The sequence below is a fragment of the Brachybacterium sp. 107 genome (genome assembly GCF_052379725.1).
Classification (GTDB): Bacteria; Actinomycetota; Actinomycetes; order Actinomycetales; family Dermabacteraceae; genus Brachybacterium.
The window spans coordinates 1-115,343 of sequence record NZ_JBQSYW010000006.1 but is presented as its reverse complement, the minus strand read 5'-3'; the positions used below and the strand labels follow the sequence as shown (position 1 = coordinate 115,343).

The 115,343-nt window shown below is 70.7% G+C and carries 93 protein-coding genes and 3 tRNA genes (1 of these 96 running past the window's edge); 28 read left to right on the top strand and 68 right to left on the bottom strand.

Annotated elements, in window-relative coordinates; translation table 11 throughout:
* On the bottom strand, positions 1-1,631 hold the 5' portion of the coding sequence (gene mtrB, locus ACT3UL_RS08930; protein WP_444577899.1) for an MtrAB system histidine kinase MtrB. It extends 232 nt beyond the left edge of the window; 1,631 of the gene's 1,863 nt are visible here — the first part of the coding sequence; its start codon is at positions 1,629-1,631; its stop codon lies beyond the left edge, outside the window.
* Between the two features lie 16 nt (positions 1,632-1,647).
* The gene (gene mtrA / locus ACT3UL_RS08925) at positions 1,648-2,343 is read right to left on the bottom strand and encodes an MtrAB system response regulator MtrA (RefSeq protein WP_444577898.1); all 696 of its coding nucleotides are present in this window, start codon (positions 2,341-2,343) and stop codon (positions 1,648-1,650) included.
* Between the two features lie 210 nt (positions 2,344-2,553).
* Between mtrA and ACT3UL_RS08920 the strand changes: the two genes are divergently transcribed.
* The 5 genes from ACT3UL_RS08920 (at position 2,554) to ACT3UL_RS08900 (ending at position 7,943) form a co-directional block, all read left to right on the top strand.
* Positions 2,554-3,693 carry a glycerophosphoryl diester phosphodiesterase membrane domain-containing protein gene (locus ACT3UL_RS08920; RefSeq protein WP_444577897.1) on the top strand — a complete coding sequence of 380 codons (1,140 nt, stop codon included), beginning with the start codon at positions 2,554-2,556 and terminating at the stop codon, positions 3,691-3,693.
* The gene (locus tag ACT3UL_RS08915; protein ID WP_444577896.1) at positions 3,690-4,364 is read left to right on the top strand and encodes a DUF4129 domain-containing protein; all 675 of its coding nucleotides are present in this window, start codon (positions 3,690-3,692) and stop codon (positions 4,362-4,364) included. The genes ACT3UL_RS08920 and ACT3UL_RS08915 overlap by 4 nt, the downstream gene beginning before the upstream one ends.
* A gap of 113 nt (positions 4,365-4,477) precedes the next feature.
* Positions 4,478-5,587: a DUF4350 domain-containing protein gene (locus tag ACT3UL_RS08910; protein ID WP_444577895.1), complete on the top strand. Its 1,110-nt coding sequence runs from the start codon at positions 4,478-4,480 to the stop codon at positions 5,585-5,587.
* A complete protein-coding gene (locus tag ACT3UL_RS08905) occupies positions 5,584-6,633 on the top strand; it encodes an AAA family ATPase (protein ID WP_444577894.1) in 1,050 nt (349 codons plus the stop codon). The genes ACT3UL_RS08910 and ACT3UL_RS08905 overlap by 4 nt, the downstream gene beginning before the upstream one ends.
* An 11-nt stretch (positions 6,634-6,644) precedes the next feature.
* Positions 6,645-7,943: a DUF58 domain-containing protein gene (locus ACT3UL_RS08900; protein ID WP_444577893.1), complete on the top strand. Its 1,299-nt coding sequence runs from the start codon at positions 6,645-6,647 to the stop codon at positions 7,941-7,943.
* A 43-nt stretch (positions 7,944-7,986) separates the two neighbouring features.
* On the opposite strand, the gene ACT3UL_RS08895 is transcribed toward ACT3UL_RS08900, so the two are convergent.
* Both ACT3UL_RS08895 and ACT3UL_RS08890 read right to left on the bottom strand, forming a co-directional pair.
* Complete coding sequence (locus ACT3UL_RS08895; protein ID WP_444577892.1) at positions 7,987-8,676, bottom strand: class I SAM-dependent methyltransferase; 690 nt, start codon at positions 8,674-8,676, stop codon at positions 7,987-7,989.
* Positions 8,677-8,750: 74 nt separating this feature from the next.
* Positions 8,751-9,746 carry a stage II sporulation protein M gene (locus ACT3UL_RS08890; protein ID WP_444577891.1) on the bottom strand — a complete coding sequence of 332 codons (996 nt, stop codon included), beginning with the start codon at positions 9,744-9,746 and terminating at the stop codon, positions 8,751-8,753.
* A gap of 116 nt (positions 9,747-9,862) precedes the next feature.
* Here ACT3UL_RS08890 and ACT3UL_RS08885 point away from each other — a divergent pair, with 116 nt between their 5' ends.
* The gene (locus ACT3UL_RS08885) at positions 9,863-10,714 is read left to right on the top strand and encodes an RDD family protein (protein ID WP_444577890.1); all 852 of its coding nucleotides are present in this window, start codon (positions 9,863-9,865) and stop codon (positions 10,712-10,714) included.
* Positions 10,715-10,802: 88 nt separating this feature from the next.
* Here the strand turns inward: ACT3UL_RS08885 and ACT3UL_RS08880 are convergent, their stop codons facing one another.
* Together ACT3UL_RS08880 and ACT3UL_RS08875 are read right to left on the bottom strand one after the other, a co-directional pair.
* Positions 10,803-12,518 carry a phosphomannomutase/phosphoglucomutase gene (locus ACT3UL_RS08880; protein WP_444577889.1) on the bottom strand — a complete coding sequence of 572 codons (1,716 nt, stop codon included), beginning with the start codon at positions 12,516-12,518 and terminating at the stop codon, positions 10,803-10,805.
* Complete coding sequence (locus ACT3UL_RS08875; protein WP_444577888.1) at positions 12,511-12,882, bottom strand: DUF3499 domain-containing protein; 372 nt, start codon at positions 12,880-12,882, stop codon at positions 12,511-12,513. Before ACT3UL_RS08875 ends, ACT3UL_RS08880 begins: the two co-directional genes overlap by 8 nt.
* A gap of 89 nt (positions 12,883-12,971) precedes the next feature.
* On the opposite strand from ACT3UL_RS08875, the gene ACT3UL_RS08870 reads away from it, so the two are divergent.
* A complete protein-coding gene (locus ACT3UL_RS08870; RefSeq protein WP_444577887.1) occupies positions 12,972-13,430 on the top strand; it encodes a metallopeptidase family protein in 459 nt (152 codons plus the stop codon).
* Positions 13,431-13,474: 44 nt separating this feature from the next.
* Here ACT3UL_RS08870 and ACT3UL_RS08865 read toward each other — a convergent pair whose 3' ends face one another.
* The 3 genes from ACT3UL_RS08865 to ACT3UL_RS08855 are packed head-to-tail and all read right to left on the bottom strand — an operon-like array spanning position 13,475 to position 19,034.
* A complete protein-coding gene (locus ACT3UL_RS08865) occupies positions 13,475-15,217 on the bottom strand; it encodes a DUF5719 family protein (protein WP_444577886.1) in 1,743 nt (580 codons plus the stop codon).
* A complete protein-coding gene (locus ACT3UL_RS08860; RefSeq protein WP_444577885.1) occupies positions 15,210-18,722 on the bottom strand; it encodes a hypothetical protein in 3,513 nt (1,170 codons plus the stop codon). The genes ACT3UL_RS08865 and ACT3UL_RS08860 overlap by 8 nt, the downstream gene beginning before the upstream one ends.
* 12 nt (positions 18,723-18,734) lie before the next feature.
* Positions 18,735-19,034 carry a WhiB family transcriptional regulator gene (locus ACT3UL_RS08855; protein WP_444577884.1) on the bottom strand — a complete coding sequence of 100 codons (300 nt, stop codon included), beginning with the start codon at positions 19,032-19,034 and terminating at the stop codon, positions 18,735-18,737.
* A 240-nt stretch (positions 19,035-19,274) separates the two neighbouring features.
* Here ACT3UL_RS08855 and cofE point away from each other — a divergent pair, with 240 nt between their 5' ends.
* Both cofE and ACT3UL_RS08845 read left to right on the top strand, forming a co-directional pair.
* Positions 19,275-20,426, top strand: coding sequence for a coenzyme F420-0:L-glutamate ligase (cofE, locus tag ACT3UL_RS08850; protein WP_444577883.1), 1,152 nt, complete (start codon positions 19,275-19,277; stop codon positions 20,424-20,426).
* Positions 20,423-21,178 (top strand): TIGR03089 family protein, encoded by a 756-nt coding sequence (locus ACT3UL_RS08845; RefSeq protein ID WP_444577882.1) that lies wholly within the window; start codon positions 20,423-20,425, stop codon positions 21,176-21,178. Before cofE ends, ACT3UL_RS08845 begins: the two co-directional genes overlap by 4 nt.
* A 49-nt stretch (positions 21,179-21,227) precedes the next feature.
* Here ACT3UL_RS08845 and ACT3UL_RS08840 read toward each other — a convergent pair whose 3' ends face one another.
* The 6 genes from ACT3UL_RS08840 to ACT3UL_RS08815 all read right to left on the bottom strand — a co-directional run bounded on the left by ACT3UL_RS08840 (position 21,228) and on the right by ACT3UL_RS08815 (position 28,325).
* The gene (locus tag ACT3UL_RS08840) at positions 21,228-21,998 is read right to left on the bottom strand and encodes an ABC transporter ATP-binding protein (RefSeq protein WP_444577881.1); all 771 of its coding nucleotides are present in this window, start codon (positions 21,996-21,998) and stop codon (positions 21,228-21,230) included.
* Positions 21,999-22,011: 13 nt separating this feature from the next.
* Positions 22,012-22,947, bottom strand: coding sequence for an ABC transporter permease (locus ACT3UL_RS08835; protein WP_444577880.1), 936 nt, complete (start codon positions 22,945-22,947; stop codon positions 22,012-22,014).
* Complete coding sequence (locus ACT3UL_RS08830; RefSeq protein WP_444577879.1) at positions 22,944-25,103, bottom strand: glycosyltransferase; 2,160 nt, start codon at positions 25,101-25,103, stop codon at positions 22,944-22,946. The genes ACT3UL_RS08835 and ACT3UL_RS08830 overlap by 4 nt, the downstream gene beginning before the upstream one ends.
* A gap of 58 nt (positions 25,104-25,161) precedes the next feature.
* Positions 25,162-26,322 (bottom strand): UDP-galactopyranose mutase, encoded by a 1,161-nt coding sequence (gene glf / locus ACT3UL_RS08825; protein ID WP_444577878.1) that lies wholly within the window; start codon positions 26,320-26,322, stop codon positions 25,162-25,164.
* A 117-nt stretch (positions 26,323-26,439) separates the two neighbouring features.
* Complete coding sequence (locus ACT3UL_RS08820; protein WP_444577877.1) at positions 26,440-27,321, bottom strand: glycosyltransferase; 882 nt, start codon at positions 27,319-27,321, stop codon at positions 26,440-26,442.
* The gene (locus ACT3UL_RS08815; protein WP_444577876.1) at positions 27,318-28,325 is read right to left on the bottom strand and encodes a glycosyltransferase; all 1,008 of its coding nucleotides are present in this window, start codon (positions 28,323-28,325) and stop codon (positions 27,318-27,320) included. The genes ACT3UL_RS08820 and ACT3UL_RS08815 overlap by 4 nt, the downstream gene beginning before the upstream one ends.
* Positions 28,326-28,630: 305 nt before the next feature.
* Here ACT3UL_RS08815 and ACT3UL_RS08810 point away from each other — a divergent pair, with 305 nt between their 5' ends.
* Together ACT3UL_RS08810 and ACT3UL_RS08805 are read left to right on the top strand one after the other, a co-directional pair.
* On the top strand, positions 28,631-29,845 hold the full coding sequence (locus tag ACT3UL_RS08810; protein ID WP_444577875.1) for an LCP family protein: 1,215 nt from the start codon (positions 28,631-28,633) through the stop codon (positions 29,843-29,845).
* A gap of 187 nt (positions 29,846-30,032) precedes the next feature.
* Positions 30,033-31,640, top strand: a complete 1,608-nt coding sequence (locus ACT3UL_RS08805) for an ankyrin repeat domain-containing protein (protein ID WP_444577874.1) — start codon at positions 30,033-30,035, stop codon at positions 31,638-31,640.
* 42 nt (positions 31,641-31,682) lie between these two features.
* On the opposite strand, the gene ACT3UL_RS08800 is transcribed toward ACT3UL_RS08805, so the two are convergent.
* The gene (locus ACT3UL_RS08800) at positions 31,683-32,402 is read right to left on the bottom strand and encodes a glycosyltransferase family 2 protein (RefSeq protein ID WP_444577873.1); all 720 of its coding nucleotides are present in this window, start codon (positions 32,400-32,402) and stop codon (positions 31,683-31,685) included.
* A gap of 166 nt (positions 32,403-32,568) precedes the next feature.
* Here ACT3UL_RS08800 and ACT3UL_RS08795 point away from each other — a divergent pair, with 166 nt between their 5' ends.
* The 3 genes from ACT3UL_RS08795 to ACT3UL_RS08785 are packed head-to-tail and all read left to right on the top strand — an operon-like array spanning position 32,569 to position 36,332.
* On the top strand, positions 32,569-33,894 hold the full coding sequence (locus ACT3UL_RS08795) for a nucleotide sugar dehydrogenase (RefSeq protein ID WP_444577872.1): 1,326 nt from the start codon (positions 32,569-32,571) through the stop codon (positions 33,892-33,894).
* A gap of 3 nt (positions 33,895-33,897) precedes the next feature.
* Positions 33,898-34,323 carry a DUF2304 domain-containing protein gene (locus ACT3UL_RS08790; RefSeq protein ID WP_444577871.1) on the top strand — a complete coding sequence of 142 codons (426 nt, stop codon included), beginning with the start codon at positions 33,898-33,900 and terminating at the stop codon, positions 34,321-34,323.
* Positions 34,320-36,332 (top strand): DUF6541 family protein, encoded by a 2,013-nt coding sequence (locus ACT3UL_RS08785; protein WP_444577870.1) that lies wholly within the window; start codon positions 34,320-34,322, stop codon positions 36,330-36,332. Before ACT3UL_RS08790 ends, ACT3UL_RS08785 begins: the two co-directional genes overlap by 4 nt.
* A gap of 174 nt (positions 36,333-36,506) precedes the next feature.
* Here the strand turns inward: ACT3UL_RS08785 and ACT3UL_RS08780 are convergent, their stop codons facing one another.
* The 4 genes from ACT3UL_RS08780 to ACT3UL_RS08765 form a co-directional block, all read right to left on the bottom strand.
* Positions 36,507-37,730: a glycosyltransferase gene (locus ACT3UL_RS08780; protein ID WP_444577869.1), complete on the bottom strand. Its 1,224-nt coding sequence runs from the start codon at positions 37,728-37,730 to the stop codon at positions 36,507-36,509.
* Positions 37,730-38,794: a non-hydrolyzing UDP-N-acetylglucosamine 2-epimerase gene (wecB, locus tag ACT3UL_RS08775; protein ID WP_444577868.1), complete on the bottom strand. Its 1,065-nt coding sequence runs from the start codon at positions 38,792-38,794 to the stop codon at positions 37,730-37,732. Before wecB ends, ACT3UL_RS08780 begins: the two co-directional genes overlap by 1 nt.
* Positions 38,795-38,843: 49 nt before the next feature.
* Complete coding sequence (locus ACT3UL_RS08770) at positions 38,844-40,058, bottom strand: glycosyltransferase (RefSeq protein ID WP_444577867.1); 1,215 nt, start codon at positions 40,056-40,058, stop codon at positions 38,844-38,846.
* Between the two features lie 109 nt (positions 40,059-40,167).
* Positions 40,168-41,361, bottom strand: a complete 1,194-nt coding sequence (locus ACT3UL_RS08765; RefSeq protein ID WP_444577866.1) for a glycosyltransferase family 1 protein — start codon at positions 41,359-41,361, stop codon at positions 40,168-40,170.
* A 125-nt stretch (positions 41,362-41,486) separates the two neighbouring features.
* Between ACT3UL_RS08765 and ACT3UL_RS08760 the strand changes: the two genes are divergently transcribed.
* A complete protein-coding gene (locus tag ACT3UL_RS08760) occupies positions 41,487-43,793 on the top strand; it encodes a glycosyltransferase (protein WP_444577865.1) in 2,307 nt (768 codons plus the stop codon).
* Here ACT3UL_RS08760 and ACT3UL_RS08755 read toward each other — a convergent pair.
* The 13 genes from ACT3UL_RS08755 to ACT3UL_RS08695 all read right to left on the bottom strand — a co-directional run bounded on the left by ACT3UL_RS08755 (position 43,780) and on the right by ACT3UL_RS08695 (position 59,309).
* Positions 43,780-44,904: a glycosyltransferase gene (locus ACT3UL_RS08755; RefSeq protein ID WP_444577864.1), complete on the bottom strand. Its 1,125-nt coding sequence runs from the start codon at positions 44,902-44,904 to the stop codon at positions 43,780-43,782. The two genes, ACT3UL_RS08760 and ACT3UL_RS08755, sit on opposite strands and share 14 nt — an antisense overlap.
* Positions 44,901-46,745 carry an ABC transporter ATP-binding protein gene (locus ACT3UL_RS08750; protein WP_444577863.1) on the bottom strand — a complete coding sequence of 615 codons (1,845 nt, stop codon included), beginning with the start codon at positions 46,743-46,745 and terminating at the stop codon, positions 44,901-44,903. The genes ACT3UL_RS08755 and ACT3UL_RS08750 overlap by 4 nt, the downstream gene beginning before the upstream one ends.
* A 22-nt stretch (positions 46,746-46,767) precedes the next feature.
* On the bottom strand, positions 46,768-48,714 hold the full coding sequence (locus ACT3UL_RS08745; RefSeq protein ID WP_444577862.1) for a DUF6541 family protein: 1,947 nt from the start codon (positions 48,712-48,714) through the stop codon (positions 46,768-46,770).
* Between the two features lie 40 nt (positions 48,715-48,754).
* Complete coding sequence (locus ACT3UL_RS08740) at positions 48,755-50,248, bottom strand: glycosyltransferase (RefSeq protein ID WP_444577861.1); 1,494 nt, start codon at positions 50,246-50,248, stop codon at positions 48,755-48,757.
* On the bottom strand, positions 50,238-51,254 hold the full coding sequence (locus ACT3UL_RS08735; protein WP_444577860.1) for a Gfo/Idh/MocA family protein: 1,017 nt from the start codon (positions 51,252-51,254) through the stop codon (positions 50,238-50,240). Before ACT3UL_RS08735 ends, ACT3UL_RS08740 begins: the two co-directional genes overlap by 11 nt.
* 2 nt (positions 51,255-51,256) lie before the next feature.
* Positions 51,257-52,366, bottom strand: coding sequence for a DegT/DnrJ/EryC1/StrS family aminotransferase (locus ACT3UL_RS08730; protein WP_444577859.1), 1,110 nt, complete (start codon positions 52,364-52,366; stop codon positions 51,257-51,259).
* Positions 52,363-53,049 carry an acyltransferase gene (locus tag ACT3UL_RS08725; RefSeq protein WP_444577858.1) on the bottom strand — a complete coding sequence of 229 codons (687 nt, stop codon included), beginning with the start codon at positions 53,047-53,049 and terminating at the stop codon, positions 52,363-52,365. The genes ACT3UL_RS08730 and ACT3UL_RS08725 overlap by 4 nt, the downstream gene beginning before the upstream one ends.
* A 189-nt stretch (positions 53,050-53,238) precedes the next feature.
* Positions 53,239-53,769 (bottom strand): 5-(carboxyamino)imidazole ribonucleotide mutase, encoded by a 531-nt coding sequence (purE, locus tag ACT3UL_RS08720; protein ID WP_444577857.1) that lies wholly within the window; start codon positions 53,767-53,769, stop codon positions 53,239-53,241.
* Positions 53,766-54,956 carry a 5-(carboxyamino)imidazole ribonucleotide synthase gene (locus ACT3UL_RS08715; protein WP_444577989.1) on the bottom strand — a complete coding sequence of 397 codons (1,191 nt, stop codon included), beginning with the start codon at positions 54,954-54,956 and terminating at the stop codon, positions 53,766-53,768. The genes purE and ACT3UL_RS08715 overlap by 4 nt, the downstream gene beginning before the upstream one ends.
* 136 nt (positions 54,957-55,092) lie before the next feature.
* Positions 55,093-56,448 carry a sensor histidine kinase gene (locus ACT3UL_RS08710; protein WP_444577856.1) on the bottom strand — a complete coding sequence of 452 codons (1,356 nt, stop codon included), beginning with the start codon at positions 56,446-56,448 and terminating at the stop codon, positions 55,093-55,095.
* 3 nt (positions 56,449-56,451) lie between these two features.
* Entirely contained in the window at positions 56,452-57,147 is a 696-nt protein-coding gene (locus ACT3UL_RS08705) for a response regulator transcription factor (protein WP_444577855.1), read from the bottom strand.
* A 48-nt stretch (positions 57,148-57,195) separates the two neighbouring features.
* Complete coding sequence (locus tag ACT3UL_RS08700) at positions 57,196-58,332, bottom strand: adenylate/guanylate cyclase domain-containing protein (RefSeq protein ID WP_444577854.1); 1,137 nt, start codon at positions 58,330-58,332, stop codon at positions 57,196-57,198.
* Between the two features lie 26 nt (positions 58,333-58,358).
* Positions 58,359-59,309 (bottom strand): biotin--[acetyl-CoA-carboxylase] ligase, encoded by a 951-nt coding sequence (locus tag ACT3UL_RS08695; RefSeq protein ID WP_444577853.1) that lies wholly within the window; start codon positions 59,307-59,309, stop codon positions 58,359-58,361.
* 300 nt (positions 59,310-59,609) lie between these two features.
* Between ACT3UL_RS08695 and ACT3UL_RS08690 the strand changes: the two genes are divergently transcribed.
* The 5 genes from ACT3UL_RS08690 (at position 59,610) to ACT3UL_RS08670 (ending at position 65,814) form a co-directional block, all read left to right on the top strand.
* Positions 59,610-61,199, top strand: a complete 1,590-nt coding sequence (locus tag ACT3UL_RS08690) for an acyl-CoA carboxylase subunit beta (RefSeq protein WP_444577852.1) — start codon at positions 59,610-59,612, stop codon at positions 61,197-61,199.
* Positions 61,196-61,441 carry a hypothetical protein gene (locus ACT3UL_RS08685; RefSeq protein WP_444577851.1) on the top strand — a complete coding sequence of 82 codons (246 nt, stop codon included), beginning with the start codon at positions 61,196-61,198 and terminating at the stop codon, positions 61,439-61,441. Before ACT3UL_RS08690 ends, ACT3UL_RS08685 begins: the two co-directional genes overlap by 4 nt.
* Before the next feature lie 72 nt (positions 61,442-61,513).
* Complete coding sequence (locus tag ACT3UL_RS08680; RefSeq protein WP_444577850.1) at positions 61,514-63,193, top strand: DUF885 domain-containing protein; 1,680 nt, start codon at positions 61,514-61,516, stop codon at positions 63,191-63,193.
* A complete protein-coding gene (locus ACT3UL_RS08675) occupies positions 63,190-63,981 on the top strand; it encodes a Maf family protein (protein WP_444577849.1) in 792 nt (263 codons plus the stop codon). Before ACT3UL_RS08680 ends, ACT3UL_RS08675 begins: the two co-directional genes overlap by 4 nt.
* 54 nt (positions 63,982-64,035) lie before the next feature.
* Positions 64,036-65,814: an acetyl/propionyl/methylcrotonyl-CoA carboxylase subunit alpha gene (locus tag ACT3UL_RS08670; protein WP_444577848.1), complete on the top strand. Its 1,779-nt coding sequence runs from the start codon at positions 64,036-64,038 to the stop codon at positions 65,812-65,814.
* A gap of 51 nt (positions 65,815-65,865) precedes the next feature.
* Here ACT3UL_RS08670 and ACT3UL_RS08665 read toward each other — a convergent pair whose 3' ends face one another.
* Positions 65,866-67,344, bottom strand: coding sequence for an NAD(P)H-quinone dehydrogenase (locus tag ACT3UL_RS08665; protein WP_444577847.1), 1,479 nt, complete (start codon positions 67,342-67,344; stop codon positions 65,866-65,868).
* Between the two features lie 79 nt (positions 67,345-67,423).
* Here ACT3UL_RS08665 and ACT3UL_RS08660 point away from each other — a divergent pair, with 79 nt between their 5' ends.
* A complete protein-coding gene (locus ACT3UL_RS08660) occupies positions 67,424-68,338 on the top strand; it encodes a purine-nucleoside phosphorylase (RefSeq protein ID WP_444577846.1) in 915 nt (304 codons plus the stop codon).
* Positions 68,338-70,056, top strand: a complete 1,719-nt coding sequence (locus tag ACT3UL_RS08655) for a phospho-sugar mutase (protein WP_444577988.1) — start codon at positions 68,338-68,340, stop codon at positions 70,054-70,056. The genes ACT3UL_RS08660 and ACT3UL_RS08655 overlap by 1 nt, the downstream gene beginning before the upstream one ends.
* Before the next feature lie 132 nt (positions 70,057-70,188).
* Here ACT3UL_RS08655 and deoC read toward each other — a convergent pair whose 3' ends face one another.
* Positions 70,189-70,854 carry a deoxyribose-phosphate aldolase gene (gene deoC / locus ACT3UL_RS08650; RefSeq protein WP_444577845.1) on the bottom strand — a complete coding sequence of 222 codons (666 nt, stop codon included), beginning with the start codon at positions 70,852-70,854 and terminating at the stop codon, positions 70,189-70,191.
* Positions 70,855-70,960: 106 nt separating this feature from the next.
* On the opposite strand from deoC, the gene ACT3UL_RS08645 reads away from it, so the two are divergent.
* Complete coding sequence (locus ACT3UL_RS08645; protein WP_444577844.1) at positions 70,961-72,022, top strand: NUDIX domain-containing protein; 1,062 nt, start codon at positions 70,961-70,963, stop codon at positions 72,020-72,022.
* Positions 72,023-72,087: 65 nt separating this feature from the next.
* Here ACT3UL_RS08645 and ACT3UL_RS08640 read toward each other — a convergent pair whose 3' ends face one another.
* The 8 genes from ACT3UL_RS08640 to ACT3UL_RS08605 all read right to left on the bottom strand — a co-directional run bounded on the left by ACT3UL_RS08640 (position 72,088) and on the right by ACT3UL_RS08605 (position 82,589).
* Complete coding sequence (locus ACT3UL_RS08640; RefSeq protein ID WP_444577843.1) at positions 72,088-73,416, bottom strand: thymidine phosphorylase; 1,329 nt, start codon at positions 73,414-73,416, stop codon at positions 72,088-72,090.
* Between the two features lie 80 nt (positions 73,417-73,496).
* Positions 73,497-73,892: a cytidine deaminase gene (locus ACT3UL_RS08635; protein WP_444577987.1), complete on the bottom strand. Its 396-nt coding sequence runs from the start codon at positions 73,890-73,892 to the stop codon at positions 73,497-73,499.
* A gap of 193 nt (positions 73,893-74,085) precedes the next feature.
* Complete coding sequence (locus ACT3UL_RS08630; RefSeq protein ID WP_444577842.1) at positions 74,086-75,423, bottom strand: ABC transporter permease; 1,338 nt, start codon at positions 75,421-75,423, stop codon at positions 74,086-74,088.
* Positions 75,420-76,964 (bottom strand): ABC transporter permease subunit, encoded by a 1,545-nt coding sequence (locus ACT3UL_RS08625; protein WP_444577841.1) that lies wholly within the window; start codon positions 76,962-76,964, stop codon positions 75,420-75,422. Before ACT3UL_RS08625 ends, ACT3UL_RS08630 begins: the two co-directional genes overlap by 4 nt.
* Positions 76,961-78,532: an ABC transporter ATP-binding protein gene (locus ACT3UL_RS08620; protein WP_444577840.1), complete on the bottom strand. Its 1,572-nt coding sequence runs from the start codon at positions 78,530-78,532 to the stop codon at positions 76,961-76,963. The genes ACT3UL_RS08625 and ACT3UL_RS08620 overlap by 4 nt, the downstream gene beginning before the upstream one ends.
* 101 nt (positions 78,533-78,633) lie before the next feature.
* Entirely contained in the window at positions 78,634-79,749 is a 1,116-nt protein-coding gene (locus ACT3UL_RS08615; protein WP_444577839.1) for a BMP family lipoprotein, read from the bottom strand.
* Between the two features lie 258 nt (positions 79,750-80,007).
* Positions 80,008-81,282, bottom strand: a complete 1,275-nt coding sequence (locus ACT3UL_RS08610; protein ID WP_444577838.1) for a M20 family metallopeptidase — start codon at positions 81,280-81,282, stop codon at positions 80,008-80,010.
* Between the two features lie 116 nt (positions 81,283-81,398).
* Positions 81,399-82,589, bottom strand: coding sequence for a mannose-1-phosphate guanylyltransferase (locus ACT3UL_RS08605; RefSeq protein WP_444577837.1), 1,191 nt, complete (start codon positions 82,587-82,589; stop codon positions 81,399-81,401).
* A gap of 278 nt (positions 82,590-82,867) precedes the next feature.
* On the opposite strand from ACT3UL_RS08605, the gene sdhC reads away from it, so the two are divergent.
* The 4 genes from sdhC to ACT3UL_RS08585 all read left to right on the top strand — a co-directional run bounded on the left by sdhC (position 82,868) and on the right by ACT3UL_RS08585 (position 86,333).
* Positions 82,868-83,245 (top strand): succinate dehydrogenase, cytochrome b556 subunit, encoded by a 378-nt coding sequence (gene sdhC, locus ACT3UL_RS08600; protein ID WP_444577836.1) that lies wholly within the window; start codon positions 82,868-82,870, stop codon positions 83,243-83,245.
* 2 nt (positions 83,246-83,247) lie between these two features.
* Positions 83,248-83,706: a succinate dehydrogenase, hydrophobic membrane anchor protein gene (sdhD, locus tag ACT3UL_RS08595; RefSeq protein ID WP_444577835.1), complete on the top strand. Its 459-nt coding sequence runs from the start codon at positions 83,248-83,250 to the stop codon at positions 83,704-83,706.
* Positions 83,707-83,787: 81 nt separating this feature from the next.
* A complete protein-coding gene (gene sdhA / locus ACT3UL_RS08590; protein ID WP_444577834.1) occupies positions 83,788-85,563 on the top strand; it encodes a succinate dehydrogenase flavoprotein subunit in 1,776 nt (591 codons plus the stop codon).
* The gene (locus tag ACT3UL_RS08585; protein WP_444577833.1) at positions 85,563-86,333 is read left to right on the top strand and encodes a succinate dehydrogenase iron-sulfur subunit; all 771 of its coding nucleotides are present in this window, start codon (positions 85,563-85,565) and stop codon (positions 86,331-86,333) included. The genes sdhA and ACT3UL_RS08585 overlap by 1 nt, the downstream gene beginning before the upstream one ends.
* A 169-nt stretch (positions 86,334-86,502) precedes the next feature.
* Here the strand turns inward: ACT3UL_RS08585 and ACT3UL_RS08580 are convergent, their stop codons facing one another.
* The 10 genes from ACT3UL_RS08580 to ACT3UL_RS08535 form a co-directional block, all read right to left on the bottom strand.
* Positions 86,503-87,324 (bottom strand): exodeoxyribonuclease III, encoded by an 822-nt coding sequence (locus tag ACT3UL_RS08580; protein WP_444577832.1) that lies wholly within the window; start codon positions 87,322-87,324, stop codon positions 86,503-86,505.
* Positions 87,321-88,220 (bottom strand): bifunctional methylenetetrahydrofolate dehydrogenase/methenyltetrahydrofolate cyclohydrolase, encoded by a 900-nt coding sequence (locus ACT3UL_RS08575; protein WP_444577831.1) that lies wholly within the window; start codon positions 88,218-88,220, stop codon positions 87,321-87,323. The genes ACT3UL_RS08580 and ACT3UL_RS08575 overlap by 4 nt, the downstream gene beginning before the upstream one ends.
* Before the next feature lie 162 nt (positions 88,221-88,382).
* On the bottom strand, positions 88,383-89,651 hold the full coding sequence (gene glyA / locus ACT3UL_RS08570; protein WP_444577830.1) for a serine hydroxymethyltransferase: 1,269 nt from the start codon (positions 89,649-89,651) through the stop codon (positions 88,383-88,385).
* A 62-nt stretch (positions 89,652-89,713) separates the two neighbouring features.
* Complete coding sequence (locus ACT3UL_RS08565; RefSeq protein WP_444577829.1) at positions 89,714-90,841, bottom strand: UDP-N-acetylmuramate dehydrogenase; 1,128 nt, start codon at positions 90,839-90,841, stop codon at positions 89,714-89,716.
* Positions 90,838-91,314, bottom strand: a complete 477-nt coding sequence (locus tag ACT3UL_RS08560; protein WP_444577828.1) for a MaoC/PaaZ C-terminal domain-containing protein — start codon at positions 91,312-91,314, stop codon at positions 90,838-90,840. The genes ACT3UL_RS08565 and ACT3UL_RS08560 overlap by 4 nt, the downstream gene beginning before the upstream one ends.
* Before the next feature lie 169 nt (positions 91,315-91,483).
* Positions 91,484-91,933, bottom strand: coding sequence for an FAS1-like dehydratase domain-containing protein (locus ACT3UL_RS08555; RefSeq protein WP_444577827.1), 450 nt, complete (start codon positions 91,931-91,933; stop codon positions 91,484-91,486).
* A gap of 192 nt (positions 91,934-92,125) precedes the next feature.
* Positions 92,126-92,296 carry a 50S ribosomal protein L33 gene (gene rpmG / locus ACT3UL_RS08550; protein ID WP_029360274.1) on the bottom strand — a complete coding sequence of 57 codons (171 nt, stop codon included), beginning with the start codon at positions 92,294-92,296 and terminating at the stop codon, positions 92,126-92,128.
* Positions 92,297-92,393: 97 nt separating this feature from the next.
* Positions 92,394-92,470: transfer RNA gene (locus ACT3UL_RS08545), tRNA-Met, on the bottom strand.
* Between the two features lie 54 nt (positions 92,471-92,524).
* Positions 92,525-92,597, bottom strand: a tRNA-Thr gene (locus tag ACT3UL_RS08540).
* Positions 92,598-92,707: 110 nt separating this feature from the next.
* Positions 92,708-92,789, bottom strand: a tRNA-Tyr gene (locus tag ACT3UL_RS08535).
* 251 nt (positions 92,790-93,040) lie between these two features.
* Here ACT3UL_RS08535 and ACT3UL_RS08530 point away from each other — a divergent pair.
* Positions 93,041-93,529 (top strand): YajQ family cyclic di-GMP-binding protein, encoded by a 489-nt coding sequence (locus ACT3UL_RS08530; RefSeq protein ID WP_444577826.1) that lies wholly within the window; start codon positions 93,041-93,043, stop codon positions 93,527-93,529.
* A gap of 210 nt (positions 93,530-93,739) precedes the next feature.
* Here ACT3UL_RS08530 and ACT3UL_RS08525 read toward each other — a convergent pair whose 3' ends face one another.
* From ACT3UL_RS08525 to ACT3UL_RS08455, 15 genes are all read right to left on the bottom strand, one after another.
* On the bottom strand, positions 93,740-94,012 hold the full coding sequence (locus ACT3UL_RS08525; protein WP_444577825.1) for a hypothetical protein: 273 nt from the start codon (positions 94,010-94,012) through the stop codon (positions 93,740-93,742).
* 59 nt (positions 94,013-94,071) lie between these two features.
* A complete protein-coding gene (locus ACT3UL_RS08520) occupies positions 94,072-94,332 on the bottom strand; it encodes a hypothetical protein (protein ID WP_444577824.1) in 261 nt (86 codons plus the stop codon).
* A 406-nt stretch (positions 94,333-94,738) separates the two neighbouring features.
* Positions 94,739-95,221: a hypothetical protein gene (locus ACT3UL_RS08515; protein ID WP_444577823.1), complete on the bottom strand. Its 483-nt coding sequence runs from the start codon at positions 95,219-95,221 to the stop codon at positions 94,739-94,741.
* A 123-nt stretch (positions 95,222-95,344) separates the two neighbouring features.
* On the bottom strand, positions 95,345-95,614 hold the full coding sequence (locus tag ACT3UL_RS08510) for a hypothetical protein (RefSeq protein ID WP_444577822.1): 270 nt from the start codon (positions 95,612-95,614) through the stop codon (positions 95,345-95,347).
* Positions 95,615-95,772: 158 nt separating this feature from the next.
* Positions 95,773-100,236, bottom strand: a complete 4,464-nt coding sequence (locus tag ACT3UL_RS08505; RefSeq protein WP_444577821.1) for an FtsK/SpoIIIE domain-containing protein — start codon at positions 100,234-100,236, stop codon at positions 95,773-95,775.
* Between the two features lie 99 nt (positions 100,237-100,335).
* The gene (locus tag ACT3UL_RS08500; protein ID WP_444577820.1) at positions 100,336-101,046 is read right to left on the bottom strand and encodes a hypothetical protein; all 711 of its coding nucleotides are present in this window, start codon (positions 101,044-101,046) and stop codon (positions 100,336-100,338) included.
* Positions 101,047-101,136: 90 nt separating this feature from the next.
* Positions 101,137-102,777: a protein kinase domain-containing protein gene (locus ACT3UL_RS08495; RefSeq protein WP_444577819.1), complete on the bottom strand. Its 1,641-nt coding sequence runs from the start codon at positions 102,775-102,777 to the stop codon at positions 101,137-101,139.
* A complete protein-coding gene (locus ACT3UL_RS08490; RefSeq protein WP_444577818.1) occupies positions 102,774-105,068 on the bottom strand; it encodes an FHA domain-containing protein in 2,295 nt (764 codons plus the stop codon). Before ACT3UL_RS08490 ends, ACT3UL_RS08495 begins: the two co-directional genes overlap by 4 nt.
* A 104-nt stretch (positions 105,069-105,172) precedes the next feature.
* On the bottom strand, positions 105,173-106,048 hold the full coding sequence (locus tag ACT3UL_RS08485; RefSeq protein WP_444577817.1) for a PP2C family protein-serine/threonine phosphatase: 876 nt from the start codon (positions 106,046-106,048) through the stop codon (positions 105,173-105,175).
* Complete coding sequence (locus ACT3UL_RS08480; RefSeq protein ID WP_444577816.1) at positions 106,045-107,799, bottom strand: RDD family protein; 1,755 nt, start codon at positions 107,797-107,799, stop codon at positions 106,045-106,047. Before ACT3UL_RS08480 ends, ACT3UL_RS08485 begins: the two co-directional genes overlap by 4 nt.
* Positions 107,796-110,300, bottom strand: coding sequence for a transglutaminase domain-containing protein (locus tag ACT3UL_RS08475; protein ID WP_444577815.1), 2,505 nt, complete (start codon positions 110,298-110,300; stop codon positions 107,796-107,798). The genes ACT3UL_RS08480 and ACT3UL_RS08475 overlap by 4 nt, the downstream gene beginning before the upstream one ends.
* Positions 110,297-111,589: a DUF58 domain-containing protein gene (locus ACT3UL_RS08470; RefSeq protein ID WP_444577814.1), complete on the bottom strand. Its 1,293-nt coding sequence runs from the start codon at positions 111,587-111,589 to the stop codon at positions 110,297-110,299. The genes ACT3UL_RS08475 and ACT3UL_RS08470 overlap by 4 nt, the downstream gene beginning before the upstream one ends.
* A complete protein-coding gene (locus ACT3UL_RS08465; RefSeq protein WP_444577813.1) occupies positions 111,586-112,560 on the bottom strand; it encodes an AAA family ATPase in 975 nt (324 codons plus the stop codon). The genes ACT3UL_RS08470 and ACT3UL_RS08465 overlap by 4 nt, the downstream gene beginning before the upstream one ends.
* Positions 112,544-113,719: a hypothetical protein gene (locus ACT3UL_RS08460; RefSeq protein ID WP_444577812.1), complete on the bottom strand. Its 1,176-nt coding sequence runs from the start codon at positions 113,717-113,719 to the stop codon at positions 112,544-112,546. The genes ACT3UL_RS08465 and ACT3UL_RS08460 overlap by 17 nt, the downstream gene beginning before the upstream one ends.
* A 201-nt stretch (positions 113,720-113,920) precedes the next feature.
* On the bottom strand, positions 113,921-114,928 hold the full coding sequence (locus ACT3UL_RS08455) for a polyprenyl synthetase family protein (protein WP_444577811.1): 1,008 nt from the start codon (positions 114,926-114,928) through the stop codon (positions 113,921-113,923).
* Positions 114,929-115,343 lie beyond the last annotated feature (415 nt).

The following is a 115,343-nucleotide window of genomic DNA, read 5'->3' as shown; positions in this document are numbered from 1 at the left end:
GGCGTCACGGAACACGTGCCGACGGCGTCACGGTCGAAGCTCCGCTCCAGGCGCAGCGGCGAACGCAGGAAGGTCCCGCCCGGACGGCGCGGCACGGTCAGCCGGAACACCGCCCCGCGGCCCTCCTGGCCCCAGGCCTGCAGCCATCCGCTGTGCAGCCGTGCGTCCTCGGCGGAGATCGACAGGCCCAGTCCGGTGCCGCCGAGGGTGCGGGCGCGCGAAGGATCCGCCCGCCAGAAGCGGTCGAAGACGCGCCCCGCGGCATCCGGGGATATCCCGTGGCCCCAGTCCTGCACCACCACGGCGAGCGCATCGTCGTTCGAGGCGGTCTGCACCAGCACGGGTCCGTTGGCGCCGTGCTCGATCGCATTGGTCAGGAGGTTGCGCAGGATCCGATCGATACGCCGCGCGTCGACCACGGCGTGCATCCCGCGGCCCGACAGGTGCACGTCCAGCAGGCAGCCGCGCACCCCGGCCAGCGGGCGCACGTCATCGAGGGCCCGCATCACGAGGGCATCGAGGTCCTCGCGGTTCGCCTCGAGCTCGACGGCACCGGCGTCGTACCGCGAGATCTCCAGCAGGTCCGTCAGCAGCACCTCGAAGCGCTGCACCTGGGCGGAGAGCAGCTCGGAGGTGCGCTGCAGCTCCCCGGGCAGCTCATCGCGTCGTCCATCGAGCACGGAGGACGCCATCCGGATGGTCGTCAGCGGCGTGCGGAGCTCGTGGGAGACGTCGGAGACGAAGCGCTGCTGGACGCGCGAGAGCTCCGTGAGGTCGTCGACCTTCTGGGCCAGGCTGCGGGCCATGTCGTTGAAGGATTCGCCGACCCGTGCGAGCTCGTCCGCCCCGGAGACCTCGACACGGCTGTCGAGATCCCCGCCGGCGATGCGCTCCGCGGCGTGCGCGGCGTGCTTGAGCGGGGTCGTCACCAGGCGGGCGACCACGATCGCGATACCCACGATCAGTGCCAGGAGCACGCCGCCTCCGCCGAGGATCACCTGCTGCACGAACGCGAGCGTCTGCTGCTCCTCCTGGAGCGAGTAGACGAGATAGAGGTTGTAGGACCCGACGCCGGGCACCATCACCCGGGTGCCGACGAGGAGGGCGGGCACCGTGTTCCCGTCGGAGTCCTCGCGACCGATCGATTGCCAGGAGACCGAGTCCGGGCTGTTCGCCACGGCGGCCGCGAGCTCGTCGTCGACCTCGTCGAACAGCGTGCGATCCGAGGAGGCCACCGGGAACACCGTCCCGGAGGTCTCCACCGGCACCAGCGCGACCTCCCGGCTGTCCCCGTCGCCCTGGCCGCCCGCGGACTGCACGAAGGCGTTGACGGCGTCCTGGCGCTGGGTCGTGGTCGCGCCGGACAGCTGGGTGAGGTTCTCGGAGAGATCCCGGCGCACCTCCACGGTCTCCTCGAGCACGCGGTCACGTCGCTGCTCATAGAGACCATCGGCGATCACGGAGGACAGGTAGGCGCCCACGGCGAGCATCGCGACGATCGAGAGCAGGGTCGTGACCAGCACGACCCTCAGGGCGAGGGGCCAGTTGCGGGGGTCGACGGTGCGGGCCCTCCGCGCGGAACCGGTCTCCGGCGTCGCGCCTCCCGTCGGGCTGCTCGCCGGACTGCTCATGGCCGGTCCGTCCTTGTCAGGACGCGCCCCCGGCGCGATAGCCGACGCCCCGGACCGTCACCACGATGCTGGGGTTCTCGGGATCATGCTCGATCTTCGAGCGCAGACGCTGGACATGGACGTTGACCAGACGGGTGTCGGCGCTGTGCCGGTACCCCCAGACATCGCGCAGCAGCACGTCACGGGTGAAGACCTGCCAGGGCTTCCGGGCGAGCTGCGTGAGCAGATCGAACTCGAGCGGGGTCAGAGAGATCAGTTCGCCGTCGCGGCTCACCTCGTGGCCGTCGACGTCGATGACCAGGTCACCGATCGCCAGCTGCTCAGTGGTGGGGGGGTCGACCCGGCGCACACGGGCCTTGATCCGGGCCACCAGCTCCTCGGGCTCGAAGGGCTTGGTGAGATAGTCGTCGGCCCCGGCCTCGAGTCCCTCCACCACGTCGGCGGTGTCGGTGCGGGCCGTGAGCATGATGATGGGCACGCCGGACTCCCGGCGCAGCCGACGGCATACTTCGATGCCGTCCATGCCGGGGAGCATGAGGTCGAGGAGCACCAGGTCCGGTCGCAGTCGAGGGAACGTCTCCAGAGCGGAGGCGCCGTCGGGCGAGGTAGCCACCTCATAGCCCTTGCCGCGCAGGACTATCCCGACCATCTCGGCGATCGCCTGGTCATCATCAACCACGAGAATCCGTGAAGGCGTCGTCATGGAAGTCATTGTGCCACCGCTGGGAGCTGCTTCCTCGCATCCGCTCCCTGCGGGGGTGTCCGGAAGATGCACGGTCATCGACGTTCGTCGGATCGGTGAAAGCCCTCCGGGTCCGTAAGTTGTTCTCCACGACATCGAATCGCAGTCGCCGACCCCGTCGGACCGTGGGCTGGACGAGATGCACGATGACACGCAGCACGATGACACGCAGGAGGACCGATGAGCACCGGCTGGATCGCACCCGGGTCGACCGAGAGCACCGACCTGCCTCCCACAGGCCCCTCGGACGGCGACCCCTGGGGGAACGGCGACTCGGGGAACGGCGGCCCCTCTGCCCCTGCCGGGCCTCGCCGGGAGCTCGTGCAGGATCTTCCGCTGTTCCCGCTGCGTCCGCTGGGACTCGGGGAGGTGCTCGGCGCCGCCGTGCGCATCTACCGCCTGCGGGCACGGACCGTGCTGGGCCTGGCGGCGATCGTCTACGGCATCGCCTTCGCGATCATGATGGTCACGACGGGGGCCGGGATGATCCCCTTCATCGGCGACATGCAGGCGATCATGGACGATCCCGAAGCGCCCACGTCCGCCTCGCTCTTCTCCGGTTCGGACATCCTGCTGACCGTCGGGTCCTCCGCGATCACCGGGGTCATCACGATGGTCGCCGCCTCGCTGGTCACGGTCGCCCTGACGGCGGTCGCGATGGGCGAGGCCACCGGGCGCAGCGTCTCCACCTCGCAGATGTGGGCCCTGGCGCGGCGGCTGGCAGTGCCCGCGATCTGCGTGAGCATCCTGATCGGGCTGCTGGAGCTCCTCGTCCTCGCCGTCCCCACGGCGCTCGGCGTCCTGCCCATCGTCCTCCTCCAGGAACCGAGCGTCCTCACCATCGGGGCGATCGTCGTCGGCCTGGTGATCGGGGTGCTCGCCGCGATCTGGATCTGGGCGCGCATGCTGCTCGCGATCCCCGCCCTCGTGGTCGAGGGCACCGGGATCCTCGGCGCGATCCGACGCTCCTTCCAGATGACCCGCGGTCGCAAGCTGTGGCGCGTGCTCGGCGTGGGGCTGCTCCTGTACGTGCTCTACGCCGTCGCCGTCCAGGTGGTCTCCGGAGTCTTCGGCATGGTCGCCACCGTGGCGTACCTGGCGATCCTGCTGGCCACAGCCGGGCAGGCCCTCGTCGTCGGCATGATCGTGCTGACGGTCCTCTCCCTGCTCGGCAGCTTCGTCGCGTACGTGCTGCTGTCCCCGTTCCTCTGCGCCGGGTTCGCCGCCCTCTACGCGGACAACCGCATGCGCCACGAGGCCTGGGACATCGAGCTGACGCGTCAGGCCCGGGAGAACTGGTCCACGGACGGCGCGCGATGAGTCCCGCCGGCCCTCCTCCCCTGGATCCCGACGAGGCGCGCTCGCGCATCCTCGACGAGCTGTCCAAAGCGGAGTACGACGACTCCCCCGGCTTCGTGGACTGGCTGCTCGGGGTGATCGAACGGTGGTACATGAACCTTGTGGACGGGATCGACGGCTCCTCGGCCGCTCAGGCCGGGATCGCCGTGCTCCTGCTCCTCGCACTGCTGGCGGTCGCGTTCCTGGTGCTGCGCCGTACCGGCATGATCCGTCGCAGCCATTCCCTCGCCGTCGCCCCCGAGCTCGACGCCGATCCCGTGCTGACCGCAGCCGAGCTGCGCGACGGGTCCCGCAGCGCCATCGCGGCGGGACGTTTCGACGACGGCGCGGTGCTCGCCCTGCGCTCCCTCGTGCGCGACCTCGACCAACGCACCCTGCTGGACGTCTCGGCCGGCCTGACCGCCCATGAGGCCGCCGAGCGGGCCGCCCTCTCCTACCCGGACCTGCGCGGCCGCCTCCAACGTGGGGCCACGGCCTTCGACACCGCCGCCTACTCCCCCCGGCACGCCACGGAGAAGCAGGCGGACGACCTGCTGCGACTCGCGCAGTACATCGCCGAATCCGCCCCGGATCTCACCGCCGCCGACACAGCCGTCGACACCGCCGGATCCCGGTCCGGGACCAGCAGATGAGCGCCGCGACGACGTCAGGCCCCGCTCCGACACCACCGTCGTCCCCGCCGGAGGGACGGCGGGCACCCGGGCGGCCTGCTGCGGATCCCGCGGCCACGGGCCGGCGCCCCTGGTTGACCGTCCTCGTCGTGATCGCCGTGCTCGCCGCGGTCCTCGCCTCCGTCGCCCGTGGCTTCTACCGTGACGGCCCCCTCGAGCCCGACGCCCCGACCGGGCAGGGCTCCAAGGCCACGGTCGAGGTGCTCACGGATCTCGGGGTGGACGTGCAGGTCGGTCGCCACACCGACGATGCCGTCGAGGCGCTGCACGCCGGCCGGACCGTGCTGGTGACGGCTCCGAGCGACCTCTCGGGCACGCAGCTCACCGCTCTCGCCGAGGCGCAGGAGGCCGACGGCGGGCAGCTCGTGCTCGTCCAGCCCGACTTCGTCACGCTGTCGTACTTCACCACCGCGATCAGCCCCACCGGAGCAGTCCGCTCGACGACGGATCTGCCCGCGGGTCCCGGGTGCGGGGACCTCGCCCACGGCGCACGGCAGGTGCACGTGCCCGGATCAGGCGGCCTGCGCGGACCCTCGAGCCTCTACCGCACCTCCGACGAGGCCGACGGATGCTTCGACGCCGGCGACGGAGCACTGGTGGCCGCCGAGGATGGGGTCATCGTGCTGGGCAGCGCCGACCTGCTGACCAACGAGGGGATCGGCGAGGCCGACAACTCCGCGCTCGTGCTGAACGTGCTGGGCGAGTCCGGCGAGCTGACCTGGTACGTCCCCTCCGCCGGGGATCCGATGGGCTCGAGCAGCATGTCCCTCGTGAGCTACCTCCCGGACTGGGCGGGCCCGGTCACGCTGTGGATCCTCACCGTGGGCCTGATCGCCGTGGTGGCGCTCGGACGGCGCTTCGGTCCGGTGGTCGTCGAGCCGCTGCCCGTCACCGTGCGGCCCCAGGAGCTCGTGCTGGGTCGGGCCCGTCTGCTCCAGCGGTCCGATGCCCGGGACGCGGCCGCGACCTCTCTGCGATCCGCCACGTCGACACGGCTCGCCGACCGGCTCGGGCTGCGCCATGAATCCGCCCTCGACGGTCTGCTGGCGGCCCTCGCGCCGCACACGGACCGTTCCCCCGAGCAGCTGCGCACGCTGCTCGGCCCCACCCCCGTCACCACCGACGAGGACCTCGTGCGACTCGCACAGGACCTCGACCGCCTCGAGAAGGAGATCGACCGATGACCGACACCACCCCCGGTGCCGCCCCGGACGCCATGCCCGGAAGCACCCCCGGCAGCGCCCCCAGTGGTGCCACGACCACGCCGCAGGACGCGGTCGACCAGGACACCCGGACCCATCTGCAGGGGCTCTCCACGGAGATCCACAAGGGAGTCGTCGGCCAGGATGCCGCGGTGACGAGCCTCGTCGTGGCGCTGCTGTGCCGCGGGCACGTGCTCCTCGAGGGCGTCCCGGGCGTGGCCAAGACGCTGCTGGTGCGGTCCCTGGCCGCCGCGCTCGACGTGCGGATGCGCCGCGTGCAGTTCACGCCGGACATGATGCCCGGCGACATCACCGGCTCCCTGATCTACGACAACACCACCAGCGATCTCGTGTTCCGCGAGGGTCCGGTGTTCACCAACCTGCTGCTGGCCGACGAGATCAACCGGACCCCGCCGAAGACCCAGTCGGCCCTCCTGGAGGCGATGGAGGAGCGGCAGGTGACGGTCGACGGTGCGAGCCGCCCTCTGCCCGATCCGTTCCTCGTGATCGCCACCCAGAACCCGATCGAGTTCGACGGCACCTACACCCTGCCCGAGGCGCAGCTGGATCGGTTCCTGCTCAAGGCCGTCATGCCCTTGCCGGACCGCGACGTGGAGATCGACGTGCTGCGCCGTCACGCGGACGGCTTCGACACGTCCGACCTCGCCGCGATGGGTCTGGGACCGGTCGTCGACGTCCCCTCGCTGCACCGCGCCCAGCAGGACGTCTCCCAGGTCATGGCCGAGGATCCCGTCGTGCAGTACATCGTGGACGTGTGCCGGGCCACCCGCAGCTCCCCCAGCCTGTCGCTCGGCGTCTCGCCCCGTGGTGCGATCGCGCTGCTGCGCACCTCCCGGGCCTGGGCCTACCTGACAGGTCGCGACTTCATCACCCCGGACGACGTGAAGACCATGGCACCGTCCACCCTGTCGCACCGGGTGCGCCTGACCACCGAGTCGGAGCTCGAGGGCACCCAGGTCGAGTCCGTGCTCGCGGCGACGCTCGCCTCCGTGCCGGTGCCGCGCTGAGGCGCCGTGCCATGAGGATCTCCCTGACCCCGCGCGCGGCCCTGGCCGCGCTGATCCCCCTGCCCGTTGTCGTGCTCTGGCCGAGCTGGTGGATGCTGCTGGTCCTGTTCGCGCTCTGGGCACTGGTGGTCCTCGCCGACGCCTTCGCGGCGCCCGCCCCGACCGCGATCCGGGTGCGTCGCGAGGCGCCTGTCCAGGTGCGACTGGGCAACGAGGTCACCGGACGGGTGCTGCTGACCAACACCACCGCCCGCACCGCGCGCCTCGAGGTGCGCGACGCCTGGAACCCCACTGCCGGTCTCGCCGCACAGCGCTCCACGATCCGGGTCCCCGCCCACGAGCGTCGGGCGATCGGCCAGCACTTCACGCCCACTCGACGCGGCGAGCACAGCTCACGGGCGCTCCTGGTCGCCTCGTGCGGCCCGTGGGGCCTGGCACGGCGCACGACGTCGGCCGACGCCCCCGGACGCCTGCTCGCCCTGCACCCCTTCGGATCGCGTCGCCACCTCCCCTCCCGCGTGCAGCGGCTGCGGGAGATCGAGGGCCTGGCGGCGATCCACCAGCGCGGCCAGGGCACCGAGTTCGACTCGCTGCGGGACTTCGTGGACGGCGACGACGTGCGCTCGATCGACTGGCGTGCCACCGCCCGCCGCCGCAGCGTCGTGGTGCGCACGTGGAGGCCCGAGCGGGATCGGCACGTGCTGATCGTCGTGGACACCTCCCGCACCTCGGCGAGCCGACTCGGCGACGCCACCCGCCTGGACTCCGCCTTCGATGCCGCGCTGCTGCTGACGGCGCTCGCCGGGCAGGCCGGGGACCGCGTGGATCTGCTGTGCATCGACCGCATCCCGCACGTCTCCGTGCTCGGCTCGACCCGGACGAAGGTGCTCCACGACATGGTCACCGCGACCGCCGCGGTGCACCCTGCGCTCGTCGAGACCGACTGGGACCTCGCGGCGGGGGTCATCGCCGACCGTGCCCGGCGCGGCTCCCTCGTGGTGCTCGTGACCCCGGTGGACGCGTCGGTCGTGCATACGGGACTGCTCCCGGTCGCCGCGCGCCTGGCCAAGGACCATCCGCTCGTGGTCGCCTCGGTCGCAGATCCTGCCCTCGAGGAGCTCGCCGCGGATCGCAGCGATGTCGAGGACGTCTACCGTGCGGCCGCCGCGGAGAAGGCTCGCGCCGAGCGGGCCGGGGTCTCCCGGACCCTCGAACGGGTGGGCGCCCATGTCGTCGACGCCCCGCCGGACAGCGCCCCGCAGGCCCTCGCCGATGCGTACCTCGCCCTGAAGGCCGCCGGCAGGCTCTGAGCTCTCCGCTCTCCGCACTCCGCACTCCGCTCTCCAGTGCTGCTCAGGCCAGCGACCCGTGCTCGCGCTTCCGTGCGAGTACCTGATAGGTGTGCCAGTGCTTCGGGCCCTGGAGAGAAGCACCATCGCGCTCCCCCTCCTGCAGGGAGAGCACCTCGACGTCCTCGAGCAGCGTCTCGACGTCTGCGCGGGCCAGGAACGTGCCGTCGATGCCGGCCCAGTCGTCACGGTCGCCGAAGAGATCCACGGCGAGGATCCCTCCCGGCCGCAGCGCGTCACGCATGGCCTGCCACAGACGATTGAAGCTCGCCCGCGGTACGAAGGGCAGGGTGGCGCAGGCCAGGATCAGATCCGCCGACGGCAGCACGGTGATCTCCGCCAGATCCACGGTCGTGTGCTTCACGGGGAGATCCGCGGCCAGCGCGTCCATCTCCGGCACCACGCTGAGATCCATGTCGTAGGCATGAACCGTGTACCCGCTCTCCGCGAGATAGCGGGTCTCGATTCCTCGGCCGCACCCGAGCTCGATGGCCACGCGCCGTGCCCCCACCGCGTCCGTGGATCTCGCCCCGGTCGACCGCGGGACATCCGTCGGCCCTGGCACGCTCTTCGGCGTCGCATCGCCCGTGGGCCGGGCCGCGGCGACGGCGGCGCGGGCCAGAGGGCGCACGTCCCTGCCCTCCTGCGCGGCGTTGTACTGGGTGAAGTTCCGGTCGGAGCTGCTGGCCTTCATCCCTGCAGGGTACGGCGCTGGCTGCGAGGACAACGTACTGCTCGGCCGACTGCCCGACCCGCCCGACCCGCCCCTCAGCCGGCGGTGGCCACGCGATCGCCCACGAGCTCTTCGGAGAGGTCGCCGGTGATCCCGAGGCGATGCACCTGACGCCCGCGCACGAGGAAGAAGACCATGAAGGCCGCCCAGGCGATGACGCCGAGGCCGATCCTCACCGCCGGGGGAAGCCCGCTCGGAGTCACGAAGGCCTCGAGGAAGCCGGAGATCAGCAGCACCGGCACAAGACCGATCGCCACCGTGACCAGGGACCGGGCCGCCCGGGACAGCGCCCAGAGCCGAGGGAGCGGGCCGGGCCGCACCCAGGCCCAGAACGTGCGCAGCCCGGCGCCTGCACCGACCAGCACCGCGGTGATCTCCAGCAGACCGTGGGGCAGCAGGTAGACGAAGTAGGTGTCCAGCCCGCCGTAGGCGCCCATCACGCCACCGGAGAGCCCGACGTTCAACCCGTTCTGCACGAGCATGATCAGCGGCCAGATCCCTGTCGCGCCGAACACGACGGCCTGCACCGTGATCCACGCGTTGTTCGTCCAGACCTGGGCGGCGAAGCCGGTGGCCTCGCCCTCGAAGTAGTAGGAGACGAAGTCCCGCTGTGCGAGGGAGCGCTGGGCCGCCTCAGGGAGCACCAGGCCGCGGGCCACCGGATCCGTCCCGAAGTACACCCCGGTGACGATCGCCGAGGCCAGGAAGATCGCGGCGGAGAGCGCCACCGGCCAGCGTGCCTCGTACAGGGCGGCGGGAAGGTCCTCCCACAAGAAGGTGCGCGCGTTCTTCCACAGCGGGATGCGCGCCCCGGTGATCCGCAGGCGCGCCCGATGCACCAGCAGCGAGAGCCTCGCCGTGAGCGCCGGATCCGGGTTGGTGGAGCGCACGGTCGACAGGTGGGTGGACGTCTCCTGGTAGAGAGCCAGCAGCTCGTCGATCCCCTGCGCGTCGAGGGTGCGCGTCCGGGTCAGTTCCGCGAGCCGCTCCCACTGGGGGCGGTGCACGGCGATGAATGCGTCGGTGTCCACGAACCCAGCGTAAGGTCACGCCCGCCGTCGCACCGCCGACGAAAGTCGGAGCCCGCCGCGCCGGAAGCCGACGCTCGGCGCTGACCGCGGAAGGTGTCGGCTGACAGGATGGGGTCATGGCAACGATGGGCACCGCTGCGCTGGTCTCGGCGCGCACCGACCGTGACGCGCTGATCACCGGGGATGCTGTCCTCCTGGAGCTGCGTCCGGCCTCCTTCGCGGCCCGCATGCTCTCCGCGGCGATCGATGGCGTGCTGCAGCTGGGCATCCTCATCTCCTGCACCGTCGCGGTGGCGTGGACGGCGGCGCGCGCGGATCTCGACGAGGGGCTGATCGCCGCCGCGATCGTGGCCGTGTCCGTGGCCGCCTACGTCGGGTACCCGGTGCTGTGCGAGATGCTCCTGCACGGTCGATCGGTGGGTCGGTTCGTGATCGGCACGCGGGTGGTGCGGGACGACGGCGGCCCCGTCCACGGGCGCCAGAGCCTGATCCGCGCCGTGATGGCGATGCTGGAGATCTGGTCCACCGCCGGAGCCGTCGCGCTGACCTGCGCGGTGATCGACCGCAAGTCACGACGGCTGGGAGATCTGCTGGCCGGGACCCTCGTGATCCAGGAACGCATGGCGGCGATCGAGCCGAGGCGGACAGAGGTCCCTGCGAGCCTGCGGGACTGGGCGGCCGCCGCCGACGTGGGCCGGCTCCCGCTCACCCTCATGCAGGACATCCGCTCGTTCCTGCCGCGGGCCGCCAGCATCAATCCGGAGTCGCGCCGTCAGCTCTCCCGGGACCTGCTGCGCCGCACGCTCCCCCACGTCGCGCCTGCTCCGCCGCCCGGAACGGTGCCCGAGGAGTTCCTGGCCGCGGTGATCGCCGAGCGATCCCGCCGTGACGAGGATCGGCTGCGCCGAGCGCAGGACCGCCAGGAGGATCTCGCCGCCGAAGTGCGCGCGGTGCGCTTCTCCGCCTGATCCGCTCCGGACAGCGGCTCTCAGCGGCACAGCATCCCCGGGCCGTCAGTGCAGCCGACACCGCCAGCAGGAGTTCGGACGCCTCGTCTCAGGCTGTCGGCACGTCGTGCCGCCCGGCGATCAGCACCGGGATCCCGCCCTCGACCGGGTGCCGACGGGCACAGTCCGTGCACTGAAGAGCCGCCTCGACGTCCCGCAGCTCTCCCCCGCAGTCAGGGCAGCACAGGCGAGAACGCACCCAGCTGGGGACGTCGGCGCCGCTGGCACCGGCAGGCAGCTCGACGGCTTCTGCCCCCGATTCCGCCTGCTCGACCTCCGAAGCCGCCAACTCGACCTCCGCCTGCTCGGCGGCGTGCTCATCCCGCGCGATGGCGAGGATCTCGTCCCGGATGCGGGCCATGGTGGTCCTCTGTTCTGCTTCGACGTTCAGCCGCAGCAGCGGCTCGGTGTTCGAGGAGCGCAGCGAGAACCACCAGCGACCCTCCGGGGCGAGGTCCTCGTCCCAGTGCACGACGGTCAGCCCGTCCAGCTCGTCGATCCGCGCGGCGGGCAGCGACGTCACATGATCGCGGACCCGGCCCCGCGCCGACTCGGCATCGTGCACCGGGGAGTTGATCTCCCCGCTGGAGGGATACGGATCATGCTCCGCGACGAGCGCGGACAGCGACCCGTCGGTCTCGGCGAGCGCCGCGAGCACATGGAGCGCCGCAAGCATCCCGGAGTCCGCGGAGAAGAAGTCCCGGAAGTAGTAGTGCGCGGAGTGCTCACCGCCGAAGACGGCGTCGTTCTCGGTCATGATCGCCTTGATCAGCGAGTGGCCCACGGGCGCGCGCACCACGTCACCCCCGGCCTCGAGCACCGTCTCGGCGACATGGCGGGAGGAGACCAGGTTCGCGACCACGACGGGCCGCTCCTGGCCGGCGGCACGCGCCCGTGCGATCTCGCGGCGCGCGATGAGCGCGGTCACCGCGGAGGGCGGGACCGGGGTGCCGGTCTCGTCGACCGTCACGCAGCGGTCGGCGTCACCATCGAAGGCGAGACCGAGGTCCGCCCCTTCACGGACGACCGCCTCCTGCAGATCACGAAGGGTATCGCGATCCAGCGGGTCGGCACGATGGTTGGGGAAGGTGCCGTCGAGGTCGAAGTGGAGCGGGATCAGCTCGAGCTGCTCCAGGGACCCGAGCACGGCGGGGGCGGTGAGCCCGGCCATCGCGTTGGCCGCGTCCACGACGACCCGCAGCGGCCGGCGGGTCGGGATCTCGACCAGCTCATGGAGGGTCCGGGCGTAATCCGGGAGGGTGTCCAGCGGCTCCGCGCGCCCTTGCCCGCTCTCCGGGATCTCCCCGGCTGCGAGATAGGCCTCGGCACTGCGACGGATCTCGTCCAGGCCCGTGCCGCGGCTGATCGGTCGGGCGCCCGGCAGGCACAGCTTGAGACCGTTGTCGGAGGCGGGGTTGTGCGAGGCGGTGATCATCACCCCTGCCGCACGGTGCAGCCCGGCGGCGCAGTACAGCTGGTCGGTGGAGGAGAGCCCGGCATCGGCCACGATCGCCCCGCGGCGCACCGCGCCCTCGATGACGGCACGTGAGAGCTCCGGGGAGCTGACGCGCATGTCATGGGCCACGATCAGCTCCTGGGACTCCAGGAAGTCCGCAAAAGCCGCTCCGAGGGCGCGGGCGACGTCGACGCTCAGCTGCGTCCCGGCTTCGCCGCGCACGTCGTAGGCCTTCACGATCGCGGAGAGGGAGCCGTCACCGGCCGCAGCCGGAGCAGCGCCCACAGGGGATGGCGCGGGGTCAGTCATTCGTGCTCCTGAGAACATGGAGGTGGCGGCCGGGCTCGGAGTCGTCGGGCCGACGGTGCGGGGCACGAGGAGCGGACGAGCCCGGGCTCCGTCCGGTCTCGTCCGTCGGAGCCGGTCGGGGCCGTACGGCATCGGCGAGAGCGACCAGGTCGTCGCTGGCCTCCTCGCCTCCGGCGACGCGCAGCAGCTCCCAGCCCCGAGGGGCGGTCATGCGGCTGGCATGGTCGCGGCAGAGATCATAGGCATGGGGCTCGCTGTCCCGCGAGAGGGGGCCCAGCACCGCGGTGGAATCCGCGTAGACGAAGGTCAACGAACTCACAGCCGGTCGCGAGCAGGCGGTTCTGGAGCATTCACGAGCTGGCACGTCATGCAGTGTACGCAGTCCTACCGACGATGGGTCGACGCCGCGCCCTGACCGGCGTGGACGGGGGCACAGAACGCTACTGTGGGTGCATGGATGTCGAGCCGTCGTCTCTCCCCGGCACCCCCGGGCCCCGCCCGGGACCCCGACGCCGCGATCGTCGCGGACGCGGCCGTCGCTGGGACCTGATCCCCCCGCATCTCCCGGGATATCGCACACGTCGGGAGCAGTTCGACGACACCGTCGCCGATGCCGGTGCCGCCCTCGCCGAACGCTTCCCGCGTCGCCTCGCCCACCTGCAGGTTCTCGTCGAGGAGGTCCCGCCCTCGGATCCGGCTCCCTGGGAGGACGCGACGGTGCTGCTGGGCCGGGTCCTGCCGCCGTCCCGGGACCATCCGGCACGGGTGATCGTCTACCGTCGGCCGATCCAGACCCGGTGCGAGGGCGAGCAGGACACCGAGATGCTGGTGCGTCAGGTGCTGGCCGAGCAGATCGGCTCCCTGCTGAGCATCGATCCCGAGGACGTGGATCCGGCGGCGTGGGAGGACTGACCCGAGCGGCCGGCCCGAGCTCCACGTCCTTCGGACCGGCGCTGTCAGTCCTGCACCCTGATGGTGAGCGGATCGGTGGTCTGCTGGGCTGTGGTGACCGGGAGCGCCGAGAGCAGGAGGCCGCCGGCGCCGTCGCCCTCCCGTTGCATCCATCCGGCGTGCACCGCACCCGGCACGTCCGGGACCACGGAGAGCGCGCTCGGGCGGGCGCCGTCGATCCTCAGCGAGCTGTCCGGGACCGTGACCGAAGCCCCCTTCGCGACCTCCACCTCGAGCGGCTTGCCCGCGCTGCCATCGGCGGCGAGGGGCACGATGGTCACTCCACTCGCCTCCGCGGCCGTCAGGGTCAGGCTCCCGGCACCTCCCTCGGCCGGAAGCGCCAGGACTCCGGCGCTGACCAGGGCGGACGCCGGGGAGACGATCGTGAAGTCGACCGGCGCCCCGAGGGTGTCGCCGGGCAGGTCCGCCCCGGTGGCCGAGCTGCGCGTCACGGCATGCACCGGGTCCGCGGACCGCACCGTGACCGAATAGGAGCCGTCCGCGAGTCCCTCCAGCGGCAGCGGGACCACCGCGCCGGCGGCGATCTCGACGTCCTCGAGGGAGGCCGCATCGAGGACCCCGTCGGGTCCGGAGACCTCGACCGACGCGGTGGTGTCCGTCCCCTGCGGGTTCGCCAGCACCAGCTGGGGGGCCGTCCCGGCGACGTCCACCCCGGGCATGGTCTGCTCGACGGCCGCCGCGGGGAGCGGCGTGAGCATCTCCGCCCCACCGGGGGTGAGGCCGTCGCGCTCGGTGGTCTGGACGTGCATCGACAACGGTGCGCCGAGCACCGATGCCCGCACCCCCACGGCGTCGTGACCACCGACGACGGACTCGAGCAGGACCTGCTCCTCGGCGCCCGGGGCGACGACGATCTGGCTGCGGCCCTTCATCGCGGCCGGCCCGTCCTCGGTCCAGACCTGCACCGACGCGGTGGCAGGACGCGTGGTCGGATTGCGCAGCACGAGCGTGGAGCTGTCCCCGGTGGCCGTGGAGATCCCCAGGAACGTGGCATCCGTCCGGGGAGCGCCGCAGCGGGTCAGCGCGAGCGACCGGTAGTCACCGCTGGTGGTGGCGGTGGACTGCACGGAGTCCGTGACCGGCCTTCCTCCCTCGGAGGTCGCGGCCCGGACCACGGAGGCGCCGTCGACCTCGGGAATGATCTGGATCCCCACACCGAGGTCCGCAGAGGCGGTGTCCTCGCTCAGCGCGGAGCCGTCGGCCGCCTCCGTGGCGAGGGACGGGGCGCGCACCTCGCCGTTCTCGTCCTGCAGGGTCTCGGAGCCGCTGACCCGCCCGAAGAGCACCGACGAGTCCTGCTCGAGGGCGACGCTGGACAGACCCACCGTGGCGCTCGGCGGGGTGACGGACAGATCCTGATCTGCCGTCTCGACGAGCAGCTGATCGGGGACCTCGAGCGGCCCCGGGCACTGCAGCGTGCTCGCCCCGGGCTGCGACTGGCTCTGGGCGTGGGTGACCTGCGTCGGCTCGGGGGTCGGCGCGGTCACGATGACGCCGATCGCGGCCGCGAGCGGCAGCAGGGCCGCCAGGGCCAGCACCGGACGCACGGGCCCGTGGCGCTCGCGGCGGGACAGGGGCGGGTGCTCCTGCCCCTGCTCGTCGGGCCCGCCGCCCGAGGTGCCGCCGCTCGAGGTGCCGCCGCTCGAGGTGCCGCCGCTCATGGGGCCGCCTTCGGGAGCCGGTGGGTGCTGGGAATCGTGGTCGCGCCGCGGATCGTGGTCAGCCATACATCTCCTCCGCGTCCCGGGTGCGCAGGCGCCAGGGGATCGAGATCACGATGGTCAGAGCGAGAACCGCGTACAGCAGGATCTGCCAGACCAGCCGGGCAGGCTGCTCGCGGTGGATGTCGATCTCGCCGTCGGCTCCGGACGGCACGACGAAGCCCTGCGCCCAGTCGCCGACGACGACAGGTTCGAGCTCGGTCCCGTCCAGGGTCGCTCGCCACTGGCTGTCGGCGCGCTCGGAGAGCACCACGGTGCGCTCGCTGCTGTCCGCGGGGATCCGACCGGTCGCGTCGATGACGCCGCTGGCCAGCGCCACCGGTTTCGAGCCGCTGACGACCACGGCGCGAGGTGACGTGCCGAGCACGCGCCACATGCCGCCCCGAGCACCCTCGGTGACCTTCTCCAGGGTCGAGGAGGAATCGAGCGCGTCCACGAGATCCGACTGGTCGGAGGGGTCGCCCTCCACGACGACGTAGGCGATCGCGAGGGAGGCCGCCGCCTGGTCCGCCTCACCGGCGTCGGATCCCTCCGCCCCGCTGGACAGCATCGTGGCGACCGACGTGCGCAGGGCGCTCCGGGCGGGGTCCTCGCCGATGCTCTCGCCGGAGCGGACCGTGTCCACGGCGCGCGCATCCGTGATCGTGGCGTGCTGGATGACGGTGTCCCCGCCGTGGACGACGAGGCTCGCCTCGATCGTGCCGTCATCCTGCTGCGCGAGCACGAGCACCCGCGCCCGCGCATCGGTGCGTCCCTGGTCCGCTGCGGCGGCCGGGACCTCACCGCCCTCGACGCGGTCCAGACGGAGCTGACCGGGCAGTGCCAGGGTCCAGCCGGCGACCGTCGCGAGGCAGACAACGGCGACGAGGGCGCCGATCACGGTCGTACCGGCGCGCCGCAGGCCGCCGTCCTCCTCCTCGCGTCGGGCCAGGGCGTCGAAGCTCGCGGCGGCGCCGACCGAGAGGGCCAGCAGGATCGCGCTCTGCAGCGCGTTCCAGGGTGCCGGCACCAGCTGGTCGCCGGCGACGGCGAGCGCGGTGGAGCGGGTCAGCAGCAGGGTCATGAGGCCGACGGCGGCCACCAGGATGCTGAACCGTCCCGCCCGGCCGGCGTTCCCCGCGAGCAGCGGGGAGATGACGGCGGCGACCACCACGGGTGCCACCGGCAGCATCGGCACCAGCAGAGCACCGGTGGTGCCCACCAGCGGGACGAGCAGCTCCTGCAGCCCGGGGGCGACCGGCCACAGGGAGAGCAGGTCGAGCGTGTCGGCGCTCGCGGCCCGGGGCGGGACCCCGCTGACGGCCAGCAGCGTCTCGGGATGGCCGAGGTAGACGGGGAGGTAGGGGACGTGCAGCGCGAGCGAGGGCAGCAGCACCCACAGCAGGCGGAGGCGCCGGCCGGGCACGGCGACCGCGAGGAGCGCGATCCCCAGCGCCGTCAGCAGCACCAGCACCGGGCTCACGGCTCCGATGATCAGGAGCAGCAGACCTCCGGCCGCCGCCGCGGACACGCTGGCCTGGGAGACCTTGTGGGGCAGACCGATCGCGCGGCCTATGCACAGGGCGAGCAGCGGCAGCAGGGCGTGGACCACGAGCAGCGGCCACGCGCCGATCGCGAGGGCGGAGACGAGGGGCGGCGCCAGTGCCCAGAGGGTGGCGAGGGTCAGCCGGGCGCCGACGGCGCGGGTGATCGCGCCAGCTGCCCACCAGGCGGCGAGCGCGCTGGCCGGCACGGCGGCGAACACGACGACCTCGACGAGGGAGCTGCCGCCGATCGGGAGGTGCCCCAGCAGGCGGATCAGCGGATCTGCCGGGCCCCGCTCCCCGAGGCCGCCGGGGATCCAGCTGGACCACGCGGCCGCCCAGGACGCCGCCCAGCTCTCGGGCAGGGCACGCAGACCGGGGCCGGTGAGCTCGCCGCGGCCGAAGAGTCCTCTCAGCGCGAACAGCCCCAGGACGGTCGAGGCCAGCGCCACGACGACCGTCCAGAGCACGTGACGGCCGTAGTCGGCATCCTCCACACCGTGGTGAGTGCCCGAGATGCCCCAGGTGGTGCGACGGATCCGACGTCGATGATCGTCGTCGGCGAACAGCCGCGTCCAGGTGTCCTCGAGCCAGCGCCGCATGCTGTCGCCGCGCGGCAGATACAGCGGGGCGAGCCGACCGCTCGGCACGCGCGCCCGGCGGCGCGCCGCTCGGCTCCGGGAGAGCACCCGGCCCACCCGGGGCATCGCGGCGGCCCAGGCCCGCAGCTCCATGGCGGCACGCCGCGGCTGCGACGCCGCCACGGAGCCTGCCATGCGCAGCAGCGTCGTCAGGGGCAGGAGGATGAGCATGGCGAGCGCCATGAGCAGGGAGCGGTGCTTCAGCAGCACGAGGATCTGGCCTGTGCGCTGCTCCTGCAGGCGCTCCAGCAGCGGACGCGTCGGATGGGGGGACACCACGCGGGCCGCCGACTGGACCGCGACCCGTTCCCCGGATCGCCAGACCCGCCGGCACAGGTCGATCTCCGCCCAGGGTTCGGGGAGGTCAGGATCCAGCCCGCCCACGTCACGCAGTGTCTGCTCACGGATCAGCATGCCGGGCAGGGCGACCGCGAGGACGTCCTCACGCCAGTCGGCCTGCCCCTGGTCGATCTCCCCGGGAGCGACCCCGGTGATGATGCGCCCGCCGTGCGTCAGGGTGAGGCCGACGTCGACCAGGGCGTCCGCGCTCTCCGCCGTCAGCGGGGCCGCGTCGCCGGGCTCGTCATGGGAGTTTCCGGCCTCGTCATGGGAGTTCCCGGCCTCGTCCTCCGCCCGCACCCCGCCCAGCGGCATGCCCTCCGGAGCAGGACGGTTCCTGGGACGGACTCGCTTGGCGCCGACCACGCCCGTGTTCGGGGAGTTCGCCGCCATCTCGAGCTCCCGCTCCAGGGCATCCCGGCCGGGGGTCCCGGCGTCGGTGACGAACCACAGCCAGCTCTCCTCCGCCGCACCAGCTGTGCGGCCGATGCGGCGACCGGAACGCTGGCGCTCCGTGCGCAGCCGTTCGGGGACCAGGGCCAGGTCCTCGGCCTGCTGGGTGCGGCGTCGCTCTTCCGCCACCGTGTCGATGGCGCGTGCACGCCGCCCGGGAGGGGCCGACGTCTCGGCAGGTTCCGTGGTCGACAGGGACGGGGCGGAGGCTCCGTGGCCAGAGGCACTGTGCGCAGAGGGACCGTGCTCGGAGGGCCCCTCCGCGAGGGCCTCGTCATCGGCCGGCCCGACGTCGTCGAGGAGGTCCAGGGCCTCGTACATCGCCCCGGCACGTCCGACGGTGGACGACATTGTCCTGACGTCGTCGACGAGGCCGTCGCCGAGCAGCTGATCGAGTCGGGTACGGGACTCGTCAGGAAGATCCGCCCCGGCGACCACCACCAGGCGGTCGGCGGGTCGGGATTGTGCGAGGACTGCATCGAACGTCGCGTTGCGGGAACGCTCAGGGGTCGACCCGCTCAGCAGGACGACAGCAGTGACATGACGTTCGCTCACCGGGGAAGGATGTCAGACCACCCGGCGCTTGAGCTTGCGGCGCTCGCGCTCCGACAGCCCGCCCCAGATCCCGAAGCGCTCATCGTTCTCGAGGGCGTACTCGAGACATTCGGCCCGCACATCGCAGGAGACGCAGACCTTCTTCGCCTCGCGGGTCGAGCCGCCCTTCTCCGGGAAGAATGCCTCCGGATCGGTCTGCGCGCACAGTGCGCGCTCCTGCCATGACATCTCGGCATCGTCGGAGTCCTGCCCGGCGAAGTCGAGCAGGGACAGCTCTGCACGCGCGTCGTCGTTGACTGATTCTTCGTCCATAGCCACCTCTCCTTCCACTGCTGAGTGGCCACCGAAGGCCCGTTACCGCCCTAAAATACACGCATGTAGTTATGGGCCGTCAAGCGGGCCCGGCGCGTCGCACCTGCTGAACGCCCCGAATCACAGACCCGGGAGGATCACGTGACCACGTCACCGCATCGACAGGCCACCGCAGCGGAGGGCGAACGGTCGACCGTACAGGCCGCGACCTCGCCGCGGTCCGGGGCGTATCCGGGTCAGGTGAGCATCCTCCCCGTGCAGGGGATCGGCGAGATCCATGCCGGGGATGACCTCGCCGGCGTGCTGCTCCCCGCTCTGGAGGCGATGGGCGTCCAGGACGGCGACGTGCTGTGCGTCTCGACCAAGATCGTCTCCAAGGCGCTGGGTCTCCGGGTCGAGCCCGAGCACCGCGACGCCGCTGTGGAAGCGGCCGCCGTGCGCACCGTCGCGCGGCGGCGACACACCCGCGTCGTCACCTCGGTGGTGCAGATCGCCTCGGGGCCCGTGATGGCGGCCGCCGGGGTGGATTCCTCCAATGCCCCCGACGGACCGCTGCTGCTCCCCGAGGACCCTGATGCCTGTGCGCGTGACCTGCATCGATCCCTGTCCGACGCGCTCGGAGCGCGGGTCGGGGTGCTCCTGACGGACACCTCCTCGAGGATCTGGCGGGTCGGCGTGGGTGACATCGCCCTGGGGGCTGCCGGTGTCGCCTCCCTGCAGGACCTGCGCGGCGGGGTCGACGCGGACGGCAGGCCGCTGACCGTCACCGTGCGCAACCTCGCCGACGAGCTCGCCGCCGCGGCCGATCTCGTCAAGGGCAAGGCGAGCGGGGTGCCCGCCGCCCTGGTGCGCGGCGTGCTCGGCGCCACGGACGACGCAGTGCCCGCCCGAGACCTCTCGCGCACCGGTGAGGACGACTGGTTCCGCCGTCCGAGCCTGGAATCCGTCTGGGTGGCGCTCGGCCTGGAGCCGTACCAGGAGCCGATCGCCAGGATGTCCCCCGAGCCCGTCGCCGAACGGATCGAACGCGCCCTCGCGGTCGCCGCGATCCCCCGGTCCGACGACCCCGGCCCCCGCGCCGTGGCGCGACTCGTGCCCGCTCCAGGCACGGGCGTCTCCGGTCCCGACCGATCGGACGGTCCGGACGGTTCGACCCTCCCCGAGCCGTCGGACGACCACGATGGAGGGGTCGGCTCCGCCGCGCCGGTCGCCCTCGCCGCCGGCGCACGTATCGAGGTCATCCCGGCCGGCCCGGATCCCCAGGACTGGGTCGCGGCCGGATCTCTCGCCGAGAGGATCCGCGTCGCTCTGGGCGCGGAGTCCCTCGGCGCACCCCTGCCGACCCTGGCGATCGACATCGCACGGCCCGAGACCCCGGAGGATCACCGATGAGCACCGACCTGAACGTCCAGCTGCTGACAGCCCTCGAGCGCAGCGGACCGAACCCGGCGCTCGCCTGGTACGGGGAGGCGGCCCGTATCGAGCTGTCCGGGCATGTGCTCGCCAACTGGGTGATCAAGACGATCGGGCACCTCCATGACGAAGTCGCCCTCGACCCCGGGGACCAGGTGGTGCTCGACCTCCCGGCCCACTGGAAGCGTCTGGTGCTCGCGCTCGCCGCCTGGTCGCTCGGCGCCGAGGTCACGATGCTCGATGAGCAGGGCGCTGCGAACTCTCCGGATGCTGCGATCTCGACGGGCGCTGTGCTCCCCGAGGGTGCCGACCTCTCGGCGGCGCGACCCGCAGGAGCCCCGGCGGACGTGCCGTCGGCACCACGCGTGGTGGCCACCGACCGTCCGGAGTCTGCCCTGGCAGAGTCCGCCGATGAACTCCTCGTGCTCGAAGCCGTCTCTCTGGCACCGCGCTATAGCGGGCAGCTGCCACCGCTGGCCCACGACTGGGTGAGCGAGGTGCGTGCTCATCCGGATCAGCTCGGCGTGAACCTGCCTGCGTGGAGCGGCCCGCTCCCCGGGCAGTCAGGGTCGGCCGCTTCGACGCCTCCGCGCCTGCTGGTCCCGGGGGACGGCTGCGGCGCGATGCCCGCCGTGCTGCGTGCCCTGCTCGCCGGTGGCGGGATCGTCGGCCCGGCCGAGGTGGTCACCGAGCGTCAGGCGGCCGACGAGGTGGTGACGGGGACCGCCTGAGCACGGGACAGGGGGCACGGGCAGGGCGGTCAGCTGGCGGGCGGGGAGGTCAGCTGGCGCGCAGGGTCGCGACGGCCTCGGTCGGATCCCCGTCGTAGACGACGGTGCCCTTGCGCAGCACCACGATGCGGGTGCAGAGCTTCTCGAGCATCTCGAGCTCGTGGGAGACCACCACCATGGTGCGGCCCGCCGCCTGCAGTTCTCGGATCCGCTCGAGGCACTTGCGCTGGAACGGCTCGTCGCCGACCGAGAGGATCTCGTCGACCAGGAAGATGTCCGGCTCGGTGTGCACGGCGACGGAGAAGGCCAGGCGCAGGAACATGCCCGAGCTGTAGTACTTCACGTCGGTGTCGATGAACTCCTCGATCTCGCTGAAGGCGACGATCTCGTCGAACTTCGCATCGATCTGCTCCCGGCTCATCCCGAGGATCGCCCCGTTGAGATAGACGTTCTCGCGGCCCGAGAGATCGGGATGGAAGCCTGCCCCCACCTCGATCAGACCGGCGACCCTGCCCCGCAGGATCACCCGGCCCGCGTCGGGGAAGAGCACCCCGGAGATCGTCTTGAGCAGGGTGGACTTGCCGGATCCGTTGAAGCCGATCAGGCCCACAGTCTCCCCGGCGTGGACGGTGAGGTCCACATCGTCCAGCGCGAGGAAGGTGTCGGCGAGCTTCTTCTTCTGCAGGGCGGAGAACACCAGCTCCTTGAGCGAGTGGTCGTGACGCAGGGAGAACTCCTTGGTCACGTGCTGGATGCGCACCATCTCGCGGTCCGTGGGGACCGCTGCGGAGTCGGGGACGTCCTCGATGTTCGGACTCATCGCTCTGCTCCCCTCACAGTTCCTGGGCGAAGCGCCGCTTGGAGCGCTCGAACACGACGGTGCCGATGGCGAAGGTGACCACGGCGATCAGCAGGCCGGCCCACCACAGGCCGAACGGCTCCCCTGGTGTGGCCAGGGTCGGATCCATCGGCAGCTTCTCGACCACAGGACCGGAGTACCGCCAGAAGGCGACGTGGAAGAGCTCGACCACGATCGTCAGGGGGTTCAGCTGATAGAGCCACCACCAGATCGTGCCGCCGATCGACTCCTCCACCATGGAGATGCGGTAGAGCACCGGCGAGAGCCAGGTCGCGACCATGACGATGAGGTCCACGAAGTTCTCGACGTCCCGGAACGCGGCATTCAGCGCGGCGGCGAGCATCCCCAGCCCCATCGTGAACACCAGCAGGATCACCATGCCCAGACCGAAGGCGACCATCGAGGTCGCAGACGGCAGCCATCCGGACAGCAGCGCCCCCACCACGAGCACCAGCAGCTGCGGCAGGAAGTGCACGAGCGCCACGATCATGCTCGACCACGGGAACAGCTGGCTGGGCAGATAGATCTTCGACACCAGCGCGCCGTTGCCCGTGATGGACCTCGTCGCGTTGCCGAACACCTCGCCGAAGAGGTTGATCACGACGATACCGCTGAAGAGGTAGACGGCGTAGCCGGGAGTCCCCTTGGACAGCTGCAGGAACACCCCGAGCGCGATGTAGAAGACGATGAACTGCACCGCGGGCTTCACATAGCTCCACAGCATGCCGAGCATGCTGCCGCGGTAGCGCACGCGCAGCTCCTTGCGCACGAGAAGGCGCAGCAGGAACCGTTCCCGGATCGGGTTCAGCCAGCCCGCGTCCTGTCCGGGGGCCCGCCATCCCTGTGCCTGCTCGGCGCGGGTGGGGACCTGGGGCAGGGACGTGCGGGGCTCGTCGGCCTCCCCGGTCACGCCGGGGCGCTTCCTGTCGAGGAGGCGGTCTCGGGCCCGAGGTCCTGGGCGGCTCGGTCCCGCTCGCGCACCGGCGCCGGGTTCGCGGCGAAGGTCTTCTCCCACTCCGCGAAGGACGTGATGTGCTGGGCGGCCCGCTGGTAGGAGCGCTGCAGCTCGGGCCACCGACGGTGGAGCTCCAGGTGCGTCCCCACGGCTTCGCCGAGCATCGACCGCACCTGGCGCGGATCGCGCTTGTACCAGGAGACCTGGGTTCCCTCCGCGTTCGAGACCAGCGCGCTGTCATAGGCGGACAGCCGCCACCACTTCGCATCGAGGTGCGCGACCGCAGCCTGCGGGTTCTCCTGTGCTCGGGAGGTCGGCGCCTTCAGCAGCTGCTTGGCCAGGACCTTCACCGTCCATGCCGGCAGCTTCACGGGGGCGGGCTCGGTGAACGGCTTCCCCTTGCGCGGAGGCTTGTCCTGGTGGACCGACGGGAAGTGGTCCTGGTCCTTCTTCGACGTCGCGTCGTCGAACTGCGCGGCCATCGCCCGGATCTCGGGGAGCTTGGTGCCGATGGACGGGTGCAGCGCCTCCGGCCCGTCGAGGACGTCCCGCTGCGCCAGCAGACGCCCGGCCTCGGTGAAGTACTGCATCGAGATCAGGTGCTTGATATCCAGGAACTGCGATTCCTTGATCACCCGGCCGCCCCGCGAGTACGGCGAGTGCAGCAGAGCGGTGATGATCCGGTTGCGCTCGTGGAAATAGGCCTGCCAGCCCACGAGGTCGTCCTTGTCGACCCAGCTCATGTGCCAGACCCCGGCGCCGGGCAGCGACACCGTGGGATAGCCGGCCTTCTTCGCGCGCAGGCCGTACTCGGCGTCGTCCCACTTGATGAACACCGGCAGGCTCAGGCCGATCGCCCGCACCGTCTCGGTGGGGATCAGGCAGCTCCACCAGCCGTTGTAGTCGACGTCGGCCCGGCGGTGCAGCCAGGGCGTGGACCGCAGGGGCTCCTGGGCGAAGTCATGCCCCATGGCGGCGCCCGGATTCGCCAGCGACGGCTGGATCCTCCAGGGATCGACGACCTCGCCGAAGGTGTGCAGCACGCTGCGGTTGTTGAGATCGAACATATGGGCGCCGACGATGGTCGGCTTCGTGGCGAAGTCCGCGAAGGTCGTCATCCGGATCAGGGACTCCGACTCCAGCACGATGTCGTCGTCGCAGTTGACCACATAGGTCGAGGTGCCCGAGGTGGCCGCCTCGTACATACCGCGGGAGAACCCGCCGGACCCGCCGATGTTGCCCTGCTCGATGATCTGCAGCTGGTCGCCGAGGAGCTCCTGCAGCGGTGCGAGCTGCTCGGGGTGATCGCGCAGTCGATCCGATCCCTGGTCCACGACGTACATCACGTCCAGCAGCTCACGCAGGTTCGGATCCTCCGCGACCGTCCGGATGTTGTCGAGGCAGTACGGGACCTTGTTCATCGTCGTCATCCCGATGGAGAAGGTGCCGTCGGTGCGGGCGAGGTCGGCGTCCGCCGTCCACTCCGCACCGAGGATGGTGAGGTCCTGCCCCCCGGCGAAGGCATCGAACCAGTACCAGCCACCATCGCCGAAAGCTGTCAGCGGCAGCTCGAAGACCTGCTCGGAGCGGCCTGCCGTGACCGTGCGCGACTCCTGGCGCTGAAGGGTCCCGCGGGCGGTGGATCGCATGATGATGAGGTGTCCGCGGCCCGCGGTCCGGATGGTGAGGCGGACCGAGCGGACGGGGGTCCAGCGTCGCCAGTAGCTGGCCGGGAAGGCGTTGAAGTACGTCCCGAAGGACCGCATCGAGTGTGCCGGGATCCGCACCGAGTGCCGGTCGCTGAGCTCGCTGACGTCGACCGGGGCCTGCACCGCCCCGCGCGCCGCGGCGCCGGGATCCACGGTGGCCGCACTCGTCGGGGCGTCACCCAGGCCGAAGGCACCTCCGGTGGCGCCCGAGCGGGCGTCCTCCGCCTCGATGTACAGCGGGACGATGTCCGGGGACGCCTCGTAGGGCAGGATCAGCCGCTGCAGCAGCCGCTGCGGGGCGCCCTCGAGGGCCGTGTCCGGGTCGGTCGAGTCCTGGGGGCTCGAGCCCCGGGAGTTCGCGTCCTGGTCGGACGGGGTGAGGGTGGGTGCGTTGGCGTTCATGATGCTCCTCGTCGGCGATCGTCATGGGCCCCACGGTGCAGGCCGTGGGTCCCGCAGGTCACGCGCGCAGCAGGTCGGGCAGCTTGTTGTCGGCCATGGACAGGGCCGCGCCGATGGCCATGTGCATATCCAGGTACTGGTAGGTGCCCAGGCGCCCGCCGAACAGTGTGCGGGGCTCGGCGTCGGCGAGCTCGCGGTAGGCCAGGAGCCGCTCGCGGTCATCGCCGGAGTTGATCGGGTAGTACGGCTCGTCGCCGGTCTCCGCGAAGCGCGAGTACTCGCGCTGGATCACGGTGCGGTCCGAGGGGTAGTGGCTGCGCTCGGGGTGGAAGTGGCGCGGCTCGATGATCCGCGTATAGGGGACCTCGGCATCCGCGTAGTTCATCACCGACGTGCCCTGGAAGTCGCCCACATCGAGGTGCTCGGTCTCCAGGTCGATGGTGCGCCATCCGAGCTCGCCGAGCTCGAAGTCGAAGTATCGGTCCACGGGGCCGGTGTAGACGACGGGGATGTTCCCGCGGGTGGCGTCCTTGTTGAGCGGCTGCGTGGTGTCGAAGAAGTCGGTGTCCAGCTGCACCTCGATGTTCGGATGGTCGGCCATCCGCTCGAGCCACGCGGTGTACCCCTGGGTGGGGAGCCCCTCGTGGGTGTCGTTGAAGTACCGGTTGTTGTACGTGTAGCGCACCGGGAGCCGGGAGATGATCGAGGCGGGCAGATCCTTGGGGTCGGTCTGCCACTGCTTGCCGGTGTAGTTCTTGATGAACGCCTCGTACAGCGGGCGACCGATGAGCGAGACGCCCTTCTCGTCGAGGTTCTCGGGGTCCGTGCCCGCGAGCTCGCCGGCCTGCTCGGCGATCAGCGCGCGCGCCTCGTCGGGCGTGTAGGCGGCCCCGAAGAACTGGTTGATCGTGCCGAGGTTGATCGGCAGCGGATACACCACGCCCTTGTGGGTGGTGTGGACCGTGTGCCGGTAGCCGGTGAAGGTGGTGAACCGGTTGACGTACTCCCAGACCTTCTCGTTCGAGGTGTGGAAGAGGTGGGCACCGTACTTGTGGACCTCGATACCGGTCTGCTCGTCGGTCTCGGAGTACGCGTTGCCGCCGACGTGCGGGCGACGATCGATGATCATCACCTTGGCGCCGTGCTCGACGGCCGCCCGCTCGGCGATGGTCAGACCGAACAGGCCGGAACCCACGATCAGGAGGTCAGGAGTCGACACAGGAAGTCCTTTCGAAGCAGGCGACGGTCCGCTGGGGACCCGTTCACAGTAGCGGAGCGCCGGACCGCATCCCTCCGGTCCGACGAGTCCTCGGCGGGCCCGCCGAGGACGTCACATTCAGGCCGAACTCTCGATGAACTTTCGGTAACCGATTCGTCGCAGCTGCCCGGGGATGAAGCGGTAGACGCCACGCAGCACCAGGTTCTGCAGGAACTGGCAGGGCGTCGTGACGCGGTCGATCACGAAGCGGCGCTGCAGGCGCAGATCGCTCGAGTACAGCCGCCATCCGCCGCGCCGCGCGAACAGATCCTCATCGACGCGATAGTCGACGACGACCTCCTCGATGTTGCCCATGCGAGCGCCGCCGAGCATCATCCGCTCCCAGAGCCAGTAGTCCTCCAGCAGCGGGAGGACCCGGTACCCGCCCACGGCGAGCGCGACGGACCGCCGCATCACCACGGTGGGGTGGTGGAACGGACTGTGGTGCGGGAGGTACTCGACGATCTGGTCGTGCTCCAGCGGGCGGGAGCGCAGCGGGCCGTCGCCCGGAGCGATCCGGTCGTTGAACTCGCGCATCGAGCCGCCGAGCAGGTCCAGGGGGGCGAGCCCCCCGGCATCACCCCGCATGCGCGGGATCTGCAGGGCGAAGCGTTCCGGCCGGCAGATGTCATCGGCGTCGGCTCGCGCCACCAGCTCGTAGGGCGATGCCTCGAGCCCGTCCTGCAGCGCCGCGGCCACACCGCGATGTGCGTCATGACGAAGTACCTCCGCCGGGCCGAACTCGCCGTCGACGACGCGGGCGACGAGGCCCTCCAGAGCTGCGGGGAGGGGTCCGTCGACCGTGAGGAGGAGGAGATCGGGGCGCAGGTGCTGGTCGACGGTCGCCGAGGAGATGGCGAGCTCGACCCGATCAGGGACGTCCCGCCCCCACAGCGGCATGAGCACCACGAAGGGCGGCGTGCTCCGGTCCGATGCCGGCGTGCCGCGCTGGGCGGTCACCGCCCGGCCGCCCGCTCGATGGCTCGCACGTCCGCCGCGGCCTCGCCGTCCGCCTGCAGCACCTGGACCGACGGGCGGGGCCCGCGACGCAGTGCGTCCATCAGCCCCCGCGCCCCCACGCCGAGCAGGTCGCCACGGTGCCGCAGCAGCTGACCGGCCCAGCCGAGCAGCGTACGGCCGCCATGGAGCACCTTCTCGCCCGGGCTGAACGAGGTGGTGCGCAGCAGCGCCCACAGCCGATTGCGCACGTCGTAGTAGAAACGCGATCCCGGGTTCGCCTGGGCATTGCTGAAGAGAACGGTGCGGTGCTCCACGACCGAGGAGGGGACCTGGAGACCACGACCGTGCCGGAGCAGCCGCCCCGTGTGCTCGAAATCGTCGGACCAGATGAAGTAGTCGGCATAGGGCAGGCCCAGCCGGCGCACGTCCTGCCCGTTGAGCAGAGCCGAGACATAGCTCGCGGTGCGGATCGGACGCCCCCCGGCCCGGGCGGCGTCCGCCTTCTCCTGCGCGCTCGCTCCCAGCCGGGTGCGCTGGGTGTTCATGGGATGGTCGCGTCCGTCGGTCCACACCGCGCGGGAGCTGAGGACGCTCAGACGCACGGGCGAGGCCTCCAGGGAACGCACCAGGGCGGCCAGGGCACCGGGACGCGGGACGGTGTCGTCGTCCATCACCCAGACCCAGTCCGCCTCGTGCCGCACCAGGGCGCGCGCGATCCCGGCGGCGAAGCCCCCCGCCCCACCCACGTTGCGGCCGAGATGGACGACGTCCGCACCGATCCGGTGCTCGTCGGCCACCGTGCCGCTCGCGTCGCTGGACGCGTTGTCGATGACCACGACGGCATCCGGACGCCGCTCCTGGGCATCGAGCGCGTCGAGGCATTCGCCGAGCAGCTGAGCTCGGTTGTACGTGACGACCACGGCGACGATCCGTGCGGTCGTCGCGTCGGGGTGAGCGGTCCCTGGATGCGGCGTCGGGCCGCCTGCGGGTGCGGAATGGGTCACAGCGCCTCCTGCGGGTGGTCGTTGGCCGCGGAACGGCACGTGACCCAGTGTACGGAGACCGCAGAATATCGAGGACACCTGGGGATGACGGCGCTGTGAAGGTTCCTAGGAGGTTCTGCTCATGCTGGACATTCCGGCCGCGCCGAGCTCCGTCGTGGCCCCGCGGACCGCTACTCTGGCGAGCGCCGTGCACATCGGAGGCGGCTTCGGACGCCCCCGATCATCGACACCCGCCGTGCACCCCGCACGGTCGGCGCCCCCAGATCATCCGCACCCAGATCATCCCGGCCGGGAAGGAGACAGCTGTGAGCGATCACCAGCCCCCGCGCTCCCCGCGGCCAGGAGGGCCACGCCGTCCCGCCGGGCACAGGGCCCGCGCCGGAGGCAGCGCTCGCCAGGTGCCGCGCTCTCCCCGCCCGGACTCCCCCGACCGGCCCTCGGGCCCCACGTCCACCCGCGCGCTCCCGATCGCCGAGGATCCCGCCGTCGGGTTCCGCAGCGACTCGTCCCCCTGGGAGGAGGCCGGGCACGACCCGGTCGCTCCCCCGCCCCCGGGGCACGGTCGCAGCGCCCGCCGCCGGTCCCGGTTCCCCCGGCCCCTGCGGCTCGGCGCGACGTTGCTCGTCCTGGTCCTCGTCGTCGTGGTGGGCTGGGGTGCCGGGCTGGTGCTGTGGGCCGACAGCCGCATCGAGCACGTCGATGCCCTCTCCGGGATCGAGAACACCGAGGGGACCACGTATCTCATCGCGGGCTCCGATCGGCGCGGCGGCGACGCCGTGAACGACGACGGGACCGAGGGCGCCCGAACCGACACGATCATGCTCCTGCACAAGGCCCGCAACGGGAACAGCTACCTGATCTCCCTCCCGCGCGACACCCTCGTGGACATTCCCGGCTATGGCGGCTACAAGCTCAACGCCGCCTACTCCTTCGGCGGCGCCCCGCTCCTCGTCGAGACTGTCGAGGACTTCACCGGGCTCACCATCGACCACTACGTGGAGATCGGTTTCGACGGCGTATCGGGCATGGTCGACGCCGTGGGCCATGTGAATCTGTGCATCGACCGGGACGTGGACGACAAGAAGTCCGGCCTGTCCATGACCGAGGGCTGCCACGACGTGGGCGGCGAACAGGCGCTGGCCTTCGTGCGTGCTCGCTACTTCGACCCGACCGCGGACATCGGGCGGCAGCAGCGCCAGCAGCAGTTCGTCGGCGCGCTCATGGACCGTGTCTCCTCACCGGCCGTCCTGCTGAATCCGTTCAGCCAGGTCAAGCTCGCCGGGGCAGGCTCGGACTCCCTCGTCACGAGTGAGGGCACCGGCATCTTCACCGTGGGCCGGATGGCTCTGACCGCCCGGAGCGCCATGAGCGCGGGGACCCTGGCGATGCCCATCGACGATCCGGAATACCAGACCCGGAACTCCGGGGTCGCGATCCTCACCGACGACGCGGACATCGCCGCCTTCTTCGAGTCCGTCAAGGACGGGTCGGCCAAGGCCACTCCCGCGGACGGTGGCTGACCGGACCCAGCCCGGGATCGCGCACCCGACGGACAACGGGCGCTTCGACGCCTAGGATGGGGCGAGGCGATCCGGTGACGCCTCCCGCCCACGGGAAGGGCCCAGCCCGCACCGGGTACGAGCTCGAGGACGTCCGTCTCCCCTCCTGCCCGACCCAGTGGGCACCGGGCCCGGAGCGGAGGCCGACATGCCCCAGCTGGACCTGCCCGACCATCCTGATCTCTCCCACCTGCGCCGTCAGGCGAAAGCCCTGCGTGACCGGGTGGGACACGGCGACCCCGAGGCGATCGCCCAGGTGCGGGACCACCATCCCGATCCCCGCCGTGCTGGCCCTGGCGACGCCGATCTCGTGGACTCCGCGGACCCGGTCGGTGCGGAGTCCCCGCACCGTCCCTTCGCGCTGACCGACGCACAGCTGACCATCGCCCGGACGTACGGCTTCGGCTCGTGGCCGGCGCTGCGGCGACATATCGACGAGGTGCACCGTCTGACCCGTCGACCCCACCTCGCACCGTCCGGCACCGGAGCGGACGCGCTGCTCCGGCTGGCCTGCCTGGACTACGGGTCGGCGACCCGGGGCGACCACGCAGAAGCAGCACGGCTCCTCGCCGCCGACCCCTCCCTCTCCCGCGCGACCCTGGCCACGGCCGCCGCGACCGGCGACCTGGCCGCGGCCCGCGAGATCCTGGTCGCCGATCCCGCCGCCGTCGACCGCGAGGACGGACCCTTCGGCTGGACGCCCCTGCTGTACCTGACCTATTCCCGGCTCGGGAGTCCGCCCGGATCGTCCGCGGCGGAGCAGATCGACCACCTCGGCGTGGCCCGCCTCCTCCTCGCAGCCGGCGCCGATCCGAACTCCGGCTTCCTCTGGGACGGCCTGCCCTCGCCCTTCACGGCCCTGACAGGCGCGTTCGGGGGCGGCGAGCAGGGCGCTCCCCCGCATCCCCAGGAGCTGGAGCTGGCCGGGCTGCTGCTCGAGGCGGGAGCATCGGCGAACGACAGCCAGACGATCTACAACCGTGGCGCGGGATCCGCCCATGCCGAGGACGACGTCGACTTCCTCGAGCCGCTGCTGCGGGCGGGCCTGGGACGCGGTGACGGCGGCCCCTGGCACCGGCTGCTCGCTCCGCGGCATCCAGCACCCCGTCAGCTCCTCACCGAGGCGCTCCAGCACGCCGCTCACGCGGGGCTCCCCCGCCGGGCCCGGCTGCTCCTGGACCACGGCGCGGTCCCCGACCTGCGCAGCACCCATCCGGTGTACGTCGGCCGCACCCCGTACGAAGAGGCGGTGCTCCACGGGAACCCGGAGGTGGCCGACCTGCTCGAGCGAGCCGGCGCCGCGACGTCATCGATCAGCGACCAGGAGCGACTGGTCGGGAAGCTCCTGGCGACCTCGGGGTTCGGCGGTGGCTCGGCCGGTGGAACGGACCGTGGACCAGACAGCAGGACGACCGACGGATCGACCAGCTCAGAGGCCCCGCCCGCGCTGCTGTGCGCGGTGCAGGAGCATCACCCCGACCTCGTGGCGCGCGCCGCGGCGGCAGATCGGACCGACGCGATCACGCGCTGCCTCGACCACGGCTTCGGGATCGATGCACGAACCCCGGCCGGGCTCACGGCCCTGCACGAGGCCGCCGTACGGGGATACACCGGTGCGGTCGAGCTGCTGCTCTCCCGGGGCGCCGACCCCGCACTGCGCGACCCCCAGCACGGAGCGACCCCGGAGGGATGGGCCGCGCACGGCGGATACGAGGAGCTCGCAGCGCTCCTGCACTCCGCCGCGCAGGACCGCTGAGCTCCGTCGACGACCGTCGCCGGCCCGTCGGGCTCGGCGGGCTCAGCGGAAGAGCATGTCGATGACGATGTTCACCGAGTTCAGCATCGACTGGCCCTTCGAGCGGGAATAGTCGGTGTACAGGATGTGTACCGGATGCTCCCGCACGGTGAACTTATGGCGACCGATCTCCTCGACGATCTCCGAGGCGTGCGCCATGCGGTTCTGCTCGATCGCGATCTTCTCGCAGGCTTCGCGGCCGATCACCCGCAGCCCGTTGTGCGCGTCGGTGAGCTTCACGCCGCTGGTGAGGTTCGTGTACCAGACCGCGCCCCGCAGGACGATGCGCTTGAGCAGACCTGGCTTGGTCCGGGAATCCAGGAACCGGGACCCCAGCACGATGTCCACCCGCTCCGCGTCCCTCATCGCGATCATCGCGGCGGCGTCGTCGACCTGATGCTGTCCATCCGAGTCGAAGGTCACGATCTGCCGCATCTCGGGGTCACGCAGTGCGTAGTCGATGCCGGTCTTCAAGGCGGCGCCCTGGCCCATGTTGAAAGGGTGGCGCACGACGGCGGCACCGGCGCGGGCGGCGATGGCCGCCGAGTCGTCCTGGCTGCCGTCGTCGACCGCGACGACGAGCGGGTACCGGGTGCGCAGGTCACGGATGACATCCCCCACGACCTGCCCCTCGTTGAACAGGGGGACGACGAACCAGGTGGTGTCCGCTCCCGGGGACGTCTTCTCGACGACTGCTTCGCGCGGGGGCTCGGGGGTGCTCACGGGCTCTCCTTCTGGCTGGCGACCGGGGCAGGGCACGGTGTCGGGGCGTCGCAGCACGACGCTCCGGAACGGTCGATGACGATACTCTGTCACGGTGGACCGCTGATGACGGTCACCGTCGTGCATGCGACACCGCGCCCGGTGTCGGACTAGGAGGAACCCCGCCGTGAAAACTGCTGTCGTCGCTCTGGGAAAGATCGGACTGCCGCTCGCGGTGCAGTTCGCCGATGCCGGTCATGAGGTGATCGGTGTCGACACCAATCCTCGCCAGGTGGAGCTGATCAACCAGGCCGTCGAGCCGTTCCCCGGGGAGGCTCATCTCCAGGAGAAGCTCTCCGAGCTGGTCCCGGCCGGGAAGCTGACCGCGACCACTGACTACGCGGAGGCGATCCCCGGCGCGGATGCGGTCGTGATCGTGGTGCCGCTGTTCGTGAACGATGCGACCTGGGAGCCGGACTTCGGCTGGATGGACGCCGCGACGAAGTCGCTGGCGGAGCACCTCACCCCCGGCACCCTGGTGTCGTATGAGACGACTCTGCCGGTGGGGACGCTGCGCACCCGGTTCGTGCCGATGATCGAGGAGATCTCCGGGCTGAAGGAGTCGACTGACTTCTTCGCCGTGTTCTCGCCCGAGCGGGTCCTGACAGGTCGCGTGTTCGAGGATCTGCGGAAGTACCCCAAGCTGATCGGTGCGCTGACCGAGGCGGGCACGCAGCGGGCCCGCGAGTTCTACGAGTCCGCGCTCGAGTTCGACGAGCGCCCGGACCTGGCTCGCCCCAACGGGGTGTGGGATCTGGGGTCGCCGGAGGCGTCGGAGCTGGCGAAGCTCGCCGAGACCACGTACCGCGATGTGAACATCGGGCTCGCGAACGAGTTCGCACTGTTCGCACAGGACAACGGCATCGACGTGTACAAGGTCATCGAGGCGTCGAACTCGCAGCCCTACTCCCACATCCACCAGCCCGGCATCGCCGTGGGCGGACACTGCATCCCCGTCTACCCGCGTCTGTACCTGTCGACCGATCCGCATGCGGAGACGGTCCGTACGGCTCGGACGTTGAACGCGTCGGTCCCGGCGAAGCTGGTCGAGCGGGCCTCGGGCCTGCTGGGTGATCTGTCGGGGCTCAAGGCCGTGGTGCTCGGTGCGTCGTACCGCACCGGGGTGAAGGAGACCGCGTTCTCCGGGGTGTTCCCCGTGGTGGAGGCGCTGCGTGAGCATGGCGCCGAGGTCGCGGTCCATGACACCTATTACGACGATGCCGAGCTCGAGGGCTTCGGCTGGGCCCCGTACCACGTGGGCGAGGCCGCGGATCTGGTGATCGTGCAGACCAACCACGCCGAGTACAAGGACCTCACCGCCGCGGACGTGCCCGGGGTGAAGCTCCTGATCGACGGTCGCAACATCACCACCGCCGAGAACTGGACGGGCATCCCCCGCCTCGTCCTCGGCGACGGCTCCGCCTCCACCCACCAGCAGGCCGAGGAGGCCTGACCTGTGAGTGGGAACGAGCTGATCCTCGCCCTGGTTCCCGCACTCGACGTCGGCAGCCGCACCTTCATCATCCAGCTCCTGCTGGTGGTGGGAATCGTGGCGATCATCGCGTGGCTGTTCGCCAAGCGCGGTGCGAAGCAGCTGGCGGTGCGCCGACTGCTGGTCATCGCCTTCGCGGCGTTCGCCGTGCTGACGGTGCTGTTCCCGGGAATGCTGAGCCGGGTGGCGAACCTGGTCGGGGTGGGCCGCGGCGCCGACCTGCTGCTGTACGCGACCGTGCTCGTCCTGCTGGGCTTCCTCGCCCTGCAGGAGGCCCGCACCAAGGCCGCGGAGAAACGCACCACGTACCTGGCACGTCGGCTCGCGCTCGACGAGGCAGTGCCTCCGTCGCAGTACCGCGACGAGGCGCTGCCCTCCGACGATAGGTGACCCCTCTGCTCTCCCTGCTCCTGACCATCCTGGTCGTCCTCGCCGCGGCGTACCTCCCGGGGTACGCCGCGGTCCGGGCGCTGGGTGGGTCGTGCCTGCTCGCCCTGGCTCTGGCCCCGGCGCTGGCAGCGGCGATCGCCGGGATCAGCGCAGTGGCCGCGTCCGTCCTGGGGCTGCGCTGGTCGATGCTGCCGTTCCTGCTCGGCGCGGCCCTCCTCGTCGGGGTGGCCTTCGGGCTGCGCCGGCTCGGCGTCCGCCTGCCCTCCACGGTCCTGGACGGCGCCCTGGCCCCACGCCGAGCAGTCCCGGGCGGAGCCTTCTGGATGATCGGAGCTCTCGCCGTCTCGCTCCTGCCGATCGCGTTCCGGGCCGGCCGGCCCGACGCGATCCTCGAGCGCTGGGACACCCTGTTCCACCTCTCGGCCCTGGAACGGATCCGGGAGACGGGTGACGCCTCCTCCCTGCACGTGGGCTCCGTCTCGAACTCCGCGGGCGATCCCTCCTTCTACCCGGCGGCCTTCCACGCCCTCGCCACGGTGGTCCCCGGGGTCACCACGCCCACCCTGCTCAACGGGACGGTCCTGGCGCTGGCGGTCATTCCCTGGATCCTGGGCATCGCGCTGCTGGCCCGCGCGCTGTTCCCCACCACCGGATGGGCGTCGTTCGCCGCCGCGATCACCGCCGCGCTGATCCCCGCCAGTCCCGTGGACCTGTGGATCCACCTCTCCCCCATCCCGAACCTGTCCGGTTTCGCGGCGCTGCCCGGGGTGATCGCCGCGGCGGTCGCCCTCTGGGGCGCCCTGCTCCCCCGGTTCGCACCGCGGCCGCTCCTGGCGACGCTTCTCGTGCTGGGTCTCGCCGGAGCCGGCCTGGGCCTGCTGCATCCGAACGTCGCGGTCACCGCCCTGATCCTGCTCGCCGTGCTCACCGCGGTGACCGGTGCCTCCTCCTGGCGGCGACGTCCCTGGCTGGTCGTGGTGCCGGTCCTCACCCTGCTGCCCGTGATCCTGCTCTCGTACACCCCGCTGGGTTCGCAGGTGACCGGGTTCAACGGCGGACTGGTGGTGCAGTGGTGGCTCGCCCTCGGCGAGGTCGGGCTCGGCCTGCTGACGGTCTGGCCGATGGCCCTCGGCGTGGTCCTGGCGGTGCTCTGGTGGCCGGGCCTGGTCACCGCGTTCCGCACGGCCCCCTGGCGCTGGCTCGCCGTCGCCTGGGTGGCGATCGCGGTGATCTACCTCGATGCGGCGCTCGACTCCCCGCTGAACCTGTCGACCCTGTACTACCGCGGCCAGGACCGGGTCTCGATGCCGCTCGCGATGCTGTCCGCCGTGCTCGTGGTGCCCGGCCTCCAGGCCTGGTCGCGGCTGCTGGTCCGCTCGCAGGACGGCGCCCGTACTCCAGGCACCGCCCACGCTCCAGGCACTACCCACGCTGCGAGCGCCGCCCGCCACGGACTCCGTCCGGCCCGGACGGTGACGGTGACGGTGACGGTGACGGTGACGGTGATCCTCGTGATCGCCGCGGTCATCGCGGCACTCTCGTCCCTCCCCACCCGCTCCGACGACGCCGCCAAGAACCTCGCCGCCGACTACCCCGGCCGAGGCCGGTTCCTCCAGGCCGATGAGCGTGCGCTGTTCGAGCAGCACGTCCCGCAGATGGATCAGGACGGTACCGTGCTCGCCAGTCCGTTCTCCGGCGCCGCTCACCTCTATGCGATGTTCGGCCAGGACGTGCGCCTGCCCGTGGCCGGGATGGCGTACACGGACCTGGACCGGCAGCTCCTCTATGCGACCGAGGACGCCGCGAGCGATCCGGCCTCGTGCCGGGTCCTGGAGGAGAACGGGATCCACTACGTGTACCAGGAACGGATGCCGTACAGCCGTCACTCGACGTCCGACTCCGTGAACTTCGCCGGACCCGATCTGGGCATCGTGCTCTTCGAGACGGACCATTCGCGAATGATCCAGATCGACTGTGATCCCGGCGACGGGAGCTATGACCCTGCCTGAGGGAGACGCTCGGCAGGGAGGATGCGCTGCTGCCCACCGATCTGGCGCCGACGGTGATGCTGCTGGCCATGGCCCTCGTCGCCGGAGTGATGGCGCCGGGCGGGGGCTGGGCCGTCTCCGCCCGCACGGAGTCGATCCTGCGCACGATCCTGTGAGCGAGGATCCTGCCGCTGATCACCCGTCCGAGGAGCGGCGTTCCTCGAGGCTCGCGAGCACCTGCTGCGCGCCCTGCGTCGCGCATCCTGCGAGCGAGGCGTTCTCGAGCGTCCAGCGCCGCAGATGCTCCGGATCCACGGCGGGCTGGTCCGTGTCGACGCCCTCGAGCGCGGCACGCATCGCCGCGGCGACGTGCTCGGCATCGTGGTCGCAGGCCCAGCCCAGGGCGTTGTCCCGGATCCGGTCGTGGGCGGCGCCCTCGCCGGCGTGGATCACGGGGGTCCCGGTCGACGTCGCGGCATAGATCTTGGTGGGCAGGGCGAACTCGTAGCCCTGACCGGGGGTGATCGAGGACAGTCCGGCGACGGCCCCGCGCAGGTGCGCGGCGACCTGGGCGGGCGGGATCTTGTCGCGGAACTCGATCCCCTCGATGCCCTCCGCGCGCACCCGGGCTTCGAGCGCATCGCGGCCGGAGCCCTCGGAGAAGAACAGCAACCGCGCTGCGTGGTGGGTGGCGCGCACGCGGGCGAAGGCGTCGACGAAGACGCCCGCGCCCTGCCATTCGGAGACGGTCCCGGCATAGACGAAGTACGGGCCCTGCTCGCCGCCGGTCCCGCCCTGATCGCTGAACGTGTCGGTGTCGATGCCGTTGCCGACCATCACCAGGCTCGGTCGCGAGCCGATGAGCTCCTCGAGCCGGTGCTGGACCCCCGGGGAGATCGTCAGCACGCGCGCCGCCCGCTTCCACACCGTCTTCTCGGCCCAGCGCACGGCGGTGCGCACGAGCGTCGGCACGCCGTCGACGCTGTCGGTCGCATCGGACCAGACGTCGGCCGCATAGAAGGTGTAGGGGATCCGGCGGATCGCCGCTGCGACCATCCCGACCATGCCCGTGGTGGGTGGCGGCTCGAGCACGAGCGCATCCATCGGGCGCTGCAGCAGCAGGCGCAGGGCGAGCGGGAGGTCGAAGCTCAGGTACGAGACATAGCCGCGCACCTGGCCCTGCGAGTCCCGCTTGACGGGCCAGCGGGACACCTTCCGGGCTCGTGAGCGGACGCTCCCGGCGCCGGGCGCGGTGGTGGTCAGCACCGTGACCTCCGCGCCGGCCCGCTCGAGTGCGAGCACGAGCGCCTCCTGTCGGAACGCGGCCGCGACCGGCTCCGGCGTGTACACGCGGGTCGCGACGACGACGTGCGGGGGCCTCGTGCGGCCGCGCTGAGGGGCGGTGCGCGAGCGGGTCATCAGGCGCGCTCGCGCAGGGCGTCGATGCTGCGCAGGGAGGCTTCGCCGTCGCCGTAGTGGGCGGGGCGGTCCGCGGTGGGGCGGGGGCGCATGACGGCGGCGGTGAGGTCGGCGGGTTCGGGCACGAGGCGGTTCCAGTCGTTCTCGAGGGTCTCGACCCACTCGGTCTCGGTGCGGATCGTCGAGCCGGGCGTGCCCAGCAGGTACGCCTCCTTCTGGAGGCCGCCCGAGTCGGTGACCACGGCGCGTGCATGCTGCACAGCGTTGATCAGGTCGGGATAGGCGACGGGGGCACCGACGTGGACGGCTCCGCCGACGAGCTCGATGCCGGCATCCTTCGCCTTGGCGACGAGGCGGGGGTGGGCGAACAGAGCCAGGGGCATGTCGAGTGCCTGGAGGGACTCGATGATGCCGCGCAGCCGCTGCGGGTCGTCGGTGTTGTCGGCGCGGTGGATGGTCGCGACGGCGTACTCACCAGCGGGGTCGATGCCCTCGGGCAGCGAGACCGGGGTGTTCTGGACGGAGGCGGCGACGCGAAGGCACACGTCGGTCATGACGTCGCCGGTGACGAGGGTGCGCTCGGCGAGGCCCTCGGCGGCGAGGTGCGCTCGGGCGACCTCGGTGGGGGCCAGGAGCAGGTCCGCGGCGTGGTCGGTGATGACGCGGTTGTGCTCTTCGGGCATGCGGCGGTTGAAGGAGCGCAGGCCGGCTTCGAGGTGGGCGACCTTGAGGTGCATCTTCACCGCGGACAGGGTGCCGGCGAGGGTGGAGTTGGTGTCTCCGTAGACGAGGGTCCAGTCGGGCTGGTGCTCCTCGAGGACCTCGTCCATGCCGGCGAGCATGGCGCCGGTCTGGCGGCCGTGGGAGCCGGAGCCGATGGCGAGGTTGACGTCGGGGGCGGGGATCCTCAGGTCGGCGAAGAACACGTCGCTCATGGCGGCGTCGTAGTGCTGTCCGGTGTGGACGATGATGTGCTCGACGTCGTCGCGCTGGGCGGCGGCGTCCGCGATCGCGGCGAGCTTGACGAACTGCGGGCGGGCGCCCACGACGGACAGGATCTTCATGAATCAATCTCCTCATTAGTTGACATCGCCACCGAAAGCACCGGGACCATTAGACCTGCGATCCATCTCCGGCGGAATTTCCTGCGCGTCCGGTTGCGCCACCGTCACGTTGCGCCAGTCGAAGAACCGCGTCATGCCATGGCGCTGACGACCTCTCGCTGCTGAGCACTTCCGCCGCGACATCAGCAGCAGACTTATATTCGTCGACTGCCTCGACGGTCAGGGATTCCAACGCGGCAGCGAGATCCTCGACGTCGAATCCGCGAGCGACGACTCCCAGAGAGTTCTCTTCGATACAACGAGCCATGTCCACGCTCGGCCCGCTGACGATCGCGAGTCTCGCCTGGACGAACTCGAACAACTTATTCGGAAGCGCGCGCTCCTGGTTGAAGTTCGAGGGCGGACAGGCGTAGAACCCGACATCGAATTCGGCCATGGCCGGAACGAGCTCTCTGAAGGAGACCGGCTCGCGCAGCCTCACGGCACCGCCCGGCGCCGCCGTCGCCCGTTCCTCAAGCAGCAGCCGATACTTTGCATCCCCGGGCATCAGGAACATGTCGAGAACCACGCTTCCCCGAGCGCGTCGTTCCACGAGTGCGACAGCATCGATCATCCTCTCCAGCTTTCTGCTCGGCGCCATCGCACCGGAGTACACCAGCCGCAATGGCTGTCCGGGAACTGTCGGGTGCGTCGAAATATCGGGCCGATAAGGAGCGGCATTGGGGACGATCCGGGCATCTATGCCGAATTCTTCTCGGTACGCTTCCGCGAGCCCCTGGGAGACTGTGGTCGCACTATCAGCGCGAGTCACATAATTGCGCACCATCCAACGGTTGATCGGCCTCGTGAAGCGCCGCCAGGTGCGACTGTCCTCGCCCTGACGGGTGGCGTATTCATGGAGATCAGAATGCCATCCGAGCCGAGGCTGCAAGGAAAGCGCCACGGGAGCAACGTTCGCGTCGTTGGCAACGATGATGTCGTACTCACCGGGAGCAATGTTCGCCAGCAGAAATTTCACCCATGGCGCACCGAAATACAACTGATGCAGTCGACGGCTGAGCACAAGTGCGTAGTAGAGACGGTAGTTATGACGCCAGGCACCGAGAGAGTCGGGGATCTGCAGATGCGAGGCGACGCCATCAGGGGCCGCTCCGTATCCGGCTGTGTGCACCTCGCCGAGGCCCTTCAGAAGCGCGATCTGGCGCAGCACGCGCGGGTCGCGCTCGATCGGGGACAGGGAGAGAACCAGGATTGAGGGGCTCACTGGGCTCGTCCTCGGCATCGGAGTTCACGTATCACGGAGTGATCCTCGCATGTCAGAGCACCAGACACGAGGGATCGCGCAGGCTCAGGCGTGTCCATTCTGTGACCTTTCACCGACGCTCCGAGGGGTCCGAGGCAGCAGAGGATTCCGACCCGACGAGGGCACTGATGGCCTCGCGCCATGGCTCGGAGGTGACCTCTGCGCTCAGTGACTGCGCGTGGGCGTCGGCAGCGGCCTTCCACTGCGCGATCTGATCCGGATCGAGGGCGAGAAGCGCGGCACGGATGCGCTCGGCGGTCGCCTCCTCGACGGCGGTGCCGATGCCGTGCTCCTGGACGATCTCGCGCATGTCGATCCCGGGGCCGACGATCACGCCGAGCCGTGCCTGGACGTACTCGAACAGCTTGTTCGGCAGCGCATGGACGATGTTGAAGTTCGTCGGCGGGTAGATGATCAGGCCCAGGTCGTAGCCCGCCAAGGTGGGGACGATCTCCGCGAAGGGGACGGGGTCGCAGATCCGCACGCCGGCGTCAGGATGCGCCGCGACGAGCTCGCCGAGCTCGCGATGGTAGGAGGCGTCGCCGCCCTTGAGGTACAGGTCCAGCGTGAGGCGGCCGGGAGCCTCAGCGGCGGCCTCGATCACAGCGCCCACCATCTCTGCGATGCCGCGACCTCGCACGGCGGAGCCCATATGGACCAGGCGCACCGGGGAGCCGACGGCGGAGGGTTCGATGTCGCCGCGGAACGGCGAGGCGTTCGGGACCACCCTCGCGGTGACCCCGTACTCGGCGGCGTACTGCGCGGCGAGCCCGGGCGAGACGGTCGTCACCGAATCCGCGAGGGTCACATGGCGACGCACCATCCACGCCTGGAACGGTCCCACCAGCATGCGCCACCAGCGTTCGTCCTCGCGCTGTCGCGGTGCGTACTCGTGGAGGTCAGCGTGGACACCGAGCCGTGGTCGCAGGGCGAGCGCCAGGGGGACGGCGTTCACGTCGTTGGCGATGATCACATCGACGCTGTGCGGGGCCACCCGGTCCAGGACGAATCTCGTGCGTCGGGCCCCGAAGTAGGCGCGCCGATAGCGGCGTGCGGCATACAGGACCATCAGGTGCCGGAAGCTCGGACGCAGGGAATCCAGATGGCCGGGCACCTCGACGTGCTCCGAGACCCCGGCCGGGGCGCTGCCGTAGCCGACGGTCACCAGCTCGTAGTCGTCCTTGAACATCTCGATCTGCCGCAGCACCCGGGGATCGCCCGTCAGCACCGAGAACGACATGATCAGAAGACGTGCACGTGGCATGCTCGAAGTGCTCCCTCGGGGATCGTGGATCGGCCGTGGCCGAAGGCCCTGCGGGCCACCCACATGGTACGCGGGGACGGGTGCGCTCCGACGCATGCCGTGGTCGTGGCACGATGACGTCATCCATGGTTCATCCCCGTCCCGAAGGGACCTTCGTGCGCATCACGGTCATCACCACCTGGTTCCCCACCGACGTCGCCCCGTCCCGGGGATCCTTCGTGGTCCGCGACACCCTGGCGATCGCCCGGCACGCCGAGGTGCGGCTGATCCACCTGGTGCCTCCGGCCGATGACGATGGCAGCCGTCGCCTCGTCCATGAGGGGATCGACGTGCTCCGCATCCCGATGGACCCCAGGCGGCCCGACCAGGTGCTGCGGGCGGCCCGCGCTCTGAAGGACGCCGTGCGCGGCGCCGACGCCGTGCACTCCATGGCGTTCTCCTCCCTGCTCCCCCTCGCGCTGCGGCGACCGGACGTGCCGTGGATCCACACCGAGCACTGGTCCGCGCTGACCACCCCGGCCACACTCCCCCGGCCGGCCCAGCTCGGGCTCCCCGTGCTCCGTCATCTGCTGTCCCTCCCCGACCGGGTGACGGCCGTCTGCGACTTCCTCGCCTCACCGATCCGCGAGGTGCGCGCCGCACGACCCACTGCGATCGTCCCCTGCATCGTCGAGCCCGGCGAGGTCGTCCCGCGTCGCGATCGCCGTGACGGTGCCCTGCGCCTGGTCTCCACCGGTGGGCTCATCGATCGCAAGGACCCGCTGCTGGCCGTCGACGTGCTCGCTCGCCTCGTCGAGCGCGGGGTCGACGCGCATCTCGAATGGCTCGGGGATGGGCCGCTGCGGGAGGACACCATCCGCCGGGCGGTGGAGCGCGGGGTCTCCGAACGCCTGGTCCTGGCGGGCAGCGTACCCAGCGACGAGGTGCGTGCGACCCTCGCCCGAGCCGACCTGTTCTTCGGTCCCACCAAGGCCGACAACTTCTTCGTCTCCGCGGCAGAGGCGATCGTGGCCGGCCGGCCCGTCGTGCTCGGCGCCACCGGCGGTCAGGGCGAGTACGTGCAGCCGAAGGTCGGCTCGCTGGTCCCCGAGCAGGACGTCGAGGCCTACGCCGACGCCGTGCTCGAGGTCGACGAGCGGACCCGCGACCTCGGGGCCCAGGAGATCGCCGACACCATCGGCGAGAGCTTCTCCACGCGCACCGTCGCAGCGGGCTACCGCGCCCAGTACGAGCTGCTGCTCGACGGCAGCGGCGACCTCGACGCCGCCCACTCCGCAGGGACCGCAGAGACCGCACTGTCTGCAGGTTTGCCGGATGCCGGCGCCGGACGCCCGGTCGTCGACGTGATCATCGCCTGCCACACCCCGGATCGTCCCGTGGGCCGTGCCGTCGCCTCCGTCCTGGAGGGGAACGGCGAGCAGGCGCGTGTCACCGTGGTCTGCCACAACATCGAGGCGGCTGAGATCGCCGCCGTGCTCCGACCGGAGCACCGCGATCGGGTGCGGCTGCTGGAGCATCGGGACGCCTACCGCTCGGCCTCGGGCCCGTTCAACGCCGGGATCCGGGCCAGCGGGAGCGAGTTCGTCGCGATCCTCGGTTCCGATGACACCCTCGCCCCGGGCGCCGTCAGCTCCTGGCTCGAGGTGCAGGAGCGCACCGGAGCGGAATTCGTGGTCACCCGGCTGGCCCTGGGATCGGCCGCTGCGGGCGTCCCGACGCCCGCGGCGCGCCTGTGGCGTCACGGCCTCGTGGACCTGGTCGCCGATCGTCTGAGCTACCGGTCCGCGCCGCTCGGCCTGATGCGCCGATCGCTGCTCGGGTCCACCGGGATCGAGCTCGTCGAGGGGGCGACGATCGGGGGCGATGTCGCGATGGTCACCCGCCTCATGGCCACCTGGCGCACTGCCTACGACCGTTTCGGCCCCGCCTACGTGATCGGTGAGGACGCCGGTGACCGTGTCACCTACGTGGTGCGCCCGATGCGGGAGCAGCTCGGCTTCTTCCCGGATCTGCTCGACGCCGGGTGGTTCGCGGAGCTGTCCGCGGACGCCCGTCGCTCGATCGGCACGAAGCTCCTGCGCATCCACGTCTTCGGAGCGGTCTTCTACCGAGAGGACCCGTCCATCTGGACGCCGCAGGAACGGGCCGATCTGGCGGCCATCACGGCCGAGGTGATCGATCGCGCTCCCGGCTGCCTGGAGCCGCTGTCCCGGGCGGACCGCCGGCTCGTCGACGCCTGCCTGGACCCCGAGGTCCTGGCGACCGAGCTCATCGCCGCCGCGCAGGACCGCCGCCGCCACGGTCGCCCGGCGACCCTCATCCCGCGCGAGCCGCGGTTCGTGCTGGACCGCGAGGCCCCGCTGCGCTTCATGGCGGCGTCCCTGGCGGTGCGCCACCTGCCGCGTCTGCGGGCGGCGATCAGCGGGCGCTGATCGCGTCCAGAGCGCGGGCCCACGCCTCGATCTGGACCTCGGCCGAGAGCACCTGCGCCGACGCGTCGGCCGCGTGCTTGAAGCGATCGATCTGCGCCGCATCCAAGCTGCGTAGGACGGCGCGCAGGGACTCCGCGTCAGGGCCCGGCAGCACCTCTCCGATCCCGTGCTCGCGCACCAGATCCGCCATGTCCCGCGACGGGCCCACCAGCACGCCCACCCGGGCCTGCACCGCCTCGAAGAGCTTGTTGGGCAGGCTGTGCTCGAGGTTGAAGGTGGTGGGCGGGAACACGACGATGGACAGGTCGTACTCGGCGACGGCGTCCACCAGATCGGTGTACGCGACGGGATCCCGGAAGCGGACTGCCGGGAGGTCCCGGGCACGCTCCTGCAGGGCCTCGATGTAGCCGGGCTCGCTGGGCACCAGCATGAAGTCGAGAGTCATGCCGACGGGGGCGTCGCGCATCGCGTCGACCATGGATTCCAGCCGGCGGTTCGCGCGCGCCACCCCGGTGTGCAGGAGCCGGATCCGCTCCCCCGTGGGGCGCGGCGAACGGTCCTCGTAGGCGGCCGCATTCGTGACGACCTCAGGCACGACGCCGAACTCGCGCTCGTACTCGGCGGCGAGGCCCGGGGACACAGTGGTCACGGAATCCACCCGGGGCAGGCAGGTGCGGCAGATCCACCGCTGGTAGGGCGCGATGAACCAGCGCCAGGTGCGCACGTGCTCCTTCTCGCGGGGCGCGTACTCGTGCAGATCGGCGTGGACGCCCTGGCGCGGGGCCAGCCACAGGGCGAGCGGCAGGGTGTTCACGTCGTTCGCGAGCACGATATCCGCCCGGCCGACATGGGCCTCGAGCGCGGTGCGCGCGGCACGAACGGCGCTCATGTCCCAGTAGGCGCGGCCGAAGCGACGGGTGAGCAGGTACTTCTTGCTGCTCGGCCAGGCACGGGTGCCCTCGGGCAGTTCGATGTGCCGCACGGCGGGGTGCGGGGACGGACCGAACCCGACGGTCGTGACCTCGTACTGCTTCGCGAAGCGATCGATCTGGCGCTGGACGCGGGGATCTCGCGCGAGCGTCGAGAACGAGACGATGGTCAGCGAGGTCATTCCGCGTCCTCCTCGTGTCCCGGCTCGGCGCCGCGGACGCGGCTCAGCCCGGCCAGGGCGGCCTGCTCTGCGAACGCGGGCACGGCTGCCACGACCTCGTCGAAGGTCCCCGAGGCGGCGACCTCGCCCTCGGACATGTAGTAGACGATGTCGCAGTGCTGGATCGTCGCGAGGCGGTGCGCGACGGTGATCGTCGTGACGTCCCCACCGAGAGTGCGGATCGCGGCAGTCACCGCGGCCTCGGTCTTGGTATCCAGGGCGCTGGTGGCCTCGTCGAGCACGAGCACCGACGGCTCCGCGTACAGACCGCGCGCGATGCCCATCCGCTGGCGCTGGCCGCCGGACAGGGTCATCCCCCGCTCGCCCAGCCGCCCCTGGGTGCCGCCCGGACGGTCCGCGATCACTCCCAGCATCTGCGCCCTGGACAGGGCGGCGCTCACACGCTCTTCGTCGACATCAGTGGGATCCCAGGTCAGCGCAACGTTCTCACCGACCGTGACATCGAACAGGGCGACCTCCTGGGGCACGTAGCCCACGGTCGAGCGCCACTGACGGAGCACCGTCGTGATGTCGGTGCCGTCGACCAGGATCCTGCCGCTGCTGGGCGTGAGCAGGCCGAGGAGGAGGTCGACGAGAGTCGACTTGCCGGCGCCGGAGGTGCCCACGAAGGCGACGGCGGATCCGGCGGGGATGCGCAGGGAGACGCCGCGGATCGCCGGCTCCTCCCTGCTCGGATAGGTGAAGGTGACGTCGTCGAAGACGATGTCGTGGAGGCCGCTGTCCAAGGTCGCGGTGTCCGGGGCGTCCTGGCGCTCGACAGAGGTCCGGGCGAACTCGATGTCGTCGATGATGTAGTCCGCGAAGGCGGCGTTGGTCAGGATGCGGTTCTGGGTCGCCTGGAAGCGGGTCAGCGAGGGGACCAGGCGGAATCCGGCGACGGCGAAGAGTGCGACCGAGGTCATCGCGGAGGCCGCCCCGTTGTCCGGCAGCCCGGCCAGGTAGCCAGCCCCGCCGACCACCACGAACCCGCCGACCAGGCCGGCGTCGAGCACGAACCGGGGCATCTGGTTGTAGTACTGCGCGAAGGCACGGGTGCGGGCCGCCGCTGATCGGCGATCGGCGACGATGTCCGTCACCTGCTTCTCGTTGCCCTTGAGGGTGAGCTCCTTGAGAGCCGCGAGCACCTCGCCGAGCAGCCGGACCACGGCGATCGAGTTGTCCCGGTTGGCGGCGCCGTTGCTCACCGCGAGCGGGCTGATCACCCGGGAGAGGACCAGGGCGATAAGTCCCAGATAGGCGAAGGTCGCGAGCGCGGTCTGCCAGTCGAGGAGCAGCAGCCCCACGCCGATCACCGTGATCGTCGCGAACTCGGCGACCACCGTCATCGACGGCATCAGCACATTGGCGACCACGGCGGCGACGCCGGAATCAACCATGCGGATGATCTCCTGCGTCGACTTCGACGTCCGGTCCACCCACGAGGCGGACATGTACGAGCGGTCGAGCGTCTGTCCGATGGAGACCTCGTGCTGCGCGAAGCGCTGGGTGGCGATGCGGATCGTGAGCAGGTTCAGGAAGCTCTTGACGATGATGAGCACCACGAACACGCCGACCAGCCACATCATCTCCTCGAAGGAGCGCAGCTCCCAGCCGACGAGCGGGATCGTCACCGACTGATCAGGGCTGGTCAGCCCGGGGATGACGATGGCGATCGCGCCGAGCGCCACGACGTCCAGCAGAGCCAGCAGACTCATCACGACGCCGAAGGTCACCAGGAACCGTCGGGAGTTCGCCGGCAGCACCGAGAGGGTGCGGCGCACGATCCTGAGCGTCTGCTTCACTGGTCGTCCTCTTCCGGTCGGGTCAGCATGGGGCCTCCAGTTCGTACAGGGCATAGGGTCCCTCGCCGGCGACGGGCGTCAGCAGGGAGTCGGGGATCTCGCGGAGCCCGTCCCACGGTGCCGAGGCCTCCGGGTTCAGGGCGACGCCGGAGTGCTCCGACGTGTCACGGTACAGGTGGGTGGGGTGGAGGCGCTGATAGGCGGCGCACACCCGCTCGTCCTCGTCGGCCCTCATGTACCAGGCCGCCAGCATCCGGCTGTCCCGGGTCTGCGGGGTCGCGAGGGTCGGGAACACCGTGGTGACTCCGCCGATGGACCAGTAGAGGGTCGCTCCGTCACGCGGATCCGCGAGGACGACCGCATCGTCCGGGAGCTCGGCCGCAGTGCGCTCGATGAAGTCCCGCTCCCGCTGGGTGTCGTACGGGGCGAGGTGCACGCCGTACGCCGTGTAGGCGAGGGAGCCCATCAGAGGCAGCCGCTGCGGGACGAGGAGCGCGACGACCACCGTGACCAGCAGAGCACCGACGGCGAGAGGCGCCAGCCACGCCTGGGTGCGTCGGCCTCGGGCCGTCGACAGGGCGACGACCGCGAGCACACCGCGGGCGGCGAGGATCACGAGCAGGCACATGAGCAGCGGGGCGATCCGCTCGCGCGCCCCGTACCAGGGGTTGACCAGCGCCCCGCTGAGCGCGCCGGGCAGCTCGGTCGCCACGGAGAGGCCGAAGCAGACGAGCGCGCCGACGCCGGCGGTGAGGGTCACCGGGTCCCGGTGCCGAGCGCCGGCGACGATCCCGATCAGGGCGAGCAGCATCACCACGGCCACGGGCCAGATCGGGTCGCCGATCACCGGGATCCGGGGGGAGTCCACGAGGATCTGCCGCACGACCTCCCCCAGCGGCAGCGAGCTCGGCCGGGTCAGGTCCATCCCGCTGAGCATCGTCGCGGACAGGGCCACCGCCGCCCCGGCCGCGAGCAGAGCCGCGGCGAGCTGGAGAGCACCACGGCGGGCGTTGTCGCGCTCCAGGATCCTCTGCGCCCCACGGACCAGCAGCGCGAGGCCCGCGACCACCGCGACGGAGAAGAAGACTGCGGGGTGGGCGAGGGCGGCTCCGGCGATCACCGCGAGATGGCCCAGCACGGCCCGGACCCCCGGGGTGCGGCGGGGGTCGTCCGCGAGGTGGAGGGCGGAGGCGAGGGCGAGGGGCAGGCAGAGGACGCCGAGGACGGTCGGCCAGAGGCCCATCACCAGGGCCATCGCAGGAGTGCTGAGGAACAGCGTGGAGGCCAGTGCACCGGCGGTCACCGCGACCGGGAGCGCTCGGTGCGGCCCGAGCACGCTCGCGAGCATCGCGGCGATCGCGGCCGGCAGGGCGGCGAGGACCGCGAGGAGCATGGCGTTGGCGCTCGTCACCGTGCTGAAGGGCAGGAGGGCGGCGAGGGCGTCGAACATCACCGGGTAGAAGGTGGGCTCACCGTAGATGGGGGTCAGGGCGGTGGTGAGACCGGCATCGCCGGAGTCCCGGATGAACGCGATCGCGGAGAGATGGAAGAAGGCGTCGTAGCCGCCCTGGAGGGTGTCGATGCCTCCCATCCGTCGCGAGGACGAGGCGACGACGGCCAGCCCGGCGAGCACCACGCCCAGGCTGGTGACCAGGTGCGCCGTGGGGTTCTGGGTGCCCGTTCGGGACGGCGGGTCGCTGCGATGCTGTCCGGGCCGACGGCGCCGATGCAGACGTCGGAGCAGGAGCGTCGCCGCAGCGAGGATCACCACGCAGGCGACCACGGTCAGGGGATGCCAGGGGATGCCGAGCACGGAGAAGAGCGTGCTCAGCAGCACGGCCACGATCACGGTGACGACCGGGGCCCAGCCCCAGCGCACAGGGACCTGCACGTCGAGCGCCCGCAGCACCACATACCCCGGCAGGGCGAGGACCGCCCAGGCGACCAGCACCGGGAGGACCCAGGTCATCGTCCCGCCCCTCGGGGCTCCGCACAGCGGTGGTGCGTCATCAGCACCTCGAGGCGCGGAGCGCGTGGTCGTAGCCGTCGACCACGCTCGCCGGGCTGCGGTGCAGCACCGCCCAGTCGCGGGCGGCCGCGGACTCCTCGGCGTAGCGCACAGGATCCTGGAGCGCCCGGATCCGCTGCGCGGCGGACTCGACGTCCGGCACCACCCATTGCTCCTGGTAGATCGAGGAGGCGCCTCCGTACTCACGGGCGTGCGGCCAGTCGCGCACCACGGCGGGGCAGCCGGTGGCCAGACCCTCCATCACGGATTCGTGCGTGCCCTCACCGAAGGAGGACGAGAGCACGACGCCGGCCGCGGCGAAGATCTCGGGAACGTCCCGGCGCACGCCGAGCTGTTCGACCGCACCGGAGGGCAGGGCGGCGAGCCGCTGGCGGACCCTGCTCTGGTACGGGGTGTCCTCCTCCGGCAGGTCCGGGAGCTCGGGTCCGACGAGCTTGAGGCGGTAGCCGGGATCCTCCCGGTGCAGGCGCTCGATGAGGTCGAGGGAGAACAGCACGTCCTTGATCTCGCGGTTCCATCCCACCTGGACGAGGGCCCGGGTGTCGCGGGGCGTGTCGGAGACGGTGCCCAGGCCACGGCTGAGCAGGTTGCCCACGATGTCCGTGGGGACGGACGCGGACGCGGGCGCGGTCGCGGTGACGAGACCTCGGATCGGCGGGGACACGTGCAGCAGGCGATCGATCACGGAGTGGTCGTGGAGCAGCGGGAACGGGGTGAAGGCTTCGAAGCGGTGATAGCGGGCGACGAGGCGGCGCGGGGCCATGTCCAGCATCGTGATCCAGCTGAGGATGTGATGGCCCCATTCGACGAAGGCGACGTCGGCCCACTCATAGGCCTCGACCAGCCGCTCGGGGGTCGCGATCCTGCGCCCTTCGGTGACCAGGTCGTAGCGGGCGCGCAGGATGCGCTCCCGGTCAGGCCGATCCGCCTCGGGCAGGCCGTCGACCTCGAACTCGAGGATCTCGAAGCGACCCGTCTCGCGCAGGGCATCGAGCAGCGGGCGCAGGAACGTCCAGTTCTGCTGGGCGATCACCAACAGGTGGACCGCCGACTCGCCGTCACCGCCCTCGCCGGAGCGCGGTTCCGGGCGTCGGGGCGCCGACCCCTCGGGGATCGGCGTCTCCAGCAGGATCCGACCGGTCCTGGAGGCGCGCAGGGGGCGCAGGAACGCCGTCGGGTCCTCGGCCAGGGGCGAGCAGGCGCCCATGTGGAGCGTCGGGTGATAGGCGACCCGCAGGGCCTTGTCGAACCACCGCACGGCCGACGCGATGCGCCGACGCTCCAAGGACCGATCTGCTCGCGCGAGCAGGATCTCCTCGTCGCGCCTCCAGTCATGGCCCTCCTGCCCGGCCGAGAGCTCGTCGAGGGCCACGAAGTACGTCCCCAGGCCGCCTACGGCTCCGGGGACGCGCCGTACGGCCCGTGATCCGGCGAGGATCAGATCCTGGGCCAGCCGTCCGACGTCAGCGCTCACCTGGCGCGGTCCTGTCCAGGGACACGACGGTGCCCTCGCGTGCGCTCTCCAGCACGGCCTCGACGGTGCGGACGGTGTGCAGCCCCTCGCGCATGGTCACGATGTTGGAGGAGTCCCCGTTGATCGCATCGCGGAACGCCTGGTGCTCGGTGGCCAGGGGCTCCTGCCGCTGCAGGGAGTAGGTGATCGAATCGCCCTCGCTGACGCCACGGAAGGAGGCCATCGACTCCCAGAGGTTCGTGGTCGCCTCCCCGTTGGCGTGGAAGGTGAGATCCGCGTTCAGGGTGTCGGCGATCAGGGCGCCGTTCTCGCCGGTGACGACGGTGACGCGTTCCTTGAACGGGGACAGCCAGTTCACGAGGTGGTTGGTGATCGTGCCGTCCTCGAGGCGGCCGGCCACGGAGACCATGTCCTCGTCGTCGCGGCCGCTGCGACGCGTGGAGGTGGCCCCCACCGAGGCGTACGGCGACTGGGCGACCCAGGCGGTGAGGTCGAGATCGTGCGTGGCGAGGTCCTTGACGACGCCGACGTCGGCGATCCGGGCGGGGAAGCCGCCCTGGCGGCGGGTGACGATCTGGTAGATCTCCCCCAGCTGCCCGTCCGCGATGCGCTTGCGCATCGCCTGCAGCGCCGGGTTGTACCGCTCGATATACCCCACCGCCCCGACCAGGCCGGCCGTCTCGAACGCCGACGCGATCTCCTCGGCCTCACCGATATCGAAGGCGAGCGGCTTCTCCACCAACGTATGCACCCCGGCCTGGGCCAGGGTCATCGCCACATCCCGATGGAACTGGGTGGGGACCGCCACGACGGCGTAGTCGATACCTGCCGCGATCAGGGCCTCCACATCCGGCAGCACATCCAGCTCCGGCGCCGCCCCGTGCGGATCGCCATACGCATCGGCGACCGCCACCAGGTCCACGCCGTCGAGGGCCTGGAGGTTGCGGGCGTGATGGCGACCCATCATGCCCAGACCGATCAGACCGGCCCGCAGATTCCTACCCATGCTCACGCACCCGCCTTCGCCACAGAGTTCACAGCCGCCACGATCCGATCCCGATCCTGTTCCGTGATGCTCGGATGCACCGGCAACGACAGCACCTCACGCGCCAGCATCTCCGTCACCGGCAGATCCACCTCCGTCAGGAACGTCGCCAAACGATGCACCGGCGTCGGGTAATACACCCCGCACCCCACCAGATACTCCTCCCGCAGCGCGGTCGCGAACGCATCCCGCTCCTGCGCCGACGCACCCTCGATCCGGATCGTGTACTGGTGATAGACGTGCGAGGCACCCTCAGCCACCACCGGCGTCACCACACCGGCCAGGTTCGCATCGAAGAACGCCGCGTTCTCCTGCCGCGTCACCGTCCACGCCGGAAGCTTGCCCAGCTGGACCCGACCGATCGCCGCATGAATATCCGTCATCCGGTTGTTGAACCCGGCGACCTCGTTCGCATACTGCTTCTCCATCCCCTGGTTCCGCAGCAGCCGCACCTGACGCGCCAGCTCCGGCGTCGCACAGGAGACCATGCCCCCCTCGCCCGAGGTCATGTTCTTCGTCGGATACAGGGAGAACATCCCACCCTGACCGAAGGTCCCCACCTGAGCACCCTGCCACGTCGCACCATGCGCCTGCGCCGCATCCTCGAACACCCACAGACCATGCCGCTCCGCGATCGCCACGATCTGATCCATCGGCGCCGGATGCCCATACAGATGCACCGGCTGGATACCCACCGTCCGCTCCGTGACCGCCGCCTCAATCGCCGCAGGATCCACCGTGAACGTCTCCGGATCGACATCCACGAACACCGGCGTCGCCCCACACACAGCCACCGTGTTCGCCGTCGCCGCGAACGTGAACGACGGCACGATGACCTCGTCCCCCGGCCCCAGACCCAGCGCCAGCATCCCCAGATGCTGACCCGAGGTCCCCGAGTTCACCGCCACGACCTCACGGCCACCCGCCAGCGCCGCCGAGAACTCCCCCTCGAACGCCACCACCTCCGGCCCCTGCGCCACCATGCCCGAAGCCAGCACGCGATCCACCGCGTCCCGCTCCTCCTGCCCGATGATCGGCTTCGCCGGTGGGATCATCGTGAGTTCGCTGTTCATGCGGGGAGTCCATCCTGTCCATCGGGGTCGGTGAGGGCGGCCGGGCGCGGGGCGTCGGCCAGCGGTGAGGAGGCGAGCAGCAGTCCGCCGGTGGAGTCGTCGGGGATGTACCACTCGCCGGTGGTGGGGCACACCCAGGCGTCGGTGCCGTCCGAGGCGTGCACCAGCTTCTCCCCGGAGCGCCCCACCCAGGCGAGGCGCTTGGCGGGCACCCCGGCGACGAGAGCATGGGGCGGGACGTCCTTGACCACGGTGGCGCCGGCGGCGACCATCGCCCAGGCGCCGATGGTCACGGGGGCCACGCAGACGGCGCGGGCACCGATCGAGGCGCCGGTCTCGCAGGTGACGCCCACCGGATCCCAGTCCGAGGCGGACTTCGGGGTGAGGTCGGGGTTGACCGCTCGCGGGAAGTGATCGTTGGTGAAGACGGCCGCGGGGCCGACGAAGACGCCGTCGGCCAGCACCGCGGGCTCGTAGACCAGCGCGTAGTTCTGGACCTTGCAGCCGTTGCCCATCTGCACGCCGCTGCCGATATAGGCGCCGCGGCCGATCACGCAGTCCGTGCCGAGGTGGGCACCCTCGCGCACCTGCGCGAGATGCCAGACGGAGCTGCCGTCGCCGATGGTCGCGTCATCCGAGATGTCGGCCCCCGGGGCGACCCGGTAGGAGGGTGTGTCATTCATGGGTTCGACGATACCGCGAGGACCCCTCCAGGATCCGGAGCAGCTCGGCGGTCCCGACGAGCTGTTGCCCATATCGCGTGGCGAGTTCACCGGAACGGCACCTGGCCTTCTCCTCGTCGGCATCTCGTCGTCGAGGTCCTGTCACTATCGGCCGGAGTCAGCAGCGTCTCGGCTCAGCGACTCAGCGACTCAGCGTGAGGAGCGCAGAGTCTCGCCCTTGCGGATCGCGATCTCCCGCAGCTCGGTCTGGAAGTCGACCATCTTCTCGCGCAGCGCCACGGCCTCGACATCGCTGCCGGCGCCCAGGATCCGGGCCGCCAGCAGTCCGGCGTTGCGTGCCCCGCCGATCGAGACCGTCGCCACCGGGACCCCGGCGGGCATCTGCACGATGGACAGCAGGGAGTCGATGCCGTCGAGATGCTTGAGCGGCACGGGGACACCGATCACGGGCAGCGGGGTGAGCGAGGCGAGCATGCCGGGCAGGTGCGCGGCGCCGCCGGCCCCGGCGATCACCACGCGCAGCCCTCGCTCCGCGGCGGAGCGGCCCCAGGTGATCATGTCCTCGGGCATCCGGTGGGCCGAGATCACATCGACCTCGGCGTCGATCCCGAACTCGGCGAGCGCCTCCTCGGCGGCCTTCATGACCGGGTAGTCGGAGTCGGACCCCATGACGATGCCCACCAGGGGGCGGGGCGTGCTCGTGGTCGTCGTCCCGGTCATCGGGTCTCCTTCGTCGGTCCTGCCGGGTCGGCGGATGTGGATGCAGAGGCGGGGGCGTGGGCGGAGGCAGAGGCAGAGGCAGAGGCAGAGGCAGAGGCAGAGGCAGAGGCGTCGATGATGAGGTGCTCGGCGCGGTGGGCGCGCTCGAGGAGCTCCTCGGCGTCCTGGCCCACGAGCGTGACGTGGCCGATCTTCCGACCGGGACGCACCGCCTTCCCGTACAGGTGGACCTTCAGCTCCGGGTCGGCAGCGAGAGCGGCATGGACCCCGGGGGCGAGATCGGTGGCGGTTCCGCCGAGCAGGTTCACCATCACCGCGACCGGGGCGACCGCGGCGGTCGAGCCCAGCGGGAGGTCGGCGACGGCCCGCAGGTGCTGCTCGAACTGGCCGGTCACCGCGCCGTCCATGGACCAGTGTCCGGTGTTGTGGGGGCGCATGGCGAGCTCGTTGACGCTGACCTCGCCGTCCGCGGTCTCGAACAGCTCGACGGCGAGCATGCCCACCACGTCGAGGTCCTCGGCGATCGCGAGCGCGAGGGCCTGGATGCGCTCCTGGGCGGCGTCGTCGAGCCCGGCGGCGGGTGCCACGACCTCGTAGCAGACCCCGTCCTTCTGGACCGAGTGCACGACGGGATAGGCGACAGCCGCTCCCCCGGGCCGGCGGGCCACCTGGGCGGAGAGCTCGCGGGTGAAGGGCACGAGCTCCTCGGCGAGGAGGTCGCCGTGCTCCGCGAACCAGTCCTCGACCTCCGCGGCGTCCTCGACGACCCGTACGCCATGGGCGTCGTACCCTCCGCGCGGGGTCTTGACCACGAGGCGACCGGCGGCATCACCCAGCGCGGTGGCGAGCTCCTCGCGGGAACGGACCCGCCACCAGCGCGGGCAGGGATGGCCCAGCGCCGTGAGACGCTCCCGCATGACCAGCTTGTCCTGGGCATGGACGAGTGCCGCGGGGCCGGGTCGCACGGCCGCGAGACCCTGGTCCTGGATCTCCTGGAGGATCTCGGTCGGCACGTGCTCGTGGTCGAAGGTGATCACGTCGGCCTCGTCGGCGAGGGCCTGGACGGCCTCGGCGTCGTCGTGGCGACCCAGCAGCACCTGACCGGCGACCGCCGCGGCGCTCTCCGCCGGATCGGTGGCGAGCACCGGTGCGGCCAGGCCCAGCTCGATCGCGGGGCCCAGCATCATGCGGGCCAGCTGGCCTGCCCCGATGATGCCCACGCGACGCGCTCCGTGGCTCGAGTGCACGTCGTGGGCCGGATCGGGGGCGTCGGAAGGCGGGAGGGGCTGCGAAGTCTCGGACACGGCGGTCAGTGTACGAGGATCAGGCGCGCGAGCGCGGACGGCGCCGGACCACGGACCCCTGGGGCAGGGTCCCGAGGTCGTCCACGTCTCCGGAGTGCTCCCCGTCCCCGTCGGAGTCGTCCTCTCCCGGAGCGGAGATCAGGAACACGCCGAACTTCGCGGGGTCCTCGGTGAGCAGCTCGAGCCGCCCGCCGTCGTCCTCGACGAGGGTGCGGGCGAGCGCCAGCCCCACACCGGTACCGGAGGAGCTGCGCCCGGAGACGGAGCGTTCGAAGATGCGGGTGCCGAGATCAGGGTCGATCCCGCCGCCCTCATCGGTCACCTCGATGACGGTGGAATGGTCGTTGCGGCGCACCTTCACGGTGGTGCGGCCGCCCCCGTGCATGAGGGCGTTCTCGATGAGCGTGGCGATGGCCTGGGTGAGGGGACCTGTCGATCCCCAGACGGCAGCGCTGCGCGGCACCTGGATGCGCAGCTCGCGCTGGGCCCGGCGGTAGGCCGGGGACCATTCCTCGCTCTGCTGGGTGAGCACGGCGCGCAGCTCGACGACGCCGGGCGTGCGGCGCGCGGAGGAGCGGGGGGCGTTGATGAGGTCGTGGACCACCTCGGTCAGGCGGTCGATCTGCTCGAGCGAGATACGGGCCTCCTCGCGCACCCATTCCTCGGAGCTGGTCGCCAGGATCTCGTCCAGGCGCATCGAGAGGGCGGTCAGCGGTGTGCGCAGCTGGTGCGAGGCGTCCGAGGCGAGCTGGCTCTCGGCCTCCAGGCGCTCGGTGAGCATCGCGCCGGAGCGGATGAGCTCCTCGGCGACGTCGTCGATCTCGGAGATCCCCGAGGTGTTCCACGGTCCGCGGGCCCGCCCCGAGCCCATCTCCTCGGCACGCCGGTTCAACCGGGCCAGGGGCATGGAGATCCGTTGGGCCTGCCAGAGGGCGACGGAGGCGCCGATCGACAGGGCGGCAAGACCGGCGACGACGAGCAGCACCCAGGCGCTGGCCGTATGGGCGCGCACATCGGACTTGGGGATGTTCACGACGATCTGCTGCTGCTCGGACCCGTAGGCGGAGACGGACTGCGGATCAGGGCCGGGCGCCTCCCCGGCGGAGACGACCTTGCCGTCCTGGAGGGTCACGACGATCTGGATGTTCAGGTCCGTCTGCTGATCCACGATCGCCTGCAGCATCGCCGGGTCGAGGGGCACATCGTCCGCCAGCGGGGCATCGGTCGCGACCCGCGCCTGGTCAAGGATCAGGTTGGCCTGCGCGGTGAGCCTCTGCCCGGCGAGCTGCAGCCAGGACCAGCCCAGCGGGATGCCCAGCAGCAGCACGACGAGGACCACGGTGATGATCGTGGCCTGCAGCACCCGTTGCCACACGCGTCAGTTCTCCGCGCCGGTCTCGAACCGGAAACCGACACCCCTCACGGTGGTGATGCGGCGCGGGTTCGTGGCGTCGTCGCCGAGCTTCCGGCGCAGCCAGGAGATGTGCATGTCCAGGGTCTTCGTGGACCCCCACCATTCTGCGCCCCAGACCTCGCGCATGAGGTCGTCGCGCGTGACGACGCTGCCCGACTCGCGCACCAGCACTGTCAGCAGGTCGTACTCCTTGGCGGAGAGGCTGAGCTCCTCGCCGTCGACGTAGGCACGCCGAGCGGCGACGTCCAGGGAGACCCCGTTGACGTCGAAGGCGTCCCCGGACTCCTCCACGGCCTGCGAGCGCCGCATGAGGGCCCGGATGCGGGCCTGCAGCTCCCCGAGACGGAACGGCTTGGTGACGTAGTCGTCGGCCCCGGCATCGAGACCCACCACGGCGTCGACCTCGTCGGCGCGTGCGGTGAGGATCAGGATCGGCGATTCGAGCCCGCCCTTGCGCAGACGCCGAGCCACCTCGAGTCCGTCCAGGTCGGGCAGCCCGAGATCGAGGATGACCATGTCGATCGGATCGGGCCCGGCGGCGATCGCGAGCGCATCCATGCCCCGCGACGCACGCGTGACGGTGTAGCCCTCCCTGTCCAGGGCGCGGGAGAGTGGTTCAGCGATGGCCGAGTCGTCCTCGACGAGAAGCAGTCGTGTCACGATTTCCATCCTACGTCGCGATGGGTGGCGGGCCGGTCGGCCCTCTCCTCACAGTCCCAGGTCCAGCGGTGCCGACCGGTCACGGCGCATCTCCTGCACCCTCACCGATCCGATGCCGTGGAGGTCGACGTCCTCACCCTCCGAGATGCTGAAACCTCCCGGGAGCGCGAGGCCGATCGCGGCGGCCGTCTCGGAATCGACCATCACGGAGCCGGGGCGGGCCACGGATTCCATGCGGGCGGCGAGATTGACCTTGGGACCGAAGACATCACCGTACCGGGAGAACATGGACCCCCAGGACAGGCCCACCCGCACCGGAGGAAGACCCTGGTCGGAGCAGATCGTCTCGGCGAGGCTGACGGCGATCTGCGCACCGTCCTCGGGCGTGTCCGCCAGGAACATGATCTCGTCGCCGACCGTCTTGACCACGCGGCCTCCGCCGACGGAGATGACATCGCGCCCCACGGCTTCGAACCGCCCGACCACGTCGGCGAGCTCGGCGCCGGAGAGGTCCTGGGCGAGGCGGGTGAACTGCACGAGGTCGGCGAAGCCGACGGCACGCTGCAGCGGGAACAGCTCGTCGGTGTCCTGATGGAGCACCTCGGAGCCGGCCCGGGCCGCATAGGCCGCCATCTGCCGGCGGAACGCGAACATGACCTGGGATTCGAGGGTCTCGAGGAGCTCGGGGACGGAGTCGAGCATCTGCTGGCGGGCATCGGCGTCGTCCGCACCGTCGGCATGCTTCGCCTCGTCGACCAGCGCCTCGGTGATCCACATGGCGAGCCGGCCCATGTGGAAGCCCAGTCCCCGGGTGATGCTCGCGAAGGCCCGCTCCGAGAGCACGCCGTCCTCGACGATCGCCGCGAGGTCGCCGATGGAGTAGGCATCCTCCTCGGTGAACACGACGGTGTCCTCGTCGACCGGAGTGAAGCCGAGCGAGCGCCAGTAGACGGAGGTCAGCCGCTCGGGAATGTCCTGCTGCTGGGCCAGATCGCGCCGCGAGTACTTCCGCGGGCCCTGCAGCAGCACTTTCTCGAGGGCGGCGACGCTGCGTCGCACCTCGGCGAACCGCCGGTTCAGCTCCAGGATGTCGCGATCGTCGAGAGGGGTCTGCACGAGGTCGGGTGACTCCTCCGGCGGCACACCGCTCTCCCCGGACGACGGGGTCCCGTCCGAGGAAGTCATGCGCTCCAGGTCTTCGGTACCGCCGGTCACGTGCTGTGATCCTCCTGTTCGACGCCGCGATCGGCGTCTCTCGTCGGCCGAGCGGGTCCGCCCGGCCTCACATGCTTCACATCGCCGACATCGACGGCCACCGGCCCGTCGGCCCGGGGATCGCCCGGGTCGATCATCAACCGGCCCCGTCCGTCGATCCCCACTGCGGTTCCGACCAGCGCGGGCGGCGTCGCACCGCCCGTGCTCGTCTCCCCCAGCGGATCGACCCGCACGAGCTGCCCCACTGTGAGGCACGTCATAGTGTAACGGTGCTCAGTGCCTGCCGTCACCGCGTCCCCGTCCGTGGACTCCAGTGCGGCGAGCTCGCTGCTGAGGGACCGGATGATCGCCTCCGCGATCCGGTCCCCCAGGTCCTCGATCCGCTCAGGGCGTCGGGTCGCGCCCGGCGCGCAGGGACCCTCACCATCACGGATCCCTGCCTCGCCGAGCAGCCAGGCGGCTCCGGGGACGGCGGTGCCGTCACCATCCTGCACCGGACCGCGGAGATTGATCCCGATGCCGATCAGCACTCCCTGCGCGCCCCGGCCTTCGACGAGGATCCCACCGAGCTTGCGCCCGTCCGCGGTCTGCAGGTCGTTGGGCCATTTGAGGCCGATCCCGACCCTGCTCGCCCCAGCTGCCCCGCTCGCCCCGCTCGCACCGGTGACCTCGCCCGTCCCGAGAACGTCGACTGCTCCGAGGACCTCGTCGATCGCGGAGACGGCGGCCAGTCCGGCCACGAGCGGCATCCAGGTGCGCTGCGAGGGCGCGAGTCCGGTGCTGTGGGCGTAGGTGAGATAGACGTTGCCGCCGTCGGGGCTGACGAATCGGCGCCCCAGCCGCCCGCGGCCGGCCTGCTGCCGCCGCGCCGTGACCGCGAAGGGAGCCTTCTCGCCGGCGTCGAGCCGCCTCCCGGCCTCGTCCTGCGTGGAGGTCACCTCGCCCATCCGGTGGATCGGCGTGACGTGCTGGGCAGACGGAGCGTGCGGAGCGGAGTTCGCCGCAGTGGGCCTCAGGTATGCGGGAGCCACGGGCCGCGGGCCGATACCCGCTGAGTCCTCTGCCGCGTCTTCTGCCACGCGTGATCTCCCTCCTGGAGCAGATGTCCGGTGCCGCTGCGCCGTCCGCGACGGGACATGTCACTCCATGCCGGGTCGGGTCGGCCCTCGTCGGCACGTCGTAGCGTAGTATCCCGGTGTTCATCTCCCCGTATTCTTGGCGGCCTGAAGGCTGCCTCAGGAGGCTCCGTGACCGACGCCCCGCGGCCGCTCACCACCGCTCAGCGACTTGAAGACCTTCGCGAGCGCGACGCCGCGGCGGTCTCCGCAGCGGATGAGATCGCAGTCCAGAAGCAGCATGCGCGAGGCAAGAAGACTGCTCGCGAGCGCATCACCGACCTCCTCGACGACGGCTCCTTCTCGGAGACCGATCGCTTCGTGAAGCATCAGGCGAGCAACTTCGGCATCGACCGCAAGCGCCCTGCCGGCGACGGGATCGTCACCGGCTACGGCACGATCGACGGCCGGCAGGTCTGCGTCTACTCCCAGGACTTCACCGTCTTCGGCGGGTCCCTCGGCGAGGCCCACGGCCGCAAGATCCAGAAGATCCAGGATCTCGCGCTGAGCACGGGCGTGCCGATCATCGCCATCCTCGACGGCGGCGGCGCCCGCATCCAGGAGGGCGTGGCCTCACTCGCCATGTTCGCCGGCATCATGCGGCGCAACACCCGCGCCTCGGGCGTCATCCCCCAGATCGCCCTGATCATGGGCCCGGCCGCCGGCGGTGCGGTGTACTCCCCCGCACTGTCCGACATCATCGTGATGGTCGAGAAGACCTCCCACATGTTCATCACCGGTCCCGACGTGATCCGCACCGTGACCGGCGAGGACGTCGGCTTCGAGGAGCTCGGCGGTGCCCGCACGCACACCTCCCGCTCGGGCGTGGCCCACTACATGGCCCCCGACGAGGGCGAGGCCATCGAGTACGTCAAGGATCTTTTGAGCTATCTGCCGGCGAACACGCTGAGCCCGGCGCCGTCCTTCCCGGTGCTCCTCGAGGAGAGCCGGACACCGCAGGACACGGCACTGGACACCCTCGTGCCGGATTCCCCGAACCAGCCCTACGACATGCTCACCGTGCTCCGCACGGTCCTGGACGACGAGGAGTTCCTCGAGGTCCAGCCGCTCTTCGCCCGCAACATCCTGGTGGGCTTCGGCCGGGTCGAGGGACACAGCGTCGGCATCGTCGCCAATCAGCCCTCGCACCTCGCGGGCACCCTCGACATCGACGCCTCCGAGAAGGCGGCCCGGTTCGTGCGTCTGTGCGACGCCAACAACATCCCGGTCCTGACCTTCGTGGACGTGCCCGGCTTCCTGCCCGGCACCGACCAGGAGTTCGGCGGCATCATCCGTCGCGGGGCGAAGCTGCTGTACGCCTACGCCGAGGCGACCGTGCCGCTGGTCACCGTCATCACGCGCAAGGCCTACGGCGGTGCGTACATCGTCATGGGATCCAAGGATCTCGGGGCGGACATCAACCTGGCCTGGCCGACCGCGCAGATCGCGGTCATGGGCTCGCAGGGTGCGGTCAACATCCTGCATCGCGGGGACCTGCGCCAGGTCGCCGAGCAGGGCGGGGACGTCGCGGCCGAGCGCACCAGGTTCGAGGCCGAGTACGACGAGCAGTTCGCGACCCCGTACACCGCGGCCGAGCGCGGCTGGATCGATAACGTGATCCAGCCGGCCGACACCCGCATCGAGGTGGCCCGGGCGCTGCGTGCACTGCGCACCAAGCGGGACACCCTGCCCACCAAGAAGCACGGGAACATCCCGCTGTGAGCACGCCGCACACGGACGTCCAGCTCGTCCAGGGCCGGCTCGCGGCGGACGAGCTCGCCGCGATCGCCGTGGTGGTCTCGGCGATGAGCGTCACCAGCCGTCTGGAGGCCGACGAGCGCGCCCTCGCGGAGGGTCGCGGCGGCGGGCCCAGCGCCTGGAACGGCCCTGTGCACAGCCATCCCCGCGCCCACGCCCTGCGCGGTCACGCCTCCCCCACGGCCTGGCAGTTCGCCGACCGCTGAGCGGTGGCCGCCGGCCGTCGAGCACAGCGCCGGTCTTCGCCTGGTGCGTCGTGCGCCACTAGACTCGCGGACATGCCCGAGACCCCCTCTCCCCAGCCCGCGCGCACGGCGTCCGCCCTGGACCGCCTCGCCGACGACTACGTCGATCTCAGCGTCCGACTGGACCCGTTCCTGGCCACCGAGCTCGGCATCGCCGGGCACGACACCGAGGTCACCGACTACTCCCCGGAGGCGGTGTCGGCACGGACCGACGCGGCGCGCGACCTGCTGGCCTCGCTCTCGACCGTCCTCGACGAGGACGACACCGACGCCGTCACCCGCGCCGCGCTGACCGAGCGCCTCGGCCTCGAGATCGAACGCGCCGAGCGGCGCCTGGACATCGCGACCGTCAACAATCTCGCCTCCCCGCTGCAGTCCCGCGATGTGCTCGATCAGATGCCCACCGACACCGCCGACGACTGGCAGGTGATCGCCCAGCGCCTGGACGCGATGCCCGGGTCGCTGTCCAGCTGGGCGCAGTCCCTCCGGGAGGCTGCGGACCACGGGGTGGTCTCCGCCCGCCGCCAGCTGCTGCTCGGCGCCGAGCAGGCCCGTGGATTCGCGGCGAAGGACGGGTTCTTCGCGGAGTTCGCCGCCCAGGCGCAGGGCGACGACGCCCAGCGCGACCGGGTCGCCGCGGCGGCCCGCACCGCGGCCGACGGCTATCTCTCCCTCGCCGAGGAGCTGACCTCCCTGGTCCAGCGCGCCCCGGAGGCCGATGCCGTGGGCCGCGACGCCTACCTCCTGTCCTCGCGCACCTTCCTGGGCACCGAGATCGATGTCGACGAGACCTACGCCTGGGGCATCGACGAGCTCCGCGCGGTCGTCGCCGAGCAGGAGGAGGTCGCGCGACGGATCAACGACCGCCACGGCAACGGCGGCGGGAGCTCGGTCGAGGCCGCGAAGGAGAGCCTGAACAGCGACCCGGCCCGGATCCTGCACGGGACCGAGGCGCTGCGCAGCTGGATGCAGGAGCTCAGCGATCGCGCCATCGAGGAGCTCGCCGGCACCCACTTCGACATCCCCGATCCGCTGCGTCGATTGGAATGCCGCATCGCCCGCACCGGTTCAGGCGGCATCTACTACACCGGCCCCAGCGAGGACCTCACGCGGCCCGGCCGCATGTGGTGGGACGTTCCGGCGACCACCACCGAGTTCCACACCTGGTTGGAGACCACGACGGTCTACCACGAGGGCGTCCCCGGCCATCACCTGCAGGTCGGCACCCAGACCATGCAGGCCTCCACTCTGAACCGCTGGCGCGCGATGATGTGCTGGGTCTCCGGGCACGGCGAGGGCTGGGCCCTGTACGCCGAGCGTCTGATGGACCAGCTCGGGTATCTCTCGGACGACGGGGACCGGCTCGGCATGCTCGATGCGCAGCGCCTGCGAGCTGGTCGAGTCGTGCTCGACATCGGTCTCCACGTCGGCCTGCCGATGCCGGAGGGTCTCGCCGGATCCGCCGGCGGCGACTGGACCTATGACACCGCCTGGGACTTCATGACCGCCCACTGGGGAGTCACCGAGGCGGAGCGCCGCTTCGAGCTGAACCGCTACCTGGGCTGGCCCGGTCAGGCGCCGTCCTACAAGATCGGCCAGCGGGTCTGGGAACAGCTGCGCGAGCAGTCCGTCCAGCCCGCCCGCGAATTCCACCGTCGGGCCCTCGAGCTGGGGAGCCTGCCGCTGTCCGTCCTCGAAGGAGCCCTGTCATGACGACCCCGGAGAAGAACACCGCTGAGCAGTACACCACGGAGCAGGTCTCCGAGCAGCCGTCCCCCGACCACGATCCGCTGCTCCTGCTCGCCTCGGCCTCGGCCGGCCGCCGCGCCACGCTGCGCGCCGCCCGGATCGAGCACGGCACCCTCCCGGTGGACCTGGACGAGGACGCGATCCTGGCGGCCGCCCGCGAGCGGGCCGCCGCCACCGGGGCCCCGGAGGACGCCCTGACGCCGGCCGACGAGGTGCTCCTGCTGGCCCGCGAGAAAGCCGTGGCGGCGACGTCCCGCAGCGACGGCGGCTATGTGGTCCTCGGCTGCGACTCGATGCTCGAGCTCGACGGCGAGGTGATCGGCAAGCCGCACACGTCGGAGCGGGCCATCGCCCGCTGGCAGGCGATGCGCGGGCGCTCCGGCATCCTGCACTCCGGTCACTGGCTGGTCGACGACCGCGACGAGGAGGACGGCGGCACCGGAGCCACCTTCGGCGCCACGGCGAGCTGCGAGGTCACCTTCGCCCAGCTGTCCGACGAGGAGATCGAGGCGTACGTCGCCACCGGCGAGCCGCTCGGCGTGGCCGGTGGATTCACGATCGACGGTCTGGCGGGCCCCTTCATCGAGGGCGTCTCCGGGGACCCTCATGCCGTGGTCGGCCTGTCCCTGCCGCTGCTGCGCCGCCTGCTGGGAGAGATCGGGGTCGGCATCCATGAGCTGTGGGACTCCGCACTGCCCACGGCTGCAGCGACCGACTCACCAGGCACCATGCCCGACCCTGCGTCCGCCTGAGCGCACTCGGTACTAGACTCGGCCACTGCTGACTCCCGGAAGGAACCCTCCCTCATGCCCGCACGCTCTTCCAAGCCCCGCCCGCTGTCCACGGTGCTGATCGCCAACCGTGGAGAGATCGCGGTGCGGATCGCTCGGGCCTGCCGGGACGCCGGGCTGCGCTCCGTGGCCGTGTACGCCGACCCCGATCGCGATGCGCTGCATACCCAGATCGCCGATGAGGCCTATGCCCTCGGCGGCACCACCGCCGCGAGCTCCTACCTGGTCGTCGACAAGATCCTGGACATCGCGAAGCGCTCCGGCGCCGACGCGATCCACCCCGGCTACGGCTTCCTCTCCGAGCGCTCCGACTTCGCCCAGGCCGTCACCGACGCCGGGCTCACCTGGATCGGGCCGCCCCCGTCGGCCATCGAGAAGCTCGGCGACAAGGTCTCGGCGCGGCACATCGCGCAGAAGGCCGGGGCACCGCTGGTGGCCGGCACCAAGGATCCCGTCCAGAACTCCGACGAGGTCGTCGACTTCGCCCGGGAGAATGGTCTGCCGATCGCCATCAAGGCGGCATTCGGAGGCGGCGGTCGCGGCCTGAAGGTCGCCCGCGAGGAGTCCGAGGTGCGCGAGCTGTTCGATTCCGCGGTCCGCGAGGCGGTCTCCGCCTTCGGACGCGGTGAGTGCTTCGTGGAGCGCTACCTCGACTCGCCCCGGCACGTCGAGACCCAGTGCCTGGCGGACATGCACGGCAACGTCCAGGTCGTCTCCACCCGTGACTGCTCGCTCCAGCGCCGCCACCAGAAGCTCGTCGAGGAGGCGCCCGCGCCCTTCCTCACCGCTCAGCAGAACGCGCAGCTGGTGTCCTCCTCGAAGGCGATCCTCCGCGAGGCCGGGTACATCGGCGCCGGCACCTGCGAGTTCCTGGTCGGAATCGACGGCACCATCTCGTTCCTCGAGGTCAACACCCGCCTCCAGGTCGAGCACACGATCACCGAGGAGGTCGCCGGCGTGGACCTGGTGCGCGAGCAGCTGCGCATCGCGGCGGGCGGCACCATCAGCTCCGAGGACCCGGCCTCGCGCGGCCACTCCTTCGAGTTCCGCATCAACGGCGAGGATCCGGGCCGCGGCTTCATGCCGGCCCCCGGCCGCATCCACCGGTACGAGCTGCCCTCGGGTCCCGGCGTGCGCGTCGACTCCGGTGTGCGCGCGGGCGACGAGATCTCCGGAGCCTTCGACTCGATGCTCGCCAAGCTCATCGTCACCGGGGCCACCCGCCAGGAGGCGCTCGAGCGCTCCCGTCGGGCCCTCGCCGAGTTCCGCGTCGAGGGGATCCCCACGGTGATCCCCTTCCACCGCGCCGTCGTCGCCGATCCTGCCTTCGCCCCGGAGGATCCGGAGGAGCCGTTCACGGTCCACACCCGCTGGATCGAGACCGAGTTCGACAACGACCTCCCCGCAGCCCCGCTGCCGTCGCAGCCCGAAGAGGCTGAGGACCGTGAGGCCGTCGTGGTCGAGGTCGACGGCCGCCGGGTCGAGATCAGCCTCCCCGCCTCGCTGCGTGCACCGCAGGCCGCCGTGCGCTCGCGCCGCAAACGCCAGCACAAGTCCGTCGGGGAGTCCGCGGCCAACGGCAACGCGGTCACCGCCCCCATGCAGGGGACCATCGTGAAGGTGGTCGCCGAGGAGGGCCAGAGCGTCTCCGACGGCGACCTGCTCGTCGTGCTCGAGGCCATGAAGATGGAGCAGCCGATCACCGCGCACCGCTCCGGCGTCCTCAAGGGGCTCGGTGCCGAGATCGGGGCGACGGTCTCCGCGGGCGCCGTGCTCTGCTCCATCGAGGACTGACCTCGACCCGACCCGGCAGCGGACGGCGCCTCAGCCGGTGCCGGACCGGCCTCAGTCGGTGCCGGTCTGGCTCGCCCGTCGCGCCACCTCGGCCAAGGACCCCGTGAGCGAGGGGTACACGGTGAACGTCCCGGCGACCTGCTCGGCCGTGAGCCGGTGGGCGACAGCGAGCGTGTACGGCAGGATCAGCTCGCTCGCCCGCGGGGCCACCACCACGGCGCCCATCACGGTGTGCGACCCGGAGCGCACGATGAGCTTCACGAAGCCCTCGCTCAGCCCCTGCATCTTGGCGCGCGGGTTGGTGTCCAGCCCCAGCACGAGCACCTCGCCGGAGAGGACCCCGTCGGCGACGTCCTGCTCGCTCACGCCCACCACCGCGATCTCCGGGCTGGTGAAGATCGCCGAGGACACCTGCGCGGAGATCAGCGGGGAGACCGCATCGCCGAGCGCGTGATGCATGGCGATGCGCCCCTGCATCGCGGCCACCGAGGCGAGCGGGTACACCCCGGTGCAGTCACCGGCGGCGTAGATGCCCCGCACGCTGGTGCGGGAGACGCGGTCGGTGTCGATGTGACCGCTGTCCTTCACCCGAACCCCGGCCTGCTCGAGGCCGAGATCCCCGGTCCAGGGGATCCCGCCCAGCGCCATCAGCACGTGGCTGCCGGCGATCTCCTCCCCCGAGGTGAGGGTGACGACCACCCCGTCCTCGGTGCGGTGCGCGGACGCGGCGCGGGTTCGTGAGCGCACCGTGACGCCGCGGCGGGCGAAGGCCTCCTCGAGCACGTCGGCAGCGTCGCCGTCGGTGCCCGGCAGCACCTTCTCCCGGGACGAGACCAGTGTGACCTCGCTGCCCAGGGCACGGTAGGCGCTCGCGAACTCGGCGCCGGTGACCCCGGAGCCGACGACGATCAGGTGCTCAGGCAGCTCCTCGAGGGTGTAGAGCTGGGTCCAGTTCAGGATCCGCTCCCCGTCGCAGGGGGCGGAGTCCAGCTCGCGGGGTCGGGCACCGACGGCGAGCAGGATCACGTCCGCCTCGCAGGCCGGATCGAGCACGGCGGCGTCCTCCCCCGCGCCGTCCCGGATCTCGACGGTCGAGGGTCCCCGCAGGTGGCCGCGGCCCTCGATCACGCGCACCCCTGCCTCGCGCAGGGAGGCGCGGACGTCCTCGGACTGCGCGGTCGCGAGCCGCTGGACCCGGGCGTTGACGGCCGCGAGGTCGACGGTCAGGGCTCCGGTGCCCGGGGCCGAGCCGTCGTCGGCCTGGCGGATGCCGAGCTCCTGGGAGGTGGCGACCTGGTCGAGGACATCGGCGGTGGCGATGAGGGTCTTGGAGGGGACGACATCGGTGATCACTGCGGCACCGCCGAGCCCCCGGTCCTCGATCAGCACGGTGTCGGCGCCGTGGCGGGCGGCGGTCAGGGCGGCCTCGTAGCCGCCCGGGCCGCCGCCGATGATCACGACCCGCGTGCGGTCACCGGCACGGGTCACTCGATGGGGGTCCGACGGAAGGGCAGTGCTGGGATCGCTCACGTCTCCATTGTGTCTCAGAAGGCTCGACGGGGGCCCGGTTCCGGTGTTGTGCCGGGGCTCGCTGCGTTACCTTCGATCCATGACTGAAACCGCCTCTGACCCGTACCTGCTCGCCCGCGACGCCGCCGCCGCGATCGCCGAGGCCAGCGGGGTGGCCACCCATGATCTCGCCCTGGTGCTCGGGTCCGGCTGGGCCGGCGCCGCGGACCTGCTCGGGGAGACCGTCTGGCAGGCCGACGCCACCACGATCCCGGGATTCCGCCCGCCGGCCGTCGCCGGCCACATCGGCACGCTCCGTTCGATCCGCGTGGAGGGCAGCGGTGCCCGGGCGCTCGTCCTGGGTGCCCGCACCCACTTCTATGAGGGAGCCGGGGTGGGCGCCGTGGTGCACGGCGTGCGCACCGCCGCGGCCACCGGTGCTCGCACGATGGTGCTGACCAACGGCTGCGGCGGCATCGACCCGTCCTGGACCCCCGGCACCCCGGTGCTGATCAGCGACCAGATCAACTTCACCGGTGCCACTCCCCTGTCGGGCGCGAACTTCGTGGACCTCACCGATCTGTACACCCCGGCGCTGCGCGACATCGCCCGGGAGGTCGACCCGTCTCTCGACGAGGGCGTCTACATGCAGTTCCAAGGGCCGACGTACGAGACCCCGGCCGAGGTGCGGATGGCCCGGACCATCGGGGCCCACCTCGTCGGCATGTCCACTGCGCTCGAGGCGATCGCCGCCCGCGAGGCCGGGATGGACGTGCTCGGGATCTCCCTGGTCACGAACCTCGCTGCGGGGATCAGCGCCCAGGCCCTCAGCCATGAGGAGGTCCTCGAGGCGGGCCGGGACGCGGGCCCACGCATCTCGGCGCTGCTCGCCGAGACCGTCCGCCGCATCACCGGCGGCGCCGCCTCCTCGGACTCGTCGGATTCCTCCAGCACATCGGATTCCTCCAGCACGTCGGATTCCTCGGACCCGTCGGCCTCCGGGGCGCAGGCATGATGACCGCGCTGGATCCTGCTCTGCGCGAGCGCGGCGAGGCCTGGCTCACGGACGATCCGGATCCGGCGACGCGCTCCGCGCTCACCTCGCTGCTCGAGCAGGCCGCCTCCGGGGGGGAGCCCGCGATCGACGAGATCACGGATGCCTTCTCCGGGGACCTGGAGTTCGGCACGGCCGGTCTGCGCGGACGGATGGGGCCCGGTCCGAACCGGATGAACCTCGCTGTGGTCTCACGCGCCGCCCGGGGCCTCGCCGACCATCTCCTGGGCGACCTCGGACTCGCGGAGCCCCTCGTGGTGATCGGGTACGACGCCCGCTACAACTCGCAGGACTTCGCACGACGCTCCGCCGCGATCATGACGTCGGCCGGCTGCCGCGTGCAGCTGCTGGAGCGCTCCGGCCCCACGCCGCTGGTCGCCTTCGGCGTGCGACATCTGGGCGCCGACGCCGGGATCGTCGTCACGGCGAGTCACAACCCGCCGGCCGACAACGGCTACAAGGTGTATCTCGGGGGCCGGGCCCAGGAGTCCGACGGACAGGGCGTCCAGATCGTGCCGCCCTCGGACGGGCAGATCGCCGAGCGCATCGCCGCCGTCGGCCCCGTGCTGGACATCCCGGTGGCCGACGCCGGCTGGGAGCCGCTGGGTGAGCAGCTGCGCGAGGACTATCTCGCGGCGATCTGCACCCTCCCCGATCTCGACGGGCCGCGGGATGTGCGGATCGTGCACACCGCGATGCATGGCGTGGGCACCGAGACGGCGCTCGCGGCGCTGCACCGCAGCGGCTTCGCCGAGGTGCACACGGTCGCCAAGCAGGCCGATCCTGACCCGGACTTCCCCACGGTCGCCTTCCCCAACCCCGAGGAGCCCGGGGCGATCGATCTGGCGCTCGAGCTGGCCCGCACCGTCGAGGCCGACGTGGTGATCGCGAACGATCCCGACGCCGATCGCTGCGCCGCCGCCGTGCTCGACCCGCATCTGGGCGACTGGCGGATGCTCAGCGGTGACGAGCTGGGAGTTCTGCTCGGCGACCATCTGATCCGTCGGCACGGCTACCGCGGGGCCTTCGCCCGCTCGATCGTCTCCAGCCGCTGGCTGGGAAAGGTCGCCGAGGCTGCCGGAGTGGACTCCCCCACCACGCTGACGGGCTTCAAGTGGATCGCCCGTGCCCCCGGCATCGTCTTCGGCTACGAGGAGGCGATCGGCTACTGCGTGCTGCCCGAGGTGGTGCGCGACAAGGACGGCCTCTCCGCAGGACTGATGGTCGCGGAGATGGCGGCGCTCGCGAAGGCGGAAGGCACCACGCTGATCGGCCGGCTCGACGAGCTCGCCGCGGCGCACGGACTGTACGCGACCTCGCAGCTTTCCATCCGGGTGGAGGACCTCGCCGAGATCCCGGCCATGATGCAGCAGCTGCGCTCCGCGCCGCCCGCACACCTGCTGGGCTCCGACGTCGTCACCACCCAGGACCTCTCCGAGGGATCCGTGGCCAGCACCGGCCTGCCGCCCACGGAGGGGATGCTGCTGCTCAGCGCGGAGGACACCCGCGTGGTGGTGCGTCCCTCGGGCACCGAACCGAAGCTCAAGTGCTATCTGGAGGTCGTCCAGGACGTTCCCGCGGGTACGTCCGCCACGGAGACGGCAGAGATCCGCCGACGCTCCGACGAGCGCCTGGCGCAGCTGAAGGACGAGCTGCGCGTGGTGCTCGGGCAGGCCTGACAAGGCACGTTCCCGGCCGATGTCGCCTGCTCCGGAGCACGCTGGAATCTGCGCGCTCCGGAGCAGGGAGCTGAGAGGGAGCCGGTCCGCACCGCGGTGATGGGCTCCCCGGAGCATTCGGGCCCTGCGGACTCAGTACCCGGTGCCGCTGCCGCCCTCGAGGATGGCCTTCGAGGAGGACAGGCCCAGGCGGCTGGCACCAGCGGCGACCATCGCCTCGGCGGCCTCGCGGGTGCGGATCCCGCCGGAGGCCTTCACCCCGAGGCGGTCGCCCACGGTGGCGCGCATCAACTGCACGGCGTGCTCGCTCGCTCCACCGGCGGGGTGGAAGCCCGTGGAGGTCTTCACGAAGTCGGCGCCGGCACGCTCGGCGGCCTCGCACACGCCGACGATCTGCTCGTCCTCCAACGCGGCGGATTCGATGATCACCTTGAGCACGACAGGCGTCGGGGCGGCCTCGCGCACGGCGCGGATCTCGTCCTCGACGGCGGCGAAGTCCCCGGAGCGGGCGAGGCCCACGTTCAGGACCATGTCGACCTCGTCGGCGCCCTTGGCCACGGAGTCCGCGGCCTCGGCGGCCTTGATCGCCGGGGCGTGCTGGCCCGACGGGAAGCCGCACACGGTGGCGACCTTGACCGTGGTCTCCACGGGGAGCATCGACGGGGAGACGCAGATCGAGTAGGTGCCGAGCTCCTCGGCCTCGCGGGCGAGCGCGTCGACCTCCGCGCGGGTGGCCTCGGGCTTGAGGAGCGTGTGATCGATGAGGGGTGCGAGCTGTGCGCGATCGAGAGTGGTCATGGAGAGATCTTCCCACGAGCGGCTTCCTGAGGAGACCATCACACGAACGCCGCGATGCCTGCGAGGCAGGCCTCTGCGCTCCCCCGAGCGCCTAGAATCGACGGTCGTGACCATCGCGCCAGCCCTGCCCCGCACGCCGCGCCGCATCGTCCTGCTCGCCGGCCCGTCGGGAAGCGGCAAGGGCGTCATGTCGCGCCGATCCGGACTGCCCGTCCTCGGGCTCGACGAGTTCTACCGCGAGCACGATGATCCCGGCCTCCCCCACCGCTTCGGCATCGTGGACTGGGACGATCCCGCCTCCTGGAACGCCGGCGCGGCCCTCGAGGCGCTGACGGCCCTCGCCCACGACGGCGCCGCCGAGGTCCCCGAGTACTCGATCTCCGCCTCGCGCCGCACCGGGACCACGCGACTCGTGGCCGGGGACGCGCCGCTGATCATCGCCGAGGGCATCTTCGCCGCCGAGCTGATCGCCCCGCTCGCGGCGGCCGGACTGCTGGCCGACGCCATCGTGCTGCACCGCCCCACTCCGGTCGTCTTCGCCCTGCGCCTCGTGAGGGACCTGCGCCAGAACCGCAAGCCACCGCTGACGCTGCTGCGCCGGGGATGGGGGCTCGCCCGGGATCAGCGCGCCGATCTCGACGGCTGGGCCCGCGCCGGGATGCGCCCCGAGGGTCTGCACGCCGGGACCCGGTGGCTGCACCGCCTCACGGGCGTCGCGGACTGCGAGCAGCGGCACGCCCACCCCTCACGTTCCGGGGACGTCCTGCGGATCACGGCGGTGTGCTTCCTGCGCGAGGGAGAGCACGGCACCGAGGTGCTGGCGGTGCGCAAGCGAGGCACCGGCTCTTATATGCAGGTCGGTGGCAAGCTCGAGCCGGGCGAGAGCGCCCTGGAGGCGGCGATCCGCGAGGTCGCCGAGGAGATCGGCGTGACGCTGGCTCCCGCGGACCTCGCACCGCTCGGCGACTTCGAGGCGGTCGCCGCGAACGAGCCGAACACGATGGTGCGCTCGACGGTGTTCACTTCCCGCATCCCGCTGCCCGAGCCGCTCGTGGTGCAGGCCGAGCTCGCCGATCATCGCTGGGTGCGGATCGACGAGCCCGGCACCGGCGCCCGGCTGGCCCCGCTCATGGTCGAGCACATCCTGCCGGCACTCCGCGCGCTGTAGGCCTGGGCCCAGAGAGCTCAGTTCCCAGCGGCCGGCGCGTCGGGCCCAGAGCCCAGTTGATGCGCTCAGGCGATGCGGTCCATCACGATCTTCCGCGCCGGCACCGCGGTGCCGGCGGCGGCGAGGGTCCAGGAGCCGTCGATCGACTCGAGCGCCCGAGGCATCCGCTCCGCGGTGTCGGTGTGCAGACGGGCCAGGACGTCGCCGGCCTTCACCTCGTCGCCGATGTGCGCCTCGATCTCCACACCGGCGGCGGCCTGCACGGCCTCCCCCGGGCGGGAGCGGCCGGCACCCAGGCGCCAGGCGGCCACGCCCACGCCCATCGCGTCGAGCCCGGTGACGACCCCGTCCTCGGTGGCCCGGAGCTCCTCGACGTGCTGCGCGACCGGAAGCGGGGCGTCGACGTCACCGCCCTGGGCGGAGATCATCGCGCGCCAGGAGTCCATCGCCCGGCCGTCGGCCAGTGCGGCCTCCACATCGGCGTCGTGCACCCCTGCCGCATCCAGCATCTCGCGAGCCAGGGCGCAGGTGAGCTCCACGACGTCCGCCGGGCCGCCGCCGGCGAGCACCTCGAGGGACTCGCGCACCTCGAGACCATTCCCGGCGGTGCGGCCGAGCGGTGCGGACATGTCGGTCAGCAGCGCGACGGTGTGCACCCCGGCGTCGGTGCCGAGCTCCACCATGGTGCGCGCGAGCTCGCGCGCATCCGCCTCGTCCTTCATGAAGGCGCCGGCGCCGGTCTTGACGTCCAGGGTCAGCGCGGCGGTGCCCTCGGCGATCTTCTTGGACATGATCGAGCTGGCGATCAGCGGGATCGCCTCGACGGTCCCGGTGATGTCGCGCAGGGCGTAGAGCTTCTTGTCGGCCGGGGCGAGGCCCGAGCCGGCGGCGCAGATCACCGCGCCGGCGCTCTCGAGCTGGGCCATCATCTCGGCGTTGCTGAGGTCCGCGCGCCACCCGGGGATCGCCTCGAGCTTGTCGAGCGTGCCGCCGGTGTGGCCCAGCCCTCGCCCGGACAGCTGCGGCACAGCCACCCCGAAGCTCGCCACCAGGGGTGCCAGCGGCAGGGTGATCTTGTCGCCCACGCCGCCGGTGGAGTGCTTGTCCGTCGTCGGCTTCGAGAGCGCCTGGAAGTCCATCCGCTCGCCGCTGGCGATCATCGCGTGGGTCCAGCGGGCGATCTCCGACCGCTCCATCCCGCGCAGGAAGATCGCCATCGCGAGCGCCGCCATCTGCTGCTCGGCGACCACGCCGCGGGTGTAGGCGTCGATCACCCAGTCGATCTGGCCGTCAGCGAGCGCCTGGCCGTCGCGCTTGGTGCGGATGACGTCGACGACGTCGAAGGGCTCCACGGCGGGCGAGGTTCCGGTCGAGCCGGTGGATGCAGTGGTCATGGGAGGTCTCCTGGGGTCGCGGGGTCGGCGGATCGTCGTGTCGGTGGTGGTCTCGGTGCCATGTGGCACGGACGGTCTGCTCACATCTGGAGGTCGGAGGGGCCGAAGGCCTGGGGCAGCACCTGCGCCATGGTTCGCGGGCCCTCGGGGGTGAGGACCACGAGGTCCTCGGCGGCGTGCTCGGACAGCAGCTGCCGGCAGCGCCCGCAGGGCATCACCACGGCGCGCTCCTCGCGAGAAAGGTGCTCGTCCCCGCCCACGCAGACGAAGCGCGAGAGGCGCCCGCCGCCCCCGGCGACGAGCTCGCTGATCATGCCGCACTCCGCGCAGAGCGTGACGCCGTAACCGGCGTTCTCCACGTTGCAGCCCCGCACCAGCCGGCCGTCGGTCGTGAGGCCGGCCGCGCCCACCCGGAAGCGCGAGTACGGTGCGTAGGCGTGCTCGGCGACCTCGCGGGCCGCGGCGAGCAGCTCCATGAAGTCGGCGTCGACCTCTTCGACGGTTCCCGTCCCGACGGCGCACCCATCGACGCCGTCCGCTCCGGTGCCCTGAGGGTCACCCTCCGGGTCGGTACCGGTGGTCTGTGAGGTGCTCATACGTCGATGATCCCATTGCTCGTCGAGGTAGTCACTGCGCACTGCTCACTGCGGCGCTCCCGATGCCGGGCGTTCACTGCTTGACGTACGGGACACCGTCGGCCGCCGGGACCCGTACCCGGCCCACGACGCCGGCGACGGCGAACAGGGCCACGACGTACGGCAGCATGAGGAGGAAGTCGCCCGGGATGGAGACGCCCCCTTCCGCGGCGGACATCGTGCCCAGGCGCAGCTGCAGGGAATCCGCGAAGGCGAAGGTGAGCGCGGCCAGCAGAGCGCCCACGGGGTGGTACCGGCCCAGGATCATCGCGGCGAGGGCGATGTAGCCCTTGCCGGCGGACATCTCCTCGCCGAAGGCGACCCCGGTGCCGATGGTGAGCGTGGCCCCGCCGAGCCCGGCGACGGCGGAGCCGAGCATCACGTTGATCCAGCGGGTGCGGTTCACGGGGATGCCGACGGTGTCCGCGGCGCGCGGGTGCTCGCCCACGGCGCGCACCCGCAGCCCCCAGCGCGTGCGGAACAGGGCGACCGTGAGGCCGGCGACGATGATCCACATCAGGTACACGAGGATGTTCTGCTCGAACAGCACGCGGCCGATCACGGGGATGTCCGCGAGGACCGGGATGCGCAGGGTCGGCAGGCGCAGGGGCGAGTTGAACTGCCCCGGGTTCTGCCGCATCACGGTGCCGAAGAAGAACGAGGTGACGCCGATGGCGAGCACGTTCAGCACCACGCCCACGATGATCTGCTGCACCCGGTAGCCGACGGCGAACATGGCCAGCAGGGCGCCCATCACGAGGGCCATGAACGGTGCGGCGACCAGGCCCACCCAGGCGCTCCCGGCGAGGGAGCCCACGAGCGCGGCGCCGAACGCCCCGAACAGCAGCTGCCCCTCGATCGCGATGTTGATGACTCCCGCACGCTCGGAGAGCACCCCGGACAGGGCGCCGAAGGCGAGGGGGACGGCGAGGGCGAGGGTGCCCTGGAGGAGCGTGGCCACGTCCAGGGCCCGCTCGGAGATCACCCAGGTCATGAAGGCCAGGATCCAGCTCACCGCGAAGACGGCGATGAGGCCGAGGCGTGCTGCGGGCCGGGGACGGGCCGCGCGGGCGTGGAGCACCCACAGCGCTGCCGATGCTGCCAGCGCGATCACGGCCAGGGCCACGGCCCCGCCGATCGAGGGCACGGTGATCCGCTCCGGGATCAGACCGAAGGGGTTGAGGTCGCCCTCACGGGCCAGGGCGAAGGACGACTCCGCGCCGGGGACCCCGCGCAGGCCGAAGAACACCAGCGCGATGAGGCCGAGCACCGTCGTGGTGGCCGGGAGGTGCCACCATCTGTCGGGGCGCTCGTCGGTGACCTTCTTCTGGACCTCGGAATCGTCCGGGGCCACGGTGGGTGTGGCGGTCATCGCTGATCTCCCGTCGCGTCGGTGGGATCCTCGACGTCGCCGCCGGAGGGTGCTGTCCGAGGCGGGGAGTCGGAGGAGAGGGCATCGGGAGGTGCGGCGCCGGGAGATGGCGCGCCGGGGTCACGGGGCGGTCCCTCCGGGCGTCCCGGTGAGTCGGGCGAGGTCGCGGTGGAGGCCGTCGACGCGTCGCCGGCCGTCGTCCGTCGGGCGGTGCGCCCCCGGGCTGCGGTGGAGGGGTGGTCGACACGGCGCAGGCCGATGAGGGTGCGCACGAGAGGCGGTGCGGCGATGAACAGCACCACGAGGACCTGGATGACCTGCACGAGGTCCAGCGGGACGCCCTGGCTGCTCTCCATGAAGCGGCCACCGGTGGACAAGCCCGCGAACAGCAGCCCGGCCAGGACCACACCGACCGGACCGGAGCGCCCGAGCAGAGCGACCGTGATGGCGTCGAAGCCGATGCTGCCGGCGACGCCCTCGGTGAGTCGCTTCTCGGTGCCCAGCACGTGCACGGCGCCGGCGAGGCCGACGAGGCCACCGGCCACGGTCAGCACCAGGAAGGCGGTGCGGGACGGGGAGATGCCGGCGACCCGTGACGCGCGAGGGTTCGAGCCGACGGCCCGGAACTGGAAGCCGAGCGTGGAGCGGCTCATCAGCCACCACAGCAGCACGGCGGCGCCGGCGGCGAGGAACAAACCGGCGTGCAGCCGGAAGCCGGAGCCGAGCAGCTGCGGGAGGACGGCGGAGTCGGAGACCGAGGGGGAGGTCGGCTGCGACTGGTTGGCTCCTGTGAAGGCTGCGGTCTTGAGCGCGAAGAACAGCAGATAGGTGGCGATCCAGTTCAGCATGATCGTGCTGATGACCTCGTTGGCGCCGAAGCGCGCCTTGAGGAAGCCGGCGATGCCGCCCCAGAGCGCACCGGCGAGCAGACCACCGACCAGGGCGATCAGCAGGTGCACGACGATCGGCAGGTCCCAGCTGAAGCCGATGTATCCGGCGGCCATCGCGCCCACGATGAGCTGGCCGGTGCCGCCGATGTTGAACAGCCCGGCACGGAAGCTGACCGCCATGCCTGCCGCCGCGATGATCAGCGGGGTGGCGACGGTCAGGGTCTCGGTGAGCGGTCGCAGGCCTGCGGCGAGCGCGGGGAGGAGGACGTAGGTTCCGCTCCCGCCCGCAGCGCGGAGGTCATCGGCGACCCGGGAGTACCCGACGCCGTCGAACACGGCCCCGCGGAACATGGCCCCGTAGGCCTGGGTCACCGACTGCCAGATCGCGGTCACGGCGTCGGACGGACGGTCCAGGAAATACCCGAGCGTCTCCCGCACCTCGACGTCGGCGATGACGATGAGCACCGAGCCGATGAGGAAGGCGAAGACGAAGCTCATGACCACCACGAGCAGGTCGCCGCGGGCGATCTTCTGCAGGGTCCCGCGCAGTCGGTCCTCGGCCTGCTGCTCGGGCGGCGGCGGGGAGTCGTTGCTCCCGGCCCCGACTCCCGGGGCGGAGCCGGTGTTCTCGGGGTCGACGACGGCGGTCATACGATCTCTCCTTCGTCGGCGAGCTGCGAGTCGGTGGTGCGCGCGCCGGCGGCGACGGCCTCACGGGCGGCGTCGACCGTGTAGCCGGCCATCATCAGGCCGAGCACGTCGCGGTCCTCGTCCCCGGGCACGATCCCGAGGATCTGGCCGCGGTACATCACGGCGATGCGGTCCGCGAGCTGGGTGACCTCGTCGAGCTCGGTCGAGACGATGATGACGGGGGTGCCCTTGTCACGCTCGTCGAGGATCCGACGGTGGAGGAACTCGATCGAACCGACGTCGACGCCGCGGGTGGGCTGGGAGGCGATCAGCAGGGTGAGCTCGCGGTGCAGGGCGCGGGCCATCACGACCTTCTGCTGGTTGCCGCCGGACAGCGCGGAGACGGCGGAGTCGGCGGACTGGGTGCGCACGTCGAACTCGGGGATCAGCCGCTCCGCGTTCTCCCGCACGGCCCGCAGAGACATGGCGACGGCGCTGCCGAAGGGCGGGCGGTCGTGCTGGTCCAGCACGAGGTTCTCGGCGACCGAGAAGTCCGGGATCAGGGCATCATGGGTGCGGTCCTCGGGGACGAAGCCGACCCCGGCGTCGAGCACCTGCTTGGTGCTGCGGCCCACGAGCTCACGACCCTCCAGGGTCGCGGAGCCGTGCACGGTGTCCTCGAGGCCCAGGAGTGCCTCGGCGAGCTCCGTCTGCCCATTGCCCTGGACGCCGGCGATGGCGAGCACCTCGCCATGACGGACGTCGAAGGTGACGCCGTCCAGGGTGCGCACGCCGGCGTCGTCCGTCACCCGCAGATCGGTGACCTGCAGGGCGATCTCGCCCGGGGTCGCCTCGATCTTGTCCTGGGCGAGGGAGACCTGGCGGCCGACCATGAGGGAGGCGAGCTCCGCCTGGTCCGCGGAGGGATCCGCCTCGCCGACGACCTTGCCGCGACGGATCACGGTGATGCGGTCGGAGACCGCCTTGACCTCGCGCAGCTTGTGGGTGATGAAGACGATCGAGGTGCCCTCGTCCCGCAGCTGACGCATGATCGCCATCAGCTCGTCGGTCTCCTGCGGGGTCAGCACGGCGGTGGGCTCGTCCAGCACGAGCACCTCGGCCCGACGGCTGAGCGCCTTGATGATCTCGACGCGCTGCTGCGCGCCGACGGGGAGGTTCTCGACGAGGGCGTCGGGGTCGATCTCGAAGCCGAAGCGCGCGGAGATCTCCCGCACGAGCCTGCGGGCCGCACCCAGGTCGAGCAGGCCGCCCTTGGTCGGCTCGTGGCCGAGCACCATGTTCTCGGCCACCGTGAAGACGGGGACCAGCATGAAGTGCTGGTGGACCATGCCGATGCCGGCCGCCATGGCGTCACCGGGATCGGAGAAGGAGACGGGCTTCCCATTGATGACGATCTGGCCGCCGTCGGGTCGGTACAGCCCGTACAGCACGTTCATCAGGGTGGACTTCCCGGCGCCGTTCTCCCCCAGCAGGGAGTGGATCTCCCCGGGTTCGACGACCAGGTCGATCGCGTCATTGGCCACGAAGGACCCGAAGGTCTTCGTGATCCCGCGCAGTTCGAGCTTCACATCTCTCGCTTCCGTCGGCGACGGCCGAGATCATCGGCCGAGCGATCAGGAGGAGGCGGTCCCGGCCCGGGTGGGGCCGGGACCGCCGTGCTCCGGAGGGGTCAGGCAGCCTTGGGCGAGGCGTCGGACTCGACGGTGACCTTGCCGTCGATGATGTCCTGCTTGAGGGTCTCGAGCTCGGTGGAGAGCTCCTCGGGGACGTCGTCCTCGAACTCGTGGAACGGGGCCAGGCCCACGCCGCCGTTCTCGAGGGTGCCCACGTACGAGGTGGCGTCGAACTTGCCGTCGGCGGAGGTGGTGATGACGTCCTCGACGGCGGTGTCCATCTCCTTCATGACGGAGGTGAGGATGACGTCCTGGGCGTCCTCGTCGCTCGAGTTCGTCTCGAAGCCGTCGGAGTCGACCCAGATCACGGTGCGGTCCTCGCCCTCCTTGGCGGAGGCGAGGGTGCCTGCACCGACCGGTCCGGCGACCGGCATGATGATGTCCGCGCCGGCGTTGTAGAACTCGTCGGAGACGGCCTTGCCCTTGGACTGGTCCTCGAAGGTGCCCACGATGGAGCCCTTCTGGGTCTCCTTGTTCCAGCCGAGGACCTCGACGTCGGTGCCCTTGGTCTCGTTGTGGTACGCGACGCCGTCGGCGTAGCCGTCCATGAAGATCGTGACGGTGGGGAGGTCCATGCCGCCGTACGTGGCGACCTTCCCGGTCTCGGTCATGCCCGCGGCGAGGTAGCCGGCCAGGAACGCGGCCTCGGCGGTGTTGAACTCGAGGGGCTTGACGTTGTCGAGCTCGACGGGGTTGCCGTCGGCGTCCTGCGCGGTGGAGTCGACGATCGCGAAGTCGGTGTCCGCGTTGGCCTCGGCGGCGGCGCCGGTGGCGGGGGCCAGCAGGAAGCCGACCGTGACGATCAGGTCGCAGCCCTGCGTGACCATGTTGTTGATGTTCGGGGCGAAGTCGGAGTCGGTGGTGGATTCCGCCTCGGCCTGCTCGATGCCGAGGTTCTCGACCGCGGCCTTGAGACCGTTGTGGCTCGACTCGTTGAAGGACTTGTCGTCCCAGCCGCCCGAGTCCGAGACCATGCAGGCCTTGTAGTCGCTCGAGGCGCCGCCGGCATCGCTGCCGCTGCTGCCGCCGCCCTCCTCAGGTGCTGTGCCGCACGATGCGAGGGTGAGGACGCCGGCCCCGGTGAGGGCGAGCGCACGCGTGATGCTCTTCATGGGGGTTCCTCCGCTGGAGAGTCGGGGCCGATCGGGCCCCGGTAGGTCTCGGGCGACAGCGTTGTCGCGTTCCGCCTCGGACCATAGCCGTGCCGGGAGGCTCCCGGTGGCCGCGCTCGGTGCTGGCCGGGAACCGTTATGAAATCGACGCGGATACGTCGTCGTGCCGCAGGGCCGGAGGCGTCTCGGCGGCTCCGCCGACCGGAAGGTCGGCGGGCGGGAGCGTCACCGGATCAGCTGTGTCGAGGGACCGACGGGTCAGCCGACGGCGAGGTCTCGCTGCACGCAGGCGCTCGCCAGCACCGAGGCGCCGATGCCGATGGCGCGCTCGTCGATCATCAGGTCGCCCATGTGGAGGTCGTAGGTGCGCCCGCCCGGGGTCCTGGTGCCCAAGCGCGCCAGAGCACCGGGGACCTTCTCGAGGTACCAGGCGAAGTCCTCCCCGCCCAGGGACTGTGCGGTGGGGTCGAGGTTCTCGCGGCCCAGCACGCTGGTCACGGCGGCGGTGAGGACGTCAACGCTGGTGGTCGAGTTCGAGACCGGCGGCACTCCACGATCATGGTTCACCCGGGCGTCGACGCCCCAGGGGCGCACGAGGTCGGCGAGAACCGACTCCAGCAGCTCTTCGGCCCTGTCCCAGGCATCGTGGTCCAAGCAGCGCAGGGTCCCCTCGAGGGTGCCGCTGCTGGGGATCGCGTTGAACGCGGATCCCGCGTGGATGCTCCCCCAGGTGAGGTTCACCCCGGAGCGGGGATCCATCCGACGGGTCAGCGCCGCAGGGAGCTGGGTCACGATCGAGCCGAGCGCGTACACGAGGTCCTGGGTCAGATGCGGCCGCGAGGTGTGGCCGCCGGCGCCGCGCACGTGGATCGACACCGGGTCGGTGGCCGAGGTGATCGGTCCGGACTTCAACCCGATATGGCCGACGTCCACACCCGGATCGCAGTGCAGCGCGAGGATCGAGTCCACGCCGTCCACGACGCCCTGACCGATGAGATCCAGCGCCCCGCAGGGATGCATCTCCTCCGAGGGCTGGAACACCAGGCGCACCCCACGCCGCAGCGCACCGGCCTCGGCGACGCGGACGAGGGCGGTCGCCGCACCGAGCACGGCACTCATGTGCACGTCGTGGCCGCAGGCGTGGGAGACGCCCTCGACCGTGGAGCGGTAGGAGACGGTGGACAGCTCGGGGATGCCGAGGGCGTCCATGTCGGCGCGCAGGGCGATCGGTGCGAGATCCGGTTCGCTGCCGGGGATGTCGCAGATCGCTCCGGTGCTCGCGAGCCGCTGCGGGGACAGCCCGAGCGCGGAGAGGCGGTCCACGACGTAGTCGGTGGTGGCGTGCTCCTCGTGGGAGAGCTCGGGATGACGGTGGAGGTGGCGACGCACATCGCGCAGCTCGTCGGCCTTCTCCGTGACCGTGCGCGCGATGAGACCCTCCGGTCCCAGCATCGACCGCTGCTCCGCGGTTCCCAGCAGGACCTGCTGCGACTGCTCCACCTTGTCCACTCCCCGTTCCCACTGGTCGTCCATGCCGTGGCATGTCTTGTCGATGCGTCGACCGGATCGGTGCGTCGGCCCGATCGATGCGTCGTCCGGATCGACGCTCTGGCCGTCGTCGGCCGCCGACGTCCGCTGTCCGACAGTTCTCAGCGCAGGTGACCACGTCCGTGCTCGTCGAGCAGGCCGACGAGCCGGGTGACATCCTGTGCCTGCTCATCGGCGAGGACCAGCAGGGCGTCCTCGGTGTCCACGATGCTGATTCCCTGCAGACCGACCAGGGCGATATGACGATCGGTGGAACCGTACACCGTGGCTGTGGAGGCAATGGCATCGACCGTCGAGGCGCCCAGCACCCGGACAGAAGACTCCTCGCCCTCCGGGCCCCACTCCCGCAGCTGACGGGCGAGCGCCGCGAAGTCGCCGACGTCGTCCCAGCCGAAGGAGGCAGGCACCACGGCTACCCGTCCTGCCGCGGCAAGGGGCTCGGCCAGGGCGTGGTCGATCGCGATCGACGTGAGAGTGGGCCAGATCCGGGCCAGCACCTCGCTGTACGTCGGGGTGCCGGCGGCCGCGGCGATCTCCCTCGCTCCCCGGGCAAGGCCGGGGATCTGCGCGGCGAGCTCGTCCAGCAGCACGCGGGCCCGCACCACGAACATGCCGGCGTTCCAGAAGAAGGTCCCGGCCGCGACGAACTGCTCGGCGGTGACCAGGTCCGGCTTCTCCACGAACCGCGAGACCGGGAGCGCGCCGAGCGCGCGAAGAGCCGTCGGTCCCGCCCCGGACGTTCCCCCGGAGCTCCCGCCCCCGGCCTGCTCTGCTGCTGACTTCTCGACCTCGGCCTGCTCGATATACCCGAAGCCGGTCGCCGGAGAGGTCGGCCGGATCCCGAGGGTGACGAGGAAGCCGTGCTCCGCGGCCCGGCGCGCGGTTGCGACGGTGCGGCCGAACTCCTCCTGATCCGCGATCAGATGGTCCGCGGCGAAGGAGCCGATCACCGCGTCGGGCTCTTCCCGCTCCACGAGCGCTGCCGCGAGCGCGATCGCCGGCATCGAGTTGCGCGGGGCGGGCTCGGCGACGACCCGGGCCCTCGCGCCGGAGCTCGGGGAGTCCATCTCGTCCAGCTGCTCCTGCACCGCGAGGGCGTGGTCGTGCCCGGTGACGATGATCGGTGGGCGGTCCGCCAGCGGTGCCAGTCTCCGCACGGTCTGCTGCAGGAGCGAGGCGCCGCTCCCGGTGAGGTCCAGGAGGAACTTCGGTCGGGCACGGCGTGAGAGCGGCCACAATCGGGTGCCGGCACCGCCGGCCGGGATCACGGGAACGAACGGAGCCTCAGGCATCTGCCCAGCGTATCCGGGCCGGGAAGCAGCCTGTCGCAGGGACTTCCGGACGTGTCGTCGGGCCCCGCAGGGTGCCCCCGACCTGCACGTCACGGTGCTACGCTGACTCTGCCCCTGTCGGGGGCGATGATGATGTCGCCGTGTCGTGAACCAGGTGCCCACGGGGTGCCTCGAGCGCCGCGAAGGCCGTCCGGGCATACTCCGGGGGCCCGCGCGCCCCACCTCTGCGGTGACGCATCCCGTTCCCGGCGTTCACCCGTCGCTTCTGGAGGAACTCCGTGGCATCAGCCCAATCCGGGACGCTCTATCGCGGTCGCGAAGGCATGTGGTCCTGGGTCGCTCACCGCATCTCGGGAATGCTCATCTTCCTGTTCCTGCTCGTGCATGTCCTCGATACCGCATTGGTGCGGGTCTCTCCCGAGGCGTACAACGAGGTGATCGGCCACTACAAGACGATCGTGTTCGGTCTCGGCGAGATCGGTCTCGTCGCCGCGATCGTGTTCCACGCCCTCAACGGCCTGCGCATCATCCTCGTGGACTTCTGGTCCAAGGGCACCACGCATCAGCGGGCCCTGTTCTGGGGTGTCGTGATCGTCTGGGCCGTCCTGATGGTCGGCTTCGTCCCCCGTCAGCTCATGCACATGTTCGGAGCCTGATGATGAGTGCACAGTCCGCAACCTCGATTCCTGATCCCACGACGCGCTACAGCCGCACCGGTCAGCGCGGCATCAACTCGGAGATGCTGTCGTGGCTGTTCATGCGCGTCTCCGGTGTCCTGCTCGTGATCCTCGTCTTCGGCCACCTCTTCGTGAACCTGTGGCTCGGCGAAGGCGTCAAGGGCATCGACTTCGCCTTCGTCGGCGGGAAGTGGTCCAACCCGTTCTGGCAGGTCTGGGACCTCCTGATGCTGTGGCTCGGCCTGTTCCACGGCGGCAACGGCGTGCGCACGATCATCAACGACTACGCGCGCAGCTCCACGCTGCGGCTGACCCTCAAGGGCCTGCTGTACTTCGCGGTCGTCGTGACGGTCATCCTGGGCACCCTGGTGATCTTCACCTTCAACCCGTGCCCCGTCGGCGCCGAGCCCAGCCTGCTGCCCTCCTTCTGCGCAGGCTGACGGCCTCCCCACGGGGGCCGGCAGGTCCGGCTCCCGACACAGTTCTCACCGGTCGACCCCGAAACGGAGCAGTCACCAGACATGCAGACCCATAACTACGACGTGGTCATCGTCGGCGCCGGCGGCGCCGGCATGCGCGCCGCCCTGGAATCCTCCAAGAATTCCCGCACCGCTGTCGTCACCAAGCTCTATCCCACGCGCTCCCACACCGGTGCGGCGCAGGGCGGCATGTGCGCCGCCCTCGCCAACGTCGAGGAGGACAACTGGGAGTGGCACACCTACGACACCGTCAAGGGCGGTGACTACCTCGTCGACCAGGATGCCGCCGAGGTGATGGCCAAGGAGGCCATCGACGCGGTGCTCGACCTGGAGAAGATGGGTCTGCCGTTCAACCGCACCCCCGAGGGGCGCATCGACCAGCGGCGCTTCGGCGGGCACACCCGTGAGCACGGCGAGGCGCCCGTGCGCCGCTCCTGCTACGCCGCGGACCGCACCGGCCACATGATCCTGCAGACCCTCTACCAGAACTGCGTGAAGCAGCAGGTGGAGTTCTTCAACGAGTACTACGTGCTCGACATCCTCATGACGGGCGATCCCCGCACCGACGAGGGCGTGCGCGCCTCCGGCGTGGTCACCTACGAGCTGGCCACCGGCGAGATCCACATCTTCCGGGCGAAGTCCGTCGTGTTCGCCTCCGGCGGCTTCGGCAAGATCTTCAAGACCACGTCGAACGCCCACACCCTCACCGGTGACGGCCCCGCCATGGCGTTCCGTCGTGGCATCCCGCTGGAGGACATGGAGTTCTTCCAGTTCCACCCGACGGGCCTCGCCGGCCTCGGCATCCTCCTGTCGGAGGCGGCCCGCGGCGAGGGCGCGATCCTGCGCAACTCGAACATGGAGCGCTTCATGGAGCGCTACGCCCCGACGCTGAAGGACCTCGCCCCCCGCGACGTGGTCGCCCGCGCCATGGCCAACGAGGTGCGCGAGGGTCGTGGCTGCGGTCCGAAGAAGGACTACGTCTACCTCGATCTCACCCACCTCGAGCCCGCGCACATCGATGCGAAGCTCCCGGACATCACCGAGTTCGCCCGCACCTACCTGGGTGTCGAGCCGTACACGGATCCTGTGCCCGTCTTCCCGACCGCGCACTACGGCATGGGCGGCATCCCCACCAACATCCGCGGCGAGGTCCTGCGCAACGCGACGGACGTGATCCCGGGGCTGTACGCGGCCGGAGAGACCGCCTGCGTCTCGGTGCACGGCGGAAACCGCCTGGGCACCAACTCGCTGCTGGACATCAACGTCTTCGGTCGTCGCGCCGGTATCGCCGCCGCGGAGCACGCCGAGACCGTGGAGCTCGCCGAGCTGCCCGAGAACCTCGAGGCCCCCACGGTGGAGCTGCTCGAACGACTCCGCGATCGTCCGGCCACGGAGGACCGCGTGGCGAACATCCGTCTCGAGCTGCAGGAGGTCATGGACGCCAACGTCCAGGTGTTCCGCACCGACGAGACCTGCCGCGTCGCTCTCGCCAAGATCGTCGAGCTCAAGAAGCGCTACGAGACCGTGGCCATCCAGGACAAGGGCCGTCGCTACAACCTGGACCTGATGGAGGCCGTCGAGCTCGGCTTCCTGCTCGATCTCGCGGAGATCGTGGCCCTCGGTGCGCTGCACCGCAAGGAATCCCGGGGCGGCCACTTCCGAGAGGACTTCGACAAGCGCGACGACGTCAACTTCCTCAAGCACACCATGGCCTACCGCACCCTGGAGGGTGAGCAGGGCGAAGAGGGCACCTCGATCCGTCTGGGCACCAAGCCCGTCGTGATCACCCGCTACGAGCCGAAGGAGCGCACGTTCTGATGACTGCCGTCGCCGAGAAGTCCCAGTCCGACTCCCCGCAGCCCGAGGTCGAGGAGATCCCCTCCTTCGACGTCACGCTGCGCATCAACCGCTTCAACCCCGAGGACGAGAAGGGCTCCTACTGGGAAGACTTCACCGTCACGATGCATGGCACCGATCGTGTGCTCGACGCCATGCACGAGATCAAGTGGCATCTGGATGGGTCCCTGACCTTCCGCCGCTCCTGCGCCCACGGCGTGTGCGGGTCCGACGCGATGCGGATCAACGGTCGTAATCGTCTGGCCTGCAAGACGCTCCTGAAGGACCTCGACGTCAAGAAGCCGATCACCGTCGAGCCCATCAAGGGCCTGCCGGTCGAGAAGGACCTGATCGTCGATATGGAGCCGTTCTTCGACTCCTACCGCGAGGTCATGCCGTTCCTCGTGGCCAAGGGCCAGGAGCCCAGCAAGGAGCGCCTGCAGTCCGCCGAGGAGCGCGAGCGCTTCGACGACACCACCAAGTGCATCCTCTGCGCCGCGTGCACCTCCTCGTGCCCGGTGTTCTGGACCGACGGGCAGTACTTCGGCCCCGCCGCGATCGTCAACGCGCACCGCTTCATCTTCGACTCGCGCGACGACGCCGGTGAGCAGCGTCTGGAGATCCTGAACTCCAAGGAGGGTGTGTGGCGCTGCCGCACGACCTTCAACTGCACCGAGGCATGCCCCCGCGGCATCCAGGTGACCAAGGCGATCGCCGAGGTCAAGCAGGCTGTGATCCGCGGCCGCGTCTGAGCCGCACGCGCGTCTGAGCCGCTTGCACGCCTGAGCCGCCCGGAAGAAATGCGCCCTGAGGGTCGATGTTCCATCGAACATCGACCCTCAGGGCGCATTCTTGGTTCGTCACGCGCGCCGGCGCGGTTGCGGCCGGGCGCTCCCACGGGAACGCCCGACCGCACCGTCCTCAGGCGTAGGTGATCACGAGCGGGGCGTGATCGGACCAGCGGGTGTCGTAGCTCGGCGCGCTGTCCACCTGGGCGGACGTCGCCCGGTCGGCGAGATCCTTCGTCGCGAGCTGATAGTCGATCCTCCAGCCCGCGTCGTTGTCGAAGGCCTTGCCGCGCTGGGACCACCAGGTGTACGGGCCGGGGCCGTCGCCGTGCAGGGTGCGGTGCACGTCCACAAATCCGGCGTCCGACGTGAGACGGTCCAGGTAGGCACGCTCCTCCGGGAGGAACCCGGCGGACTTCAGGTTGCCCTTCCAGTTCTTGATGTCCCATTCGGTGTGGGCGATGTTGATGTCTCCGGTGAGCACCACATGGCGACCCTCGACCCGCAGCTGCTCGAGGCGATCCATCATGCCGTCGAGGAAGGCGTACTTGTCGGTCATGGTCTGCGGCTTCTCGGTGTTGCCGGAGTGCATGTAGCAGGAGATGACCGTGAGGGCGCGGCCATCGCCGAAGGGGTCCTCCAGATCGGTCTCGAGCCAGCGTCCGGTGTGGGCGGGCTCGGTCAGCCCCGGCAGACCCGCACGGGCCGACTCGAGGTCGATGCCGCCCAGCGACGTGCGGGCGGCGATCGCGACGCCTGCTCGGCCCTTCAGCTCCGACGCCGATCCGACGATGCGCCAGTCCTCGCCGACGAGCCCTGCGAGCAGCTCCTCGGGGGCGCGCACCTCCTGCAGGGTGACCACGTCGGCCGCGGTCGAGGCGAGCCACTCGGACATTCCCTTGCGTGCAGCGGCCCGCAGGCCGTTGACGTTGACGGTGGCGATGCTCAGGGTCATGCGGACTCCTCGATCCCGGCGGCGCGTTCGGCCGCCTCGACGACGTTCTTCATCAGCAGCGCGCGGGTCATGGGGCCGACGCCACCCGGGTTGGGGCTGATCCAGGCGGCGACCTCCGCCACGGCGGGATCCACGTCGCCCACGAGCTTCGCCTTCCCGCCCTCGGGATCCTCCTGACGGGAGACGCCGACATCCAGCACGACTGCTCCCGGCTTGACGTCCTCGGGCCGCACCAGATGGGCGGCACCTGCGGCGGCGACGATCACGTCGGCGCGGCGCAGCTGGGCGGGGAGGTCGGTGGTGCCGGTGTGGCAGAGCGTGACGGTCGCGTTGTACTCGCGGCGGGTCAGGAGCGCGCCGATCGACCGGCCGACGGTGATGCCACGGCCGACGACCACCACGTCCTTGCCCACGAGGTCGAGCCCGTGACGCTCCATGAGCTCGATCACGGCGCGCGGCGTGCAGGGCAGGGGCGTCGAGATCTCGGTGTAGGCGTTCAGCACCAGGCGGCCGAGGTTCATGGGGTGCAGTCCGTCGGCGTCCTTGGCGGGATCGATCCGCTCGAGGATCGCATCGGTGTCGATCTGCTTCGGCAGCGGGAGCTGCACGATGTACCCGGTGCAGGTCGGGTCGGCGTTCAGCTCATCGACCACGGCCTCGACATCGGCCTGCGTGGCGTCGGCCGGGAGGTGCTTCTGGATGGAATGGAGCCCGATCTGCTCGCTGTCGCGATGCTTGCCCCGCACATAGGCGGCGCTGCCCGGGTCCTCCCCCACGAGCACCGTGGCCAGGCCGGGGCGCTCGTGCCCGGCGCCGACGAGCCGCGCGACGCGCTCGGCGAGCTCCTCTTTGATCGTCTTCGCTGTGGCCTTGCCGTCGAGGATCTGAGCTGTCATGACGCTCCTTGGGATGTCGGTGCTGTGGTCTGGGTGCGAGGCGGACGGGTGCGGCGGGCGGTCCGGAGCGGACCTGCCCTCCCGGAACACGCGCAGGAGCGCGTGCGACCGCCGCGGAACGACGGGGACCCGGCACGGAGATGCCGGGTCCCACAATGCCGATCAGTACTGCGCGAGATCCGCGTACAGCGGCTTCGCGTCGGCGAGGGCCGCGGTGCGCCGGCGGAGGGACTCGAGATCCTCCCCACCGGTCAGGGCCAGAGCGATCACGTCGGCGACCTCGGTGAACTCCGCAGCCCCGAAGCCACGGGTGGCCAGGGCCGGGGTGCCGATGCGCAGGCCCGAGGTGACGCGCGGCGGCCGCGGGTCGTTGGGGACCGCGTTGCGGTTCACGGTGATGCCGGCCTCGTGGAGGCGGTCCTCGGCCTGCTGGCCATCGAGCTCGCTGTCCACGAGATCCACGAGCACCAGGTGCACGTCGGTGCCGCCGGAGATCACCTTCACGCCGGCAGCCTTCGCATCCTCCTGCTGGAGACGCTCGGCGAGGAGCTTCGCGCCCTCGAGGGTGCGGGCCTGGCGATCCTTGAAGTCCTCGGTGGCGGCGACCTTGAGAGCGACGGCCTTCGCGGCGATGACGTGCATGAGCGGGCCGCCCTGCTGGCCGGGGAACACGGCGGAGTCGATCTTCTTGGCCCACTTCTCGGTGCACAGGATCATGCCGGAGCGCGGGCCGCCGATGGTCTTGTGGATCGTGGTGGAGACGACGTCCGCATACGGAACGGGGCTGGGGTGCAGGCCCGCCGCGACGAGTCCCGCGAAGTGCGCCATGTCGACCCACAGGGCCGCGCCGACCTCGTCGGCGATCTCGCGGAACTTCGGGAAGTCGAGCTGCCGGGTGTAGGCGGACCAGCCGGCGACGATGACCTTGGGCTGCTCGGCCACGGCCAGCTCGCGCACCTTGTCCATGTCGATCAGGCCCGTCTCGGGCTCGGTCTCGTAGGCGACGATGTCGTAGAGACGGCCGGAGAAATTGATCTTCATGCCGTGGGTGAGGTGGCCGCCGTGGGCGAGGGACAAGCCCATGAGCTTGTCGCCGGGGCGGGCGAGGGCGTGCATCACGGCGGCGTTCGCGGACGCACCGGAGTGCGGCTGCACGTTCGCGTGCTCGGCCCCGAACAGCTCCTTCGCCCGGTCGATCGCGATCTGCTCCGCGACGTCGACCTCTTCGCAGCCGCCGTAGTAGCGACGACCCGGATATCCCTCGGCGTACTTGTTGGTCAGGACGGAGCCCTGAGCCTGGAGCACGGCGCGCGGCACGAAGTTCTCGCTGGCGATCATCTCGAGGGTGCGCTGCTGGCGGGCGAGCTCACGGTCGAGGACTGCGGCGATATCGGGATCGAGATCGGCGATGGACTGATCGAGGACGTTCACGGGGCCTCCTGCGGTGACGGTCGGGGCGGCGACGGGCGCCGTGACTCCATCCTAGGCCGCGCTCAGAGATCGATGCCGAGGCGGACAGGTTCCGGGACCAGTTGGATGCCGAAGGCCTCCTGGACCCGTCCCTGCACGTCGCGCGCGAGGTCCACCAGGTCGTCGCTCGTGGCGCCGCCGCGGTTCGTCAGGGCCAGGGAGTGCTTGGACGAGACCGCCGCGTGCTCACCCACGGAGTGGCCGCGCTCCACGCCGGCGTGGCTGATCAACCAGGCCGCGCTGGTCTTGACCCTGCCGTCCCCGGCGTCGAACTGCGGAGCACCCTCGGGAAGCTCCGCCGCACGGGACGCCTCGAGGATCGGATTCGTGAAGAACGAGCCGGCGCTCCAGGTGTCGTGGTCAGTGGGATCAAGCACCATGCCCTTCGACGCACGCACGGCGAGCACGGCCTCCCGCACCTCCTGCATCGGTGCCCGCTCCCCCGCCTGGACACCGAGGGTCTCGGCGAGCTGCCCGTAGCGGATCGGGGCGGAGAGGCTGCCGATGGTGTGCTGGAAGGTGACGGAGAGCACCACGTAGCGCCCGGTCGGCGACGGCACGGGCCCGTCATACCGGGTGCGCTTGAAGACGCTGTCGCGATACGCGAAGTCGCAGTCCGCGGCGAAGAAGGTGCGCACCGCGTTCTGCTCACGGTCCCAGGTGCGCACGCGGGAGATCGTCGAGGCGACCTCCTGCCCGTAGGCGCCGACGTTCTGGATCGGAGTGGCGCCCACGGTCCCGGGGATCCCGGAGAGTGCTTCGATGCCCACCATCTCCCGGGCGATCGCATAGCGCACCGCCCGATCCCAGTTGACGCCCGCGAAGTACTCGACGATCGCTCCCCCGCAGGTGGGGTCCAGCGGCGTCAGCTCCGCCGGATCGACGGGGATGCCGTCCGGCTCACCGGAGGCGCCGACCTCGCAGGTCGCGTCGAGCAGGGGCGGCTCCTGCGGATCTCGCAGCAGCACGACGGTCCCGGGGAAGGGCTCGTCCGACGCGACCAGGTTCGAGCCGCCACCGAGGACCAGCAGCGGCTCGCCGGCCGCGTCCGCGGTGCGGACCGCCTCGATGACCTCGTCCGCCGTGGTGGCCTCGACCAGGTTCGAGATCTCGCCGCCGATGTGCAGCGTGGTGAGGTCGGAGAGCCTCATGCCGTGGCGCCCTGATCAGTCGTGGCGGCCGAGGCCGGCAGCGCGACCGTGGCGCGGGCGCGACCGAGCACCTTGGTGCCGTCGACCTCTGCGGCGATGTCCACCCGCGCGGTCCCGGCGCCCTCGTCGATCGCTCCGACCACGGCGACGACCTCGAGGGTCACCGATCCGGTGGCCGGCACCGGGACCGGGTTGGTGAAGCGCACCGTGTAGGCCTGGACGACGGTGGGGTCGCCCAGGGCATCCAGCAGCCCGGTAACCGCGACGCCCATCGTCAGCATGCCGTGGGCGATCACGCCGGGCAGCCCGGCGTCGGTGGCGACGGCATCGTTGTAGTGGATCGGGTTGAAGTCTCCCGAGGCTCCGGCATAGCGCACGAGCGTGTCACGGGTGATCTCATGCTGCGTGCGGGCGATCTCCTGGCCGACACTCAGGTCGGGGAGGTCGAACGGGGTGGCGGGTGCTGCGGTCATGTCTGCTCCTGGGATCTCTGCGCGGGCCGGGACGAAGCGGCCGCTGGAGGCGGGTCTGGTCTGTCCTCGATGCCGAATGGTCGCTGTCGGATCGTTGCTGTCGGATCGTTGCGCCCGGGTCATAGCGCCTGGGACATCGAGGATGCGGGACGATTCAGTCTCCGCGGGCTCAGTCTCCGCGGACGACGATCATGCTGCGCACAGCGGCGACCTCGGCGCCGGAGTCGTCGACGAGGTCCACGCGGGTCGCGATCATCGAGTGGCCGCCGGCGGCGCGCACGGACTCGACGGTGAGCGTGGGGACCAGCGAATCGCCGGCGACGACCGGCCGATGCAGGGTGAAGGACTCCTCACCATGGACGACCCGGGTGAAGTCGATGCCCGATGCAGGGTCCTCGATGTACTGGGCCTCCGTGGCCTGGGCGAGCGAGACCAGGAAGGTGGGCGGGGCGACCACGTCGGCGTGACCAGCCGCACGCGCGGCCTCCGGATCGGTGTGCAGGGGCGAGCTCGCCCCGGTCGCCCGGGCGAACTCGGAGATCTTCGCGGCCGAGACGGTGTGGGTGGGTCCAGCCGGGTACGTGCGACCCGCGAAGGCAGGGTCTGGGGTGGTCGTCATGTCATCTCCCGAGGGGACACGGCCAGTGGGGCCGACGGTTGCTGTTCGACCGATGATCTCAGGAACGTCCGACCGCCGCAGCACGGCTCTCGGAGGGGCCGGCCGCTGATGCTCGGCTCACCGGTTCTGGATGCACGAAAGGCCACCCGGGACATGCCCGTGTGGCCTTTGGTGAAAGTGTGCTCGACCTGGTCAGCGGGTCTCGCGGTGCGCCGTCTGCTTGCCGCAGGTCGGGCAGAACTTCGAGAGCTCGAGCCGATCGGGGGTGTTGCGACGGTTCTTCTTGGTGATGTAGTTGCGCGCCTTGCAATCAACACATGCCATGGTGATCTTGGGACGCACGTCAGAGCTCTTGCTCGCCACGGTTCGCCTCTTTCGTCCGGGTGGCGCGCCCGACGGCGCGCCTCGTGGGTCCCCGTACTCGGGGGATGTGGATCGTGCACTCCGGCGGTAGCCGGCGTGGTACCGAGGGCGGGGATCGAACCCGCGACCTCACGATTATGAGTCGTGCGCTCTAACCGTCTGAGCTACCCCGGCATGACCGATGAAACGGCCCGATCTCGAATGAGACCGGGCCGCCGCATCCATCAGAGCCCTGAAAGGGAATCGAACCCTTGACCTTCTCCTTACCATGGAGACGCTCTGCCGACTGAGCTATCAGGGCAACCCGGTGAACCTTACCCTCGTCCTTGCCGCGAGGCAATTCGAGGTCGGTCCCCGTGCTTCGGATCACAAGGATCTTCCGCTGCATCCGATCACGTGGATCTTCCGCGGTGGCAGGTGAGGGATTCGAACCCACGAAGGCGATGCCAGCTGATTTACAGTCAGCTCCCTTTGGCCACTCGGGTAACCTGCCAGACGTTCACCTCCGATGCCTGCCCGATCAGATCGGGTGGCCGCCGGAAGCGGACGTCAAACAGCATACCGGCGCTCCGCCGACGGCGCTAACCCAGAGGCCGTCTGCGGCGCATGAAGAAGGTCACAAGGGCTCCTGACCAGGCCTGACCTCTCCACCAGGCAGGCTCGTCAGGAGGCCCCCGGACCACTTCCGGCCGGACAGACACCACAGGGCCGCCACAGGGCGGCCGCAGGAGGGAAGGACGCACCGTGGCAGATTCATCGTTCGACATCGTCAGCAAGCTCGACCGCCAGGAGGTCGACAACGCCGTCAACCAGGCCATCAAGGAGGTGGGGCAGCGCTACGACTTCCGCAACACCGGTGCGTCGATCACCCTCAGCGGCGACGAGATCGTGATGACGGCCAATGCGGAGGAGCGGGTGCTCGCCATCCTCGACGTCCTGCAGTCCAAGCTGATCCGCCGCAACCTTTCGCTGAAGTCCCTCGACGTCGGCGAGCCCAAGCAGTCCGGCAAGGAGATCCGCCTGGCCGCCAGCCTCAAGGAAGGCATCAGCACCGAGGATGCCAAGAAGATCTCCAAGCTGATCCGCGATGAAGGGCCCAAGGGAGTCAAGGCGAGGATCGAGGGCGACGAGCTGCGAGTGTCCTCCAAGAGCCGCGACGACCTCCAGGACGTGATCACGCTCCTCAAGGGCAAGGATCTCGATGTCGCGCTCCAGTTCGTGAACTACCGGTGATTCCACTCGGGCTCTGACGACTCGGCGCCGAGCAAGACAGAAGGTCCCGTCCCCCTGGTGGGGACGGGACCTTCTGCCTGACTGGTCGCCTGTCTGCCTGTCTGCCCGCGTGAGCTCCTGGCTGCGCAACCATCCGGAGACGCGGACTTCCGGAGGCACGGCCCCTCCGGAGGCGCCGTGCGCGAACCTCAAGGAGCCGCGGTCAGTGTGTCACTGCATGTCCGACGTGGTGTCCTGCTGATCCGCATGCGTGGTCAGGCCTTCCGAACGGCGCTGGAACCCCTCGACCAGTGCGTTCACCGCACCGGAGACGAACCCGTTCCAATCCTCCCGGAAGGACTCGTAGTCGGGACCGATCCAGTCGACCGAGGTCACCGTCGCGGTCACCGCGTCGACCTGATCGAGGATCTGGCGACCCGCCTCGTTCACGGCGGTCGCCACATCGCGCCCTTCGTCCGGATTCATGCCCTTGAAAGTCATCATCTACCCCTTGCTGGAACGTCTGGAAACTGCACCGAAGAAATCAGGGATTCCCTGAGGGATCAGGCGGAGGCCTGCCGTTGGGCAACTGCATTGCGCACGGCGCGCTCTGCCAGGTCGACGGTCTTCGTGACCGCTTGCTGAACCTGCGTACCGAGGTCGCCATCGAACTCGGCCACGTACCGGTCGCGGTCCTCGCCCGTCCAGTCGAGCTCCGCGACGCGTGCCTGGATCTGGGTGTAGATCTGCTGAATCTGATCACCGGCTTCGGTGATCTGGCTGCCCATCTGCTCGACGGACTCCGGGGTCATGCCCTTCTTCATGGTGTCCTCCATGTGGTCGTTACCAAGGTCCCCACCCGAGCGGCGCTCCGTGCTGACCCACGGTCGGCGACCGCCTGCTCAACCCCGGCTCTCCAGGTGATGGCGCAACCCTAGGCCGGGTGCTCGGGTCGAGACCATGGGGGCATGCACCCACCGTCCTCCACATCGCGAGAACGCCCCGATTTCCCAGGCCAGGAGCACTATCCACCCATCCCGCCCATTGTGGACAACGTCGCTCCCCGCGCTCGGGTACGACCCCAGCTCCCAGCTCCCAGCTCCCAGCTCCCAGCTCCCAGCTCCCAGCTCCCAGCTCCCAGCTCCCAGCTCCCAGCTCCCAGACGTAGAGAACCCCGGTACCGCGTCAGCAGTACCGGGGTTGTGCAGGGAGTCCGGAGCCGGAGGCTCCTCAGCTCAGATCGAGGACCACCGAGCCCTGGATGGAGCGCACGATCTCGATCTCGTCGTCGGCCAGCTCGGCGCCGCAGCTGCCCACGAGCTCCACCACGTCCTTGGCCACCCCACCACGGTCGACGACCGCGTAGCGGGCCGCCTGCACCACCGTCGGCCGATCCTCCTGGGTGTACCCGTACTCGCTGGCGATCCAGGTGATGCCGTCGACCTCGACCTCGCCCGTGCCGATCTCCTCGAGCCCAGGGAGCGCGGCCTTGCGCTGCTCGAGGCCGGTTCTGGCCTCTTCCAGGGTGAACTCAGGACCGAACCGCTGCACCGTGACGACGACGTTCGCGCGGAATTGGCCGTCCACCCTCGGCTGGGCCACGGCGAGCTGGACTCCGGGCACCGTCAGCGTCTCCCAGCCGTCGGGGACCTCGACCGTGATCCGTGGCGGACCAGGGAAATCTGCGCTCGGGTACGAAATGCTCCTGGGCATTCACAACTCCATTCTTCCCGTCGGCAACGGCGCCAAACATACCAGCAAGCCCGATGCAGGATCTCGAGCAGAACGACTGCCCGGAGGGGCGCTCCGGCACGAGGTCGGGACTGTCGAGAGCGATCAGGTCGAGGAGGCCCCGTCCTGCTCGGCGGCGTTGCGATCGGCAGTATCGCCCAGCTCGTGGACCGAGTTCATGATCCGCTGCAGCGCCGGGACCATGTCGCTCGCCCACTGGCCCCGGAAGCGATCGGCGTCCGGTCCGGTCCAGTCCACGCCCTCGAGGCCGGTGGTGAGCTCCTGTTCGATCTGGCCGATCTCCTCGGCCGCTTCGCGCAGCTGGCCGGACATCCGGCGGACCTCTTCGACGTTCATACCCTTCGTGGCATTCACGATGTGGTGTCCCCTTCCTGGTGACTCGCGCTCGCGCCGGGCGCCGGCCCGTCGATGGTCGAGAGGCACACTCTAGAGCGACGTGGCCGACTGGACGATGGGGACGTGTCCCCTTGGGGATAACTCCGTCCGCCGTGCGTCGCCCCCGAGCGGACAGCTCAGCCAGTCACCTGCGCGACCTGCAGCTTCATCGCTCGACCGCCGTGGATCAGGAATCCTCGCCCAGCGGGGAGGTCCGCCCGACGGATCCTCCCCAGTCCTGTGCCGAGCAGGGATTCGCCGTCCATCTCCCCCGGCTGGAGCAGCAGTCCTCGCCGCCCGGCCTTGAAAGGCTGAGCCAGCACGTACGCCTGCGACCACGATGCCGACTCGTTCTCGCCGACGACGAACTGGCCCTCCCGGATACAGGCACGGACGAGCTTGTCGAGGTCCGCCTCGAGACCGGTCCCGGTGAAATCGGCGACGCCGTCCACGAACAGCGCGAGCCGTCCCTCCCCCACGGCGCCGGATTCGACGGTCCGGTGCAGCTGCGCCGCGAGCTCCCGGACCGTGTCCGGGTCCGAGCCCTCCACGTCCCAGATCGGCAGCCCGGTCAGCGGTGTGCGGCGGGCGGAGAAACGCACCAGGCGCATCGGGTCCTCCAGCGCCTGGAGCCCCCTGGCGATCGTCAGCATCGCGGTGGTGCGGCCGGAACCCGTCGGGCCGGAGACCATGAAGGATCCCCGGGGCTCGAGGGCGATCTCCGAGAGCGTCTCGTCGGCCAGCCCGAGCACCGGCCGTCCCGCGACCACCGGTCGCAGGTCCGACAGCTCCACCCGCTCGGGCAGCCGTCCGATGGAGGGTGCCTCAGGGACTCCGGCCCGACGCATGGCCTCCGCCAGCTTGGCCACCTCCCGCGACTGGATGGCGACGTTGGAGTCGCCGCCGTGGACGGCGACCTGGACCTCATGCCCATCCAGGATCCCTCGGCCGGCCGGCGAGCTGCCGTCCAGGACGTCCCTGGCCTCGCCGAAGCCTGCGTAGTCATCGGGGCTGGACATGCGGTGGATGAGTCGACGCTGGATCGAGGAGCCGAGCGAGGTCGGGATCGCGGTGGGACGGTCCCCGGTGACGACGACGTGCACGCCCACCTGGCGTCCGTCGGTGGCGATCTGCACGAAGGCGGTGAACCACTTCGACAGGTTCGAGTAGTCGTACGCCTCGCGGAATGCCGCCATCCCGTCCACCAGGAGCAGGATGCGCGGGGTACCGGGCTCGTCGGCGAGCTCCCGGTACTGGGTCACCGATCCCGCCCTGATCCGGGCGAACTCCTTGGCACGGCGGTCGATGAGCTCGCGCACGGTGCGCAGCAGCCTGATCACGCGCTCCTCGTCATCCCCGGGGACGATGGATCCCACGTGCGGGAGCTCCTCGAGCATCGTCAGTCCGGAGGCGCCGAAGTCGAGGCCGTAGACGTGGACGGGTCCGCCGCGCACGGTCGAGGCGGCGGAGATCGCGATGGTGCGCAGCGTCGTGGACTTGCCGGACCCGCCAGTCCCGTAGATGGCCATGTTGCCGTCCCTGTCCGGGTAGTACGCCACCGTCGGCTGCGCCTGGTCCTCGGGCTTGTCCAGGACGCCAAGGAGCAGCTCCTCGTCGGTCCGCCGGGACGGCAAGCGGGACAGGTCGTAGGCGTCGGCGAGCTCGGAGAGCCACGGCTTGCGCGGAGCCGGCACACCAGCCTGCGTCGAGGCGGCCCGGACGGTGGCGACCACTCGCGAGATGTCGTGGGGCCCGGGGTCCGCGATCTCCGTGGTGGGCGGGGTCGGGATGTCCCACTGCTCGCCGGTGCCGAAGTCCTTCTCGACGATGTCGATGCGCGCATGGTCGGGCTCGTCCGTCGTCCAGCCGCCCGCATAGCCGGTCTGGAAGGTCGCGACCCGGCCGGGGCCGGTCTTCGCCGCCGCTCGGCCCGGGATTCCCGGGTCGAAGTGCGCCGCCATCGGGTCCCCGAGGATGTCCTGGGAATCGGCCTCGTCCGCCATCCGCAGAGCGATGCGGAGGTTGGTGTTCGCGCGCAGGTTGTCCTTGATGACTCCGGCGGGGCGCTGCGTCGCGAGGATCAGGTGCAGGCCCAGTGAACGACCCCGGGCGGCGATGTCCACGACGCCGTCCACGAATTCCGGGATCTCCTGGGCCAGGGCCGCGAACTCGTCCACGATGATGATCAGGCTCGGCGGGGTCTCGGGGTCGCCGGTGCGTTCCAGGGACACCAGATCCTTGGCCTTCTTACGGTTCAGCAGATGCTCGCGGTGGTGGAGCTCAGCGCGCAGAGAGGTGAGCGCTCGGCGCACCAGGTGCTGGGAGAGGTCGGTGACCAGGCCGACCGCATGGGGCAGCTCGATGGCATCGGCGAACGCCGCACCGCCCTTGTAGTCCACGAACAGGAACGTCACCCGGTCAGGGCTGTGGGCGGTGGCCATGCCCATCACCCAGGCCTGGAGGAACTCGGACTTGCCGGCGCCGGTGGTGCCGCCCACCAGGGCATGGGGACCATCTGAGCGCAGGTCCAGGTGGAATGCCTCCTGCCCGTTGTGTCCGATCAGTCCGCGCAGATCCGCATCCTGCGTGCGGCGCTGGGGCGCGGAGCCGTCACGGGTGGTCAGCGAGCCGTTCTCCTTCCACCGTTCGATGATGATGTGGGGCTCCTCCGCGAGCTCCATGCCGCCGAGCGCGAGGTAGGAGATCGCCCGGGGAAGATCGGAGTCGTCGTCGATCGGGACCCCGGCGTCGACGACCGGGGAGAGATGGCGCGCCACCCCGGCGGCCACCTCCACGGACACGGTCTCGACCGCCACCGGAGAGAACCGCTCCCCCACCCGCACATGGCCGGCGTTCGCCCCGTCCGCCGCCTCCTCGTCCGAGACGTAGGTGCGGCAGGCGGCCGGGAGGGCCGCGATGTTCGAGGCGCTCCAGATCACGTGCACGCCGGCGTCGGGGCCGCGCTCGGCGATGCGCACCAGTCGGGCTCGGTCCACCGGGGCATCGTCCTCGATGATCACCACCAGGATCGGGGTGATCGGCTCCGGAGGGGTCTCGGGCGATTCCGTGATGTCGACGGTCGCCGGGGTGCGCAGCGCCGGAGCCGCACCGCTCGTGCGCTGTTCGATGAGCTCCTCGATCCGCGCCAGCAGCGCTGTTCCGCGTCCCGGCGTATCGGCGAGGTGGTCACCGGGCAGCGGGGAGTGCGGGCTCGAGGTGTGCGGGAGCCACTTCAGCCATTCCCACCTGTCGCGGCTGGACCGCGACGTGATCGCGGCGATCGCCATCTCGGCCGGGGAGTGCAGGGCGAAGAGCTGGGTGACGATGCCGCGGGCGACGCCGTCGGCCTCTTCTCCGCCGCCGGCGATGCCGATGTTCCCGGCGTGGCGGAGCTGCACGACGATCGGCACCCCGGCGATCAGCCGGTACTCCTCGTGCATGTCGTCGAGCATGTCGTAGTACTGCGGGATCGCGTCGTTCTCCCCCGGCATCTCGATCCCGACCCGGGACTCCGCGATCCCCAGTCCGAGGCGCAGCGTCGCGAAGGCGCTGTGCTCGGGACGGTGGGTCCACAGCAGCCGCCCAAGACGGAAGGCGGCGTCGACGGTGTCCGCCGCCGAGGGGGCTTCGACGAGGCGCACGGCGCGTTCCAGCTCCTGGGCGGCGCTCACCCGGCGTTTGAGGGATGCCAGGGCGTCCTCGAAGTTCGCGATCTGCCGCTCGAGCTGCTTCGTGCCCTGGAGCTTCCGGTTGAGGTATCCGGCGGTCGCCATCATCGGCATCATGGCCACGAACATGAGCGAGTACGGGCTGTGCGTCATGGCGAACATGAGCCCGCCCAGGAGCAGCGGGGCGAACATCATGAACACGGGGAAGAACGGCGGCGTCGGCTCCTTGGGCGGGGTCGGTGCCTTGAGGGGACGGTACGGGAACCGGGGCACGACGCGCGGGGACCGGTTGAACTCGACCACCGGGGAACTGGGGGCGGTCCCTCCGAGCCGGTGCAGGGCGGTCACGGAGAACGTGGTCTGACCGATCAGGACGGTGTCCGCCGGACCGATCACCGCTCGGTGCACCTGCTCCCCGCCGAGGACGACCCCGTTGGCCGACTGCAGGTCGACAATCTCGATGGACGCGCCGACGTTGATCCGAGCATGGCGCGTCGAGAGCATCGGGTCGGCGATGCGGATGTCGAGATCACCTTCGCGGCCGACGATGCTCGACCCGCTGGGCAGCGGATGCTCGCGGCCGGCTTCCGGCCCCGAGAGGATCCGCATCAGAGCCACAGCGGCACCGCGTGATTCGGAACGGGTCCGATAGGTGGTCGAGGACCGTGCGATCGAGACGACGCTGCCGGAGCGCAGCCCGGCCTGGATCAGATCGATCTCCCGATCCAGGCTCCGCACACCATCCGCCCCTGTCCCGGCGCCCGGGTCCTGCACCTGGAGGGTCAACAGCTCTGGGGGCTCGGAGACATAGCGCAACGGGTCCGCGAGGTACAGCGCGTCGGCCACATCGGCCACCGTCGCGGTGGCATCAGCAGTGACCTCGAGGTCTGTCATCCGGTCCTCGGGTCTGCGCAGCGTGAGCTTGATACGCATCGGTCATCCTCCCCCTGGCGAACGCCGTCGTAGCCCGTGGTCCGGTTCTCGAGGAGCCGATCCGACCCGGTCCGGTCCGCCCCGACCCGACGGTCGTGGTCAGTCCTCGTCGACCTCGTCCACCTGGTCCAGAAGCGAGAGATCTTCCCGGACCACGAGACGGGAGAGCACGGCGTGCTCGACCAGCCGCGCGCGACGGTTGCTGGCGAGCTTCCCCGGGCCACCCCGCAGCCCACGCACCCCGAGCCGGTCGAGCTTGTCGCACACGTTGTCCAGCTTGCGGTTGAACTTCGTCATCTGCCAGCCGAGCCGCTCGGCGGCCTGCGCCGACGTCGGCACCGAGCTCATGCCGGAACCCTCGCGCGCAAGCATCGGTTCGGACAGGGCGAGGATCAGGAGCTTCTGGCTCGCGGTCAGCTGCACCGACCCCATGGTCGTCTCCCCCGCCGGGTCGTCCTGCCCGGCGATACGGGCGAACTCCGGGGAGTCGGCGTGGACGGAGAGGTCGTACGTGGTGGGGCCCGCGGTGAACACGACCTTCGTCTCGTCGAAGACGAGCGGGATCCGGGCTCCCGGCGCGAGCCAGGCCTGCATCGAGCCCGTGCCGTCGGTGATAGTGGCCGACAGCCGGGACCCGACGTTCACCAGCCACCACATCGACTCGACCTGCACGATCGTGAGGAACCGTCGGTGCAGGAAGGGGTTGTCGTCGTCGACGTCGAGATCGGCCTCCCGGCCGATCGTCAGCTCCTCGCCCTCTTCGACGCGGTACCACTCCCCGCAGAACTCGACCGAAATCGTCGACGCCATCGTCAGGCTTCCCCTCTGTCGTTCCTGCTGTGCTCGGTCGCGCCGTCGGATCGACGCGTCCGGTCTCTCGCCGTCCCTGAACCGTACCGGTCAGTCGCCATCGAGGCAGTCCTGTACCCACATGCTCGCAACACCGCTGGTCGTGACGGTCCGCACCTCCACACATCGTCCGGTCAAGCCCGGCGGGACGAAGCGGACGGTCGAATTCCGCCCCATGACGGGCGTCGAGGTGCCGTACTCCTGGTACTCCTCGGGCATGTCCTTCCATCGCACCTCGAAGAAGTCCCCCTCCGAGTACCCCGTCGGATACTCCCAGGAGATCTGCGCACGGCCTCGTACCCCTCCAGGGGCCTCGGGCACCGTGATCTCGACGGACACTCCCGTGGGTTCACCCGGCGGCTCGACAGGGGTCTGGACGACGTTGAGATCCGTGGTCTCGAGCTCGGGCTCCTCCTCGACGAGGAAGTATCGCACCCCCAGGGTCGTGCCCACGCCGAGCGCGATGACGACCACCGTGGCGAGCGCGACGTAGGGCCACATCGCCCTGGGTCGCTCGTCCTCGCCCTCCCCCGACCCGGCGGCACCGGGCGGGGGCGCTGAGCTGTCATCCGCCGGTGCCGGGGCCCCAGCCGGGCGCAGCACCGTCGCGCCCTGGGAGGGCTGTGTGGCGGGGCCCCTCGACACCGGACGCGGGGCGGCGTGCGGTACGAGCGCTGGAGCGATCCCGGCGTATCGGTCCGGCGGTCGGCGCCGGCCCGCCGTGGAGGATCCTGCGTCGGGATCGACGGTCGCGACCTTCCGGATCCGCGTATGCATCTCCAGCTCGTCGTCATCGTGCGCGGGATCGGGGCCCCGTTCGTCGAGGACGTCCATCTGGGTGACGGGCAGCGACAGCGCCTGCTCGACCTGCTGCAGACCACGCCCCAGGGCGAGCGCGGTGTCATAGCGGCTCGCCGGATCCTTCGCCATCGCGATCGACAGCACCCGGTTCAGCGCAGGCGGCACATCCGGCCTGTTCAGGGGCCGCAGCGGCTCCGACTCGATCCGGTGGACGAGATCGGCGGCCGTGCTGCGCCGCCCCGGCACCTCGAACGGGGTCCGTCCGGCGAGCAGCGAATACACCGTCGCGGCGAGGGAGAACACGTCGCTGCGCACATCGGCGCGCGGCGGATCCGCGAAGAACTCCGGGGGCGACCACGGGATCGACAGGCCCTGGGAGTCGTCGACCTCATGTGCCTGCCCGGCGGCGATCGAGATCCCGAAATCTGTCAGGGCGGGCCGGTTGTAGTCGGTGACCAGGATGTTCGCGGGCTTGATGTCGCGGTGGAGGATCCCTGCGCGATGCGCGGTCTCCACGGCACCGGCGATCTGGACGCCCACGCGCAGCGCCTCGGCGACGGTGATGCGCTCCCGGCGGAAACGGATCCCGTAGTTCGGGCGGGGGCAGTACTCCATGACGAGGTAGGGCCGATGGTCGCCGGAGACCTCCGCCTGATGGATCGTGACGATCGAGGGGTGCGTGGACAGCTGGGCCATGACGTTCGCCTCGACGTCGAACTGACGCCGCACGGACTCTTCGAGCGCGGTCGCGAGCAGGACCTTGATCGCGACCTGGCGACGCGGACGGAACTGCTGGTAGAGGAAGACATCGGCGAACCCGCCGGAGCCCAGAAGCTGCTCGTGCTCATAGCCCGGCAGCTGCGGAGGCGGCGACGGCGGGCGGGAGCTCACCGGCGCTCCCGCAGCCGGAGCCGGACCCCGTCGCCGAGATCGATGGTGTCCCCCTCGCGGAGCACGACCCCCTCGCGCGGGCGCAGACGCACCGGTTCCGTGTTCTCCCGGAGCAGCGTGGTGCCGTTCGTCGTGCCGAGGTCGAAGGCGACCACGTGCCAGCCCTCGAGGCGCAGCTCGAGGTGGGACCGGGAGATGTCCTGCTGCGGGCTGGGAACGGCGATCAGCTGGGGAACGTCGTGCGCGCTCACCCGGGAGGCGCGCGGCCGACGCCCCAGGATCGCCGAGCGGTCCAGCACGATCCGCGCTCCCGTCGACAGCTCGATGACGCCCAGCGGCGGGCGTGCAACCGTGCGCGGGGTGCCGGTCAGCGGCGCGCCGCAAGGACCGCATGTCATGCGCTCGAGCGAGTTGGCATGACCGTGAGGACAGACCAGGCCAGACAGCAGAACGGCGGTCGCGCTCATGGCGCCCGTAGTGCTGTGCCCGTGCGCGGACGAGTCCGAGCAGGCAGAAGGCGTCGTGGCCGTGCCCGCGGGGCGGGCCACCGGCCGGGTCGGCGTGGACCCGGTCCCGGACGGCACCGTTCGGGGCTGCACCGTTCGAGGCTGCTCTGTTGGGGGCTGCACCGTTCGAGGCTGCACAGTGCTGGGCTGCCCTGAACGGGCCGGTTGCTGCGGCGCCGACGGGCGTCGGGCGGCGGCCTGGGAGATCTCCGGCGCTGCGCGCCCGACACCGGGCACCCAGTCGATGAGATCACCGCCGGGGCTCGTCGCCGTGCCCGAGCCAGTAGGCGTCGAACCCGGTTCGCCGCTGACGGGGACGGTGTCAGGACCTGCAGTGACGGAGTCGACGCCCTGCGAGCGGAGAGCCGGCCGGGCTGCCGCGGAGTCGCCGGACGGCGTCTCCGACGCGGAGGCCGGTGTGGTGGATGCGTCGGGCCGCGCCGGCGCGGACGGCGTCACGATCGCGTCGCCCTCGGTCTGGCGGGCCGTCACCTGCTCGGGCCGGCGCACCGCCGCATCCTCGACCCGGCGGTGCAGAGTCTCGCCGAACAGGTCGTCGTACGTCCCGATGGCGGCGGACGCCTGGCCAGGATCCGGTGCCGGCCGGTCGCTGCGGGACAGCGAGCTGCTGCGGGATCGGGATCGATATCGCGGCGCCGTGCCCTCGGCCGCCTGGGTCCCCTCCCCGTCGTCGATCGGGACGATCAGGGTGTCCGCTGCCCGGGCGTCGTCGTCCGCGTGCGATGCCGTGGTCGTCGAGGCGGTCGACGGAGGCGACGCCGTGGGGGCAGCAGGCGCGGCCGCCCGTCCGTTCTCGGCGTCACCGGTGCTCCCCGCCTGTCCTCCGGGGACATGACGCGGACGATCGAACAGCGAGGTGCGCACCAGGGGACGTCGCGGAGCCTGATCCAGCTCAGCGGGGTCCGGGCGCGGGCCCGATCGGCCCTGCGGAACCTGTCCTGGCGGATCCTGTGCCGGTTCCGGTACAGGGGCTGCGGCCGGTGACGAGGGGCTGACGAGGAGTCTGTCGAACACATTGGGCTGATCGGAGTCCGTCGCCGCAGTGACCGACGCGGTCGAGAAGCTGCCGTGCCCGGGCACCGCGTGCAGCGCGTGCAGCGCGTGCAGCGCATCTTGTCCCCGATCGGCGAAGGCGGGCGGACGGGGCCTCACCGCCGGGCGCTCGTCCGTGGCCGCCGGGCGCTCTTCCGCGCTCGTCGAATTCACCGTCGCCGGAGCTGCGTTCGTCGGGTTCGCCGCAGCCGGAGCTGCCCGCTCGGTGCGACGACGTGTCTCCTCGGGGTCCTCGATCGACCTGCCGTCGGCCTCGACCTGCCCGGCGAGCGCGGCGCGGGCCTCCTCGTCCAGGGAAGCAGGGTCCACCACGGCGTGCACGAATCCGCGCACGCGGGCCACGCCGGCCACGACGCGGGGTGCACCGAGGGACTTCTCCGGCGGAAGGTCACCGAAGGCGATGCGGCGCACGTCCTGGAACGCCTGCACGACGAGAGGACCCTTCTCGGTCCCGGCGATCCGCTGCGCGCCGTCGGCGGTGAAGACCGCGAGCGGGGTGCTGCCCTTCACCCCGAGGGTCGCCGTGGTGCCGTCGAAGATCGCGAACAGGATCGCGGTGACGGCGTCGGCGCTGTCCAGGCCGGCAGCGGCGATCAGCTCGTCGAGGAACCCCTCGGCGGGCGGCGCCTCACCGAGCAGGCTCCAGGCCGCTTCGACGAGCTCCGCGGGGGCGCCGGGCACCAGCACCACCCATCCCGTCTCCCTGGCCACCAGAGTGGCAGGCCCCTGACGGGTCCAGAGACCGGTCCCGAGCAGGTCTGCAGGATCTCCGGGAGCTGCAGGAGCCCCAGGAGCGGCACCCCTCGCCGGGGTCATCATGCGCTGGCCGTGTCGTCGGCGCCCGCTCTCGGGAGCGTGTCCTCGTCCACCTCGTCCTCCGGAGCAGGGGACGAAGCGGTTGCGGTGGTGTCCTCGACCGTCGGCGCGAGGCCCACGACCTCGACGGCCTCGACGAGGACCACGCTGACGTTGTCCCGCCCGCCGCTGTCGAGGGCCTGATGCACGAGGTCGTCGCTGAGGGTGCGCAGGTCCGAGGAGCTGCGCAGCACACGCTCGATCGCGGCGTCGCTGATCTCCCCCGTCAGTCCGTCGGAACAGACCAGCATCCGGTCCCCCACCTCGACGGGGATCAGCCAGTAGTCCGGATCGGAATCCGGTCCGGCGCCGAGAGCCCGGGTCACCATGTGCCGGTACGGATGGACGCGAGCCTCCTCCGGGGTGATGTCACCCCGGTCCATCAGCTCCTGGACCACGGAGTGATCCACGCTGACCTGCTCGAAGATATCTCCCGAGAGACGGTAGACCCGGGAATCCCCGAGATTCATGACCACCCAGTACCCGACTCCGTCGAGCACCATCGTCGCGACCAGGGCGACCGTGGTCCCGGCACCCTGAGTGCCTTCGCCCCCGAGATCCGCGATCCGCTCGGCGGCGGAGCCGAGCGACTCGCCCAGCTGCTCGACGGTCACGTTCTCCTGCAGAGTGAGCTTCTCGAACTCCTCCACGGCGATCGCGCTGGCCACCTCGCCGGCGTTGTGCCCGCCCATCCCGTCGGCGACCAGATAGATCGGGGTGGCGTTGAGGATGCTGTCCTCATTGGTGGCGCGGACATGGCCCACGTGGGTGGCAGCCGCCGAGACGACCCGGACCGTGCCGTGGACGTCCGGGTCCGACAGGGAGCGGTCGATCACTGCTCTCGCTCCACCGACAGGGTCCGGTCGCCCAGCGTGAGCTGAGCGCCGGGCGGCAGGATCGTGACGGCGTCCGGGACCAGGGCCTCCCGGGAGCCGTCCTCGTGCAGGATGGCCGATCCATTGGTCGAGCCGAGGTCGGTGACGGTGATGTCCTCTCCGGAATCGTCGATGCGCAGGTGCGTCTTGGAGACCGACCTGGTGCTGTCCTTCAGCACGAGCTGCCCGGCGCCGTCCGCGGCCGCCGGGTTGCGGCCGATCACGGCCGCGGTGTCCACGAGATGCTCCGTGCCGTCGTCCGCGATCAGACGGAGCTTCTTCCGGGCCGGCGGCGGAACGGCGGTGACCCTCGTCTGCTCGAGGTCCTCGTGGGGCTCCTCGCTCGGGACCAGGCGGGTGTGCTCGTCGATGCCGCCATCCGGCGCACCCCACGAGGCCGCGATCGGCTCGTCAAGAGCCTCGGTCGGCTCCTCGACGGGAGCGTCCCAGGACGGCGCTGCCGACGACTGCGGCGCCGGCGATCCCCACTGCTGGGCCGGCTGGGGAGCAGCAGGAGCGGGAGGTCCCCACTGCTGGTGGCCGGCGGGCTCCTCGCGGGGAGGCGCCCAGTCGTTCACCGCGTACGGGCTCGCACCGCTGGACGGAACGGGGCTCGCACCGCTGGACGGAACGGGGCTCGCACCGCTGGACGGAACTGAGCGGGCGCCGCTCGCCGCGGGACCGTCCACTCCGGCCCCGACGGGCTGAGCCTCGGCAGCGGTGCCCTGGTACCCGCCCGTCCACGCCGCTCCGGGCTCGGCGAGCAGATTCTGATGAGCGCCCACTGCCACGGACGGATCGCCGAGATAGTGGTCCGCATCGGCGCGCTCGTAGTCATCGGCCCGCTTCCCGAACGGGTTCCGCCCGGTCTTGACGTCGAGGACCACGGAATCCACCGCGCGGTCGTGGAAGCCGCGCAGGTGCGATCGTGGGTCGAGGAAGATCGACAGCCCCATCAGCCACGGGATGATGCCGTAGAGCACCCACCGTCCGGCGGCGCGGAGGAAGCCGATCCCCGTGCCGTTGCTGGTCCGGGCGATGCGCAGGCCCATGATCAGCTTGCCGAAGGAGAACCCCTTCGCGCCGGTCAGCCAGACCACCAGAAGGGTGTAGGCGGCGAGGAGCGCGACGCTGAACCCGGACAGGATCTGCGTGAACAGGGTGATCGGGTCCTGGATGGCCAGCAGCACGATCGCGACGATCAGCGGGATCAGCAGGACCGTCGCGATCACCCCGTCGATCACGGCAGCCGCGAGCCGCTTGACCGGCGAGGCGGGGCGGCAGCCGTCCAACGGCGGCTCCATCTCGGCTGAGGTGCCCGTGCCCGGGATCGCGGCGTCCGCTGAAGGGCCCGGCGAGTCGGGGCCGCTGGGCTGCCCGACGGGAGCTCCGGGACCGTTCTGAGTGGGCGGTGGCTGAGTGACCATCATCAGATCGTACTGTTCTGCAGGGCTCGGTGCCGTCGTCCGCTGCTTCCGCGGGTCCACGAAGTCCCGGGAGATCAGCTCGATCTGCTCGACCGGCTCCGTCGGCCGGCCCTCGGGGCCCCGGTCACGGGACCGCGGGCGGGGCGCATGCGTCCAGGACCCGGGGGCGTCGGTGGCGCGTCGCTCATAGGGCGAGGGTCGATAACGCGCACCGCACTCCCCGCACAGAGCCGCGTCCTCGGACAGCAGGGATCCGCAGGTGCTGCAGTATCGCATCTGGCTCATGAGGGCCGGCCCTCCCGCGCTGCAGTCGTCGATGTCCTGGGAGTGGACGGCCCTGTCACAGCCAGTTTGGTGGCGGACTGCCTGGTCACAGGCGGTTTGGTGGCGGACGACCTGGAGAGGTCATCGCTCCTCGAGGCCCGGCTACGGAGCGATCTCAGGGAGAGCGCCGCCCGCAGTCGCCTGTGCCACGGGACCGAACCGTTCAGGCAGCGACACGAGGCCATGACCTGCGACCAGTACTCCTCGCCCCAGGAATCGGGCAGGTCGTCGGGCCCGAAGACCGCCCGATCCGCGTCCCGGGCGAGCGCCGTGGCACCCATCGCCGGGAGATCGCCCTCCAGGAGCGCCGCGGTCTCCGCACGAGTCCGCATGGGATCCGGCGAGCACCCGAGATCCGTGAGCAGGTCGAGGATCTCCTGCCACCCGCCGTCGACGCGGTCGGCCACCGTGCCCCGGGTCCGACGACGGCCTCGCCGCACCGTCTTGGCCGCAAGGATCGCGACCACGAGGGTGAGCGCGAGCGCCACCGGGATCACCGTCGAGGCGACGTTCACCGTCCAGGGTGCGGACCCTGCCGTCGGCAGCCCGTCGTCCTCGGAGTCCCCGCTCATGGCGCCCGGAGACGGGGGCGGCTGTGCCACCAGGGGCAGCGGTTCGTCGACCGTCTCGGGAGCCGATTCCGTCGGGGTCTGGTCCTCGTCGGGCGCGGGGGCGAAGCGCACCCAGCCGAGGTCCTCGAACTTCACCTCGACCCATGCGGTGACGTCCGCGCCGGTGATCGTCGCCGTCCCCGTGGCGCCCGCCGCCCCTGCGGGGACCTCGGGGACCTCGGGGACCTCGGGGACCTCGAAGCCCATCACGACCCGAGCGGGCATCCCGATCGACCTCGCCATCACCGCGGTGAGGGCGGCGAACTGCTCCTGGTCGCCGATGCGGCCGAGGGGCTGCGCGTCCGCGGTGCCCTCGTCGAAGCCGGCGGGCTCGAGCATCGCCAGGAGCCTGCTCGCGCCATGGCCGGAGAAGGAGGTGGCTTCGTCAACATCGATGCCGTGGGAGAACGTGGCGTCTGCCGTGATCGAGCGGGAGAGGTTCTGGAATCTCTGGTAGTCCGACGCCGAGTCGCCGGCCCACTGCTCGGCGAGCTCGGTCATCGCGTCGATATCCGCGTTCTCGGGCAGTGGGACATCGGCGAACGTCGCGGCGTTCTGCTGCTCGGTGGTCGGCGCCGTGTACGGCTCGTACCGGAGCTCGTAGATGTCTCCCTCCCGGACCCCGGCGGCGTTCACCGCGGTCTGGGATCCGCCATGGAGGAACAGGTTCTCGGACGTGGCTCCGGCTCTCGTGGACCGCATGCCCTCGAGTTCGACGCGGTCCGTCCGTTCGCCGACGGTCGGCAGCCACACCCCGGTGTAGTCCTTGATCCGCACGGTGGAGGTGCGCTGCTGGTCGGTCGGCCGCTGCAGATCCACCCCGTCCGCGATCCGCAGGAACGCTCCGGAGGGGCTGTCCTCCTCGACGGTTCCCGCGACGTTGTACACCTGGAGGTCGTACTGGTCCATCGCGGCCAGTCGCACGTGCTCCCCCGGCGCGACTCCGCTGATGGAGAACAGCTCGGCATCACGCTGGTCCTTCAGATAACCCCGGAACTCGGTGAGGGGAGAGACGTACTCCCGCGGATCGAAGGGCGGCGTGATCCGATCGCGCACCGCGAATCGTCCGGACCCCTCCGGCGGATCGAGCAGCGAGTGCGCACCGACGGCGGTGGCCCCCGCGAGCAGCATCACCAGTGCGCCGCCGATCATCCGTTGCCGGAGCACCGGGGTCCCTCCGGCCCCGGGTCGCCTCGGATCCGAGATGATCGTGGATCGCGCTCCACCCGGCCTCTCGCCCTCGAAGCGCCAGGTCAGCCACCCCACGGACAGCACCGCGAAGCACACTCCCCGGACCACCGGGAGGAAGGACTCCGTGGTGCCGAAGGCGATGGACAGCAGCAGCAGAGCGAGCGGGAAGAGCCAGGCGATCGGATAGCGACGGCTGCGCAGCACCACGCTCATCCCGAGCACCGTCAGCAGGAGGGTGCTGATCCAGACCACGCCGAGCACTCCTTCGGCGGTGCCCACCGGAGGTGTCACCGTGAGGGCGGACTTCCAGGTGGCGACCGGGGCGGCGAGAAGTTCCCGGAGCGATCCTCGGGAGGGCAGGACGCCCCACCGGGCCCTGACGGGCGCCGCGAACATCGAGCCGAACACGGCGTAGACGAGGACCAGGAGCGCCGTGATGCGCAGCGGGCCCCAGCGGAAGCGTGCGCCGATCAGGGCGACCACTGTGCCGAGAACAGTCGCCATGACACCGGTGCGGAGATAGCCGACGCCCCCGTAGGCGGGCTGGAATCCGGCAAGGGCCAGGAAGAACAGACACCCGAGCAGAGCGATGTCGATGGCCCTGCGGCTGTTCCGGACGCTCGAGGAGCAGGGGCTGGGACCTGTCGTCGCTGTGGTCACCGTCCCACCTCCCGGAGCGCCCGGAGCGCCCGCGGCAGGGCATCGAGGGAGTCCACCGTGACCACGTCGAGCCTGCCGATGGCGGAGCGCCTCACGTCGGCGCCCTCCTCGCAGCGGATCGCCACCGCCATGGCACCGGCCGGGAGCTGACCAGCGGCGGTGTTCAGCTCGCTCGCGGTCGTCCGGGGGCCGGTGACCATCAGGACGGCCGAGGCCCCGGGCGCCAGATCCGCGGCCTTCCGCCCGAGCACGTGGAACGGGAAGCGGTCGCGGAGCTGATCGACGACCGTGAAGTCGTCCATCAGCTGGCGATGGGTGCGGGTGCGCTGGCGATCATCGACCGTGAAGGCGGTCAGCTCCTTCTCCTCGCGCCGAGTCTGGACGGCGATCGAAGCGGCGACCGACACGGCCAGCTCGAACTCCTCAGCGCTCTCGTACTGCGCGGACAGGTTGTCCAGGGCCACCACGACATGGGAGCGGCGGGTCTCCTCGAACTGGCGGACCATGAGCGTGCCGGTGCGTGCCGTCGTCCGCCAGTGCACGTGGCGCCGGTCGTCGCCGGGGGTGTACTCCCGCAGGGTGTGGACGGCGATGTCAGAGCTGGAGAGATCGGCCGACGGCGTATCCTCGAGGTCGCGGAGGAACCCGCTGGACGCCCCGTCGAGGCGCACGGTCCGCGGGTGGACGAACAGGTCCTGTTTCGTCGCCCAGGTCACCTGGCGGCGCACGAGGGAGAGCGGATCATCGCGCATCGAGCGCACGGGGCCGATGACCAGCACCGCACGTCGTGTGGTCGGGACCGCGAACAGCTCCTCATGCGTACCCTCCGGGATGAGTCGCGGCACCAGGAGCTGGGCGGTGGCCCGGCCGACGGTGAGCTCGACCCGGGAGGGCAGGATCGGGCGTCCGGAGGGGTTGGCCACCTTGATACGGCCAACGACCCGGGCGCCGGCCTCGACGCGATGCGCCTGCAGATCCAGGGTGACCACATAGTTGGCTCTGCCCAGCACGTACAGCACGGCGAGCACGAGCATCACCGTCAGCGTCAGGGCGATGACGTTCAGCTCGGTGACGTGGAGCAGCAGCCCGAGCGTCCAGCAGCCCACGGCAGCGGCGACGACCGCCCGGCCGATCGGCGACACGTGGTCCAGCACGAGCTCGACGCGGCGACTCCACAGGCCGACTGTGCTGCGCTCCCGGCCGTCTGTGGTGCCGAGCGTTCCGTTGTCTGCAGTATCGTGCGCCCGGCCTTCTTCCGCGTTCGAGCAGCGGGCGCTCCGCGAACTCATGACGTGTGCTGTCGAGCCTGGGGCGGTGCCACCTCGCTGAGGATCTTCGCCATGACCGACGCCGCGGTGGATCCGGCGAACTCCGCCTCGGGGTCCAGGACGAAGCGATGGAGCCAGACCGGCTCGACGAGATGCTTGACGTCGTCGGGGACCACGAAGTGGCGACCGTTGACCGCCGCCCAGACCTTCACCGCACGCATCAGGGCGATCGCGCCCCGGATGGAGACTCCGACGCGGACCTCCGGTGCCATCCGCGTCTCCTCCATGAGTCGGGAGACGTACTCCAGCACCGCCGGGTCCGCGTGCACCGTGGAGGCGAGCTGAGTCATATCGTCGACGGCCTGCAGAGAGATCCGCGGGGAGAGCTGGCTGCTGCGGTCACGGATGGCGGCACCCTGCAGGATCTGCACGCTCGAGGCATGGTCCGGGTAACCGATCGAGGCCTTCAGGAGGAAGCGATCCAGCTGCGCCTCGGGCAGGCGATAGGTCCCGGCCTGCTCGATCGGGTTCTGGGTCGCGATCACGATGAACGGGCTGCCGACATCATGGGTGACGCCGTCGACGGTGACCCGGCCCTCCTCCATCACCTCGAGCAGTGCCGACTGGGTCTTCGGCGAGGCACGGTTGATCTCGTCGGCGAGCACGACGTCGGCGAACACCGGCCCCTGGTGGAACACGAAGGACTTCGAACTCTGGTCGTAGATCGTCACACCGGTGACGTCGGAGGGCAGGAGGTCCGGGGTGAACTGGATCCTGCTGCTGGTGCCCCGCACCGTGGCGGCTATCGACCTGGCCAAAGACGTCTTCCCCGTGCCGGGGGCGTCCTCGAGCAGCACATGCCCGGGCGCCATCATCGCGGTCAGCACCAGTCGGATCACCTCGTGCTTGCCGAGCAGCGCCTGACCGACGCTCTGGACGAGCTTGTCGAAGGTCTCGGCGAACCAACGGGCCTGCTCAGGAGTCATGGTCACGGCGAGGGCCTGCGTTCGTGGGTTGCCGGGAGGTGGTGCGGTGCGTCAGGACCCAGTCGTCCACCGGTTCCATGTTCTCGGTGATCCTCCAGGACTGGCCGACCTGCTGATCGTTCAGGACCACCAGATCGCCGTTGACCCGAAGGGTGAGATCCGCTGCGGAGTCCGCCCCGGGAATCGGCCCGACGACGGGGTCGAGGCCGTCGCAGACTCGCGTGTAGAGGTTCGACTGCGTCCACGCCCCATACACGCACTCACCGACCTGGGCCGGCGGGACCGGGGTGCCTGGCGCTCCGGCCTCGGTCGTGCGAGCCCTCCCGCCGTCCAGCGGCACCCTGAGGAGGGTCGATCCCGTCGCGAGAGCCACGTCGTCGGCCGCAGGCCCGGCCTGTTGGAGCTGGGCGGTGTCCAGGGGGCCGGCTCCGTCCGCGCTGAGGTCGTGCACCGTGGCCGAGACCCCGAGCCGAAGGACGCTGTGCTCCTTGTCGAGGATCACCGGCTCCTCGCCCACGGCGCTCAGCTGCACCTGGTCCGCCGCGGCGGACAGGCCGTCGACCACGATCGGTTCCTCCGCTGAGGAACCGCGAGGATCATCGGTGTCCGGGAACGACATCAGGGTGGTCCCGTCGAGAACCCAGACCGTCCCGTCCCGGCCCACGGCGATCTCGGCCGCGCTGCCCCCGGTCGCATAGGCCGGTTCCACGTCCACCGGGCTGAATGCCGGCAGCTGTCCCGCAGACAGGATCCAGACCCTGCCATCCTGTGACGCGATGGCGACCCGGTCATGGGCCATCCGTACGGTGGAGCCGAGGGCGAGTTCGACGAGCTGATCACGGTCAATGCTCGCCGTGTTCACGGGCGTGATCTCCCGGGAGCTGGTCAGGAGCACGGTGTACCCGTCCTGGAGGAGCTCGAGCTCCGCTCCGACCGCGGTCAGCCGAGCATCGAGCTCCGCAGCATCGACGTTCATCCGCCCCGCGAGACCGGCCTCGTGGTTCATCACCCAGACTCCACCGTTGGAGACCACGACCTCCGAGGACGACTGTCCGGGATATCTGACGGCGAACCCGGTGATCACCAGCGCGATCACGGCCAGCACTGCGGAGGAGACGGCAGTGGAGCGCCGTCGCCGGAGCATCTGCGCTGACGTGACGGACATGGTCGGATCCCCTAGAAGCGACGAAGGGTGCGTCGCAGCTGACGGAGAACCCACGGACCTCAGCCAGGGCCGAACCGCGGTCCCGGCTCCGCTGCGCGCGAAGCCGCCTCAGAGTACGTGCGAGCCCGGACCGGGGGGCCTACTCATCCACAGTGCGCTGGTGACAGAGCGACTCCGCCATGGCACGGTCCCCCGCACCTGTCATCGACGGCGCTGCACCAGCGACCGGGTGAACTCCACCAGCGCGTCACGGACGGGGCCTGACGGAAGCTCGCCGAGAATCTCCACGGCCTCATCGGCTGTGCGCTCGGCAAGCTCGCGCGTCTCCTGGAGCGCAGGATCCTCACGGAGCATCGTCACCAGTTCGTCCAGCGCATCATCCTCGGAGAGGTCACCATCCAGCCGAGCGACGATCTCCAGGCTCCGCGCGTCCGCTGTCTGCGCGGCGCGCCGACGCACGAGCAGGGTCGGCATCGTCGGCACACCCTCACGAAGGTCGATGCCAGGAGTCTTCCCACTCGTCGCGGCATCGCTTCCGAGGTCGAGCACATCGTCGGCCAGCTGGAAGGCGACGCCGACCTTCTCCCCGTAACGACGCATCACGTCATCCGTCCCGGACGGGGCCCCGGACAGCAGCGCGCCGAGTTCGCCGGCAAGGGCGAGCAGCGAGGCCGTCTTGTCGGCGAGCACCGAGATGTAGTGCTCGAAGGGATCGTCATCCTCCGAGGGGCCGACGGTCTCGTGCAGCTGCCCCAGGCACAATCTCTCGAAAGTCTCGGAATGGACGCGCACCGCGTCGACGCCGATCTTCGCGCTCAGCCCGCTGGCTCGCGCGAAGAGGAAGTCACCGGTGAGGATCGCGACGTTGTTGCCCCAGAGGGAGTGGGCGCTGTCAGCTCCGCGCCGAGTGGGCGCGGAATCCATGACGTCATCGTGATAGAGGCTCGCAAGATGGGTGAGTTCGACGAGGACAGCCGCGTCCAGGACGCTCTCCCGGTCGATCTCCCCGAGAGAAGCGGCCAGCAGCACGAGCATCGGACGCACCCGCTTGCCCCCGGCGTCCATCAGATGCCGAGCGGTCCAGCGGGCCATGTCATCCGAGGTGGCCACGGACTCCCGCAGTCGACTCTCGATGATCGCGAGTTGCTCGGCGACGCGCGATGCGAGCTGCTCATCGATCTCGGGGACGACCGGCAGCGAGGACGGCATGGCTCTCCTGGAAGTCGGCGGGGTGTTCACAGCGTGATTCCCCCGGCGCGGATGGCTGGTGGGCCGGCGGCGAACTGGTCGACACCGACATCAGGTTTCCCGTGCGGCACAACAGTCCACACGACGGATCAGTCTACCCATCCCCTACGCAAGAGGACCTGTCCCACGGCTCGTTCGTGATGTGTGGAACCCGGCCACCTGCTGATGACTCCCGCCTGTACGGCACAACCGGTTCGAACAGCGGAACTGTGTCGCGGAGGTGTCTCTGTGGCTCGCACTGACCAGCTCATCACCGCAGGCAGCAAACGAGTGGAGCTGTGCTCTCACGGCAAGTCCTTTCACGAACAGTCCGATCCACGGCTCGCGGACTGAGCATTCCTCAGGATCCGGCGGGCGCGTTCGGGCATAAAAAAAA

Excerpts from the sequence above, each read along its gene's own strand:
- ACT3UL_RS08640 (WP_444577843.1), bottom strand. The coding sequence starts at position 73,416 with ATGACCACTGCATCCACCGGCTCGACCGGAACCTCGCCCGCCGTGGAG.
- ACT3UL_RS08580 (WP_444577832.1), bottom strand. The coding sequence starts at position 87,324 with ATGACCCTGAGCATCGCCACCGTCAACGTCAACGGCCTGCGGGCCGCT.
- sdhA (WP_444577834.1), top strand. The coding sequence starts at position 83,788 with ATGCAGACCCATAACTACGACGTGGTCATCGTCGGCGCCGGCGGCGCC.
- ACT3UL_RS08760 (WP_444577865.1), top strand. The coding sequence starts at position 41,487 with ATGGTTCATCCCCGTCCCGAAGGGACCTTCGTGCGCATCACGGTCATC.
- ACT3UL_RS08765 (WP_444577866.1), bottom strand. The coding sequence starts at position 41,361 with ATGCCACGTGCACGTCTTCTGATCATGTCGTTCTCGGTGCTGACGGGC.
- ACT3UL_RS08755 (WP_444577864.1), bottom strand. The coding sequence starts at position 44,904 with ATGACCTCGCTGACCATCGTCTCGTTCTCGACGCTCGCGCGAGATCCC.
- ACT3UL_RS08725 (WP_444577858.1), bottom strand. The coding sequence starts at position 53,049 with ATGAATGACACACCCTCCTACCGGGTCGCCCCGGGGGCCGACATCTCG.
- ACT3UL_RS08470 (WP_444577814.1), bottom strand. The coding sequence starts at position 111,589 with ATGAGTTCGCGGAGCGCCCGCTGCTCGAACGCGGAAGAAGGCCGGGCG.
- ACT3UL_RS08805 (WP_444577874.1), top strand. The coding sequence starts at position 30,033 with ATGCCCCAGCTGGACCTGCCCGACCATCCTGATCTCTCCCACCTGCGC.
- ACT3UL_RS08615 (WP_444577839.1), bottom strand. The coding sequence starts at position 79,749 with ATGAAGAGCATCACGCGTGCGCTCGCCCTCACCGGGGCCGGCGTCCTC.
- ACT3UL_RS08885 (WP_444577890.1), top strand. The coding sequence starts at position 9,863 with ATGGCAACGATGGGCACCGCTGCGCTGGTCTCGGCGCGCACCGACCGT.
- ACT3UL_RS08555 (WP_444577827.1), bottom strand. The coding sequence starts at position 91,933 with ATGACGACCACCCCAGACCCTGCCTTCGCGGGTCGCACGTACCCGGCT.
- ACT3UL_RS08915 (WP_444577896.1), top strand. The coding sequence starts at position 3,690 with ATGAGTCCCGCCGGCCCTCCTCCCCTGGATCCCGACGAGGCGCGCTCG.
- ACT3UL_RS08505 (WP_444577821.1), bottom strand. The coding sequence starts at position 100,236 with ATGCGTATCAAGCTCACGCTGCGCAGACCCGAGGACCGGATGACAGAC.
- wecB (WP_444577868.1), bottom strand. The coding sequence starts at position 38,794 with ATGAAGATCCTGTCCGTCGTGGGCGCCCGCCCGCAGTTCGTCAAGCTC.
- ACT3UL_RS08675 (WP_444577849.1), top strand. The coding sequence starts at position 63,190 with ATGACGACCCCGGAGAAGAACACCGCTGAGCAGTACACCACGGAGCAG.
- ACT3UL_RS08855 (WP_444577884.1), bottom strand. The coding sequence starts at position 19,034 with ATGGACGAAGAATCAGTCAACGACGACGCGCGTGCAGAGCTGTCCCTG.
- ACT3UL_RS08895 (WP_444577892.1), bottom strand. The coding sequence starts at position 8,676 with ATGAAGGCCAGCAGCTCCGACCGGAACTTCACCCAGTACAACGCCGCG.
- ACT3UL_RS08585 (WP_444577833.1), top strand. The coding sequence starts at position 85,563 with ATGACTGCCGTCGCCGAGAAGTCCCAGTCCGACTCCCCGCAGCCCGAG.
- ACT3UL_RS08625 (WP_444577841.1), bottom strand. The coding sequence starts at position 76,964 with ATGACCGCCGTCGTCGACCCCGAGAACACCGGCTCCGCCCCGGGAGTC.
- ACT3UL_RS08880 (WP_444577889.1), bottom strand. The coding sequence starts at position 12,518 with ATGACTGACCCCGCGCCATCCCCTGTGGGCGCTGCTCCGGCTGCGGCC.
- ACT3UL_RS08520 (WP_444577824.1), bottom strand. The coding sequence starts at position 94,332 with ATGAAGAAGGGCATGACCCCGGAGTCCGTCGAGCAGATGGGCAGCCAG.
- ACT3UL_RS08575 (WP_444577831.1), bottom strand. The coding sequence starts at position 88,220 with ATGACAGCTCAGATCCTCGACGGCAAGGCCACAGCGAAGACGATCAAA.
- ACT3UL_RS08660 (WP_444577846.1), top strand. The coding sequence starts at position 67,424 with ATGACTGAAACCGCCTCTGACCCGTACCTGCTCGCCCGCGACGCCGCC.
- ACT3UL_RS08870 (WP_444577887.1), top strand. The coding sequence starts at position 12,972 with ATGGATGTCGAGCCGTCGTCTCTCCCCGGCACCCCCGGGCCCCGCCCG.
- ACT3UL_RS08655 (WP_444577988.1), top strand. The coding sequence starts at position 68,338 with ATGACCGCGCTGGATCCTGCTCTGCGCGAGCGCGGCGAGGCCTGGCTC.
- ACT3UL_RS08715 (WP_444577989.1), bottom strand. The coding sequence starts at position 54,956 with ATGATGCTGGGCCCCGCGATCGAGCTGGGCCTGGCCGCACCGGTGCTC.
- ACT3UL_RS08700 (WP_444577854.1), bottom strand. The coding sequence starts at position 58,332 with ATGACTTCCTCGGACGGGACCCCGTCGTCCGGGGAGAGCGGTGTGCCG.
- ACT3UL_RS08635 (WP_444577987.1), bottom strand. The coding sequence starts at position 73,892 with ATGGAGCTGCTCGCCGCGGCCCGCGAGGTCGCCGAGCACGCCTACGCA.
- ACT3UL_RS08735 (WP_444577860.1), bottom strand. The coding sequence starts at position 51,254 with ATGGGTAGGAATCTGCGGGCCGGTCTGATCGGTCTGGGCATGATGGGT.
- mtrA (WP_444577898.1), bottom strand. The coding sequence starts at position 2,343 with ATGACTTCCATGACGACGCCTTCACGGATTCTCGTGGTTGATGATGAC.
- ACT3UL_RS08840 (WP_444577881.1), bottom strand. The coding sequence starts at position 21,998 with ATGAGTCCGAACATCGAGGACGTCCCCGACTCCGCAGCGGTCCCCACG.
- ACT3UL_RS08455 (WP_444577811.1), bottom strand. The coding sequence starts at position 114,928 with ATGCCGTCCTCGCTGCCGGTCGTCCCCGAGATCGATGAGCAGCTCGCA.
- ACT3UL_RS08845 (WP_444577882.1), top strand. The coding sequence starts at position 20,423 with ATGAGCACCGACCTGAACGTCCAGCTGCTGACAGCCCTCGAGCGCAGC.
- ACT3UL_RS08560 (WP_444577828.1), bottom strand. The coding sequence starts at position 91,314 with ATGACCGCAGCACCCGCCACCCCGTTCGACCTCCCCGACCTGAGTGTC.
- ACT3UL_RS08630 (WP_444577842.1), bottom strand. The coding sequence starts at position 75,423 with ATGACCGCCACACCCACCGTGGCCCCGGACGATTCCGAGGTCCAGAAG.
- ACT3UL_RS08605 (WP_444577837.1), bottom strand. The coding sequence starts at position 82,589 with ATGCCTGAGGCTCCGTTCGTTCCCGTGATCCCGGCCGGCGGTGCCGGC.
- ACT3UL_RS08525 (WP_444577825.1), bottom strand. The coding sequence starts at position 94,012 with ATGATGACTTTCAAGGGCATGAATCCGGACGAAGGGCGCGATGTGGCG.
- ACT3UL_RS08680 (WP_444577850.1), top strand. The coding sequence starts at position 61,514 with ATGCCCGAGACCCCCTCTCCCCAGCCCGCGCGCACGGCGTCCGCCCTG.
- ACT3UL_RS08480 (WP_444577816.1), bottom strand. The coding sequence starts at position 107,799 with ATGAGCCAGATGCGATACTGCAGCACCTGCGGATCCCTGCTGTCCGAG.
- ACT3UL_RS08905 (WP_444577894.1), top strand. The coding sequence starts at position 5,584 with ATGACCGACACCACCCCCGGTGCCGCCCCGGACGCCATGCCCGGAAGC.
- ACT3UL_RS08565 (WP_444577829.1), bottom strand. The coding sequence starts at position 90,841 with ATGAGGCTCTCCGACCTCACCACGCTGCACATCGGCGGCGAGATCTCG.
- ACT3UL_RS08900 (WP_444577893.1), top strand. The coding sequence starts at position 6,645 with ATGAGGATCTCCCTGACCCCGCGCGCGGCCCTGGCCGCGCTGATCCCC.
- purE (WP_444577857.1), bottom strand. The coding sequence starts at position 53,769 with ATGACCGGGACGACGACCACGAGCACGCCCCGCCCCCTGGTGGGCATC.
- ACT3UL_RS08865 (WP_444577886.1), bottom strand. The coding sequence starts at position 15,217 with ATGGCTGACCACGATCCGCGGCGCGACCACGATTCCCAGCACCCACCG.
- ACT3UL_RS08695 (WP_444577853.1), bottom strand. The coding sequence starts at position 59,309 with ATGGGCGAGGTGACCTCCACGCAGGACGAGGCCGGGAGGCGGCTCGAC.
- ACT3UL_RS08670 (WP_444577848.1), top strand. The coding sequence starts at position 64,036 with ATGCCCGCACGCTCTTCCAAGCCCCGCCCGCTGTCCACGGTGCTGATC.
- ACT3UL_RS08780 (WP_444577869.1), bottom strand. The coding sequence starts at position 37,730 with ATGACCCGCTCGCGCACCGCCCCTCAGCGCGGCCGCACGAGGCCCCCG.
- ACT3UL_RS08500 (WP_444577820.1), bottom strand. The coding sequence starts at position 101,046 with ATGGCGTCGACGATTTCGGTCGAGTTCTGCGGGGAGTGGTACCGCGTC.
- ACT3UL_RS08460 (WP_444577812.1), bottom strand. The coding sequence starts at position 113,719 with ATGTCCGTCACGTCAGCGCAGATGCTCCGGCGACGGCGCTCCACTGCC.
- ACT3UL_RS08610 (WP_444577838.1), bottom strand. The coding sequence starts at position 81,282 with ATGGACGACCAGTGGGAACGGGGAGTGGACAAGGTGGAGCAGTCGCAG.
- deoC (WP_444577845.1), bottom strand. The coding sequence starts at position 70,854 with ATGACCACTCTCGATCGCGCACAGCTCGCACCCCTCATCGATCACACG.
- ACT3UL_RS08920 (WP_444577897.1), top strand. The coding sequence starts at position 2,554 with ATGAGCACCGGCTGGATCGCACCCGGGTCGACCGAGAGCACCGACCTG.
- ACT3UL_RS08730 (WP_444577859.1), bottom strand. The coding sequence starts at position 52,366 with ATGAACAGCGAACTCACGATGATCCCACCGGCGAAGCCGATCATCGGG.
- ACT3UL_RS08830 (WP_444577879.1), bottom strand. The coding sequence starts at position 25,103 with ATGAACGCCAACGCACCCACCCTCACCCCGTCCGACCAGGACGCGAAC.
- ACT3UL_RS08515 (WP_444577823.1), bottom strand. The coding sequence starts at position 95,221 with ATGCCCAGGAGCATTTCGTACCCGAGCGCAGATTTCCCTGGTCCGCCA.
- sdhD (WP_444577835.1), top strand. The coding sequence starts at position 83,248 with ATGAGTGCACAGTCCGCAACCTCGATTCCTGATCCCACGACGCGCTAC.
- ACT3UL_RS08745 (WP_444577862.1), bottom strand. The coding sequence starts at position 48,714 with ATGACCTGGGTCCTCCCGGTGCTGGTCGCCTGGGCGGTCCTCGCCCTG.